Below are 113,031 nucleotides of genomic sequence, written 5' to 3'. Positions count from 1 at the left end.
TAAGCCGGAAAAGTGCGACTTTCATGAACTTTTGGCCCTTTCGCTGCAAGCTCAATATGGTGGAAATTCCGAGCACAAAAGAAATCCAGGAGATTTCAACTTAACACCTCCTAGTGGGCCTAGAGCAGGCAAGTCTCTCTGTGACTCTGTCAATATATTTGCCAAGAAGGAAGCGCTAAATCTACTCAGAAAGGGGATAAGAAATGGCTTGGTTAGTGAGCGTTTTATAGGGAAGTGGCCTAAGAATGTTTGGTCTGTTATGGATGATGGGACTCCGCTAGAGGCACAACTTGAGTCAGCCGAGCAGGGATCCTATCATGGCTATCCGATGCAAACTAAGGATCCATTCTGTGAAGAAGTAATTAAGCAATGGAGGATTCGGAGTGAACTCGCTAAGTCTTAATTTTGACTGGCTTACAAGCGGAAATGATTCGCCCGAGATCCAGCAGACTATGGGTATGTTTGGATTAAGCGTAGGAGATATCAGTCTTACTAGAAATGAAGATACCTGGTCTCAAACAATTCGTGACACTGTTCTAGTCTCTGCCTATCCTCTAGCTGCATGGATGGTTTCCGCATGGTGGAGGTTACTCTACGAGCCTCTTCCTCCTAAAGGCACTAAGCCTTCAGCCAATTGGAGGATGGCCCATGAGCTGACGGCAGCGAATCAAGGATTCATTTGGCCCAGAGTAGTACTCGCTTCAGATACCGAATTAATGCAGATATGGTCTACAACATCTAACACTGCTGATCAACAATCAGTTAGGTACATCAATAGCCTTAATCAGTCATTCCCAATAAGCCTTCTTGATTTTGAGCAAAAGGCAAGAGATTTCATTGAGTCTGTCCTATCTCGTCTTAACGCAACAGGCGTTGCGGAAACACCACTCGCTAATCTTTGGGAAGAAGTTCAAGAAGAGCTTTCTGACTCATATTCAAGTCAGTATCGTCGTTGTGAAGCTGAATTGGGTTTTGATCCTGACGAGGCTTCTGAAAACCTTGTCACAGATGCTCTAGATCTTGCCGAAAAAATTGGGAAAGAGACTTTTTCGGAAATAGCTCCTGCCTATAGCAAATATATATCAGAGGCGCAACCACTTAGCGAAACAATCGCAGAATTAACTCAAGAATTAGGACTGTATGGAAAACCCGAAATTTCCATTGAAAACTCTGTTCTGCAAGAACTTCCAAAGGTGCCTTGGCAGCAGGCGAACAAGTTGGCATCCTCTCTACGCGATGCCATAGATATTGGAGATGATCCAGTTGTGAACGATAAACTGTATGACTTACTGGGTCTACAAAAGTCTGAATATGAAGCATGGAATCCTCCAAGTCGGCAGGCCATTTCAATCGCAGTTCCATCGAAACAAACCGGGTTTAAGTTTCACCCTAGAAAAAGACATCCAATTGCAAGAAGATTTGAATTGGCTAGATTTATTGGTGATTACTTGTTCTACAGTAGCCATGGAAAATCATGGCTTGCCAGCACAGACCTTAGAACCTCACGACAAAAGTATCAACGTGCTTTTGCTGCGGAGTTTCTTTGTCCTCTCAGTAGCTTGCAGTCTTACTTGGCTGATGACTATTCGGAATCCGCCATAGAGGATGCGGCTGAATATTTCAGCGTCAGCCAACAGACGATTGAGTCAATCCTTGAAAACAATGGCTTAATCAACTCGTCTCAGTCAACCAGCAATTTAGAGACCTGCCTTCCCTATTAGCTTCTACACGATTGATGCCACCTGAAAATGCAGGCTAACAACTGACGATGCCAGACCACTGCACCTTCTTTTCCTTGGTGCGGCGATAGGAGAAAAAGCGCTCCGGCTCTTGATAGGTACAGTGGGGCGCGATCGCAACTTGTTCTGCCTCTAAACCCAGTTGGGTCAGTTGCCTTGCCAAAATACGGCGGACATCTAGCCGCACGCGACCGGGCTGGGGATCGGGCAGAATCGGTGGGGCTTCTCCTTGGCTCAGGTGTTTCAGAATCGCCGCCTCCTCAGTCTCAGCATCCTCCCCCAGCAGGGATCGGCCCACCTCCACCGCAACCTGGGTGCTGACTTGGTAAACCTGACCTGCGATCGCAGGCCCCAGAGCCACCCGCAAATCGGCCAAATCACTTCCCTGGGCTTGCATACGGGCAATGGCCAGGGGCACAATTTTCTGGGCGGTGCCGCGCCACCCGGCATGGACCGCCACCGCCTGTCCAGTCTCACCATCGGCAATTAGGGCCGGGGTGCAGTCGGCGGAACACACCCACAGCGCCTGACCCGCCGCCGTAGACATGACCCCATCCGCTTCTGGGCGGGGCGGTGTTAGAGTTTCCATCCCGTTGACTGCAAGCGGATCGACGGACACCCCAGGGGGAAAGTCCTCGGGCTGCACAATGCGATTGCCGTGAACCTGCTGGGCTCGATAGACCATAGCAGGAGAGGCCAGTCCCGGCGTCAGGGTTTCTGGGGTTTGGGGCCATGACTGGGCCGTAAAGAAGCCATGGGGCCAGGGACTCAGTAAATCCGTAGTTAAGTAGGGCTGTCCCTCCCAAGTAGACCAAGACCAGACATGATTCATGGGTTTCGGTAGGATTTTGGTAAAGATGATACAAGAGGCCGGTTAACCGGAAGACCCATAGCGGTTCCTTAATGTATAAGGGACACCTCAACTTAATGACACTTCGGCGAACAAGGGGTCGAACAAGGGGGTTAAGCCCCTTGCCTGTACTTAACCCAAGTGAGAACCGCTAGTAAGGAGTAGAGACCAAATAACGTGGGATAGCCGTCCCGGCTGTCCACAGTCAGGCAAGATGCCTGACCCACAAGAATTGCACATTATTCAGGATCCGGGTTCCTAAGAGACCGAGACATCAGGATGGCTAAGGTTGTTGCAATGACAGAGGCATTCAAGACCTTGGCGGAGCTGGAAGCCCGCCTGGGGTTGCGCCACAGTGAAGATTACCTTTTTCCCAGAATGGCGGGAACCCCAACCCAGCCTCACGCCCACGGAGCAAGACCGCTTGACCGTGATATGACAACGGTTGTTGTACCACCGCGCCGATGGGGAACTGCTGGAGGGATCGGTGATGTTGCTCGTTGCTTCCCCATTGTTGGAACTGACGGGGTTTTACGATCCCCCTTTCAAGCTCAGGGCAGAGGCGGCAGTAGAGATTTCGGTAGATGACGGGGAGGAAGTGTTGCGAGGCCACATTGATGCCCTGGTTCTGAATCAAAGTTTTTGGGTGTTGGTCTTGGAGGCCAAAAAAACGATGATTTCGACACGATCGGCCTTGCCTCAAACCCTGGCCTATATGATGACAAACACCGATGCGGACCGTCCAACCTTTGGCCTGATGACCAATGGCGATGATGTTTTATTTGTGAAATTGGCTCCTCAGTCCCTAGGTCAGTACGACCTATCGCGGGTATTTTCGCTCTACACCCTAGGGGAGGAATGGCAATCGGTTTTGCAGATTCTGAAGAGAATTGGATCTGCGATGGCCATAGGCCGGTCGAAGACCATCGCGCCATCAACACCCGTCCAGTAATACCGAAGAATTTGCGACTTGTACCTTACTTGTACTCAAAAGAATAGTTCTCGCCCCATGGATCGCAATCGTCTTGATGCTGCCCTCAAGCGTCCTGCCCCAGATCTGGGGATAGACCCGACTTGGGGATGTCTACGCCCTCGCTTTGACCTGCATCTGTATTCACAACTGCCCTCTACCAATAGCGAAGCGTGGCGTTTGGTGGCAGCGGGGGCGGGGAGTGGCACCGTGGTCATCGCCCAGGAGCAAACGGCGGGGCGGGGGCAGTGGGGGCGTCCGTGGACCTCTGCGGTCGGGGGACTGTATCTATCCCTCGTGCTGGAGTTAGAAGTGGTCTTGGGGGATCGGGCTCTTCTCACCCTTGCCACTGCCTGGGGCATTACGGCGGCCTTGAACCGTTTAGGACTGCCGATTCAGATTAAATGGCCCAATGACTTGATCTCCCAGGGGCGCAAGGTGGGGGGAATTCTCACGGAGACGCGCAGGGTCAACCAGCGGATGCCCATGGCTGTGGTGGGGGTGGGGCTGAATTGGACTAACCCCGTCCCTGAAACAGGTCAGCGATTGGTGGAACTACTGCCGGATTCCCCCCCGATAGCCCTGCAAAGTTTGGAAGATTTAGCCGCGATCGCACTGCGCGGGATGCTCCAGGGCTACTATTGCTGGCAGCAGCAGGGGATCCCGACGTTGCTAGACCAGTATCATCAATATCTGGTCAATAGGGGCCAAAGTGTCACGGTCGCAGGGCACCCCGCAACGATTATCGGCGTCTCTGAAACGGGTCACCTGCAAGTGCAGGTTTTCTCTCCCACGGGGATCTCTATCCAAGCGCTGAAACCGGGCGAGATTCAGCTAGGCTACAATGCGTAAGGTTTGGCAATGGTGTTTGACTAAGGTTTGGCAATGGTGTTTGACGGAGTAGTCAAAATGGGTTCCGAGCAGGTCACCAGCAAAGCAATATTGAAGGCTTTACCCACCATGGCAATGTGGCAAAAATTTGCGATCGCGGGCAGCGTGGGCATCGTCAGCGGCTGGACTTTAATCGGTACTCCGGCACGGGCAGAGGAATCCACCCCCACAGCGGCTCCTGTAGAGACCTCTGCCGAATCCCTGCTGCGGCCCCAAGCCCCAGCCCCGGAACCTGCGGCTCCCGCTGTCCAGCCAGTGACGCCCCCAGCCCCAGCACCCCAGGTAGCCCCAGCCCAACCCAATGTGCCCGAGAGCTACAACGGCTCCTTTATCGATCCGACCGAGTATGGGGTGGGGGCGACACGCTCCCCCAATAGCCCCACCGTAGTCTTTTCAGAACGATCAACAGGCTGTCGCATCACCGTTGCCCAAGGACAAACCGCTCCCGCCCGGAGTTGTGGCGGTGCGGCCCCAGCCGTGGGTGGCGTCGCAGGCTATGGCGCGAATGGCGATGCCGGTGCAACTGGGGGCAGTGGCACCCAAGCAGGATCCGGCAATGTCCGCGTCGGTCCCGTCACCGTCGGCATTGATGGCGTCACCGTGGGCAATACCACCCTCATCAGTCGGGAAGCCCTGAATGCGAGCCTGCGCCCTTTGAATGTGATCCGACGCGGCGTCGAGGAATTTATCTTTCCGCTGGCAACCCCCGCTCCCATTACTTCCCTGTTTGGATGGCGCACCCACCCTATTTTTGGCGATAGTCGCTTCCATGCTGGTACCGATTTGGGTGCCCCCACGGGAACCCCAATCCTAGCTGCCAAGGCCGGCACGGTAATCACCGCCGATTATTTAGGTGGCTATGGATTAACAGTGATTCTGCGCCACGAGGATGGCAACCAGGAAACCCGCTACGCCCACATGTCTCAATTGATGGTGCGTCCTGGAGAAACAGTAGAGCAGGGTGAGGTCATTGGCTTGGTGGGCAGCACGGGCAACTCCACCGGACCCCACCTCCATTTTGAGCTGCGACAACTCACTGCCCAAGGCTGGGTGTTGGTGGATCCCAATGACCTCTTGGCCTACGCCAAGGTCAATCTCATGCATACTCTGAATCAGCCTCTACAAGCCTTAAGTGCCCTAACGGGAGCCCAAGCGGAAGCCGCGACCGAGTTAGAGCCGGTAGAAATTCCCTACCGTCCAGCCCAGCCCAATGCCAGCTAACGGCCACCATGGCCTTTATCTATCCCTACGTCGTGCGGTTTCGGGACACTGATGCTGCTGGGGTGATGTACTTCGCGAATGTCTTGGCGATTTGCCATGATGCCTATGAGGCCGCCTTAGGGGACGCGGGCATCGTTCTCGTCACCTTTTTTGGACCGGGTCCACTGGCGATACCCATCGTCCACAGTTCAGTGGACTTTCGCCGACCGCTGCGGTGCGGTGATGCCCTCATTATTCACGGCCATCCCCAGCGCCAAGGGGATCATGGGTTTGAAATTCATTACGACGTGCAAGGGCCAGAAGCTAAGACCGCAGCTACCGTCACCACCCGTCATCTCTGTATTGACACCGCCACTCGCCGCCGCCACCCCCTACCGGAAATTCTGGACCAGTGGTTGCAAGCCATGGGTTAAGGGGTCGATAGGATCTCCATAGCCTGCTGTTGTAAAACCCTACGGTTGAGTTTGCCCTGGGCATTGCGGGGTAGTTCGGGGCAGGTCAGCCAGTGCTTGGGGATTTTGTAGGGGCTGAGTTGGCCCTTGAGAGCAGCTTTCAAGAGGGTGGGATCGGCAGCAGCAGCAGCATTGCGGGGAACCCAGAGGACCGCGATCGCAGATCCCCAATCGCCATCCGGCACCCCCACCACCCCCACATCCACCACCTGCCCCGTCGCCAGCAACGCCGCCTCCACCTCCTCAGGTTGGACCTTTTCCCCACCGGAAATGATCAGATTACCCTGACGCCCCAAAACATATAGATAGCCTGCGGCATCCAAATACCCCCGATCGCCGGGTTGAAAGGGCACCGCGATGGTCAGGGACCGGCCCAAAGGGGCCATCGCGCTGTGCCGATAGCGACCAGCGAGAGACTCCGCCGAGATCGTGATCAGCCCCGAGGTATTGGGTGGCAGGGGTTCCCCCTCCGGACTCTGGATAGTGATGTGACTGTGGGGGAGAGCTTGTCCACTACTACTGTTGCCCGCCAAAAATGCCGAGGGCAATAGGGTTGCCACTTGGGAAGCGGTTTCCGTCATGCCGTAGGTGGGGGCCAAGGGTAGACGGGCAACCCGCGATCGCGCCAGCAATTCCGGCCACGGAGGGCCACCCCCCAGCAGGATAGCGGTGAATCCCCGCAGCCAAGCCAGCCGTTCTGGGTCGATCCCCATTGGCTCCATCCCAGAACCCTGATCAGAAGACAGAACGGCGCGCCCTGCCGCCGTTCCGCCTGTCCCCATTGACCTGGATTGGGGAACCACTCGCTCCGACCCTGGAGTAAGGAGCCGCTGCAATTGCGTGGGCACCAGAGAGAGGAAATCCGCCCGCCCCGGCAAAGGCTCCCCCTGCTGGAGTTCCTTAAAGGACTGCACCCACAATTGTCCCCCCGTCACCAAACAGCGCAGCGCCTGCATCAGCCCGCTGACATGGTACAGCGGCAGCACACAGTAGGCCGTCACCGCCGTCCTAGGACAAATAGCTTGGAAATGCTGGCAAAATCCCGCCACCGAAGCGGTCAAAGTTGTCCAGTCATGGCAGGCAAAACGCAGATCCCCCGAAGACCCCCCAGTGGGAATCCAGATTTGGGTGGTGGCTGGCGACGGTAACAGGGCATCTCCCGACCCCAGGGCATTGGTCCCGGACGATAGCGACGGCAACCGGATCCCCGCTGGCACCGTACCCCAAAACTCAGCCGGACCAATTTGCCCGAGCACCTGCCGCCATTCCCGCTGCCCCCAAGTGGGATTACCCAACCAGAGATGGACCGGATAGCAACATGCCGCAAAAAAGCCCGCCAAAGCTTCCAGCGGATCAGCAGTCACCAGCAGGATAGAGACTTCCCCCTCACTGGTCAGCAGAGTCTCTAAATTCCGACATCGCCGCCGCCACCGCCGCCAGAATTGAGCGCTGTCCAACCCCACCAGCCAATTGCGATCGCATTGAGCCCCAAGAATATCCCGCGCCGCCAAACCCAACCCCCCCTTCACCCATCCACCCCACCCTACATTGGGCGCGGAAACCGCGCCCCTACCATTGTCAGCGTCCTCCATTGGACACAGAAACCGCGTCCCCACCATTGGGGCATCCTCCATTGGACACAGAAACCATACCCCTACGGCGACATCCTGCATTGGGCGCGGAAACCGCGCCCCTACAAGAAATTCAAAATTCAAAACTCTCTCTCACCTGTCACCTCCACACCCCTAAGCCCTTCGGGCAGGCTTCGCCAACACCCCATCACCCCATCACCCCATCACCCCATCACCCCCCATGCCGCTCCCGATGCCACCGCCAAGCATGGGCAATGATGGAGTCCAAATCGGGATAGGCAGGCTCCCAGCCCAGGAGATCACGGGCGCGATCGCTGCTGCCCACCAGACTAGGGGGATCACCGGGACGGCGATCGCACTCGACAGCGGGAATCTCTCGCCCCGTCATGCGGCGGGCCGTGTCAATCACCTCCCGCACCGAGAAGCCATTGCCGTTGCCCAGATTAATAAAGGTACTGTCACCGCCGGCCAACAAATAATCCACCCCCTTGACGTGGGCTGAGGCTAGGTCAGAGACATGAACATAGTCACGGATACAGGTCCCGTCGGGGGTGTCGTAGTCGGTGCCAAAGATGGCAATAGACTGCCGTTTACCCAGGGCCGTGAGCAGCACCAGGGGAATCAGATGGGTTTCCGGATGGTGATCTTCCCCGAGGCGGCCCTGGGGATCGGCCCCGGCGGCATTGAAGTAGCGAAAGGCCACCGCCTTCAGCCCATAGGCGGCGTCAAAGTCCCGGAGCATGTGCTCCACCATCAGTTTGCTGGTGGCGTAGGGGCTGATGGGGTTTTGGGGATGGTCTTCGGGAATGGGGACGGTTTTGGGTGGACCGTAGATGGCGCAGGTAGAGGAAAACACGAGTCGCTTCACATCGGCGGCCAGCATAGCCTCCAGCAGGGTCAAGGTGCCCACCACATTGTTGTGGTAGTACTCGGCGGGTTTCTGTACCGATTCCCCTACGGCGATGTAGGCGGCGAAGTGCATCACTGCCCCAATGTTGTGGGCCTGGAAAATCTCATCCAGTAGGGCGCGATCGGTGGTGCTCCCCACAATCAGTTGGGCCTGGAGGTGCTGTTCCACCAGTTCCCGATGGCCGTACTCCAGGGTATCAAGGATAACAACGGGATACCCCGCTGCCTCTAGGGCCAAGACCCCATGGGAGCCGATGTAGCCTGCGCCGCCAGTAACGAGGATGGTGGGTTGGGGGGAGGACATGTCAGGGGGAGGGGGGGAGTGATGGGGAGTGGGGGAGTGGGGGAGTGGGGGGCGATGCTATTCGCTGTTGGTGCTGATAACCAGGTTGTCGCGGTGGATGACGGTGTCTGCGCCGCGATAGCCCAGCAGGTCAGGGATCTCGTCGGAGTGGTGACCGCGAATTTTCTCTAGGTCACTGTGGCCGTAGTTGACGATGCCTCGGGCGACCTCTCGCCCAGTGCGATCGCACAATTGCACCGCGTCCTGCCGTTCAAACTCCCCTTCCACTTCAGTAATACCCGCCGCCAGCAAAGATTTACCAGCCTGACAAATCGCCTGTACCGCCCCCTCATCCACATACAACTTGCCCGCCGCCATCAGACTATGGGCGATCCAGCGCTTGCGGGCACTGGCGGGGCGGGCTTGGGGGGTAAATTGAGTGCCCAGAGCCTCACCGGAAAGGATCTTGAGCAAATTCTCGGGATGGCGACCTTCGGTGATGACGGTGCGGACTCCAGCGGTAGTGGCGATGCGGGCAGCTTCAATCTTGGTCATCATGCCCCCGGTACCCCACTGACTACCGCGATCCCCCACCTGCACCTGAAGGTCCGCCAATTGCTCTACCCTTTCCACCACGTAAATGGGTTGGGCATCGGGGTTTGACCGAGGATCGGCGGAGTAAAGCTGGTCCACGTCCGTAAGCAGAAACAACCAGTCTGCCCCGACAAGGCTGGCGACCTGGGCCGAGAGGGTGTCGTTGTCACCAAACTTCAGCTCCTCCACGGCGACGGTGTCATTTTCATTCACCACGGGAATGACGCCAAGCTGAAGCAGTTGGCGAAAGGTTCGGTAGCTATTCACATAGCGCGATCGCTGCACCAGATCAGTTCGGGTCAGCAAGACTTGGGCGATGGGTTGGCCCAGGGTGGTAAACAGATCGTCATAGATCCGCATCAGCCGACCCTGCCCCACCGCCGCCACCGCCTGTTTCATGGCAATGGTGCGGGGCCGCTCCGCCAACCCCAACCGGGCGCAGCCCACCCCCACCGCCCCCGAGGACACCAGGATTACCTGATGCCCTTGGTGGCGCAGGGCGCTAAGGGTTTCCACCAAACTGGCAATGGTGGAGAGGGCCAACTGCCCGGTGGCTCCCTGGGTCAGGCTAGAGGTACCAATTTTGATTACCAGGGTTAAGGGATCGGCTACGGCGTTCACCAATTCTCACGACATCAACGCATCCAGCCGATCATAAACTCAGGCCGCAATGCTTTGACAATAGAGAGCCGTGAGAGATTATTAACCCTCAATGTCTTCGAGATCGTCGAAGTCGTCCAGGAGATCATCATCGACAATCTCCACCTCATCCTCCGCCACCGTGCCCCCGGTGAAGTCAGAGGGGATGCTCTCCACGCTCCCCAAGCTGGCCAGAGCCTGATAGATCAGAACCGCCACCTCAGCCCGAGTAATTGGCTGATCCAGATTGAGTTGGTTGCCGTTGGGGTAGCTGACAAAGATACCCTCCTGAATCAGGGATGCCAGCAATTGCTGCACTTCGCCAGAGGTAGCAAGACCACTGTAGTTAGACAGCAGGGACTGGGCTGCACCGCCAGTCATGTTGGGAATCTCCAAGCCGTTGGCAATCGCCAAGAGAGCGGCGGCGCGGGTGAGGCTAGCCTGGGGCTGGAAGGCATTGCCCGTCAGGGTTTCCAGGAAACCCAGTTGGTAGGCTGCCTGGGCGGCATTGTAGCCCCAGTAGTTGGTGGAGATGTCGGTGAAGGACACCGACTCCCGAATCTGGGAATATTCAAAGGCGCGACTGACAATCGCCGCCAGCTCACCCCGGTTGACCTGTTGGTCGGGGCGATAGTCGCCATCGGGATAGCCCGCCAGAATATTTAGGCTAGATAACTCCTGAATATATTCCCAAGCCCAGTGACTACGGGAAACATCGGTGTAGCGCACCACTTGGCGACTGCTACGGTTTTGCTTTTGCCGACGCCGCAGTTGGGTCGCCTGTTCGTCCACGACCACGTAGGTGCCCCTGCGATCGCTACGGCAGACCCAGGAATCCTGGCCGCTGGTGACTACAATCATGTAACCCTTGACCTTGCCACGTCCGCAGGCTCTGCCCCGACCGGGACCAGCGGGCAGCCCAAGACAGTCATTGCGCCAGTGCTTTCGCTTGACCTTGCTTACTCGCAAGCTAGAGACATCCACTTGATAGGTTTCGGCGATTTTTTGCAGGACCGATTGATGAACGCGCCGAGAGAGCTTCACCTTGCGGCGGCGGGGACGCTTACTGCGGTACTCCTGGGTGCGGACTTGGTCAATCACCACCAAGGAGCCCACACTATTAGTGCGGTAGACAAAGACATCCTGACGGCTGGCGACGGTGACCCAATAGCCCTCTACCAGCGCCTGGGTGCAGGCAGTGCCGGGTTGCCCCAGCCCGAGACAGCCATCGGACCAAGTTTGGCGGCTGACCTCTAGAATGCGTAGCTCCGAGATGGAAATGTTGGACTGTTGGGAAACCTGCTGCAAGATCGTCTGGGCGACCGTCTCGCTAAATTCCGTGGTCGTCGTGGTCGTAGTTTGACTGACCACGGTTTCGCTAGTGACAGTCTCAGTGGTCTGGGTCTGGCTGACACTCGTGGTTTCGACGCTCTCCTCACTGCTGGAGGATTCGGTAATCAGCGTTGTACTGGAGGCGGCACCAAAGCTACCCGCTAGCTCGTAGCTCCCGGCTTCGGTCTGGAACTTGATGGGGAAGGAGGCCAGGGTGACGCTGCTGGCAAAGCTGCCGGACAGGGTGACTCGGAAGCTATCGCCATTCCCCCCGGACTGAAGCCCGTTGAAGATCGCGCCCCCGCTACAGGTGTTGGCGGCAAAGATACAGGCATTGATGTTCTTGAAACCGCCGGGAAAGTTTTGGGTGGGGTTGGGGGTAATGCTGCTAAAGGTGCCGCCTGCGCTAGCCAAGGTGACATTGGACAAGGTGGTGTTGACCGCTAAGCCCAGGCTCATAATGGCGGCCTGGAAACTGCTGCTGGTTTGGTTGGTTAGGGTCACATCGAGGACCAGGCTATTGCTGGTCAATTCGACGATGGTGAACTCGGCGCTGGCGGTGAGATCGGCGCGGCTGCCGCTACCGGGTAAAGCCCAGTTGACCACAAAGCTTTGGCCGATATCGTTGGCGGTAATCTCAACTTCTTCCAGGGCTTGACCAGCGGGATTACCAGCGGTTTCTCCCGTTTGGGTGTTGATATTAAAGGCTAGGGCGGGAACGGGCATTAGGGCTAGGGCTGCAATCCCCGCGAGGGTTAAAAATCGGCCCTTGAGGGTCATGGCAACGGCAATCTGCCGCGCCCTAGGTGTGGGTGCGCTATGAGTAAATGTTTGCATTCTTCTTGATCCCTATCTGTTGACTGTGTGAGCTCCTGAGGTAGGCACCGAAACGGGTAGGCACCAAAACGGGCGAAAATCGCCAAAATCTGAGCACACTAGCAGAAAAGGACTGGCTTAATACAATTCGGTTCCAGGCTTTTTCGGAAACCTTAACCTTCCTTTATGATGATCCTCCGCTGTCGTCGTCCTCTTTACCCATTCGCAACTTCACAGATCTCTTGCCTCGACTCCACTGGGATGGCCTTTTGGGGCCGGTCTCTGACCATCGCGCTGCTCCCCAGTTTTTTCCCTTTGGTATCGCAGCCTGGGCTTCTGAGAACAGTGCTTAAAATGGAGCTAGGCAATCGTGTGCAGAAGTCCCATGGCCACCACCGCAGATGATGTTTGGCGAATATTAGGCGAAATTGCTGCTTCCCAAAAGGAACTTAGTACCTCTCAGCAGGAACTCAGGGTTGCTCAGGAGGCACTCTGGGCTGCCCAGCAGGAAACCGATCTCCAACTGAAGGAGTCTGCCCGCCAATTGGAAGTGCAAATTCGGGAGGGGGATCGTCGCATGAAGCAATTGCAACAAGAGTTGGGCAAGCTGGGAAACCGCCTGGGGGAGTTTGTTGAGTGGCAAGTGCGACCGGCGGTGGTGAAGCTGTTTCAAGAGCGGGGTATTGAAGTCCACGAGATGATGCCGGAGGTGTCTATTCAGCGGGGCGGGGAAGCTTTTGAAGTAGACCTGTTGGTGGTCAACACCACCGAGGCCATCTTGGTGGAGGTGAAGAGCAAGCTCTCCCAGGGGGATGTGGATGAGCATCTGGAGCGATTGGCTAAGTTTAAGCGCTTGATGCCCCGCTATAGCGATGTGGAGGCCATGGGAGCTGTGGCGGGGATGGTGGTGCCCACGGAAGTGGCCCGCTATGCCTATCGTCGAGGACTCTTTGTGCTGGCCCAGTCGGGGGAAACGGTGATGGTTTTGAACGATGAGCACTTCCAGCCTAGAAAGTGGTAGCCCATGGGCGGAGCGGATTTGATGGTCTGGTCTCCAGGCTCTGCCTGGGGATGCGCTCCCTGGGGATGCTCTGTCTGGGGATGCTCTGCCTCCAAAAATAGACCCACTCAAAATCGTCATGATTTTGAGTAACGGGTATCAACGTAAGCCGAGATAATATTGGTTCCGAAGAATTCAGGAGTCAGAATCCAGTACTCTCCTAGATTCTGGCTCCTAACTCCTAACTCCTCCCCAAGAGATTTGTCCCGCTTTGAGTTGATACCCTGAGTAACCAGAGTCCAGTAGGGTGTTGGCGGTGGCAAGGGTGAAGATGGGAGGGTCAAAGACTGGCTCAGAGGGGCCATGGCCTATTCCCGGACCCTGCAAAATCTCCCAGGGCTGATCCGGTTCCCCGAGATGACTCAGCACCAGGGATGCGGGTCCAAAATCGTGGTGGCGGGTGTAGGCGTTGACGGTGATGACGGTGCAGAGTCCGGCGGTGGTGGCGGCGGTGAGTCCTTGGTGACTGTCTTCAATCACGAGGCAATGCTGTGGGGGGAGGGCTAGTTTTTCCAGGACGTAGTAGTAGATGTCGGGGGCGGGTTTTTTGTGGGGGACGATGTCTCCGGCGGCGATGACCTCAAACCAGGTGAGGGTGTCGGGGCCGAGGGTGGCCTCTAGAAGTGCGATCGCATTATCGAGGTGGCTAGTGGTGGCGATGGCGAGGGACACGCCTGCTGATCGGGCAGCGGTAATCAACCGCCGCACACCGGGACGCAGGGCAATCCCGTTGGTTTGGAGTAGGGTACGGTAGCGGTGGGTTTTGGCCTGGTGCAGCTCTGCAATCAGGATATCCAGATCGGTGTCGGGGGGAATCGGGGGCTGAACGGTGTTGATGTAGTGGCGAATGCGTTCCTTGCCTCCAGCCACATTGATGAGTGAGCCGTAGGTCTCTACGGACCAGTGCCAGTCCAATCCGGCAGCGCGAAAGGTGTCGTTAAAGGCGACGCGATGGCCGTCCCGTTCTGTCTCCGCTAGGGTGCCATCCACATCGAAAATTAGCGCCTTGAGCATCCCAGAATTTTCCACCCCTACCCTCTGCTCCGCAAAACGACCTGCCACAGAATGACCAGGGTAAAGGCTAGATAGCCCCCCACGGTGATCCAGTCTTGCCAACTGCCTCCCGGATCCATCCTGCCCCCTTGCTTGGTCTGATCCTGCTGATCCTATCGGGAAATGGGTGGGTACTGGATGGGGTGGGCTAGGATGCAATTCCCGAAGGGCGAGAATGATTAGGTTAGCGCGATAGCAGTCGCCAGTCCGGTTAGGACAAGACTGCAAGCCAGTTTGCTTTGACACTCAGCATCAGAGCGGTTCCCCGTGTTTGCAGCAAATTGGCCAAAGCTATCGTTTTGGAAGATCAGCCATGGCTATTCGCATCTTGCTCCAGACCACCCTGTTGGCGACGGAAACCGACGACTGGACGATTCGTCACTTTTCCCTCCTGCGAGACTATCTGACGGGGTTGGTGGGAGCGGATGGATCCCCCCTGTGTGAGGTGATGGCCCGCGATCGCGAACCGGATGCCCAGGGCAATGACCCGGTACTGAGTCGTCTGAATCGAGGGGAGTTTGACGAGTTGTGGCTGTTTGCCCTAGATGTGGGGGATGGCCTGAGTGAGGCTGATAGCGCTGGGATTACTCGCTTTCATCGGCAGGGGGGTGGGATTTTGACCACCCGTGACCACCAGGATATGGGGCTATCTATGGCGGCGCTGCCCACCTTGGGCAAGTTTCACTTTTTCCATAGCCAGCAGCCGGATCCGGACCCCGATCGCTGCTGTCGGGATGACCCCTACACGCTGACTATTGACTGGCCTAACTACCATTCCGGCGCTAATGGTGACTACCAGACCATTACCCCGGTGGATCCCCTCTATCCCCTACTGAAAAGGGCAGATGGCGTGATCGATCGCTTCCCGGCCCATCCCCACGAGGGGAGTGTGGGGGTGCCGGAGGATTTGCCGGGGGCGCGGGTGGTGGCCCTGGGAACCAGTAAGGTCACCGGACGGAGCTTTACTCTGGTGGTGGCCTGCGATTATGGTCCTGCCACCGAGGCGGAATTCCTGGGGCGCGTGGTGGCCCAGTCGACATTCCATCACTTTGTGGATTACAACCTGGAGGTTAGTCGGGGCTGCCCCAGCTTTGTGGATGAGCCGCCGGGGAATGGGGTCAAGGCCGATCCCACGGGACTGGTGGGGGTTTACGCCTATTTCCAGAATTTGGCCCTCTGGTTGGCTCCTGCGGCCTGAGAGTTCTATGCGACGGCACTGGATTTCTGCGATTCAATATTTCTGAGATCCAACCGGAGGCTACAGATAGTTCCTGAGGCTTCGAATCTTCCCCTGCCCTATCCATAGCGACATACAGTTGGATTGCGTACATCCCTTAGGGCGAACAGCCGTGCGCCTCTACCCTGGGCGTACTGGATTGAGATGAATACCGCTATATGTTCAAACTATTAACGCTACTGCTGGCGAGCAGTATGACGGTGATGGCGGGGGCGGCTTTGTCTCCGGCCCTGCCCCAGATCCAGAGTTTCTTTGCGGCGGAGCCCCGGTCGGTGTTTTGGGTCAAGCTGATGCTGACGCTGCCGGGACTGTTCACCGCGATCGCGGCTCCCTTTGCGGGTGCGATCGCGGATCGGATGGGACGCAAACCGCTATTGGTGGTCAGTGCCCTGATCTACGGCATTGGCGGTACCTCGGGCCTTTATCTGAGTTCCATTACTGGCCTGTTGCTGGGGCGGGCACTGCTGGGGCTAGCGGTAGGGGGCGTCATGACCGCCTCCACCGCCCTCATTGCCGATTACTACCAAGGCTCCGAGCGCAACCGGGTGATGGGAATTCAAGCCGCCTTTATGAGCTTTGGTGGGGTGGTCTTTCTCGTCGTCAGTGGAGCCATAGCGGACAGTGGTTGGCGGCTACCCTTCTTGATCTATTTAGCCGCTTTTGGGGTGGCGGCCATGGCCCTATTTTGTCTGGATGAAGCCCCTCGTAAGGGGGCGGGGGCCATCCTGGAAGCGGATCTTCTGCCCGCTGATCCCGTCCCCCTCTGGGCTTTAGTCGGCATCTACGGCCTGGTGTTTTGGTCCATGGCGACCTTCTATCTCATCCCTGTACAGCTTCCGTTTTACCTGGATCAGTTAGCAGCAGGACAGGGTAGCAGCGGGGCTACGGGTATCGCCATTGCCGCCCCTAATCTCGTCAGCGCCATTGTCTCCATGGGCTATCGCGCTCTCAAAGAACGCCTCTCCTTTGGGGCGATTAGCGCCCTGGGTTTTCTGATGATGGGGGTAGGCTACGGCATCATTGCCCTAGCCACGAGCTACGGGGTGGTGCTGGCGGGACTGCTAGTGGCAGGGATATCCCTGGGACTGAACATTCCAAATTTGAATGTTTGGATCAACGCGGTGGCTCCAGTACGAGTTCGCGGACGGGCGGTGGGGGCGTTAACGACCTGCCTATTTCTGGGACAGTTTATGTCCCCGATCCTGAGTCAGCCCGTTACCGAGGTGGTAGGAATGGCCACTACCTTCGGTTGGTGTAGCGTTACGGTGGTGCTGTTGGCGGGGGGAATTCTACTGTTGAACGTGATCTCAGCTCACCGTCCCATCTCTTCGGGCAGATGGCCCTAAACTTTTGTCCGTAAACACCGAAGGGTTGGGCTACAGTGGGGCAAAGTGTGCGTCAAGTCTCCAAATCAGGGGCCATTCCCCAATTTCCCAAAATTCCGGCAGTGTTGGGAAATGCATTTAAGTAGATTTAGGTCATCATAGGCCGTCGACCAGAACGAGAATTGGGCATGTTTCATCATGTGATGTTGATAGCACTGATTTCTGGGGCTACCCTGACCGTGGCCCCAGAGACTCTGGCCCAGGGCAGTCTGCCCGCAGAACCCCGGCCCGATACCCCCCAAGGGTTGGGCCTCGACCCTAGTCCTGAAAGGTCACCTATAGACTATCGTGCGGCTCCCCTAGCCCAACTCCCCGCTGACACAGGGGAAACCGCTCCGGTGGCAACCCCTTCCCCCGCGATCTCAGCGGTTCAACAGCGACTGACGGAACTGGGCCATTACACAGGCCCGGTGGATGGTCTCTATGGGGACGAAACCCGCGCGGCCATTTCGGACTTTCAGCAGAGCATGGGCTTGGCCCGAACAGGCATTCTCGACCCCCTGACCCAATCTCGCTTGGATGGGTCCCCTCCGCCATCCTTGACAACTCCCAGTGCCGCCCCCTCTGCCCCGACCGAACCTGCCGAACCCCCGGAAGCCCCCCCCGCAGCCACCACACTCTTTCCGGAAGCCGGGGTCGATGGACCGCCCGACAGTGACCTCACCCCCTCGGTGACTACAGAGGGGGCAGCCCCTGAGACGGAAGTCCCTGAAGCGGGGGCGGAGGCAACCCCAGAAGACGCTCCCAGCGAGACTACTTCCCCACGGTTGCCTATTACCCTCGCCCTGCTGGGATTAGGGGTGGCTCTGTTAGGTACCATTGGCGGTGGGATGCTATTACTACTGTCCCGTCGCAGCGAATCGACGAACCTAGAGACACAAACGCCAAACGATGAAGCATTACCGGGGGAGGCATTCCCTGGACCGATGCCTTTTGAGTATCGCTCTAGCCCTCCCCAAGCAGCTACGTCAACAACTGCGCCCCAAAATGGCGGTCCTCCAACTGCCGCCATATCGCCTATGGTCGCACCCTTGGCCGCGGAACCCACCCCCCGCATGAGCCGGATTAATATTGTTGATGAGCTGATTCAGGATCTGAGCAATCCAGACCCCACCACCCGCCGCAAGGCTATTTGGGAACTAGGGCAACGGGGCAACTCCTTGGCGGTGCAGCCCTTGGTGAATGTCATGATGGATGCTGACTCTAAGGAGCGCAGTTTGATCTTGGCAGCCCTGGGAGAAATTAGCAGCCGCACCCTCAAACCCCTGAACCGTGCTCTAGCTATCTCCCTCCAGGACGAAAATCCAGAGGTTCGCAAAAATGCCATCCGCGATCTCACCCGTGTCTATGATCTGATGGGGCAAGTGAGCCATCTCCTGGGTCAAGCGGCTAGTGATGAAGATGCCGATGTGCGCCAAACCGCTGCCTGGGCCATGGAGCAGTTCAATCGAATGCGCCTCAAGACGGTAGGCACCGATTCCCCCAGCTTACCCAGCAGCACCCCGCGCGATACCCTCTCTCCCGATCCCTCTACTCCCTACCGCGATGGTTAAGGGCCAACCCCAAGGGGCCATCGCGCTTGCTTGCGAATTTGGCACCTCCAGGATTGATATGATGTCCGGCTAATTGCGCACAATGCTGCAAAGGGCGAAAAGCTTTTCACCGAAGGATCGTCGTCCTACGGCTTCAAGGGAACGATCGCACAATGCTGCAAAGGGCGAAAAGCCTTAAAGCCTTCGGCATGGCTACGCTAACGCCCCTACCCAGGACATAGATTTGTGTGGTCATTGTGTGGTCATTAATTATGAATCCCGAAGCATTAGCCTAGTCCGACCCCAAATCACGATGCCCTACGCTCTAGCCAGCCCCGCATCTTGCCGGGATTGAGCAACCCGTGGGGGTCTACCTGGGCCTTGAAATTGACCTGGGCGGTGTCAATGGTCTTGCGGCCTCCGTCCTCCAGGATGTAGGTGTGGGGGTTGGCAATGAAGGCTCCTTGGGCTTCGTGATAGCGGATGATTTCCTGGAGTCGTTCTGGGGTGGTGTAGCGCACCAGTTGCAACGCGGCGGGGACAACGGTGCTATTCATCCGCAGGTATTCCAAGTGCATCAGCACCTCGTCGCCGAAGTGCTCAACCATGTGCTGCACTAGCTTTAAGTCGGGATCGTAGGGAAAGAGGGTTTGCAGATAGGTGAAGCGGGTGTCTACGCTGCGGGCGTGGAGGGTGGTGTGGTTCCAAGTAAATTCCGCTAGGGCCACGCCCTTGTTGGCATCCTGAGCTTCCTTGCGATAGGTGATGGTGCCGCCCCAGTCCGCCACCAGTTCGGCAAAGGACTCCATGGAGGGTTCCGCCACCATGACCAAGGCAGCGGCCTGCCCCTCTGGCAGGTAGGGCTTCAGGGCGGCAAAGTAGCTGGGGATGGGCCATGCATGGATACTGATCAGCTTTTTGATCAGGCCATCGGCATCCCCGAGGGCTTGGCCAAAGCGGGCCGCTGTCATGAAGTCCCCAAAGGTGACGATGACTTCGGTCCAGGGATAGGCGGGGCCGAGGGGAATTTCCAGTTCGGTGATGATGCCGTTGGTGCCGTAGGCGTGGTTGACCTGTTGCACCGCGTCTCCTCGCAGTTCAATCACACGGGGCTCGTCCTCTAGGGTGACTACCCGTACCGCGTTCAGGTTGCCGCGATCGCGCAATTGCCCATAGGTAATGGAGCCAATGCCGCCGCTACCACCGCCAATGAAGCCGCCGATGGTGGCGGTGCGGTAGGTGGAGGGGTACATACGAATTTCCCAGCCCTGGGGTCGAGTCACCTTGTCGATGGCCGCCAGCTTGACTCCCGGCTCCACACAGGCGATTCCCGGCTTTACCCACTTCACTTCGTTCATGCCGCTGAGGTCAAGGATCACCCCCCCCGCCAGGGGAATGCACTGACCATAGTTGCCCGTGCCTGCCCCCCGCACTGTGAGGGGTACCTTCGCCGCCGCACAAATACGGGCCACCCGGAGGACCGCCGCTTCTGATCGGGGCCGCACCACCAGATCCGCCACCTTGTCCACCAGTTGGGGCTGCAAAATGGGACTGAAGTAGTAGTAGTCCTTGGAAAGCTTCTCAAGCTGGGTGCGATCGCGGATGACCTCCATCTCTCCCAGGTCAGCGATAAAAGCATCCCAGTTAATCGCGGTAGCAGAGGCAGGCATGGTGGGGAAATAGGTGGGGTGAGGACAAATGAACAGAACTGCTGACCTTCAACACAACGGTTTCAGCACAACAGATTCAACATGACGGGCAGTTCAGCTTTAAGCAGGCATTGCTGAGGGCAGGAATGATTCCCATCCTAGGGGAGAGAGACACAGGATTGTAGCCCTCGCTGCCGATGGCATCGGGTATCCCAGAGAACTTTTCAGAGAGATTTTCAAATTGAAGTAAAAGCTAAAGTTGCAACACTTTGCAACAAACTTTGATAGGATATAAAGTGGTCACTGCATTCCGGTCTGTGGGTGACGCTGACGGGATAACGCCACTCGGCCACCCTTCTGAACACAATAACTTTTTGCTCTTAGACTGGGCCCAGCCATTGGATTGGGGTTAGGAGCACAGTAGGAGCAACATCAACTCAATGTCTTTTGAAACTCTCGGCCTTGCTGCCGGTATTCTTCGTGCTGTTGAAGATCAAGGGTACAGCACCCCTACCCCAATTCAAGCCAAGGCCATTCCCTTGGTACTAGAAGGAAAGGATTTAATGGCCAGTGCCCAAACTGGGACTGGTAAAACCGCAGGCTTTACCCTACCCATTTTGCACAAACTGGCCAGTGCTGGCCGGGGGCAGGGACGCCGTCCCCCCCGTGCCCTCGTGCTGACCCCCACCCGTGAACTTGCAGCCCAAGTTGCTGAAAGCATCGCCACCTATGGCAAGTACGTGCCGCTGCGTACAGCGGTGGTCTTTGGCGGGGTCAAAATTCAGCCCCAAATCCATAAACTTCAGCGCGGCGTGGATGTCCTCGTAGCTACCCCAGGGCGACTGTTGGACCACGTGGGTCAACGCACCGTGGATCTGAGCCAAGTAGAAGTGTTGGTCTTGGACGAAGCCGATCGCATGTTGGATATGGGCTTTATCCACGACATTCGACGTTTGCTGAATGAGCTACCGGCAGAGCGCCAAACCCTGATGTTCTCCGCGACTTTCTCTAATGAGATCAAGAAACTAGCGGACGATATTCTTCGCGACCCCGTGTTGGTGGAGGTTGCCGCCCGCAACAGCACCGCCGATAAAATCAGCCAGGTGGTGCATCCTGTGGATCGCCAACGCAAGCGGGAACTCCTGTCCTACATGATTGGCCAGCACAACTGGCAGCAGGTGCTGGTGTTTACCCGCACCAAGCATGGGGCCAACCGTCTGGCGGAACAGCTAGAACGGGACGGCCTCAAGACCGCCGCCATCCACGGCAACAAGAGCCAGGGAGCCCGGACCCGCGCCCTCCAGGATTTCAAAAAAGGGGCGGTGCGTGTGCTGGTAGCTACGGATATTGCCGCTCGGGGTCTGGACATTGACCATCTGCCCCATGTGGTCAACTTTGAACTCCCCAATGTCTCTGAGGACTATGTTCACCGCATTGGTCGCACCGGACGGGCGGGGAATACGGGACAGGCGGTGTCCCTGGTGTCTTCTGAGGAATATCCCCTGCTCCGCAGCATTGAGCGGTTGCTAAAGCAGGATCTGCCTAAGGATGTGATCCCCGGTTATGAGCCCGCAGGGCCGCTGCCCCACGAGGTGAAGGTCGGTCGGCGTCAGCCTCCCCAGCGCCGCACGGCTTCCAGCAGTGCACCGCCTTCTCGGCGACGGGCCATCGGCGATCGCGGTCCTGCGGCTCCTACGGGGACGAGATCCCGGCGGGCTGCCCCCAGTAGCAGCTATTCCCAGCGCAAGTCTAGCTAGGAAAGTCTGGGGATTGAAATGAGATTACAACTGAGCGCCAGGTCTGGCGCTCAGTTGTTTTGTGTCTATCTCCGAGATCATCCAGAAACTCGCCCTCACCCCCCCCGCCAACTAACCCCCAAAATCCCCCAACAAAAAAGGCCGGGAGCCCACAGCCCCCGGCCTTTTCACGTCCTACCCCCGCATTGCAAGGTTAGTCGCGCAGTGTCACCCCTCGACTGTCATAGATACCAACAATGTCCTCGCCTTGAATCACCCAAAGAATGGCCTTGCCAGGATCTCCGGGGCTGCGCTGTTCCTGCCAAATCCGGCCAAACTCCCCGATGAAAAATTCTTTGTTGCTGTCCTCTAGCAACGCCCATGCAGGGCCAACCACTATCCCTAGCTCGTAGTCGCTATCGGGCAAAGTATCTGCCCCCAGAAATAGCTCCTTGTTGGGATCCTGGGCTGCCAGGTAGGCGTCTATCGCGGCTACGGAGGCCTCAACGTCACTGGAGGCATTGCCCGCCACCGCCGCATCCCGCTCCGCCATCTCAGCCTGCCGCGCCTCCAGTCGCGCGATCGCCGCCGCCTGATTCGCCTCATACTCAGCAATCTTCGCCTGTGCTGCCGGGTAGTTTGGGTCATCCGCCGCGACCAGCTCCAGCGTCGCGATCGCCGCCAGCCACTTGTCACTCACCATCACCCACTGGCGCTCGGTGGTAGCAGACTGAGCCGCCACAGCCGCCTCCATTCCCAGCTCCAGCGCATCATCCCACGCCGCCGCAATCTCTTCTTGGCGCTTCACCTCCGCCTGATGCGCGTCCTGGCGCTCTTCTATATATCTCCAGCCAAATACCCCGCCCCAAAACACAACCCCAGCAGCCACAATAGCCGCGATCATCCATCGGTTCTTAGACATCAAAGCCCCTCCAAAGCAGCTTCCCCTAAACTGCCCCAAAGTCCCCGCAATCCCCCACGATTCCCACCCCACAACAAAGGTCGAGAGCACCCCGCCCCCGGCCCCACAACTTTTCAAAGCTGATCGGCAAGATCCAGTTTTGCCCGATCAGTCCCCCCACCGCAATCCACCCCGAGCCGCCGCCCCAAACCCCCAGCCCCAGGGCATCCCAGCTCATCCCACCCACTCCCGCCCCATCCCACCCCAGATCCAGCTTTGGGTGATCCGTCACAGTCTACTGACTTAGCCATGCGATCGCATCTCGAATCCAGGCTTCCGTATCGCCCGTTTTTGCGATCGCGCTATTGCGCCCTACCGCCTCTAGGGCCGTCATAATTTCGTTACTGGTATAGCCCAGAGCCAAGAGAGTCATTTCCACCTCCTCCTGCACCGCCGCGATGGGACCACCCATGGGAGCCGTCGTCAGGCCCGACTGCTGCCGCCACTCCGCCAGCTTACCCTTGAGTTCCAGCACCAGACGCTCCGCCGTCTTGCTGCCCACCCCCGGCGTGCGGGAGAGGAGCCGAATATTCGCTGCCACCACCGCCTGCACCAAATCCTGGAGCCCGAGGGTATCCAGGAGCGCCATGGCCACCTGGGGACCAATGCCGCTGACGGTGACCAACTGGCGAAACAGGTCGCGCTCAGGGCGACTGCTAAAGCCAAACAGAACGGGCTGGTCATCCTTGACCTGAAGATGACAGAACAGTTGCAGCGACTCCCCCAGCGGGGGCAATGTCGCCAAGACCCGAGGCGTAACCTGGAGGTCATAACCCATCTGATTCACCTCTAGAGTGACCCAGACCCGATTGCCCCCCGGTTTTTGGATATCCGCCAGGGTGCCCTTGAGATAGCTCAGCATAGAAGGGGAGCCCTATCCAGTGATGCGACGGGGGCGGGATTCAGGTCGGGGACGCGGGCGAGCTTGAGGCAACACCTTGCTCCCTTCCTCGCGGCGGCGGGGAGTATCTTTCCCATTCTGGCCACTAGTGGCAGGGCCGTTTTGCAGCCCCTTTGGGGGAGTCCCTGAAGTCTGCTTATCCCCAGGTGACTCCGTCTGAAGTGCCTGTCGTCCGTTGTGGACCACCCGCAGCATGTCGGTTAACTGGTGCTCGATGTTATGCAAAACCTGAGCTGCGTAGATATCCGCCTCCTCCTGAAGGGTGGCGCAGTTGGCTTCTGCCTGCTGCCGCATCTGTTCCCAGTTTTGACGGGCAGCCTCTTGCCATTGTTCAATTTCTGCCATAACCTGCGATCGCGCCGCGTCGCAATCCTGTTGAGCCTGTTGCCGCAGGAGTTGAGCTTCAGCCTCAGCTTGGCGAATGATGCCTAGATCATCCAGTCGCTGGGCCGCTTGCTGGTCCGCTGCTGCCCGCAACTCTCGGGCATAGAGATCGGCCTCGCTGAGAATCGTGTGGCGCTGCTGCACGATCTGTACCGCCTCTTGAAAGACGCTGGGCAGATTCAGGCGAATGCGATCGAGCTGCTCCAGCAATTGATCCTCATCTACCAGGGTCCGGCGAGAGAAAGGAACTCGGGGGCTACCTAGGATCAACTCTTCCAGCACGTTTAGAGACTGCTGAATATCAAGTCGCCGCACCGCCTCATCCGTCGGTGGCTGCCAATTAGCACTGCTCTCCCGAGAAGATTCAGGGGCGTCAGGGGGGGTTAAGTCTGGACGTAGCATTGGTAAATATCCCGCGCAACATGGGGGGGAACCAAGTGATCCACCGCGCCCTCAAACTGGGCAATTTCCTTCACAAGGCTACTGCTTAAAAAGCCATACTCCGTGGAGGTGGCTAGAAATACGGTTTCCAAGTCCTCAGCGAGGGTCTTATTAGTGTGGGCCATCTGGAGTTCTTTTTCAAAATCCGATAGCACCCGCAGGCCCCGCAGCAGTACCTTAGCCTTACGCATTCTGGCATAGGTTACCGTCAGGCCGTTAAAACAATCTACTTCTACATTAGGCAGATCCTGCACCGATTCCCGAATTTGGGCCATCCGTTTCTCAGCATTGAAGAGGGGCTGCTTGTTGGGGTTGAGGGACACCACGACGATGATGGTGTCAAACAGCCGACTGGCCCGCTGAATAATATCCAAGTGTCCACAGGTAATGGGATCGAAGCTGCCAGGGTAAATCGCAATCACAGGGGGTGGACTGGAAAGAATGCAGCGATTATACCGGAGCCCCAGAATCTCACCTAACATTCATTGGGCGCGGAAACCGCGCCCCTACCGCGACACTCTGCATTGGGCGCGGAAACCGCGCCCCTACCCCTAAGCCCTTCGGGCAGGCTTCGCCAACACCGGGTCACCCGGCAACAAGGCAACCATCCTATGCCCTCTGGGCAGGCTCCGCCCTAGCGTTAGCCATGCCCGAAGGGCTATACGACCCGATCAGGACAGGCAAGGGATTGCCCCTACGGGAATAACCCCATCACCCCTCCCCTAACTATGAATTCGAGGTTGGGGGTATACCGTGGCCAAGAGTTCCCCTTCAAGAGTGGCCAGGGTTGCCAGACGGATGTCTACAATCTCGCGCTCAAAATAGGTGGTGGCCAGTACCCAATAGATGCCGTAATGGCGGGCTTCGGAGGCCATCAAGCTGCGGTAGAACTGGGCTAATTCCGGTTCGGGGCAATGGTCCGCCAGGAGGCCCAAACGTTCATGGCTGCGGGCTTCGATCAAGGCTGCCACCAGCAGCGAGTCCAGCATTCGCTCTGGCTCTTCCCGACGGATGTGGCGGCTGAGGGCCGCTCCATAGGGGGGCGCAGGCAGCGATCGCAGGGGGATCTGCCGTCGCTCTAGCCATTGGTTAACCAGCTCAAAGTGGCTGAGTTCTTCTTGCGCGATCGCGGTTAGGGTCCGCACCAGTTTCTCACTGGAGGGATAGCGAAACATTAGGTTCAGAGCCACCCCCGCCGCCTTCCGTTCACAGTGGGAATGGTCCAGCAGAATCAGATCCAGGTTTGCCAATGCCTGGGTCAGCCACGCCTCGGAGGTGGCGGTCTGCAAAAGCTGAATTTTTGGAGTCGTACTTCGATTTTGTTGAGATAGGCCGTCAAAACCGGATCTTGACCTCGTGATCTCAGCCATGCCAGATCTGCTCCTGCTTGCTTAGCATTCCGGATCCTTATCGTGTGCAATTCTTGTGGTTCAGGCATCTTGCCTGAACGTGGACAGCCGGGACGGCTATCCCACGTTAGTTTGATTTCTACTTCTTAGCATTCCCGCTTGTAAAAGGGTCTTTTAACGACTTGGGCGGGGTAAGGCTTGCCCCGAATTTCCACCTGTAGCCCTTGGCCCACCTTGGCTAAGGCGCTGGGCACATAGGCTAGGGCAATGGGGTAACCCAAGGTGGGGGAAAGGGTGCCACTGGTGACGGTGCCAATGGTGCTGCCCTGGTGCAGCACCGGATAGTCGTGGCGGGCGATGTTGCGGTCCGCCATTTGCAACCCCACCAAGCGCCGCTCCACGCCCTGGGTTTGCTGCTGCACCAGCACCTCCCGTCCAATACAGTCTTGAACGCGGTCTACCTGGACCAGCCACCGTAGCCCCGCTTCCAGGGGGGTGGTAGCGTCGGTGATGTCCTGGCCATAGAGGGCCATGGCCGCTTCTAGGCGCAGCGTGTCCCGTGCCCCTAGGCCGCAGGGGGTGACGCCATTTTGGTACAGCGTTTGCCAGAGTGCCTGTCCCGCCTCTGGCTGCATCATGACCTCGAAGCCATCTTCCCCGGTGTAGCCGGTGCGCGCTAGGAAGGCAGGTTGCCCCAAGACGGTTCCCTCTAGGTGGCCAAACCGGGAGACGTGATCCAGATTCTCTGCGGTGACGGCTTGCAACTGGGCCACCGCCTCCGGTCCCTGGACGGCGATGAGAACGCGATCGCGGGAGACATCCTGAAAGTCCACCGTCGCCGCCAGATGATCCCCAATCCAAGCGCGATCCTTTTCCGTCGTGGCGGCATTGACGATGATGGCCACCCGTTCCGTCCCGTCAGTCTCTTGGCCCTGGCAATAGATGATCAAGTCGTCAATGATGCCCCCTTGGGGATTGAGCAGCACCGTATATTGCGCCTGCCCCGCCCTCAGAGGGCTCAGGTCCGAGGGCACCAGCCGCTGCAACTGGGCCAGTACCCCCGGCCCCCGGAGAAAAAACTTGCCCATGTGGGAAATGTCGAACATCCCCGCTTTTTCCCGCACGGCCTGGTGTTCTTGTTTGATGCCGCCGTACTGTACCGGCATATCCCAGCCGGAAAACTCGGTAAAGCGGGCCTTGAGATCGGCGGAGAGATCGAAGAGGGGTGTACGGGAAAGGGACATGAAAAGCCTAGTAAAACTCATGCTTCCCATCTTCCCCCCTGGTTAGGGTGGGGGCAAGATTGGCACAGCTCCATTGCTCCTCCAGAGCAATGGAGCTTAAGGGCAGGCAGGGGAAATCCCCTGCCGATGAGACTTCATGGCTAAGTACAGGCAAGGGGCTTAAGCCCCTTGTTCACCAAAGTGTCATTAAGTTGAGGTGTACCTCATAACATTAAGGGAACCTCTATATTTTTGGGCAAATCCCTGAGGGCAACGGGTTTGATCGATCCATGGGATGATTTTAGAGGCAATACACTTGTCACCCCATCCACCCCAATATCGGTCAACCGCCCACCGGGCAACCATCCTACGACTCAGCTCAGGACAGGCAAGGGATTGCCCCTACGGAGGCATCCACCCATCCACCCTCTCACCCATCCACCCTCCCACCCATCCACCCCATCCACCATGACCAACGTTGTAGACGACAAGACCATCGTTCGCGAATACTTCAACGCCACCGGCTTTGACCGCTGGCGGCGGATCTACGGCGATGGCGAAGTCAACAAGGTCCAGCTCGACATTCGCAAAGGCCACCAGAAAACCGTGGATACGGTCATGACTTGGTTGCAGGAGGATGAAACCCTGCCGGGGCTGTCAGTGTGCGATGCGGGCTGTGGTGTGGGTAGCCTCAGCCTGCCCTTGGCAGCGACGGGGGCCAAAGTTTTCGCCAGCGACATCTCCGCCAAAATGGTGGAGGAAGCTGAGACACGGGCTCAGGCGACCCTATCGCCTGAGCAGGTGCCGAATTTCCAGGTCTCAGATTTACAGGATCTCTCTGGGCGCTACCACACGGTTATCTGCCTGGATGTGCTGATTCACTATCCCCAGGCCGACGCGGCGGAGATGATTGCCCACCTCAGTAGTCTGGCGGAATCTCGCCTGCTCCTGAGCTTTGCTCCCAAAACTCTGTGCTATAGCCTGTTGAAGCAGGTGGGTAGCCTCTTTCCTGGGCCGAGCAAAGCGACGCGCGCCTATCTCCATGCCGAGAAGGATGTGGTGACGATTCTAGAGTCCTTGGGATGGACGATTCAACGGCGGGCCATGCACAAAACTCAGTTTTACTTCTCCCGCTTGCTAGAGGCTACGCGCTGAGGCTACCCATGCGGTGGATTCAACAGGTTCAGCAGATTGCTGCCGGATTATTACTACTGGTGGGGTTTCTTTGTCTAGGGCGAGTCCTGGAAACGACCCTGGACTCGAATCCTAATCGCGTGGATCGCCGGGAAACGATCACCGCTGGGATAGTGGTGGGAGTACCCGCGATCGCGGGAGGAGTGGGACTGATTCTCGCAGCCCAGCACCAGCGACGGAGACAGGAATCAGAGCGCTTGCAGGGGGTATTTTTTGCCCTAGTCAAGGCGGGACGAGGCAAGGTGACCCCGCTCCGTTTTGCCATGGAAGCGAAGCTGACAGGGGTGCAGGCGACGGCCTATTTGGGGGATCGTGCCCGCGAGTACGACGCCACCTTTCAAGTGGATAGCGAAGGTGGCATCACCTACTGCTTTAACTTGGGGGAGGTGGATAGTCGGCTGTTGCGGTCCACCCCTGAGCCCACCTTTACCGTGGTTCTGGAAACCGTGCCCCCCGCCCAGCGGCGAGACATTATCCGGACCCTACAAAGGTTGACTGGAAAGGACTGGAAGACGGTCAAGGCCATGGTGCGAAACCCACCTCAGCCGATTCAGGTGGGGCTCTCCCGTGCTATCGCTGAGGACTACAAGCAGGATCTAGAACGCTTAGGGGCAGAGGTGGTGTTGGTTCTGGACACGGACTAGGGGCTGTGGACAATCAAGCCAGATTCCTTGTTATGGGGCGGTTACAGCCCCTAGCTTGATTCAGTAGGGCGGGCGTGGTCATGCCTATTCCGCAAGGGTTTCCTCGTTAATTGTCCACACGCCCTAGGGGCTCTCTAAGCCATGACTTTTGCCAATGACCCAGTGGCGGCGGAAATAGCGGGCCAGACTGGACTCGTTCAGGGTGAGGCAAATGGGTCTGCCGTGGGGGCAGGTCTGGGGGTGGCGGGTCCGTTGCCAAGCCGCCAAGAGTTCCGCGATCGCAGTAGACGTGAGAGGGGTGCCGTTGCGGACAGCAGTGCGACAGGCGGTGGCCACAAGGGCACTGTCGAGATCGCTGCCCTGGCTCAATTCCCGCAGGGCATCAGCGCAGTCGAGCCGGTCCGCCAAGGGGGCCGGAGCGGTCCGCACTGCCCACCAATCCGGGCCAAAGGGCTCCACCGTAAGACCAATGCGCTGGAGTTGGGCCACCTGATCGGGGTCTAATCCCGACAGCACTACGGGGGCCGCCAGGGGCACAATCTGCCAGTGATCGCATAGGGCCTCGTACAACACCCGCTCATGGGCAATGTGCTGCTCCACCAGGCACAACCCTGCTGGATGCTCCGCCAAAATGTAGCGATTGTGGACTTGGGCGATGGCCCGAAGTTCTAGGGGATTGTGGCCTCCGGTGTCTCCCGTGGCTATGGCGGGACTGCCGTTATAGCCCTGCTCTGCCTCCGCTAGGGTGATCAATTGGTGAAGTCGCTGCTGCCCTTCAGTGGGGGTTGCGATCGCACCGGTGAGAGTAGCCGTAATAGCCTCCTTGAGGGCATCACCCCAGAGATCCAAATGGCGCAGGTACACCCGCGACTTATCCGGCGAGCGGTGCCAGTCGATATGGGCCGGGGGAGCATGGAGATGGACAAAGGCCACAGGATTGCGATCGCGGGGCAGCGATCGCCGTAGCACCTGAGCCAGCCCCTCCGCAATCTCCGCAATCTGCACCGGGCGACCATTCAAGGCCAGTAAAATGCCATCCGGGCGGGGACGGTGGCAGCGATCCGGCAACCCCAACACCAGTTCCAAACGCCCCTCCCCATCAGGCAAAGCCACCGCCCGAACCTGCACCCGCAGATCCGTCACCTGTACCCGCCCCAGCACCTGGGGGAGAAGGTGCAGCGCCGAATCCCCTGGCCACAGCGTAAACCAAGGGCGATTTTCCTGGATGGCCTGCCACGTCACCTGGGGATGACACAGAGCCAAAGTATGCAGAACTTTTTGCACCGCACGGGTTTGCTGTTGGCGACTGGGCGCAGCCTGCTGACGAGCAGGGAGGGGATAGAACAGGTCTGTCACAGTAACCTGAGTTCCCGGAGCCATAGCAATGGGCTCAATATTGGTAGGCTGACCATCGCGATCGTAGGTGACCCGATAGCCGTTACTGTCCCCGGATTGGGGACGACTACACAGGGTCAGCCGCGCCAGCCGACTCAAGCTATGGAGCGCCTCCCCTCGAAAACCTAGGGTCTGGATGCGCCAGAGGTCCTGGCAATCCCCCAATTTGCTAGTGCTGTGGGCGCTGGCGGCTTGCCGCAGATCCACCACCGACAATCCTGTCCCATTGTCCGTTACCTGAATCTGCCAGGGTTGGGTCTGCACCGCCACGGTGATACGGGTTGCCCTCGCATCCAGGGCATTTTCCGCCAGTTCTCGCACCACCGCCGCCGGAGAGTCGATCACCTCCCCTGCCGCCATCAACTGCACCACATCTTGGGGCAGGCACTGGATTAGCCCCCTATCCACTGGTTCTGGCCCAGCCCCCTGCCGATCAGATACCCTCACAACTCTGGTCCTATCTCCAGGGCTGGCAACTGGGTCGCAAAATCAACCCGCCAATCTGGGGCGGGCAAGGTGCCGTCGGCTTCCAGGAACTGAGGACCATCCGGCAGAATGGGGATGCTGAATTCGAGGGCAAAGGCCATAGGATGCCTATAGGATGAGCGCTTGACCGCCAATCTTGCCCCATTCTAACGAGGGGTGACAGATGGGAAGTGTGAGCTTTCCAGGGTAAAAACGAGGAAACTCAACAACTACTGGCCAGCCGTTAAAACGTGACAGATAGGAAGCGTGAGTTTCCCAGGGTAAAATCTTGGGTTTAGGGCACCTGCCAGATACGCTCATGGTACTGAGCAGGCTCCCTATAGGGATCCTCAGCAGGATGATCATGTCCGTGACCGTGGCCATGTCCGTGGCCATGTCCGTGACTGTGGCCATGATCATGACCGTGGTCGCTGGTTCCCGCTACCGCCGCTAGGCGAAATTTGCACATCTCACAATTCATGGCAACCGTGCCCTGCTGGGTTTCGATTTCCCGCCGTCGCATCACCGCCATGAGCTGGGGATGCAGCCCCATTTCCGGCAAACACACAACCTCAGTTTCGGGATACTGACTCTGCTCTTGGGCCGCGATCGCTTGAATTTTTTTCATCAGCACCCCGGTAAAGAGGAAATAGGGCAGAACCACAATCCGCTTGGGATGGTACAGCCGCGCCCGCCGGAACCCCTCCTCTAAACGAGGGTGGGTAATGCCAATAAAGCAGGTTTCCACTGTGCTGTAGCCGCTGCCCTCCCACATGATGCGGGCCAACTTGGCCACGTCTCCGTTGGCATCGGGATCACTTGCCCCTCGCCCCACAAACAGCAGCACTGTATGTTGGCGCTCAATGGCGTGGGGATTGTGCTGGGGTTGATCGAGGTGGGCCAAGCGATCACGCCATAGGTCCAAAATTTCCGGGGTAATGCCAAAATGCCGCCCGTAGTGAAAGCGCACCTGAGGATTGCGATCGCGGGCAGAATCCAAGGCATTGGTGACATCAAACTTGTTGTGACGAGCCGCAAACAGCAACACAGGTAGGGCAGAGATATCCTCATAGCCCTCTGCCACACAGCGATCAACACCATCCTGAATCGTGGGCTCCGTCAACTCCAAAAAGCAGGGAATCACAGGTCGAGAATTGTCCAAAGCCTGGTAAGCCGTAGCAAAATCCAGCAAATTTTGACGGCCTTGGTCATCCCGGCTGCCATGGCCGATGAGCAAGAGAGGCCGTCGCTGGGGCAAGGGAGCGAGAATCGGGGGCTCACTGGGATCAAAGAGCCGGGGATCGCTAAGAATATGGGCAATCGTCATGGGGAAAATCCTGACCTGTGCAACGCAGGTGATGAAAGGACAAGACGCCACCTGCGGGCATTCTGACTGACTCAGGTTCTGAGACAGAACACTGGATTACAGTTGCGGCACAGTGCCGGACTAGTCGGAAAGGCCCAGAAGCCGCCCCAACGCACCGGACTTTCCCCCCAGGGGGCGGCGTAAAAATTGCTCTGCCATCTTAGCCCACCCCCCTTGCCCAAAACCATCCGGGGGAGGGGGAAAGGGGGAAACAGTATTTTCTCGGTGAGGAAAGCCCTACCCCTAGGGCCAGGAGAATTTCGCACCCCCCCTCTGTAGCTATCAACACGTCCAACCTCGCAAACTGGGATAGCTAGAATCGTGTGTGACTTATCCTCCCCTGCCCCATTCAATCTGTCTTCACAGCAACTCCTGAACCATATTGAGCAGGTGATCACTTGGAATTTCTCGGAAGAGCATGGCCCCTGGATTGTAGTTCAACTGCTCATTCACGAATTTCAGCACCACTATGGCGTCAATCTTGAAACCCTTGTTCAGCAGCAAGGTTACAGCGATAGTCTTAGGAACTTCTTGGTCAGGAGTGGACAATTTTCAATCTACAGTACTGCCACCCCTGAGACCTTTTACATCAAACCTTTGCGGACCATCCCTTCCCCAAAATCCGTCGCTCTAGGGGCAAAGAATCAACCGGTTTGCTACAGCATTAAACGTTCTTGGAAGGTAGATGGGCGGTTAATCAAAATGCTGAGAGAGGAAGGCGCAGTAGAAATTAAACGAACGCTCACATGATTCTCAGACTAAAGCGTTATTTCTGTAGGCATAAAGCTGTTCACCCGTTATCCCTCAGACCTATGCGCTCTACTCTCTTCCTTGCCCTGGCATCGACCACTCTCGTGGCGATGGGTTGTGCCACCACCACCACTGCCCCGACGGAACCGACCGAGATGGTCGGGGACCAGCCCGGAGAGGCCATCGTCCCTACTCCCACCGAAGCATCAGAAACAGCGGATCCCAACACGACGACCACTGCCACTTCGGCAGAGGCGGAGGCTGAAACCGTGAGTTTCTATGCTGACAATGGGGTTGCCATTGGTGGGGCCGATCCCGTGGCCTACTTTACCGAGGGAGCCTACGTTCCAGGGACAGAGGACTACACCCACGATTGGGGTGGGGCTACCTGGCAATTCGCCAGTGCCGCTAATCGTGATACTTTTGCCAGTGAACCCGATCGCTATGCCCCCCAATATGGCGGCTTCTGCGCCTGGGCTGTCAGCCAGGGCTACACTGCCCCCATTGACCCCACAGCCTGGAAGGTGGTGGAGGGTAAGCTTTACTTAAACTACGACGCTAAGATTCAGGCCCGTTGGTCTCAGGACATTTCCGGCAATATTGCCAAGGCCAATGCCAACTGGCCCGAGGTGTTGGCCCAATAGAAATCCCAATGGGGTCAAAGCACTCCGGCGGACCGATTTATAATGGCCTCCTGTGCAAGTAGATTGCGATCGCGGGGGCGATTACCATGGCGCTGATTGTTCAAAAATATGGCGGTACATCCGTCGGGTCCGTAGAGCGGATTCAAACCGTAGCCCAGCGGGTGCAACGCACCGTGGCCCAGGGACATCAGGTAGTGGTGGTGGTGTCCGCCATGGGCAAGACCACCGATGGCCTAGTGAAACTGGCCCAGGAGATTTCCCCCCACCCCAACCGCCGAGAAATGGACATGCTGCTCTCCACCGGGGAGCAGGTTTCCATTGCCCTGCTGGCCATGGCCTTGCAGGAGCTGGGCCAGCAAGCCATTTCCCTGACCGGAGCCCAGGTAGGCATTGTGACCGAATCATCCCATACCCGTGCCCGCATCCTCAATATTCGCACCGAACGATTGACCCGCCACCTCCAGGACGGAAAGGTTGTCGTCGTTGCAGGCTTTCAGGGCATGAGCCCCAGCCCCGATCTGGAAATTACCACCCTGGGACGGGGAGGCTCCGATACCTCAGCGGTGGCCTTGGCGGCGGCACTCCAAGCTAGTCAGTGCGAGATTTATACCGATGTTCCTGGCATCCTCACCACCGACCCACGCCTTGTACCCGATGCCCAGCTCATGCGGGAAATTACCTGCGACGAAATGCTGGAATTGGCCAGCCTCGGGGCCAAGGTACTCCATCCCCGTGCGGTGGAGATTGCCCGTAACTACGGGGTGCCCTTGGTCGTTCGCTCTAGCTGGAGTGAGGATCCCGGCACTCGTGTTTCTGCACCCCAACCCCAACCACGATCGCTGGAGGGCTTAGAGCTTGCCCATCCCGTCGATGCTGTCGAATTTGACACCAACCAAGCCAAGGTAGCCCTGCTGCGGATCCCCGACTGTCCCGGTATTGCCGCCCGTCTATTTGGAGAATTAGCCAGCCAAAATCTGAATGTTGACTTGGTGATTCAGTCCATCCACGAGGGCAATACCAACGACATTGCCTTCACTGTCACCCAGGCCAGTCTCAGTCGGGCAGAGGCAGTGGCCACCGCCATTGCCCCCGCTCTACGGGATCACATCACCAACACCAGTCAAGCGGAGGTGTTAGTAGACAACCGGGTGGCCAAGGTCAGCATTGCTGGAGCTGGGATGATTGGCCGTCCCGGCGTGGCCGCTAAGATGTTCTCCACCCTGGCAGCAGCAGGGGTGAATATCCAGATGATCTCCACCTCTGAGGTCAAGGTGAGTTGTACCGTGGATGTGGAGGATTGCGATCGCGCCATTGCCGCCCTGTGTGAGGCATTTCAGGTTACCTGCTCTCCCCGCCTCAAAGCCGTCAGCACCATCGAAACCCAAGCCCCGGAAGTGCGGGGAGCTGCCCTCGACCCCCACCAAGCCCAAATAGCCATTCGTCACGTCCCCGACCGCCCCGGCATGGCGGCCCAATTGTTTCAACTGCTAGCGGACGAAGGCATCAGCGTAGACATGATCATTCAGTCCCAACGCTGTCGCCTCATCCACGGTCTCTCCACCCGCGATATTGCTTTCACCGTCACCCAGACCGAAGCCGACCAGGCTCGTCTAGTCGTTACCCAAGCCGCCACCGAACTGGGCTGGGGTGAAGTTCTAGTCAATAAAGCCATCGCCAAGGTCAGCATCGTTGGTATGGGTATGGTCGCCGCCCCCGGTGTCGCCGCCCGTATGTTCAGAGCCCTAGCCACCGCAGGCATCAATATCCAAATGATCGCCACCTCAGAGATCAAAATTAGCTGCTTGGTAGCCGAGACCGATGGAGTAAAAGCCCTCCAGTCCGTCCACAACGCCTTCGGGCTAGCCGGCACTGAAGCCGTCGTCGTCCCCGCCTAGTACACCTAGGCTGAAATAGGCTTGCTATTCTGTCGCACTAGCCCAACATTTTCCGGTCCCCTCGCCCCCTGGGAGAGGGCTAGGGTAGGGGCCGAGGTGTGCCACGATGAAACGGTTGGTGTATTTGCGCCCCACGGTGCTAGTGCTGCTGGGCGGAAGTAGTCCTACCATCGCGAAATACCAGTAAGCGATATAGCTTAGGCTCATTAGGACTTAATAGTAGGGTCATTTCCGCCGCCAAGCACTAGTACTGCTTGGCGGAAGTGGCCAAGGCATTTATGCGACCAAGGGCTTACCCGTGTAGTTCCACTTGAAGGGCTTAGCCATGGTGCGATTGAAGTAATCGACAAACGCTAAAATCTTCGCCTTGAGTTGGGCTTGACTGGTAAAACTCGAACGTCGGAGTAGCTTACGTACCAGGATGGAGAACCAAAGCTCAATTTGATTGAGCCAGGAGCAATGCTTGGGGGTGAAGTGAACGACCAGTCGATGGCTGGGGTCGCTCAAGAACGCCGCTCGGGTCGCCATAGACAGGAGAATGCCCGTCTTCCCTTTCTGGCCCAGATGAATCGGTTTTTCCTCGCGTTCCGCCACCAGTCGGACGAGAGATTCCGATTGATGAGTGTTGAGGCAATCCATGACCAGATGAATCTTGGAGGCATCTGGAACTTGGGCCAGTAAGGCTCTGAGGTGACTCTCGAGGTCTTGCTCGGTGCGGGTGTCTCCCACGGTGGCCTGATCCACCTGTCCGGTAGCGACATTGAATGAGGCAATCAGGGTTTGAGTGCCATGGCGAATATACTCAAACTCAATGCGGGTACAGCGTCCCGGCTTCATGGCGATGTCAGGCATCGTCCGTTCCAGAGCCTGGATTCCCGTCATCTCATCCAGGCTGAAGGTCAGCTCGCCGTGTTCGGCACGAGTGGCAGCCTGTTCGTAGACCTGGCAAATGTCTTTGACTTTGTCCTCGAAGTTAGGGTCGGGGGGGGGGAGAGCCAGTAACGGCTCTGGTGGGGTTTGAGGTCAGCCTCGGCCAACAGTCGGCCCACATGACGGGGACTGATACTCTCGACAATTCCCTGCTTGCTCAGTTCATCGGCCAGTTCTCCAGGGGTCCAATGACTGATGGGGCGGCCATACTGCTCGGGCGGTGCACAAGCTAGGGCATAGAGTTGCGTGATTTGTTCGAGGCTAAAGGTAGCCGGAGCCCCGGGACGAGGGACATCCTGTAGGCGCTCTTCCACAGCGACCTGTTGTTGACTCAACTCCAGCCAACGCCCCCGCCAGCGGCGACTCATCTCTTTGCTGACCCCCAAGTCTCGGGCGATTTCGCCATGGCCTTTGCCCTCATCAGCTGTGAGGATAATCTTGGCGCGCAAAGCGAGCTGCTGTGACGTCCGCTGACGTCGAATCAATTGCTCTAAGTCGCTCCGCTCCGTTTCGCTCAAAGTGAGCCTGGCGGCAGTCAGTCTAGCCATTGTAGAAAAGTCCTCTTTACCCTACCTCTCAATGGTAAGGTCATTTCAGCCACCCAGTACTAGTACTGGGCGGCGGAAATATCCTTGCCGTTTTCTAACGACGAGGCAGAGCCTCGGTGAGGATTCCCAGGCAGAGCCTGGGAACCAGGAAAGAAGTTTCGTAGGGTGCGTAACGCTAAGGCGTGGCTTCGCCCACGCGAAGCAATGCACCGCAGCAATGCCACACCTAGGGGAAATGGGCACAGGACTTCTGCCAGCCAGTACTAGATGATTTCCCGCCAAGGTAATCCACAGGAAACCACCCTAACGCTTCCGGGCCAGGGTAAGACCATCGGCAATGGGCACCAGACTCATATCCACGCGATCATCCCGGTGAACTTTGGCATTCAAAGCTCGAATTTTGGCAGTGCGGCTATCTTGAACCGTGGCATCCGCCACCCGTCCCGACCACAACACATTGTCGATTGCCATCAGTCCCCCCGGACGCAGCAGTTCCAACGTCTGCTCATAGTAGGTGTCATAGTTGCTTTTATCCGCGTCGATAAAGGCGAAATCAAAGCTATTGGCTTGTCCACCGTGAAGAAATTCCTGCAACGTCTCTACCGCAGGCCCCAGGTAGAGATCAATCTTCTCCCCCACCTCCGCCAATGCCCAGTAGCGCTGCGCGATCGCAGTATATTCCTCACTCACATCACAGGCCACCACCCGTCCCCCAGAAGGTAAAGCCAACGCGATCGCCAGCGTGCTATAGCCCGTAAACACCCCCACCTCAAGCGTTTTCTTTGCCCCTATAAGCTGCACTAGCAGAGCCATAAACTGCCCCTGCTCCGGAGCAATCTGCATCTGTGCCATAGGGTGACTCGCAGTTTCCTGCCGCAATTGGCTCAGAATGGACGGTTCTCGCAGAGAACAATCCAGAAGATAGGAATATAGCTCCGGAGCCAAGCCGAGGGTTTGATTAGCCATGAGAAATGGAGTGTAATACTCTTGCAGGCGATTACAGGTTCCGTGGGCTAAGGTTATGACAAGCTTATGCCAAGGAAAAATCCTGGAGAAATTGGGCTATGGAAGAGAGCCAAGTCATCCAACTATCCGCCATATCCGGCTGGATCATCGGTGTTAGCCACATCAAGGATCAAGGCTACCAATGCTGGGTCATCAACGCCGACCTCCACGTCCTCAGCAACGGCACCCTGTACCGTACCAGCAGTGCCGCCCTTACTGCAGGTCGTAGCTTTGTAGAACGGTATACTTAACACCGACAACTTTCGATCAAGCCTAGGAACTCACCCACAAATGACGTAACTGCTGATTGGACTTTTCCCTTCTAGAGCAACCGACCCAACCCAAAATGTTGGGTAATGCACGGAAAAACCAGAGGAATGACAGACTTGTCCACAGAGGGAAGTTTCTTAAAAGGCACTTCGTACGGGGTACTTCGCTCAGTCCTCAAAAGTTCCCTGGTGCATGATGAACCTGAATGCACCCTACTTCTTACGGAGACGGTAAGTGATACGCCCTTTGCTCAGATCATAGGGCGTCAATTCTACCTTGACCCGGTCCCCCGGCAAGATTTTGATGTAGTTGCGCCGAATTTTTCCAGAAATATGAGCCAATACATTAAACCCATTGTCCAAATCAACGCGAAACATCGCATTGGGCAGGGACTCTGTAACGGTTCCCTCCATCTCAATCAAATCTTGCTTAGACAAACTGATATCCTCCCAAAGGACTATCCATGAACAATTTTCTTTAGCTCTTCCGTCACCAAATCAACCGGCTGATTGCCATCAACTGACACCAATTGTTGGCGATTACGATAAAACGCAATCAAAGGCTCCGTCTGCTGTCGGTAAACCTCTAAACGATTCCGAATTGTCGCCTGATTATCATCGGCACGCCCTTCCTGCTCTCCCCGAAGGAGCATCCGTGACACAACCACCTCATCTGGGACATCCAGATTCACGACACAGTCACAGGGCTGATCCATCTCCTGAAGCAGAACGTCCAAAAAATTAGCTTGCTCTACATTGCGGGGAAAGCCATCCAGGATCCACCCAGACTGGGTATCATCAGCCCCCAATCGCTCTCGAATCAATCCCAGTATCAGCTCATCAGGCACCAGTTCCCCGGCATCCATATAGAACTGAGCCTTCTTGCCCAATTCAGTACCCTGAGCTACAGATGAGCGTAGAATTGCCCCCGTAGAAATATGGGGAACCCCACAAAATTCAGATATTTGCGTCGCTTGGGTTCCCTTTCCAGAACCCGGTGGACCAAGAAAGACGAGTCGAGCTGCTGCCACTACTGTTTCACCATCCCTTCATAACGCTGGGAGATAACATAGGTCTGCACCTGCTTAGCCGTTTCAATGGCCACCCCCACCAGAATCAGCAGTGATGTAGCCCCCAAACCCTGGAAGGTTTGGACCCGAGTTGCCCCCTCCACCGCACTAGGAATCACTGCCACCAAACCCAAAAAGATTGCCCCCAAAAAGGTCAAGCGGTTTAAAACTCTACCAATATATTCAGTAGTAGCCTTACCGGGGCGAATACCAGGGATACTAGCCCCCATCTTTTTCAGGTTCCGCGACATATCCTCAGGATTCACCACCAACGAAGCATAGAAATAGCTGAAGAACAGAATCATCACGAGGTACAGCAGCACATACACCCATGAAGTCGGATTTAGATAGGTATTCACCGCTCCAACAAAAGCAGGGTTACTCACGTACTGCGTCAAGGACAAGGGCAGTACCAACACCGCCGACGCAAAAATAATCGGCATAACCCCGCCCTGGTTTAAACGCAGTGGCAGATAATTGCTTTGCTCCAGATAGAGCTTACGCCCCACCTGGCGACGAGCAGAAATGATTGGAATTCGCCGAGTTCCTTCCTGGACAAAGACGATACCCACAATCATGGCCAAGAAGACTAACAGCAAAATAATCACGCCACCGACCCTGCTGTCTTCACCCTTAGCCAATTCCAGCGTGAGACTTAGCGATCGCGGCAGCGTCGAAACAATATTGATAAAAATCAACAGAGAAGCTCCATTACCAATGCCTCGCTCGGTAATGACTTCCCCCACCCACATCACAAACATTGACCCCGCAGTGAGGGCAATGACCGTCTGCACGACAAAAAATATCCCCGGCTGCTCAGCAAAGGGGCTCAGCAGGAAAATAGATAGGAGAGCACTTTGAAGAATGGCCCAGCCAAAAGCAACATAACGAGTGATCTGAGATACCCGTCGCCGTCCAGCTTCCCCTTCATTCTTTTGCAGGTCTTCCAACGCCGGTAGGGCTGCCGTCAGCAACTGCATGATGATAGAGGCATTGATAAAGGGCAAAATCCCTAAGGCAAAAATTCCCAGGGCAGATAGACCGCCTCCAACAAAAATGTCGATAAACCCAATAAAGCCGCCTAAACTACCACTCTCGATAGCTTGACCAAAGGCGACCCGGTCTATCCCAGGAACAGGGATAAATACCCCCAAACGCACCAAGACAAGGAGTCCCAGCGTTACCAGCACTCGGCTTCGCAGACCCGCCGCTTGGGCCATCTGCATAAATGTCTCCTGAGCACTAGGGTTCTTGCCACGGCTAACAACCATGCTCGAGTACCTCCATATCTGCTGATACGCTGCTGACTAATAGATAAACGATGTGAACCTTAGGGTCGATCACTCACAACTAAGTTTGTCTCCCCCCTCTCTCGCCAGAGGCTCTAGCCCACTACCTCACAACTGCCCCCAGCCGCCTCTATCTTCTCACGGGCAGAGCGAGTAAAAGCTGCCGCTTTCACAGATAGTGGGGTCAAAACCTCACCATCTCCCAGCACCTTTAGGGGACCATCATTCGTTGTAATAATGCCCACCGCCATCAAAGACGCCAAAGTTACTTCACTCTGGGCCTCTAGATCGGCTAAAGCACTCACATTCACAATGGTAAAGGTTTTCTGATTAACCAAGGGGAAGTGCTTTAGCTTAGGCACCCGACGGTACAGAGGCATTTGCCCCCCTTCAAAACCGGGGCGAGTGCTCCGACCAGAGCGGGACTTTTGCCCTCGCATACCAAAGCCGCAGCTCGCCCCTTGTCCGGCAGCAATACCGCGACCGACCCGGCGGCGACGATGCTTGGAGCCCGCCTTGGGCTGCACATCAGTTAGTCTCATGGGGATAGTTCCGTGAATACAAGTCCGTGAATACCAAAAATTAGCAGCTTCGACCTAGCTCCGCACTCAAAAACTAGGCGTATAGCTTCTCAATGGGAATGCCGCGCTCTTCCGCCACATCAGACAAAGTCCGCAGAGACGCAAGGGCTGCCGCTGCCGCCCGAGCATTATTGAGGGGATTATTAGACCCCAACTGCTTCGCCAGGATGTTGCGAACCCCTGCCAACTCCAGAACAGTACGTACCGCACCCCCAGCAATTACCCCAGTTCCCGGTGCTGCCGGTCGCATAAAGACTTTTGCGCCACCGCCCCGTCCGGTGCTGGGCTGGGGGATGGAGTAGGACTTGGTGAGGGGAACATCAATGAGGTGCTTTTTCCCATCAGCCACGCCCTTCTTCACCGCCCCAATAACATCTCCAGCTTTACCGACACCCACACCCACCTGGCCTCGCTCGTTACCAATGACCACAATGGCTCGAAAGCTGAGCTTTTTACCGCCCTTGACAACCTTGGTCACCCGTCGAATTTGGACGACCCGTTCTTGCCATTCCGTTTCTTTTTCGCGATTGCGGGTATTTTTTCGACGGTTGTTCGCCATGGTTTTTCCTTCGGTCTCCCTTAAGAACAAAGTGACTGGTATAGAATCTGTCCCTAAAAGGACAGCCCTGCGGCACGGGCAGCGTCCGCCAATGCGGCAACCCGACCATGATAGAGCTTGCCACCCCGATCAAAGACCACTTGGGTAATGCCCTTTTCGAGGGCACGCTCGGCAATCAGCTTACCCACTAGCTCGGAGCCAGCGGCAGTACTCGTGATCCCTCCCTGACTGCGAATATCACTTTCCAGGGTGGAGGCAGCAGCCAAGGTTTGATGCTGACTATCGTCAATGACTTGGGCGTAAATATGCTGATTAGATCGGAAAACAGCCAACCGGGGGCGTTCAGCAGTACCTAGGACACGCCGCCGAATGCGTTGATGGCGGCGACGGGTGAGTTCTTTGCGCGCGACCTTCATGGTTTACTTCTTCCCTGCCTTACCAGCCTTACGTCGAACCTGCTCACCGGCATAGCGAACCCCTTTGCCCTTATAGGGTTCTGGGGGGCGGGCCGCACGAATGCTGGCGGCCACGTTGCCGACAATTTCCTTGTCAATACCGCTGACCACAACATTTGTGTTGTTTTCAACGATGAACTGAATACCCTCCGGTGGATTAAATACCACGGGATGGCTGTACCCCAAACTCATGTTGAGGGATTGACCTTGAATCTGGGCGCGGTAGCCTACCCCTTGAATCTCCAAACGCTTTTGGAAACCATTGGATACCCCTTCCACCATATTGGCAACCAGGGTACGGCAGAGGCCATGGCGCGCCCGCGCCATACGAGACTCGTTAATTCGCGTCACCAAAAGGGTATCTCCCTCTTGGATAATTTCTACCCCCGTAGGCAAAGTCCGGGAAAGCTCTCCCTTCGGCCCTTTGACGCTCACAAATTGGCCGTCAATGGACACGGTGACCTTGCTAGGGATTGGGATTGGGCGTTTACCAATTCGAGACATTGCTCACAACTCCTTACAAGACTATCAATGACCGGGAGGCGTAACCCCGTTACCAGACGTAGCAGAGCACCTCACCGCCAATCCCCTGACGACGGGCATCGCGATCGGTCATGATTCCGCTGGAGGTGGAAATGATGGCAATGCCAATTCCCCCTAGTACCCGAGGTAGCTCCTTGCGATTGGAGTACACCCGTAATCCAGGACGGCTGACGCGCTTCAGGTTTTTGATGATAGGGTCCCGAGCCTTGCCGCGATACTTGAGGGTCAGTACCAAGTGGCACGCAATACCCTCGTCAGCCTCGGTAAAGTCGGCAATGAATCCCTCTTCTTTCAATACCTGAGCAATGCTCCGGGTCATCTTGGTGGAGGGAATATCTACAGTTTGATGACGCGCCAGATTCGCGTTGCGAATCCGCGTCAACATATCTGCGATAGTGTCGTTAGCCGCCATAGTCCTCTCCAGTGGTTAAAACTAATTGTCCCGGAATGGCATACCCAGTTCCTTGAGCAGGGCCCGCCCTTCTTCGTCTGTGGCGGCGGAGGTCACGATAGTGACATCCATACCGCGCATCTGGTCAATGCTGTCGTACTCGATCTCGGGGAAGATTAATTGCTCCCGTAGTCCCAGGGTGTAATTGCCTCGGCCATCAAAGCTTTTGGGACTAATACCGCGAAAGTCACGGATACGGGGCAGGGAAAGATTAATCAAGCGATTGAGAAACGCATACATGCGCTCTGATCGCAGGGTCACCATTACCCCCACGGGCATCCCCTGCCGAATCTTGAAACCTGCGATCGCTTTTTTGGCGCGAGTCACAACGGGGCGCTGCCCAGTGATCAGAGCGATTTCCCCAAGGGAAGACTCCAGTGCCTTCGCATTTTGAGATGCTTCCCCTAGGCCCCGATTTACGGTCACCTTGACCAGCTTGGGAACCTGATGGTTATTGGCATAGCCAAATTGCTCCATCAGTTTCGGGACAACCTTGTCGATATAAAACGTTTTGAGTTGTTCAGCCATAGCAGATGTCCTCGCGATGTTCCTGGGCTTGGTCAGGAACGCTATCAAAAATCAACCTCTCTACACCCAAGCTGTTGATAGAAATGGGGCTCAATCGATGATCTCGCCAGTTTTCTTCAACATGCGTACCTTTCGCCCGTCCTCCGTAAAGGTATGACAGACCCGGCTGGCTACCTTCTGTTTTTCGGAGTAGAGCATAACGTTGGAGCTGTGGATAGGAAACTCCTCCGTCACAATTTGTCCAGACTCCTCTTCTTGCTTAGGTTTGACATGGCGGGTCCGAATGTTGACGCCCTTCACTATTACCTTGCTAGTTTTAGTGATGACACTCATCACCTCGCCAACCTTACCCTTGTCCCGGCCCGTAATGACCTGGACCGTATCCCCCTTTTTGACGTGGATTGTATGGCGCACAGGCGCACTTCCGCGTTTGGGCATCACAGCACCTCCGGCGCTAACGAAACGATCTTGGTAAAGCTTTTATCGCGCAGTTCCCGAGCGACGGGGCCGAAGACCCGAGTTCCCCGAGGGTTACCATCATTGTTGATGAGGACGGCGGCATTATCGTCAAAGCGAATACTCATACCGCTACTGCGCCGTAGCCCTTTTTTAGTCCGGACAATGACTGCCCGCACCACGTCGGACTTTTTTACTGCCATGTTGGGAATCGCGTCTTTGACTACTGCGATTACCACATCACCGACACCGGCATAGCGGCGGTTGCCACCCAGCACCCGAATGCATAGAAGCTTACGGGCACCACTGTTGTCGGCCACATTGAGATAGGTTTCTTGCTGAATCACCGCTTTTACCTTCCTAACTTAGACCTGGGATGCCCGATCGAGTACATCGGCAATCACCCACCGCTTAGTGCGACTGAGGGGGCGAGTTTCTCGAATGCGGACCCGATCGCCGACCTGACAGGAATTTTCCTCATCATGGGCCTTATATCGCTTCGTCTGCACCACAATCTTGCCGTACTTAGGATGGGGAACTCGGTTTTCCACAGCGACAACCACCGTTTTTTGCATCTTATCGCTGACGACCAACCCGATCCGTTCTTTTACCGCCATATCTCACCTTATTCCTATGCCTGTTGGACTTCAGCAGTATCCGCTGCCACTGTCGAAACATTATTTGTCTCTGCCGTTGTCGCTAGTTGTCGTTGCCGCTGGAGGGTCATCAACTGGGCAAGTCGATGGCGCTCTTGCTTGAATTGGTGGAAACCCGTTTTGAGCTGACGAATGCCCTTTTGAAAACGCAAATCAAACAGCCGCCGTCTCGTTGCCGCAATCTCATCAACCACTTCTTGGTCACTGAGTTGACGAATGTCATCCATTTTGGATAAAGCCATGGCTTAGGATTCCTCCGATTGACGGGCAATAACTTTGGTTTTGAAGGGGAGTTTAAAGGCTGCAAGTCGCATGGCTTCTCGCGCCGTTTCTTCAGGAACCCCAGCAATTTCAAAAATAATTCGACCAGGCTTCACCACCGCCACCCAAAACTCAGGATTTCCCTTACCAGAACCCATTCGGGTTTCTGCTGGCCGCATGGTTACGGGCTTGTCTGGAAAAACACGAATCCAGATTTTGCCGCCCCGACGAACATAGCGAGTCATCGCTCGTCGTGCCGCCTCAATTTGTCGAGAGGTCAGCCATGAGGGCTCCGTAGCCTGAAGCGCAAAATCCCCAAAATTGAGGGTGCTGCCTCGCTGCGCCATTCCGCGCATTCGGCCCCGGTGCTGCTTCCGAAATTTTGTTCTTCTAGGACTTAGCATGGCTTTTACTCTTGTTGCCCGTAACGCTGCTGTAGAAACGAAAGAACGACTCCCAAAACGGTCCTCAAAGGGTCTTACGACTCATTCGAGCGATCTTCAAACTGCTGTCGCCGCTTGGGCTGTCGCCGCCTGGGCTGATCTGCACCAGCCGGAGCCTGACTTTCTTGGCCTGGGATGATCTCGCCCCGGAAGATCCATACCTTCACCCCTAAAACGCCATAGGTCGTTTGGGCTGTGCGATAGGAATAATCCACATCTGCCCGGAGGGTATGAAGCGGAACTCGCCCTTCGCGAGTCCACTCGGTTCGGGCAATTTCAGCCCCATTCAAGCGCCCGCTGACCTGAATTTTGATGCCTTCTACCCCGGCTCTCTGAGAGCGCTGTAGAGTTTGACGCACTACTCGACGGAAGGCCACCCGTCGTTCTAGCTGCTGCACGATATATTCGGCAACCAAGGGGGCGTCGGCATCAACCCGAGTCACCTCAACCACATTGATGCGGATTTGCCGACTGGAATCCTGCAGAACCTGCTGAAGCCCTACCCGTAGAGCTTCAATGCCGCTGCCGCCTCGGCCCACAACCACCCCAGGGCGAGCTGTGCGAACTTCTAGGTCGATTTGCTCAGCTTTGCGCTCAATACGAACGTCGGAGATCCCAGCGTTGCTCAGATTCTTCTCGACGTACTGACGGATTCGATAGTCCTCTTGCAGTAGCTCAGGGTACCGTTGTCCATCGGCATACCAACGGGAACGGTGTTCCTGAATAACCCCGAGGCGAAAGCCAGTTGGATGAATCTTCTGTCCCACGCGTAGTTCCTCTGACGATGACAGTTTGAATGGATAAAGTTGGACGGTGACGGGAGGGTAGTCCTAGCCGTTTTCAGATTCGCTGGGCGCTACCGCGATCGTGATATGGCAAGTAGGCTTGCGGATCTGGAAGGCCCGTCCTTGGGCTCGGGGACGGAAACGGCGCAAGACCGGTCCGGCATCGGCGTAGGCTTCGCTAACAACTAGGTCAGCGGGCTCCAATCCATTGTTGTTCTCGGCGTTTGCCACAGCGGAGCGTAAGACCTTGAGCACAGGATCACAGGCCCGGTAGGGCATGAATTCCAGCATGATGAGGGCTTCTCGATAGGAAACCCCTCGGATTTGGTCAAGTACCCGACGCACCTTGTGGGGCGACATGCGGATGTAGCGAGCGATCGCTTTGACCTGAACAGGCGTAGTACCAACAGCCATTGGACTTTGACTCACTAACTATCGACGTGCTTTTTTGTCACTTTTAGAGTGACCCCGGAAGGTGCGAGTCGGTGCAAACTCGCCTAGCTTATGGCCCACCATTTGCTCTGTGACATAGACCGGCACATGTTGACGACCGTTGTGGACGGCAATGGTGTGACCAATCATTTGGGGCAACACGGTGGAGGCCCGTGACCAAGTCTTGATGACTTGCTTTTCACCTTTGGCGTTCAGGGTTTCTACCTTACGCATTAGATGATCGGCAACGAATGGTCCTTTTTTCAGCGAACGAGACATAGCCCTTTTCTTACCCTTGCAGTTTTAATGGTGATTGACCTAAGCGTTACGACCGCCCCGACCCCGCTTAGAAACCCGCCGCCGTCGCCGCACGATGAGGGCGCTACTGGCTTTTTTCTTCTTGCGGGTCTTGTAGCCTAGGGCAGGTTTACCCCAGGGGGTAACCGGACCACTTCGGCCAATGGGTGCTCGACCTTCACCACCCCCATGGGGGTGGTCTACAGGGTTCATGACACTGCCTCGAACTTCGGGACGACGGCCCTGCCAGCGCTTACGCCCCGCCTTACCTAGCGTGATATTGCGGGCGTCGATGTTGCCCACTTGCCCGAGGGTGGCGTAACACTCCCGCCGGACCATTCGTACTTCTGTGGAGGGCAGTTTGAGGGTGACATAGTCTCCCTCTTTAGCCACCACTTGGGCGGAGGTGCCAGCGGCTCGGACGATTTGTCCCCCTTTACCGGGCTGTAGCTCCACATTGTGAACCAGAGTTCCTAAGGGAATCTTGTAGAGGGGGAGGGCATTGCCCACCTCAAGGGGAGAATCAGGCCCAGCAATAATTGTGGTGCCTACCGCTAGGTTGTGGGGGTGAAGAATGTAACGCTTTTCTCCGTCCTGGTAGTGCAGGAGGGCAATACGAGCATTACGGTTGGGGTCGTACTCAATGGCAGCGACTTTGGCCGGAACGTTGTACTTGTTGCGGCGAAAATCGATGATGCGATAGAGCCGTTTATGGCCACCGCCCCGGTGACGGCAGGTAATTACCCCTCGGTTATTCCGTCCTTTGGGACGGCTCACCGAAATCGTTAGTGATTTTTCAGGTTCGCTGCGGGTAATCTCACTAAATGTTGAGACTGTCCGTTCGCGGGTACTGGGGGTATATGGCCGATAGGATCGGATGCCCATGGGTCAACTCACTCAATAAACTGCGCCGGTTGCTGGAATCGAAGTCGCTGTAGACGGCACTACAGGTCAGGGAAGAGAGGAATGGAATCGCCTTGTGCTAGGGTGACTACCGCCCGCTTGTAGGTGGATCGATAGCCCTCGGAGCGACCAATGCGCCGCCGCTTGCGAGGCTGGTTCATGGTGCTGATGCCAGTGACTTTGACTTCAAACAGCCCTTCAATCGCGGCCTTGATCTCTGGTTTCCGGGCCTTGGCGGTGACTTCAAAAACGTACTGGTTGTTCTCCAGCATTAGGGTGGCTTTTTCGGTCACGATGGGGCGACGGATGATATCGGCCAATTTGGCAATATCAGTTGTATTAGTCACCATAAACCTCCTGAATTTTCTCCAGTGCCGTTGCCGTTACCACGAGGCGATCCGTTGCCAGCAAGTCGTACACGTTTAGGTTGGTAGCGGAGATGAGCTTGACGTTGCAGAGGTTACGAGCAGACAACTGCACCATTTCATCCCGCTCTGTCACGATTAGCAGTACCTTCTGATCGCTGGACACCCCCCAGCGGCCTAGGGCGCTAACGAGTTCTCTAGTTTTCGGGCGAGGAAGCTGCTCAGAAAATTCCTGAACGACAACCATGTCTTCAGCCCGTCCCAGAAGAGCGGTCCGTAATGCCAGCCGACGTTCCTTGCGGTTCATCTTGACGCTGAAATCACGGGGCTTAGGACCAAAGGTGACACCGCCACCTTTCCAAAGAGGTGAGCGATTGGAACCTGCTCGGGCACGCCCGGTCCCTTTTTGTCGCCAAGGCTTGCGTCCACCTCCTCGAACCTCGGCCCGAGTTTTGCTGGACAGGGTGCCCTGACGGGCGTTGTTCATCTGACGCACCAAGGCTCGGTGGACGATGTGGGCTGCATTTTCAGGTTTGGCTGTCTTCAGCTCCAAGGAGGTGGTGCCAACCTCGCCGCCCTGCCAATCTCGAATAACACACTCAACCATGACTCTGTCTCTCTAAATGCGTTGGCCCGTCTTGCGTCTGCAACAGCGGCGGTTGCTATTTCTTGCCCACTAGGTTGGCGGGGGCAATGCTTAGGAGGGTTCCGGCTTTACCGGGAACCGTACCTTTGACCACCAGCAGGTTGCGATCGCTATCCACACGCACCACGGTGATCTTGCGGGTGGTAACTTTTTCGCCGCCCAAACGCCCTGCCATATGCTTGCCGGGATATACCCGACCAGGGGTAGTACCGGCTCCAATAGAACCGGGTTGGCGATGGTTTTTAGAACCGTGGGCCATGGGGCCTCGGCTGAAATTATGACGTTTCTGATACCCGGCAAACCCCTTACCAATACTGGTGCCGCTGACGTCTACCAGTTGTCCTGCCTCGAACTGTTCCGCCGTAATGGCTTGCCCCAGTTCAAAGGCATCAGGACTATCTACGTGATACTCCTTAAGATGGCGCATCGGTGTGGAGCCAGCCTTCGCTAAATGGCCCAGTTCAGGCTTATTTAACGCTTTTTCAGCCACGTTGCCGTAGGCGACTTGGATGGCGGTGTAGCCATCGGTTTGCACTGTTTTAATCTGAGTGACTACACAGGGACCTGCCTGGATCACCGTGACAGGAATTGCATTCCCTTCCTCATCAAAAATCTGGGTCATACCCAGCTTTGTACCGAGAATCCCAACTGACACGGCTACCCTTCCCCGTTGTTGCGCACGACAAGATTGAGCTGCATAGGACAGCAAACCAAACTAAATGATTGATCCTTAAATACAATCATTCAGCCCATGAAAACAGTTGGCTGGCAATTGCCAAGCCTCATGTTTCTAACCCTGACTCCGCCTCAGCAAAACTCCATCCCGTTGGAACTTGGGAACCACCCGTTAGAGTTAAGTCCCTGTCGTTTCTTTGGCATTGAAAGCCATAAGAGGCATTATCTGTCGCCCAGACTTGGTGAGATGAATCACCAGTTTCTGTTTTCGGCGACAATTAAACATCTTACACAGTCTGCCGGAGAATGTCTAGCTTTTTGTGGAGATGATTGAGGACGCCTCCCCACTTCCAACTTCCCCCCGTTCCCAATGTAGAATCTTTATGGGAAAGTTTTGGGGATTTGTCTAGATGGAGCAGCCATGGCTCTAGTAATCATTGGGAAGAAATTTGTTCGGGATCTAGAGGCTGCTGGTGCTCTAGCGGTGCTTGCTCCTCTGGAGGGCGGGTTTGAGGGGCGATACCAGCGGCGACTACGGGCAGCGGGGTATGAAACCCTGAACCTGACTGCCCGAGGTTTGGGGGATCTATCGGCCTATTTAACGGATGTTCATGGTGTGCGACCTGCCCACTTGGGTAAGAAAACCGTGGGGCAATCGGCAGCGGTTGGCCATACCTACTTTGTGCCTCCTCTGGTGACCTACCGCATGGAGTCCCTGGGGGCTAACGCTAAGGGCTTAGTGCTGTGGCTGCTGGAGGGCCATATCCTCTCTCAGCAAGAGTTAGGTTACCTGGCTATGCTGCCTCAGCAAATTCCTCAACTTAAGGTGGTGCTGGAGGTTGGGGGCGATCGCGTCTTTAGCTGGCAGCCTTTACCCCATGCGATCGCGAGTTAGGCTGCCTAAACCTCGTCAAATTTTGTGGAAGATACTAGCATAAAGGGGTGAGTGAGCATCATCATCCCTTGAACTCCTTAAAGGAAGGCCGCTGGTTCAAGCTCATTTGCGGGGCCAGCTATCAGGATCTTCCTGCCATCCGCAGTCTGGCATTGGCCTACGCCCTTGCGGGGGCAGACTGTATTGATGTCGCGCCGGATCCCTCAGTGCTGGCGGTAGTACGGGAGGCACTTCAGGTTGCCCGTACGCTCTCCCCGCTTGATTCAGCCTTTCCCCTATTAGAAAATCCTCAAACCCCTTTCACCGACCCTCTCACCGTCAGTTGGCCCGGTTCGCTGGCGGGGCAGTCGGAATCACCAAACCAGGACCAAGATCATAGCCCCTGGCTGATGGTGAGCTTAAGCGATGGGGATGATCCCCATTTCCGTAAGGCAACCTTTGATGCCACCCACTGTCCGCCCACCTGCCCGCGTCCCTGCGAGGCCATTTGTCCAACGGCGGCTATACACGTAACGCCCTGGGTCGGAGTAGGTGGGGTCAGGGAGAGTAGCTGCTACGGTTGCGGACGTTGTCTCCCCGTCTGCCCTCCCCAGAACATTACCACCCGAGCCTTTCGAGTATCCTTGGGCGACATGGCCGCTCAACTGTTGTCGGCAGTAGATGCGGTTGAGATTCACACCCAGGTCGGCCACGCCGAACAGTTTCGAAAGCTGTGGCAGATTATTCGTCCCCATACGGGCTCTCTCAAACTGCTGTCCATTAGTTGCCCCTATGGTCCTGGGGTTGTTGATTATCTCTGGACGCTGTATCGCTGGCTAGAACCCTTATCTATCCCGCTGCTATGGCAAGCGGACGGACGTCCCATGAGTGGTGATATTGGGGTGGGTACAACCCACGCGGCCTTACGCTATGGTCAGCAGATGTTGGATCAGGGGCCACCGGGCTATGTGCAGTTGGCGGGGGGGACCAATGCTCAGACAGTCGCTAAACTACGGATGCTGGGTTGGCGCACCGCATCCCAGCAGCTAGGATCTTTACCCTGCCCCAGCTTTGGTGGTGTTGCCTACGGCGGCTATGCTCGCCAGTTGTTGACGCCCTTATTAAATCAGCTAGAGGCTGGAACTCGTAGCCTTAGCTCTAGCGGTGCCGGGGATATAGACCTAACAGGCTTAGGCCAAAATATTCTAGGAATTTCGCCATGCTCTGTAGAGTACTCTGTAGAGCCGCAGATGTTAGAGCAGATGCCGGACTTGCTCACGCAATCAGTGCGCCAAGCTAGATGTCTAGTGGCACCCTTAAAGACGCTAGCATCAGCTCCTTTGCAACCCCAGGAATGGGAAGAGATGCCCCCAGATTCCTCCGGATCTCGCCCCCGCCGCCGTTCAGAGCAATACCCCCGAGCCCCAACCTTGCCCCCCTGAAATCTTCCTGGGAGTCTTCCATCTAACCAATCATTCCCTGGGTTGGCCTACAGGCGTCACTCTGACGAATTCACGCTGGGGTCTCTGCTCAAATCTGGGAGTAAGTATTTAGCTGAAAAACTCTCAAGGTGAACTGGTCCGAGCGTTTCCTGGCCCCGTGAGTCTGTTCTACCCCTGAGGTTATGGTCAATCCCGATTCCATTCCCGTTTCCCCCTCCTCAGACGATGCCGCTGCTACCCCGGCTCCAGGAGAGGACATGGTACAGTTGCTGGCAATTTTGCCTAACCTATTGCGATCGCAACTAGAGGTCCATCCCCACCGAGATCAGCTCATTGAAGTCGTGCTGGATTTAGGACGGCGACCCGAAGCCCGTTTTCCCAACGGAGCTGAGTACCTGGGGGAATCTGTGGTCTCCCAGGAGACATTACAGCACTGTATTGAACGGGTCGGCTACTTCGGTGGCGACAATCGGGCAGGCATTGAGCAAACCCTGCACCGCATCAGTGCCATCCGTAACCGCTCTGGTGACATCATCGGCCTCACCTGCCGGGTAGGGCGAGCGGTATTTGGCACCATTGGCATGATCCGCGATCTAATTGAAACCGGCGGCTCGATCCTCATGTTGGGACGCCCCGGCGTGGGCAAAACCACCGCCCTGCGAGAAATTGCGCGGGTTTTAGCAGATGACCTGCAAAAGCGAGTGGTGATCATCGACACCTCCAACGAAATTGCCGGAGATGGAGACATTCCCCATCCCGCCATTGGACGTGCCCGTCGGATGCAGGTTGCTCAGCCAGAATTGCAGCACCAAGTCATGATCGAAGCCGTGGAAAACCACATGCCCGAAGTGATTGTGATCGATGAGATTGGCACCGAGTTAGAGGCCACAGCGGCCCGCACCATTGCTGAGCGGGGGGTACAACTGGTGGGGACCGCCCATGGTAACCGTTTGGAGAACCTGATTAAAAACCCCACCCTCTCAGATCTAGTTGGGGGCATCCAGTCTGTCACCCTGGGGGACGACGAGGCCCGTCGTCGTGGTAGCCAAAAGAGTGTTCTAGAACGCAAAGCGCCCCCCACCTTTGATATCGCCGTAGAAATGCTAGAGCGGCAACGTTGGGTGATCCACGAAGAGGTCGCGAACACCGTGGACAACCTCCTCCGGGGGCGTCCCCCCGCTGCCCAGGTCAGGGAAACTGCCGAAAATGGGCGGGTCACCATTACCCATGAACTGCCCGATGGCTCCCAGCCTACGTTAGTTCCTCGGGCCGAACGCCTGAGTCCGAGCGGCTGGCGGGCAGCGGGACGAATGACACCCCTTCCGCCTCCAGCCTCCTTGGCTGCTCCGGCCTTATCCCCCGAACAGCAGACCTTTGCTTCCCTATTGGAAGACACCATCGGAGCCCCACCCCTAGCCTCATCCCCTGCCCAGATCGCCACGCTACTGCCGGAGGATGCCCCCGTCGGCCCCAATGGTGAGGACATTCTCCGAATCTATCCCTACGGGCTGAGTCGCCATCAACTGGATCAGGTGATTCGTACCTTGCAATTGCCTGTGCTCTTGACCAAAGATTTAGAAATGGCAGATGCGGTGTTAGCCCTACGATCCCATGTCAAAAACCATGTCAAATTACGTCACGTCGCCAAGGCCCGCCACATTCCCATTCACACGGTGAAGTCTAATAGCATGCCCCAGCTTGTGCGATCGCTCCAACGCCTCTTGGATCTGGAAGAGGGAACAATCCAGCCAGGGGTCAACCTAGAGCTATTCAGCCCCAAGGGAGATGCCGATGAGCTGGAAGCGCTAGAGGAAGCACGGCTAGCAGTGGAACAAATTGTCATCCCCAAGGGGCAACCGGTGGAACTCTTGCCCCGGTCTGCCCGAATTCGAAAGATGCAGCACGAACTGGCGGAACACTATCGCCTCAAATCCCTCAGCTTTGGAGACGAGCCCAACCGCCGCCTTCGGATTTATCCTGCCTAGCGCTGGCCCGCCTAGCTGAGGGGACCGGATCCCCTGGCACGGTAATATTACTAAGAGACTCGGAAAGCGTTTTGGCTTTGCTCTATCGCACCTTGCTCTAATCCGCATTTAACCTATCTATCAACGTCGTTATGAATATGAAACAAGTTTTTGCTCGTATCGTTGCCCTAGCCTTGGTCGCTGTGCTCGGCCTCTCTGGGTGCAGCAGTTCCGGGGTTAGCGGCCAAATTACCGGAAACTATTCTCAAGACACCTTGACGCTGATTGAGGGTCTGCGGACAGCTATTAATCTCCCCGATGATGCTCCCAACAAAACCGAGGTCCAAGCCGAGACCCGAGCCATCATCAATGACTTTGCTTCCCGCTATCGTCGTGATGCGGCGGTGTCGGGCCTCAGTTCCTTCACCACTGTCACTACGGCTCTGAATGCGATCGCAGGTCACTACAGTTCCTATCCCAACCGTCCCTTTCCCGAAAAACTCAAGCAGCGTCTAGCTCAGGAGTTCAAACAAGTCGAATCTGCCTTGAGACGAGGAGCCTAGGAGATGGGGGCCGGAGTCAGCCGTCCCACCCATCTGCCTCAGCCCTGACTCCGGCCCCCATACCAACCCCAATAGCGAAAAATAAATATTATTTGACTCGGACCACCCAACTTTGCTAGGATTGCAATTCTGTAGTGGAGTGCAACCTTCTGGGGACATGAAAGTCCGAGCATCTGTTAAAAGAATGTGCGACAAATGTCGCGTTATCCGTCGCAAAGGACGGGTCATGGTGATCTGCGCTAATCCTAAGCATAAGCAGCGCCAAGGCTAACATCTGTTAGCCGTGAACGCTTTGAGGTCTACAAAGAAGTCGCCTTGAAGCAATCACCATCTTTGTAGAAATGATTCGGTATTCAGTTTCACTAGGCGTGCTGGAGCTCAGCACGAATTGAGATTTAGGGGAGAAATAGAGCTGTGGCACGGATTGCTGGCGTTGACCTGCCCAGAGATAAGCGGGTTGAAATTGGGCTGACCTATATCTATGGAATTGGTCTGTCTCGATCTAAGGAAATCTTGCGTAAGACGGGTGTCAATCCTGATATCCGGGTTCGTGAGTTAAGTGACTCAGATGTAGCCAGCCTACGGGGAGCCGTCGAAAACGATTATCAAGTCGAAGGCGACCTCCGGCGTTGGGAAGGTCTGAATATCAAGCGGCTGATGGACATCGGCAGCTACCGGGGTCGGCGACACCGGGCTGGGTTGCCCGTCCGAGGACAGCGTACCCGCACCAATGCCCGGACTCGCAAGGGAGGCAAGCGTACAGTGGCAGGGAAGAAGAAAGCACCCAAGAAGTAAGTTGTGGGCTGGCACTGGCATTTTATGTCAGCGTCCTGTGCAATTACAGGGTGATACCGATAGCGTTCACCTGGATAAGCTCCAGGTATTGACAATTTTCAGCACAGCAATCCGGCAGTCATGGCGAAACCAACTCGGAAATCCAGCAGTCGCAAGTCGAAAAAGAACGTGCCCAGCGGTGTGGCACACATTCAGTCCACCTTTAACAACACCATCGTGACCATTACGGACACGAATGGAGAGACCATTTCTTGGTCGTCGGCAGGAGCCAGCGGATTCAAAGGGGCCAAGAAAGGTACTCCCTTTGCAGCCCAAACTGCTGCCGATAGCGCTGCCCGTCGGGCTATGGATCAGGGGATGCGCCAAATTGAAGTCATGGTAAGCGGACCTGGTGCGGGTCGAGAAACCGCCATTCGGGCACTTCAAGGATCGGGCTTGGAGATCACACTCATTCGTGACGTGACCCCCATTCCCCATAACGGTTGTCGTCCCCCCAAGCGGCGACGGGTATAGAGTATTTTTTCTGATGATGATGAGGCTAGGGAGGTTCCGTTGTGGCTCAGTTTCAGGTTGAATGCGTCGAGTCATCCATTGCTGATGACCAGAGCTATTACAGTCGATTTGTCATCGAGCCCCTAGAGCGGAGCCAAGGTATAACCGTAGGCAACGCCCTCCGGCGGGTCTTGTTGTCTAATCTCTACGGGTCTGCCATTACGGCGGTTCGCATTGCGGGTGCAACCCACGAATTTTCAACGGTTCCAGGAGTTCGAGAGGACGTCCTAGACATTCTGTTGAACATGAAGGAAGTTGTTCTCAAAAGTTACTCTAGTCAACCCCAAATTGGTCGCATGATCATTCAGGGACCAACTAAGGTTACCGCCGGTCATTTTGAGCTTCCTTCGGAAGTGGAAGTGATTGACCCCGAGCAGTATATTGCCTCCGTAGCAGAAGGCTATACGCTGGAAATAGAGTTTCGAGTTGAACAGGGTCAAGGCTATCGGGCAGTAACCCGAGGTCGAGATGAAACGGCAGCTTTGGATTTTATGCAAATTGATGCCATCTTCATGCCTGTACGCAAGGTGAACTACACCGTCGAAGAGGTGATGATGGATGGGTCTCTCCAGAGAGATCGGCTTCTGTTAGATGTCTGGACCAACGGCAGCATCACCCCCCAGCAAGCCATGAGCGAGGCTGCTTCCATCCTAGTTGGATTGTTCAATCCCCTCAAGGATGTCACCCTGGAACCCAAGCAGGACGATGCCTCCCGCGATGAGGATCCCGCCAACCAGATTCCGATTGAGGAATTACAGCTCTCAGTGAGAGCCTATAACTGCCTGAAGCGGGCTCAGATCAACTCGGTTTCCGATCTGCTGGACTACACCCAGGAGGATCTCTTGGAGATCAAGAACTTTGGCCAAAAATCGGCTGAAGAGGTGATCGAAGCGCTCCAGGACCGTTTAGGCATCACCCTGGCCAGCGAGAATTCGGCCAAGCCGTCCTAGGGGTATGCCGACTCCCCAGGATATCCTGGGGAGCCCTATCCGAAGCTAATGGCTTCGGATTTTTGTTGTCTATTGCACTTTTGGGGGAGTTATCATGCGTCACGGTCGCCGCGTACCCAAGCTGGGTAAGCCTGCGGATCAGCGTCGGGCTTTATTGCGGGCGCTGACTACGGAATTGATTCGCCACGGGCGGATTACTACGACAAAGGTACGGGCTAAGGCAGTCCGTTCTGAAGCAGAACGGATTATCACCTTAGCCAAGGATGGTTCTTTGGCCGCTCGCCGTCAGGCTTTGGGCTATGTCTATGACAAAAAACTAGTCCATGCCTTGTTTGAAAATGTGTCTGATCGCTACGGCGATCGCGAGGGGGGTTACACCCGTATTTTTCGCACCGTCAACCGCCGGGGAGACAATGCGGAAATGGCCATCATTGAGTTGACCTAGGATTCTAAATCGCGATGGCCGCTCCTTCCCTACCGGATCAGCTCCAGTCAAAAACAGGGTCAGATAGCCTGAATTACCAGCGCATTGCCTTGGTAATTCAGTATGTGGGCACCCAGTTTCATGGCTGGCAACGCCAAGCCCAGGGCCGTACCGTCCAGGGGGAAATCGAGCAAGCTATTGGATCTGTTCTAGGTCATCCTGTAACACTCCACGGTGCTGGGCGCACGGATGCGGGAGTTCATGCTGCGGCGCAGATGGCTCATTTTGATGCCCCTGCCTGTATCCCGGCCCATCGCTGGCGCGCCATTCTCAATCCTCGCCTACCGCAGGACATTGTTGTAAGGGCAGCAACCCAAGTACCGGAAGACTGGCATGCCCAGTTTTCGGCCCAGTGGCGACGCTATCGCTACACCCTCTACACCGATGCCCTGCCCAATTTGTTTGTCCGTCCCTTTGCTTGGCACTATTACTATCAAGGGCTGGATGACAGCGCTATTGGTTCTGCTCTGGGAGCCCTCGTGGGACACCACGATTTAGCGGCATTTCAGCGGGCCGGATCGAAGCGACCCCATTCTTGGGTAGATCTTCAGGAGGCCACCTGCTACCGTCGGGATCCTTTTTTGCTAGTGGAAATGCAAGCGGCAGGGTTTCTCTACGGTATGGTGCGACTGGTAGTGGGACTAGTGGTTCAGGTGGGTCGGGGAATTCTGAGCGTAGAGGAGTTTACCCATCTTTGGCGAACGGGCCAGCGCGATCGCGTCAAGTATGCCGCCCCCGCCAATGGCCTGTGTCTGCTGCGGGTCGGCTATGACCCACCCCCCTTTCCGCCATCAGTGTGGTTTGATACCCAACCTCAACCCCACCTAGCGACTCCCCCCGCTTTCATGGCGGTTTGAAACGGGTTCAGACCGCTTCCGGCGGATTCCGACCCACCCCCTAAACGCTAAAAGTTTGACCGCTGAGCCCTAATCAACCGATAGGAAACACCATGACCAAGACCTATGTACCCCCAGTAGACGCCATTGAGCGCAAGTGGCACGTCGTTGATGCGGCGGATCAGCGCCTCGGTCGGCTGGCCAGTGAAGTGGCTAAGGTGCTCCGGGGCAAAAACAAGCCGATCTTCACGCCTAATATGGATACGGGAGATTTCGTGATTGTAATCAACGCCGACAAGGTGACTGTCACGGGTCGCAAACCGGCACAAAAGCTGTATCGCCGTCACTCCGGTCGCCCAGGCGGAATGAAGACAGAAACCTTCGCCCAACTCCAGAGCCGCATTCCTGAGCGCATCATTGAGCAGGCGGTGAAGGGCATGTTGCCCAAGAATTCCCTAGGGCGCAAGCTCTTTACCAAGCTGAAGGTCTATCCCGGCGCTGACCATCCCCACCAGGCCCAAAATCCTGAAACCCTTGTTATCAATACGACTCCCGGAGGTAATTAATCATGCAAGCAACGGATAACAACGATCGCGTCGTTTACTGGGGAACGGGTCGCCGTAAGTCAGCCGTAGCCCAGGTACGTCTTGTTCCTGGTGACGGTCAATTGGTGATCAATGGGGGGCCTGGGGATTTGCACTTGCAATACAACCCCTTCTATCTGTCCTCCGCCAAAGCGCCCCTGGAAACCCTGGGTCTGGAGAATGACTACGACATCCTGGTGAATGTGCGGGGCGGTGGCCTGACGGGTCATGCTGATGCCATTCGGATGGGTGTGGCTCGGGCGCTGTGTCAGTTGGATCCTGACAATCGCAAGCCCCTTAAGATTGAGGGTTACCTTACCCGTGATCCCCGCTGTAAGGAACGGAAGAAGTACGGCTTGAAGAAAGCTCGGAAAGCTCCCCAGTTCTCGAAACGGTAACGGGTTTATCCCTTCACTATGGGCTGAGCCTTGGAACGATGGTTCTGGGATCAGGATTCCCGTAGGATTTATTAATTTGTGAATTTGTGAAGTGAGATAACTCCCCTAGTTTGGGGTTATCTGACGTTATCTGGAGAAAGTTCATGCCTAAAGCCGATATTCATCCCGAGTGGTATCCCGAAGCCAAGGTTTACTGCGACGGCAAACTAATCATGACTGTGGGCTCTACCAAGCCCGAACTGAGTGTGGATGTGTGGTCTGGCAATCATCCTTTCTACACTGGCACTCAGAAGATTATCGACACGGAAGGTCGGGTTGAACGCTTCCTGCGGAAGTACGGTATGGCCGATCCAAATCAGTCCTCTGGTGAAGAGGCGAAGGGTTAGCTTTAGAGCCATCCATCTAAAACAATCATCCCCCTGGGTGGGACAAAAAGTGTTGGGCTAGCTGCTTCACGCTTGGTCTTCTACTCAGATCTGGGATAGGCGTTTAGCTGGCAAGTTCTCGCCGGAATTCCGGTATCGCTAATTTTTTTGCTCCTTTCCACCGTTAGGTCCATGGCTGAATCCTATCTTCTGGACAAACTGAATTCCGTCAACCAAACGTTTCATGAGTTGACGCGACGTTTGGCCGATCCCGATGTGGCTCAGGATCCTAATGAGTTTCAGCACATTGCCAAACTCCGATCTTCCCTGGAAGAAACTGTCACCACCTATGACGAGTGGAAGCAGGTTCAAGAGGAGCTAGTGGGAGCCCGTGAGATCTATCGGGAATCGGCTTCGGATCCAGATCTGCGAGAAATGGCAGCCCAGGAAGTAGCGGATTTGGAGCAGCAGGAGGCGGAGCTGGAGCGGAAACTCAAGGTGCTACTGCTACCCCGTGATCCTAATGATGACAAGAACATCATGCTGGAGATCCGGGCGGGGGCTGGCGGCGATGAGGCTAGCATCTGGGCAGGGGATCTGATGCGGATGTATTCCCGCTATGCCGAAGGCCAGGGGTGGCGAGTCAAGCTGGTGAGTGAATCCCTAGCGGATGCTGGGGGCTTCAAGGAAACCATCCTAGAGATTCAAGGGGATCGGGTCTACAGCAAGCTCAAATACGAGGCGGGTGTTCATCGGGTCCAGCGAGTTCCGGTGACTGAGGCGGGGGGACGAGTCCATACCTCTACGGCGACGGTGGCCATCATGCCGGAGGTGGATGATGTAGAGATTCACATTGACGCCAAGGATATTGAAATGACGACGGCCCGATCCGGCGGGGCGGGCGGACAAAACGTCAATAAGGTGGAAACGGCGGTGGACCTTTTCCATAAACCGACGGGGATTCGGGTTTTTTGCACCGAGGAGCGATCGCAACTCAAAAACCGGGAACGGGCCATGCAGATTCTGCGGGCTAAGCTCTATGACCTGAAACTGAGGGAGCAACAGGAGGCCATCACCTCCGATCGCCGTTCTCAGGTGGGTACCGGAGCCCGTTCAGAAAAAATCCGCACCTATAACTACAAGGACAATCGCGTCACGGATCACCGTCTGGGCCAGAACTTCACCCTGTCTCCAGTGCTGGAAGGGGGGATTGAGGAGATGGTGCAGTCCTGCATTTCCCAGGACCAGCAGGACCGTTTAGAATCTCTCGCTACCTCCACCACGGCAGTCTAAGGCGGTAGCCCATAAGGATTGCGTGATGGCTCGTTTTCTCCATATTGCTGACATTCACCTCGGGTTCGATCGCTACGGTAGTCCCGCCCGCACCAAAGACTTTTTTTTCGCGCTGGAGGATGTGTTCCAGCGATACGCAGTTCAGGAGCAGGTGGACTTTGTCCTGATCTGTGGGGATTTGTTCGAGCATCGCACCATTCAGCCCGCCATTCTCAATCAGGCCCAACTGTGTCTGCAACGCTTGAAAACTGCGGGGATCCCCGTCCTAGCCATTGAGGGTAACCATGACAACCGACCCTACGGGACGACCACGAGTTGGCTCAAGTATCTGGCTCAGTGGGGGCTCCTGATCTTACTGGAGCCGGGAAATGAGGGGGCGGGGGAACCGTTCTATAGTCCTTGGGATGAAGCAGCCCATCGGGGAGGCTATATCGATTTGCCCTGTGGGATTCGGGTGCTGGGCTCCCAGTGGTATGGGGCGACGGCTCCCCAGGCGATTCAAAAAATTGCTGCTGAACTGGAGATGCTGCCACCCCAGGATGGTCCCACGGTGCTGATGTTTCACCATGGCCTGGAGGGGCAAATTGCCCGCTACAGTGGAGCCCTGCGCTACAAGGATCTATTGCCGCTGCGGCAGGTGGGGGTGGATTATCTGGCGCTGGGGCACATTCACAAAAACTACAGTGTGGACGATTGGGTCTTTAATCCAGGATCTCTGGAGGCCAATAATGTGGAGGAAAGTGGCTATGCTCGGGGGGCCTATTTGGTGTCCCTGACCCCGACGGGGGTAACGGCTGAATTGAAGCGGGACTATCGCCAGCGGGAGATTGTCCGTCTGACTCTGGAAACCCGAGGTCAGGAGAGCTTGGAGGATTTGCAGGCTGCCGCGATCGCAACTGTAGAGACTGCGATCGCACAGGGCACCCTCAACCCTGACCAGGAACCGATGGTGGAACTCCGACTTGAAGGATCGGTGGGCTTTGAGCCCCTAGATCTGGATACGCGCCAACTCCAAACCCAGCTCCAGACCTTGAGCAATGCCCTAATTTTTTTGCTGAAGTCCAACCTAGAATCTGTGGCCTTTCAGTCCCCCATGGCAGATGATGCCAGCCGCGACGCGATTGAACTCAATGCCTTTCTGGATTTACTAACTGGGCATCGGGACTACAAAAAACGGGCAGAGTCTCTAGCCCAGGGGTTAATTGACCTCAAGGATCGCTGTCTGACGGGGCGCAACGATGAAGAACTCTATGCACTGGTGGAAACGCTGCTCCAGGCAGAAACAGAGCATAGCAGTCGCCAGTCTGATTAAGACAAGACTGCCAGTCAATTTGCAGTACTGGTCTTCTAACGGGTGATGAAAGCTCCGGTCCTGGGTGACTTCTGCGGCGTAGCGGTGATGGTTGAGGGTGAGGACACGACTTGGAAGGTTACGGAGAAATCGAGCCCGTTGACCGCTGGCTGAGCGGAGTCGTTCGCGCAGCGTCTCCCGAAGGGAGAAAGCCAGCCACACCACCGGGTTCTGGCCGTTCCCTTCGACTCCGCTCAGGGAACTGGATGTTTGTATGGAGACAACGACGTAGCAAGCTTTTCAGCTTGTTTCAAGACATAACCTTCCAAGTCGTGTGAGGAGACGATCTCGGACTGGCAACGGGGGCAATCTAAGGATTCCCTTCGTAATCAACACAGATCAACAACCCGGCAAGAATTTCCTGAATCAGGTCTGGCTCCAGTTTTCCCAGTCGTTGGGTAAAACGCTGGGTGGAGAGGCTGCGGACCTGTAAGACGTTGGCGGCAGAGTCCTTGGCTAGCCCATTGTTTTCCGTGGCGGGTAATTTGACCATGAAGGGACGGCGATCGAATTTATCTTGCCAGGTGGTGATGGGAATGACAATGCGAAGGGGAATGGGAGCAAAAATATCTGTGCTGATCACCACGACGGGCCGCGTCTTCCGAATTTCTTGGCCACGGGTGGGGTCGAGGTCTACCAGCCAGATATCGCCACGCCTAGGGTTCGTCATCGGGAAACTTCCAGTCTTCGGTATCGAGCACTGAGAACTCGGTCAGTTCAGGATCGGTCTTGAAGTCTGTGGCGGTGTCGGTGATGAAGGGTTCTAATAGCTGATGTCGTTTGGACAAGGGCAAGCTAGCAAGGTGCTGTAGGGATGGCATTGTTGGTAAGGCCGCATTTTTTTGCCTTAAAAATTCGGCGAAATCTAAAACTTGTTGCTGTTTCTCAGGTGGCAACTGACGTAGATTGTCGAGGACAGCTTGTTCAAGACTAATGGCACTTTGCATCCGGCAATTCTCAACTGGACTTGACTCTAGTTTAAGGGAGGCAATTGCTGCTGAGGATACAGCAAGGGAACAGTTGATCCAGATTGGGGGGCACGGGCAGTTCCAGAGGGTCTGCTGGGAGGTCAACCTCACCAGAATCTGGGTCACGTTTAGCCCCCCAGCCTACAATTTAGGCAAATCCTCAGTATTTTTGACCATGACCAATGATCCCTTTGTCAATACTGCCACACCTTCTAGTGCCCAGACTCCGCCTGGACACTCTGTGGGAGACTCTGCCTCCTAGAATCAAGACAGAACCTCAAATCGATTACTCGTCATCGTCTATGAACAAACTCGTCAGGTCGCGGTAACCACTAACCACTCGCAAGATGTCTACTCTAGATTCGGTTGCGATATAGAGAATCAGGTAGCTCTCTAAGGCAAGGCTGCGAAGCTCTGGCAGAATTTCGTCGCGTGGTCGCCCCAGATTAGGGAATTGGGTGATTCTGGCGAATTTGGCATCGAGCTTTGAGAGGAAGCGCTCGGCTTGCTGGAGGCCAGTCTGGCCAGAGATATAGTCTGCAATGGCCTCGATGTCTTGAATGGCGGGCTGAGTGAGGTAAAACTGAGGGGGCATTATTCGGCGGAGGCGTAGCGAGATCGCAGATTTTCTCGAATCCGGGCCATAGCAACAGAGCCTTCGACAAGGTCGCCGCACTGGGCTGCTTCCCAGCCGATCTGGGCATCTTGCTGGAGTTCGGAGAGTCGTCCTTGATAAATGTCGTCTTGCTGCTCAAGCAGGTGTATGCCCGCTGTGATCACCTCTAGGGCGGATTGGTATTTGCCAGCAGCAAGTTGCTGTTGGATGAGTTGCTCTAGTTCAGGCGGGAGGACGATTTGCATAGAGGCATCGGGAAAGCAACTACTCTAGGAATCAAGTCTAGCGCTGGGAGAGACCAAAATCTTCTGCCAACTGACTCATTAAACTCATTAAATTGAACAAGCCCCCACCGTAATCACCCGAACCCTGACTAACGAGCGTGGTGGCACTAGGAAATAGGATGGTCCAAAAACCACCCCGGTAGTCAGGGTGTGCTATCAAAGGGTGAAGCCTGAGGGGAAAGGGCATTGGGGCTATGGTTGACCAGGTGGATCGCGGCATCCAAATTCAAGAGAGTGCGGTGGGGAGTGCCATTGTCTCCGGCGATGGCAACACCATCTATGTGATTCACCAAACCACCCCGCAGCGCCCGGAACCCGCCGCCAATCCCCCGTCACTCAAGAATGGTTTATTGGGCAAACTGATAACCACCAAGACCCCGTCGCCGTTACCCAGGCTCTCGCTACCCCAGTACCCTAGGGATGGACAGAGCCGAACAATGCCATGAAAATTACCCTGGATATCCCCGATCGCATTGCCATCCATCTCGCCAGTAGTTCCAGAAACCCTGACCCGCCGGTTTCTGGAACTACTGGCGATCGAAGCCTATCGTAAAGGCAACATTGGCGCTGGGGAAGTGGGGCAACTTCTGGGCTTTGACTCCCGCTGGCAGACCTATCACTTTCTAGAGCAAGAACAGGCTGAACCACCTTCCAGCAAGGCTGACCTCAAGCAGGATCAAAAGACCCTAGATACCCTGCTGTCCTAAAATGCGCGTTGTTTCCAATAGCGCTGTTCAAAAATTGGAAGCGGTTTATGGATTGGCTGAGCGATCGCCGGGATGATATTCGCTTACAGCAGCGCCAAACATGTGAGCGATATGCTTGGCGGTAGGGGAAGAGAGTACGGTTTGGCCGCAAGGACAAAAATAGGATGAAACTGCAAGGCACCATCATCATTCCCGATGCCAAGCTGACTCAATACCTGTTAGTTCTACGTCCAGAAGACGATAAATCTAAATTTCTTGCCCGAGCTGGCTTCACCCAGAATAATCCTGATCAGCTTAAACAAGCCATTTTCAGCTTAATTCAGGCCCATGATGCGGTTTCAGATCGCCAAGATAAATATGGAACCTACTACTTGGTTGAAGGCCCAATCCTTGGCCCCAAAGGCACTCTGCTTGTTGTTACAGTGTGGATAAAACGTGCCAAGGACGGCGTTATCCAGTTCGTCACGCTCAAGCCAAAACGATGAAAGATCCTGAAGTGCCATTGTATAGTCGCGTTTCACTCAACCGAGACTTCCTTGAGTACAACCTGAGACAGGGGGATATTGCCACCTTTGTCGATACCGTTCCCGCCCCAGACGATAGCGAAGAGGGTTGCATCCTTGAAGTGTTTAATGCCCTAGGGGAGTCTATTGATGTCGTGACGGTGCCTAAATCTGCCGTCGCCCCCCTGAAATCCCACGAAATTCTGACGGTGCGATCGCGCCTAGAGGCGATCGGGTAGGACGTTACGTGCTGTGGAGTGAGAATCGCATTGCTATCCATCTCGCCGAGAACCGAGAAACCCTGACCCGTCGATTTCTGGAACTACTGGCGATCGAAGCCTACTGCAAAGGCAACATTGGCGCTGGGAAGGTGGGCCAACTGCTGGGGTTTGACTCCCGCTGGCAGACCTACCCCTTTCTAGCGCAAGAGCAGGCTGAGCCACCCTGCTATGATTAAACGCCCCAGGCTGGGATCCAGGTGCGCTGCTGCCACAGCATCAATACCCCACTGACGGCGATGAAGGTAAAGACCGCTTGACGGAACTGGTCATTGCTCATGCGGGCCAGCACCTGTTTGCCAAGCCAGTTGGCTGGGATGGCGGCTAGGCCGATTACCAGCCCATACCCGAGGTGGGAGGTATCTAGTACCCCAAGGGTCAGGTAACTCAAGAGTTTAACCAGATGGAGAAAGGCTTTGTTGGCGGACTTGGTGGCGATCATAGCCTCCTTTTCCAGGCCGTAGCCCAGGTAGAGGGGATTCATGATCGGTCCGGTGCTGCCTACGAGGGCAGATGCGATCGCATTCAAAAAGGCGTAGGGCAGAAAATGCCAAGCCTGGATAGACACCTGCCAGAGTTGACGACTAAGCCAACGGTTGAGCCAAAAATTCGCCACCATCAACAGCAACGCCAAGGCCAGAAACCCCTGAAGCCACTCCAAATGAATATGGGTAAAGGCATAGGCTCCCAACAGGGCTCCTGCGATCGCGCCGGGAGCGTACCAAGCCGTGACCTGCCAGTCAATATCTCGCCAGAAGAACAGACTGCGCTGGGTATTGCCCACCAGCAGCCCGGTGGTAATCACCGGGGCGACGGCCTGGGATCCCAGCAACAGCGTGATGACGGGAATTAAGACAATGGGGCTACCGCCCCCCGCTAACATACTGAGGAACCAGGCCAGAAAACTAACCCCTGCCAAGATGAGGACCGTCATGGTGGTGTGCTCAGACTGGAACTGGAATGCCGTTACATTGCTTTATTTAGTGTAGGCGGTGCCCCGGTCCCTGCGTGCCGGGATAACTCGCAGATGCAGTTCGTCCTCCGTCAACTTTCTCACCCGCCGATCCCTACGTGCTTGGATCAATTCCCTCCCCTGAGATGGATCCCATCACAAGGGGTTTTAAGGTCCAGAGCCAGGAATTTCACCAAGTACCATGGGGATGATCGCAAGAGGAATGAATTTGCGTACCCTGTAGGTTCAGCGTTGCCGATAAAGGTTCATGGCCTCCCCCCCTCCTTCCTCCTCTCCTGAAGTCCTCCTCCAGTCAGGGTTAACAGCCCTGAAGCGGCAAGACTACGCCGCCGCGATCGCAATTCTTTCCCCCCTGCCTCACCACGGCAACGCCTCCACTCCCCAACGCCTCAAGGCGGAAATGGCTCTAGTGCGTGCCCATTTGGGACTGGGGGACATAACTACTGCGATCGCACGTTGCCAAGAACTCCGTCAGAATAAACAACCCCAGGTGCGTCAATGGGCAGAGAAACTATTAGCGGAACTGGCATCGCTGCCCACACCGAAATCCGCCGGTGTCCCCACCACCGAGGCCAGTGGATTCCGACCCCTGACAGAGACTCCTCCGGCCCCGGCAACTAACGATGGGAAGACCGCCGATGCCACAGGCTTTCGCCCCCTGACACCGACCCCCATCCCGTCCCAGACCCCTGGATTCACACCCCTTACATCCGAGATAGTCGCCCCAGAGACGCCTGATGTGGCTAGCTCAGGCCCCGTTTCCCTACCTCCACAACAGCCGCCATCCACCGTAGATCCTGCACCATCAGCCCTAGGCACGGACGGGGACTCAGAGACCCATCTCCCACCCCCCGAAACTGCCCCGATAGGGGCTTCCCTGTTCCATTACCAAACCTTGAATCAAGGGGATGAACGGCTCCCAGCCCCTACCGCCGATCGGGCTCTGGGTAGCCCTGGCTCTAGGGACACTGAAGCCAGGGAAGATAGGGGAAACACCCGCTCTGCCCCTGCCCCTAGGGCATCGGTGCCGGAGAGTCTAGCCCCAACGGCAGTAGTAACAGTCAAGACAGACAGCCTACCCTGGCAACTGGGCAACGCCGAACGCCTAGAAACATTGCGGTCCCTGAACCAGCCCACCCAACCCTGGGTATTATGGCTGGCCCAAGCGGCGACATTGCTCCTGACCTTTGTGCTAGTGCGCTGGCTACTGTACCGGGGTTTAGAGCTGACCAACAGCCTGCTGCGCCTTCTAGACTGGCTATTTCCCATGCCCCGTATGGAGTTCTGGATCTATCGGAATCATACGCCCAGTCTCGCAGTGGTTCTAGGAGCCCTACTCCTGGCTGCTCCCTGGATTCTGGACTGGATCCTGGCACGGGTCTATGGCCAAACCCATCTGTCCACCCAATCCCTCAAGGAGAGCCACCCAGAGGCGGTTCGCCTCATGCGGCGGATTTGTCAACAGCGGGGATGGGTTTTGCCCAATCTGCGATCGCTGCCCCTAGAGACGCCCCTGATCTTTAGCTATGGTTGGTTACCGAGAAACACTCGTATTGTGGTCAGCCAAGGACTACTCAACCGTCTAGAGGACGCAGAACTCGCCACCCTCTACGGCCAAGAACTCGCCCATATGGTTCAGTGGACCCTACCCCTGATGTCCCTCTTGGGGCTGATCTTGCAGGGGGTATACCAAGCCTATTGGCAACTCAGTATCTGGGGTGATCGCCAATCCTTTCAACCCTTGCGAGTCGCAGCGGCGGGACTCTCTGCCCTAGCCTACGGCCTCTACTGGCTACTGCGAAAACCGTCCTTGGCGCTGGTCCGCCTTCGGGTTACCAGCAGCGATCGACTGGCCGTGGAATGGACTGGCAATCCCAACGCGCTAGTACGCGCCTTAGTCAAAATGGCCGTAGGTACGGCTGAAGCAATGGCCACGGTGGGACACACCTCTCCCCTCGTAGAAAGCGTAGATATCCTTACTCCCCTGGGGTACCGCCATGGCCTTACCCCAGGTAGCCTGTATCCCCATACCAATCTCCCCCAGGTGTTGGGGTGGGATTGGCAAAATTCCTACCGCCACTGGCTCGCCCTCAACAGCGCCCATCCTCCCCTAGGCGATCGCATCGTCACCCTCAGCCGCTATGCCCGTCAATGGGGGCTAGAACCGGAGATGCCCTTGGTCAATAGCCCTATTAAACGACAACTGCGATCGCGGTCAGACTTCATGACCTATTGGCTCCCCTTTCTGCTGCAAATCAGCCCCTACCTGGGACCACTGATCGGAGCCACGATGGCCTTGGTTCTATGGTTTGTGGGGGGATTAGTGAATCCCCTTGGAGTCTGGCAGATTAGCTGGTTTTACGGCGATCGCAGCATTCTGGTGGGCAGCCTGTACTTGGGGCTGGGCATCGGTATTTTTCTGCGCCTCAACCGATATTTTCCCGACATTACCCCCGCCAGCAGCCTCAAGAACGTCCCCCTTGACCAACCGCTCAAAAACCCCATGGCCCTACCCACAGACAGTATTCCCATCCAGCTCCAGGGCAAGCTCCTAGGCCGTCTTGGCATGGCCAACTGGCTCTGCCAAGATTTTTGGCTCCAGACCCCTCAAGGCATGATCAAGGTACACTTTTTGTCCAGCCTCGGGGCCTTCGGCAACCTCCTTATCCACCCCGGCCACCCCAGCGGCCTCGTGGGGCAGGTCGTCACTGCATCGGGCTGGCTGCGTCGAGGGGCAGATCCCTGGCTAGATGTAGATCGTTTCATTCGTCCTGGAAAGCCTGCGGTACGGTCCAACCATCCCATCTGGTCCGTAGTCATCGGCCTCACCAGTTGCACCTGGGGACTTCTCATTCTGCTCCGAGGAGGCTAGGGCCTAGGGAATTAAGGCGGAGGGTATCAACTCAAAGCGAGACAAATCTCGTGGGTAGGAGTTAGGAGCCAGGAGAGTACTGAATTCTGGCCCCTAACTCCTGAATTCCTCGGAGCCAATATTGTCTCGGCTGACGTTGATGTCCAACGAGGAAACTTGCGGGGCCGGCATGACCACGCCCGCTCTACGGAATCAAGCTAGTACCGCAGGGCGTAAATCAGTCTACTATTGTCACGCCAGCTCAACAGCTCAACATTTTCCGGTCCCCTCTCCCCGTGGGAGAGGGTTAGGGTGAGGGGCCGAGGTGTACCACGATGAAACGGTCAGAGTATTTGCGCCGCCCAGTACTAGGGCCAGTACTAGGGACTGTAACCGTCCCACAACCAGGAATCTGGCTTTGATTGTCCCCAGTCCCTAGGTACAGGCATCAGGTAAAGAAACATTGCAGTTTCTGGGCGGCTGCGTTACAATCCTTTACAAGAAGTTCCAGTGCGCCTAAACGTGGCTGACAACAGCAGGTTCAGTTCAGTCACTCGGCCCTCAAGGGTATTAGGTATCCGGTTCTCCTACTCTCAACACAGCAAGTTGTGCCAGTCAACCCCAGGGTTGGCTGGTTTTTTATGGTCATTCCAATCTCCCATTAATACTGTCAACGATCCCTACTCAGGGGAAAGGGGGTATTGTCAAGGGTTAGGGGCACGAGCGGTAGTCATGATGGAGAATTTCCCCCGAATCCCGATTGGGTTGGAGCGTACGTGTTAATTTAATGAATGGTTCCAATTTTAGATTGAACCTAAGCGCAGCAGACTAAGGGGCGTATTCTTGGCACCAGCCCATAACCCTATAAAAAGCATGTCTATTTATAGGGTCTACATTTCGGAGCTGAGTCTATGGGCGCGGTTGTCCCCCAGTAACCCCCATCACGCAGATTGACTAGATTGTTGTGAATATGCCCTTTTCGGTAGGACATGAATCTTCAACCCATGGGCCAGGGCTTGTTAACTCCAATCTGGTTTTTGAAAGATTAAACCGACGTTTAATACACCACTAGTTAGTTAGAGGTATCTAGTTATGTCTGTACGGATTTATGTTGGCAATCTCCCAAAGGAAATTGAACGGGAATCTTTGGAATCCGTTTTCTCGGAGCATACAGAGGAAATTATTTCCGTCAAGCTAATTTCCGATCGCAAAACGGGCAAATGTCGCGGTTTTGGGTTCGTTACCGTTAAAACGGATGAGCAGGCTGATGTCATCGTTGAAAAATTCAACGGCTTTAGCCTAGAAGAAAGTGAACTCAAGGTAGAAAAGGCATTGCCCCGCAGCAAGACAAAGGAAGAGGCTGGCGAAAGCGCTCCGACAGCAACGGTCACCCCAGCCCGACGCAAAGGGAAGGGAGGCAGTGGCAGTGGAGCTAGCAAGGGTAGTGGTGGTAAGGGATCCTTGGGGGATGCAGAGGTTGCCCAACCCGATCCCCGTTGGGCTCAGGATCTGGCCAAACTGAAGGAATTACTAGCGGCTCAAACTACCTCGTCCTAGGTCATCAGACGAGATCTCATCCTGTTGCTTGCGGTACTAGGTTATGGCCATGGCTCAAACCTTCCTCCTGAAGGATTTTGCTCTGCAATGTGGCCTAGTGCTGCCAGAAGCACGGGTAGTGTATCAGACCTATGGGGAACTGGCCCCAGACGGTGCTAACGTCATTCTCTACCCCACCTCCTACGGAGCCCAGCACAGCGACATTGACTGGCTGATTGGTCCTGGGCGAATTTTGGATCCCAGCCAGTGGTTTATCGTCATTCCCAACATGTTCGGCAACGGGCTATCCAGTTCTCCCAGTAATGACGAGGACTGTGGGCTGGTGGAGGATGGCTTCTGGTTTACCCACTGGGATAATGTGCGGGCTCAGGATGCCTTACTGCGGGAGGTGTTTGGGATTGAACGTCTTGCCCTAGTGTATGGCTGGTCTATGGGAGCCCAGCAGGCATACCACTGGGGAGCCCTGCACCCCGATCGGGTAGATCGCATCGTGGCCCTCTGCGGCACCGCCCGCACCACCGAACACAACAGCATTTTTCTCCAAAGCCTACGCACGGCCCTGACCGCCGACCCAGCCTGGAATGGGCGGCGCTTTGAATCGGTGCCCGATCGCGGCTTTCGTGCCTTTGCCCGCATCTACGCTAGTTGGGCCGCCTCCCAGCCCTACTACCGGGAGCGACTATATCTGTCCCTGGGCTACAAGGATTTAGAGGACTACCTGCTGCGGGCCTGGGAAGCTAGCTACCGGAGGCGGGATCCCCATAACCTGTTGGCTATGATTGATACTTGGCTGTACTGCGATTTGGGCCAGAACCCCTGCTACCAGGGGGACTATGATCGGGCACTGCACTCTATTCAGGCCCAGACTTGGGTCATGCCCGCCGCAACGGATTTATATTTTACCCCCGCCGACTGCGCTGCCGAAGCCGCCCAGATTCCCCATGCCACCTACCGCCCCATTCCCTCCATTTGGGGTCACCGAGCGGGAAATCCCTACCAAAACCCCACCGATGAAGCCTTCATTCGCACCGCTGTGCAGGAATGTTTGGCCTCTGGTTAGGTAATCTCTTCGTAGCGTGGGTGTAGCGCAGCGGAACCCACGGGGGAGTTTAGGACTTTGACTTTGTAGGACTTTAGGAGAAACGGCCTCAGGTTCCCGTCAGCCGCTTCAGATAGCGCTCGATCAGTAAGATGGCCACAATGTCGTCAACGGGGCGGGGTGGGGTCCGTAGTCCCTGGGGTAGCAAGCGACGCCAGCCCTGAGGGGGGTACATCTGCCAATAGCGATCGCGGGCCTCCAGACTGGTGTAGCGCTCATCCACCAATATCACTCTCAGGGGCTCCTCCAGGGTACCCAGGCGCGTTTTCCACTCCACCGCCGTCGTCTGATCCCCCATCACAATCAGGGAAATGGGATAGTCTCGCCGCAGGACCGCAATGGTCTCTAGGGCTTCTGGCGAAGGCACCACCGCCTGATGGCGCACAATCCGGTCTAGGCCCATAACCGCCATGCCGCATTTTTGCCGTCCTGGATCAAAGCCCAGAATAATGGGTTGGGAGAGATTGGCGGCGGGAGATATCACAACATTAATCATCCTCTAGATTAGGCAAAAGGCATTGTTTTCGCTGACGTACACTTGGTTGCGTCTCGGATCTAATACCGATTTAATACCGAAATTTAACTGAAACACCTTCATCCAGTAGCATTTCACCCCACCTGTGAGTACACTGAGGCGATGCTTTTGGGCCAAGGGTGTGAGATTTAAATCTCTTCTCCAGTGTATTTCCTTGGAGGAATCGAAAAATTAGTGATACCCTTTGTAGTACATGCGTTTTGTGTCCTGGGGCACCCCTAATCTGTGCATATCAAGTGCGTTGAGCTGTCCCACTTCAAATCCTTTGGCGGTACGGCAGAAGTGCCTCTACTGCATGGGTTTACTGTGATTTCCGGGCCGAATGGCTCGGGGAAGTCCAACATTCTGGATGCCCTACTGTTTGCCCTAGGACTGGCTAGTTCTAAGGGAATGCGGGCCGATCGCCTGCCGGACCTCGTCAACCAGAGCCACATCGGTCGTCGCTCCACCGCCGAAGCTCTGGTCACCGTCACCTTTGACATCAGCGATGTCCCCCCGGAATTGCTGATCAATGAGGATGAAGCAGAGCCATCAGCGGAGTCTTTGGGGTCTGTTGATGCTGATGGCAATGGAGGTGATGGGAATGGGGCTGCATCCGAAAAGCATGATGGTCAGGGATCTGCCCAAGGGGGCCATCGCAGTTCTGCTCCGTCTTTCCCGAGTAATACCCAGGACAGTGGTGATCCCAAGGTGGTCGCTTTGCCCACCACCCCTCGGGAGTGGCGCGTCACCCGGCGACTGCGAGTCACCAGTCAGGGCACCTATACCTCCAACTATTACATCAATAGTGAACCCTGCACTCTAACGGAACTGCACGAACAGCTCCAGCGCTTTCGCATTTACCCCGAAGGCTACAACGTCGTACTCCAGGGAGACGTAACCAGCATCATCTCCATGAACTCGCGAGAGCGGCGAGAAATTATTGATGAAATGGCTGGGGTGGCCTCCTTTGACCGCAAAATCAACCAGGCTCGGGAAAAGTTAGAGGTCGTTCGAGAACGGGAAGAACGCTTTCGCATTGTGGAAAAGGAGCTGATTGTCCAACGCGATCGCCTCGCTCAGGATCGTCTCAAGGCAGAAAAATACCAACGCCTCAAGGAAGAATTTCACCTTCGGACCCAATGGGAAGCGGTGCGAATCTGGCAGGCCCAGCAGCGCCAAGTGGAGGCGGTAGGTCAGCAGATCCAACGGGAAACCCAAACTGCTGCCACCCTAGAGCAGGAGATTCAAACCCTCACCGCCACCCTGGAAGCCAGCCGCCAAAGCCTTGATAGCCTCAATGCTCGGGTCAAGGCCCTGGGGGAAGATGAGCATCTAGCCCTACAATCCCAGGTCGCCACCCAAGAGGCAGAACTGCGCCAACTGGATCGCCAGGTGCAAACTCTTACGGGGGAACAACAGGCCACAGCAGCCCAGTTGCGACAGGCCCAGATCACATTGCAAGAGCAACGTCAAACCCTGGCCCTTCTGACGGAAGAACTGACCGTGTTGACCCAGGGAGAACTGGTGGCCCTGCGGCAAGCCCAGACAGCGGCCCAGATGGCTCTGACGGAAAAGCGTAATGCCACCAGCGAAATTGCTAGTGCCTCCCAAGCTTGGGTCGAGGAACAAACCCGCCGCCGTCGCCAGATCGAAGCTCTCCTCACTACCTTGGAACCCCAGCGAACGGAGCAGGTTCGTCTTCAGGAGCGGGTCAGCCAACTCACCCAGCAAATTCAAGAACTACAGACATCCCTCCAGACTCTAACTGCCGAAATGGCTCCCCTCAACCCAGAAAATACCGCTGAGGCAGATCCCGCTGCTACCGAGGTCCGGATCCAGGAACTAGCCCAAGTCGTGGCCCAGGCGGAAGCGGAATTGCAGCTCCAACGGGAGACCCATCAGCGCCTAACCCAGGAGCAGCGGGACAAGCAGCGGCAACTGGATCGCTTAGAAGCCCAGACCCAAGCCCTGCGGGAAAGCCAAGGCACCCAGGCCACCCAAGTTCTCTTGGACAGTGGCCTATCAGGCATTTGTGGCCTTGTAGCTCAATTAGGACGGGTAGATCCCCGTTTTCAACGGGCTTTGGAAATTGCGGCGGGGGGGCGGCTGGGCTATTTGGTGGTTGAGGACGATCGAGTAGCTTCCCAGGGCATTGATTTATTGAAGCGGCGGCAGGCGGGGCGGGCTACCTTCCTACCCTTGAACAAGGTGCGGGTGCCTCAGTTCACCCCCATTCCGGAGTGGAAGCGTCCTGATGGTCTGGTGGGCTATGCGGTGGACCTGATCGACTGTGAGGATCGCTATCGGCGGGTCTTTGCCTTTGTCTTTGGCGGCACGGCGGTCTTTGAAACCCTGGCGGCGGCGCGATCGCATCTAGGCCAAATGCGGATGGTCACCCTAGAGGGAGAGCTACTGGAAACCAGTGGGGCCATGACTGGGGGCAGCATGAGCAAGCACCGGGGTAGCCTTCACTTCGGCACTATGGAGGCGGGGGAATCGGAGGAGGCCATCGCCCTGCGGCAGCGGTTGGGGGAACTGGATCAAATTCTGACCCGCTGTGAACAGCGTATCGCTACTGCCACTGCCACGGTGAAGGAGACGGGACAAGCCCTGATCGAAGCTCGTCAGCAGCACCGGGAACGCCAACTCCAGGGGGAGCAACAACAGCGCCAACAGCGCCAACTCCAGGTCCAGCGCGCCCAGGGAGAAACCCGATTGGCTCAATACCAGCAGGAACTCACCACGGCCCAAACCCGCCTTGCGGAATTGGCTGCTGCCCTCCCGACCCAAGAAGCGGATCTCCAGACCCAGCGGGCGGCCCTGGCGGAATTAGAGCAGTCCCAGACTCATAGTGAATGGCAGCAGGCTCAGCAGGCGGTGCAGTCTCTGGAAACGGACCTCAACGATCGCCAAGCTACTCTCCAAGCGGCGGAGCGTCGCCTCCAAGAGGTGCAGTCCCGCCGAGAACGACTGGAAACCGATATTCAGCGGGGTCAGAGCGACATTGCTACCCACCAGCAACGCCAGGGGCAGCAGGAAGCCCAGCGCCACGCCCTACACCAGCAGCGAACTGGGCTGGCTACCCATATTGCCCAAACCCGCAGCGCCCTAACGGCCCTGGATCAAACCCTCGCGGCGGAGAAAACGGAGCGAGATCGCGTCGAGCATCACCTGCGAGAGCAGCAAACCCAGCACCAGCAACTTACCTGGCAACGGCAAAAAGCCCTGGAAACTGTCACAGAGCAGCGGCAGCATCTGCTCACCCTGGAGGCGGATCTGTCCACCCAGTCCGCAGACCTGCCGGATCCCCGACCGGACATCCCCGACGATGTAGACCTAGAGGGGGTACGACAGCAACTGCGATCGCTCCAGCGCCGCCTAGAGGCCCTGGAGCCGGTCAACATGCTGGCCCTAGAGGAATACAACCGCACTCAGGAACGGCTCGAAGAACTTTCCCAGAAACTTTCCACCCTTGAGGAGGAACGCACCGAATTGCTACTGCGGATTGAAAACTTCACCACCCTGCGTCGCACCGCCTTCCAGGAATCCTTCGAGGCAGTCAATGAAAACTTTAAGGCCATCTTTGCCCAACTTTCCGATGGCGACGGCTATCTCCAGCTCGACGATCCTCAGGATCCCTTCAACGGCGGCTTAAACCTCGTCGCTCACCCCAAGGGCAAACCTGTACGCCGCCTTGCCTCCATGTCCGGAGGCGAAAAATCCCTCACCGCCCTCAGCTTCATCTTTGCCCTTCAGCGCTATCGCCCTTCCCCCTTCTATGCCTTTGACGAGGTAGACATGTTCCTAGACGGGGCCAACGTAGAGCGCCTGTCGAAAATGATTAAGCACCAAGCCCAGCAGGCACAGTTCATTGTGGTCAGTTTGCGGCGACCGATGATCGAGGCCGCCCAGCGCACCATCGGCGTTACCCAAGCCCGAGGAGCCTACACCCAGGTCTTGGGCATTACCTTAGAACCCCAAAGCGCCTCCATGTAAGGCTGTCATGTCGGGCTATATTGATCTGTTAGGATCGGAGTTCTTCGGTAGAATCATTCCTTGGATTCGCGGCGTTCTCAAACAATTCCCAATCCCCACAGCTCCATTGCTGATTTTTTTGGACCGGGCCATGACCTCCTCCTACGATCAATTTCGTCAACGCTCCGATTTTTTGGGCACCCAGGTAATCACCCGCAGCACTGGAAAGCGCCTCGGGGTCGTTAGCCAAGTTTGGGTGGATGTCGATCGGGGGGAAATTGTGGCCTTGGGGCTGCGGGACACGATCCTACCGGGGGTGATGACGGGGACCGAGCAGACCATGCTCTTGAGCAGCATTCGCCAGATCGGCGACGTGATCTTGGTGGATGATGACACCGCTCTGGAGGACAACGTTAGTCTTGCCCCCTACAGTAAGCTCACGAACTCTGAGGTCATCACGGAATCTGGGGAGATGCTAGGGCGGGTCCGGGATTTTAAATTTGACGTGATCACGGGCAAACTGGAGTCCATTGTGATCGCCTCCTTTGGTCTGGCCCAGATCCCCGATCAGGTAATCAGTACCTATGAGCTACCGGTGGATGAAATCGTCAGCAGCGGCCCCGATCGACTGATCGTCTTTGAGGGGGCGGAAGAGAAGTTAGTGCAGTTGAGCGTCGGCATTCTAGAACGCCTTGGTATTGGCCGTGCTCCCTGGGAGCGTGACGATGGCAGCGAGTACATCATGCCCGTATCTACCGCTAATCAGCTCCCCTCTGGGGTCCAGGTGCCGGTGGAGCCCATCCGCGAGGTCCAAAGACCCGCCCAAATGGGTCAACGCGCCCCTGTGGTGGAGGAACGCTGGAGCGAAGACGATTGGGGTAAACCTGAACCCGTCCCCGTAGAGCCCCTCCAGCGCCAACGGGCCGAAATGGCCTATCTAGAGGAGCCCACTCCCCCGGAAGAAAATTGGACTGAGCCCCCTGCACCTCCCTATGACGCTCAGTATCAAGACGTGACTGAAGATGTGTGGACTGAGGGGGCTGAACCCTATCAGGCCCCCCCGGTGAATATTCCCCAAAAGAAAAAAGTTACTGAGTACGAAGAAGAATTGGATTATTGAGGTCAATCTGGCGGTCAATCTGCTCCCTAACTTAGCGGTCCCGCCAAGATTATCTGTGCGATCGCATCTGTCACATCCGTCGGCGATTCCGTCGCCAATTGCCGATACCACTTTTCTGTGACCGCTGGATCCTTGCCGTGGATCATCTCGGCCCGTTTTCGGGCTTTAGTTACGACCGCACTGGTGCGCTCCTTGCGCTCTCCCTCATAGCGGCCCAAGGCGTAGGCCAACCCCATATTGGTGGTCATGAGATACTGGGCCAGCACCAAGCCATCTTCCATGGCCTGACAGCCCCCCTGCCCCAGATCAGGACAGGTGGCATGGGCGGCATCCCCCAATAGCACGACGCGCCCACGCACCAAGCGATCAATAGGGCCAACATCATGGATCTCGGGACGGGCTACAGTGGTCGGATCCATGCGCTCGATCAGCCGCTGTACGGGTTCTGCCCATCCTTGAAAATGCTCTGACAGCACGGCCCGATACTGTTCCGGCTCCGCTGGGGTGCCCTTGGGTAGGGGGATATCAAAAAAGAAGTAAAAGCGATCCCCCCCCACCGGCATTAAAGAGGCTCGTTGATGATCCCCCACATAGATCACCCAGCAGTCCCTTGGGGCCAGATCTTCGCTGGTGGCCACTAAGCCATTCCAGTTGACGTAGCCCCCATACTGGGGCTCAACCTGGTATCCCAGCACTTGTTCTCGGATCTGCGATCGCACCCCATCTGCGGCCACCAGCAGATCCCCCGTAGCCCGATGACCATTCTCAAACACCGCTGTCACGCCGTCCCCAGTTTGCTCAACCTCAATACAGCGGTGATTCAGGTGCACTTCCCCAGGGAAAGCGTCCAGCAGCATGGCTTGGAGATCGGCCCGAGCCACGGGATAGGGGCGCTGTTCCACCTTTTCCATCAAGGGCAGCAGATCAATGTCGTTCAATAGCGTACCCGTTTTGTCTCGGTAGGCCATGCGATTCATCTGCCCCCCAATGGCCGCCATCCGTTGCCCCAGCCCCAACCGATTTAAAACCTTGACGCCGTTCGACCACAGAGAAATTCCAGCCCCTACGGGCCGTAACTCCCGGACGCGATCGTAGATCTCTACCTCAAACCCCGCCTGAGTCAAAGCAATGCCTGCTGTCAATCCGCCGATGCCCGCACCAATCACAACGATTTTCAAATCCTGCACGGGTCAACCCTCTGCATACATCACTGGCTACCGTACCCTAGGCGGCTCAGCAGATGTGATGGCAAACGATACCATCCCGGCCAAAATCCACCGCGCCTTAAACCAGAAGCTGCCCAATTCCAGGGCTCTTCCCAAGTGAATTGAAACGTATACTGTGAATACCAGAAGGGCATCTCAGCTCCGCCGTAGCACAGTAGGTACAGTAGGCATCCGATGGAATGGCACGTAAGCGATGCTCAAAGTCTCAGGATTATCGATCGAGAAATCGGTGATCATCCCTTCACACCCTCCGAATATGAGCTGGTACGGCGGGTGATATACGCAACCGCAGACTTTGAATATGCCTCCCTGATTCGCTTTTCCAAGCAGGCGCTGCAATCTGGTGCAGCCGCCCTTGCCGCCCGCACCACCATTATCGTAGACATGCCCATGGTGCAGGTTGGTGTTGCTCCCCAGATCCAAAGAACCTTTGCCAACCCTGTTTATTGCAGTATGGACGCCCTCACCCGGCCCCAAAAGGGTAAAACTAAAACCGCCTGGGGCATTGAAACCTTAGCCCAACGCTATCCCGAAGGCATTTTCGTCATTGGGGAATCTCAAACCGCTCTGGAGACCCTGGTAGACCTAATCGAAGCGGGGCAGGTTCGTCCCGCCCTTGTGATCGCCACCCCCGCCGGATTTCTCGATGCCGATATTCTCAAGATTCGTCTACGGGACTGCATCATTCCCCATATCCGCATCGATGGCCGCAAGGGTAATTCCGTATTAGCTGTAGCTGTCATGAATGGTTTGATTGACTTGGCTTGGCAAGCCTATGGCAAAGAACCCCAAGCCATTGGTTAAGGAGTAGAGAGCAAACTAACGTGGGATACCGTCCCGTCTGTCCACGGTCAGTCAAGATGCCTAAGAGAGGGCAGTGGCTACCGCTTCCAGACAACGGCGATCGCGCAGCATTAGGGGATGGGCCAAGGCGGGAATTTGCCCCATGGTGCCCACAGGTAGTCGGGAACTGTGGGCGGGCAGAATCATCAGATCGTAGGGAGTCCAGAGGGAGGTGAACTGTACCTGCTCCAGATCCTCCAGGGTGCTGTTGAGATCTCGAAGGAACGCACTACCGGGACGCATTTGTACTACCCCTGGTCGGCCCCGAAAATATCCCATCACGGTACCGTTGTGGGGAGCCGATAGGGTAATGAATCGCTGCACCTTGAGCAGCCCCCCTAGGCGCTGCACATAATAGCGGCTGACGATGCCCCCCATGCTAAACCCCAGTAGATCAAAGGGACGATCCGCTAGGTGGGCATTAACGTAGTCACAAAGTTGGAGCGCTAATTGATCCAGCCCCAGTTCGCCCTTGTTGGGGACGAGATCTAGACGGTGGACCGACCAACCGCGATCGCGCAAATAGGTCGTCATGGGGTCGAACACGCGCTGGGTATCCCCAATGCCGTGGATTAGCAGTACTGGATTCCGAACTGGGTTTTGAGCTGTGGTCATTGGGGCAGTCCTGGGGAGCGGTTCATCAATAAATCCTAGGTGATGGGTATTGGGGTGTTGGGGTGTTGGGGTATTGGGGTGTTGGGGTAAATCCCGTAGGGGCGGTTTTGGCTCGTATTTGTCGGGGCATCTGGGATGGGAGGCTCAAAACCCGCCCTGCTGTCGCCGGGTGACCCGTGATGGGGTGTTGGGATGTCGTCTTAATTTCACGCCCTTAAGAACGGGAGTTATGGGATAGGGCCGCCCGTACCGCCTGCTGCTGATCGCGACGAGTAATCCAGCGGTGGTAGGTGCGATTGTGGATAGCGACGGAGTGGCCCATCATTCGCGCCGCCACCGTGTCCGGCAGGCCCATCAAAATTGTGCGCACTGCCCAAGCGTGGCGCAGATCGTAGGGGGAAAAGGGAATGCCATAGCGGCGAAATTGCAGCGTCACTTGTTGACCAATGCGCTGGAGCGTCGTTTTCCCCAAATCCGTCTGGATCTGGGGCAGGTTAACCTGGCGCAATGCCAACCGATCGACCCAAGCGGGGGGAAAGGGCCATACATCATGGGCTCCCGTCTTGGTCGTGGCCAGAACTTCTATCGGGGCTTCCGGATCTCCCTGGCGCAGGGCACTATAGTCACAGAAAAAAACCTCGTGGTTCCGCAGACCATAGGCGGCCATGATGCCGTATACAAACTGCCAAGCGGGGTTGGGAATGGTGTCAAAGCATTCCAGGATCAGATCATCCCCAGGTAATTTCCGCTGTTGGGTGCGATGACTGCCATAGCTTCCCGCCAGCGTTTTGAAGTCAGGGGGCAAGTCAATCTGCAAAAACTGAGCCAATCCATCCAGGGCGGTGCAGCAAACTTGGCGGCTGCGGGAATGGGGGGGAATATCCCTGACGGTGGTGAGAATAGCCTCCGCTAGGCTGAGGCTGGCACTGCGATCGCAGGTAGCCTGGAGCTTCCGCAGGTAGGGGGCATAGGCTTTGTCCCAGGTGGTTTTGATCGAGGCTGAAGACTGGCCGGGGATCGCCTGTCGTTGGGCGATGTAATGGCGCTCAAAGGCCCTAATTTGGGTCGCTATATCATCGGAGGCCAAGACCTGACCCGGTAACAGCAGGTACTTGCGCCAGTCAAAGGTTTTTTCAATCAGGCGGGCCGCGATGACCTTAGCCTCCTGCTCCCCCTGCTTTAGACCTGCCTTGGTGGCGGGTAAGCCCAGAGGTAGGCGCTGTTGGTGGGGCCGCAGGCGACTGCTTCCAGGGCGCGGAGGCAGTGTTCCCCGCAGGACTAAGGTTTCTCCCCGGCGCTCTAGGGCTAACCCCAGGCGCGCTGCCTTCAAACGTCCATTGACCTTTTGAATCTGCTCATCAAGGGGGTGGGATGCGGCCATAGATACTCAAAGGTGTGGGGAGAACCCGTAGAACTGTAAAATAACCTGTGCGTAGAGTACGCAATTTTTCATTAGCCATTCAAATGGCTATTCAAACGGCTGAACAAGCGCGTAGGAGTTTTACAGACCATGGGCGGCGAAATTTTGAATATCTCGATTCTGATCTTCTCCTTAACCCTAGTGGGTCTAGGCGTTGGCTTTTTGATGCTGCGCCTGCAAGGGGGCGAAGAGTAGATCGCCCTCGGGGATATAGCGGTTCCCTAATGTATGAGGCACACCTCAACTTAATGACACTTTGGCAAACAAGGGGCTTAAGCCCCTTGTCTGTACTTAACCCGAGTGAGAACCGCTAGGGTTGCGATGGCCAGTCGCTGGTCAAAGACCATCGCCTATGGGCAGCACAGATGCGCATTGGCAGTCCTGAATCAGAGGGCGGAGTCCTGAATCAGAGGGCGGAGCCCCTAATCAAATGGGGTGGCTTGATCCAGAGCTGCCACAACGCGCTGGTAGATTTCCTCCGCCTGTTCAGGGGTATTGCCAATACTGGTGAGGCCCAGCTTGCCATATTCCGACAGACAGCCCATGAGATGAAAAGCCGCCCCCGTCCCCTCGACGCTGTTGAAATGCAGACGTTTGCTGACAATAATATCCATCAGATCGCTGGGTAGAAGCCCCCGGTACTGGGCCTTCTGTAAATTATCGGAGGCGCGGTAAAACTTTGCCTGCCCCTTGCGGGTGTAGAACAGACCGTCTTGGGGGCTATATTTCCCCTCCGTCAAGAGTTGTAACGCCATGAAGGGATGAGTCGTCCCCCCCTTGCGCAGGTTGATTTCAATGGCATGGATCGTCCAGCTAGGGGTGCTATGGGGACGATGCACGGTGATAAAGTCCACGCCGTAGCGCTCCAAAGCCCCTTTGGCGGCTAGGTTCTCCCCCACGGCCTGCCCCATAGCCTGAATTTGTAGCCGATAGTCTTCCTGGGCAGGAAAGGAACAGCCTAGAAAAATCTGCCCATCGGGACCGCCCAAAATTTGGTCGTGGGTGGACAAAACTTCCACCTCCCTTAAGGGAGTAATGCGTCCCTGCACACTAGGGGATTCTTTGTGTTCCCCTTCGATAAACACCTCTGCAATTGCCCCCAGTTGGTGAATCTTGTGCTCAAAGTGGGACCAAGTTTCGGTTTCACATTGGAAGCGTAGATCCCTAAAGGCAGCTTGGAGACGGTTGCTGCGTTGGCGATGGGTCGTGTTGCCCGGTGCCATAGGGGATAGCGATCGCAGATCCAGCAAGGCATTCCCCTCTCCCGAAAACCCCTGATCGAGCTTGATTACCATCCGCTGTAAATCTGGGTGCCGTTCCCAGAGATCGGCGGCGACGGCGGCCAATTCCGGTGCCGTCTTCACCAGTTCGGTGCCATCTGGGTGGGGCACACCACATTCCGCGAAGATCTGGCGGCTGCCGCTTTTGGTCCCCCAGTGCAACAGAGCTGGATCTAGGGCCAAGAGAGGAATCCCCAGATTCAGGGCCAGATCCCGCTCTAGGGGGGTGGAGTTGAAGCACACTATGTAGGCCGACTGAAGATCCAAGCTGGCCCGAATTTTGTTCAACAGGCGGGGCCGTTCCAGTAGCTTCTGGGTCAGGGGTTTTTGGGAGCCATCATAGGCCGCAAAAAAGGTAAGACGCTCACGGGCATGGGAACTGGGAATCCCCGGCAGCAGTTCCAGGTAATAGTCCACAATGCTGGGGTGTAGGGGCTGGGAAGTGACATACACCAAGCGCGTGCGCGGATTTCGCAGACGAATCAGGGAATACAGCAGCCGTTCTTCGTAGTAGTGGACCCCGGCAATTTTTTGCAGCTCGGCCTGGTCCAAGCTCAGGGAAGGGACCACCAAGACATGGCGGTGGCGCTCGTCGAACTCATTCGAGGGACGCCACAGGGCGCAGAGATGCTCCTGGAGTCGCTGAAATTCTGCCGCCTGCTGATCCGCTGTCGAAAGCGAGATATCCGTGGCCATAGCGCCCAATACCTTAGAAGTTCGCTGTCGGAATTTTACGGTAGGGCTGGGCAGACTGGCGATGATGCCGTAGATTTCCCGTCCCCAATTTTCCAATGTCTCTAGCAACCCTCTCTAATTAACGCAAAAAAAACCACGGGATGACTTCCCGTGGTTTCGCTTACTCTCAAAAATAACTTTGGAACGATGCACCCTGATGAAGCAGAAAAGGCGTGTTTAAGCGAGTTCTAGCGGCAGTGGGCTGGATGGGCGAGCCCGCTTGGTTAGCCAAAACTCGGCTGGCTACGGCTCGGTTTGAAAGGCTTGGGGGTGGAGAAAGGTGACCATTTCGTCAATCCCACGCTGAATGCGGCGGGTCACTGTCATGGGGCTGACGCCAATGCGCTCAGCAACTTCCTTGCGGGATAGCCCTTTGAAAAAGACAAATTCGATGGCGGAGCGAGTTTTCTCCTCAAGCTGCCCCATGGCCCGCTGGAGTTGTTGGCGATCCTCTTCTAGACCCTGCATCCATTGGTAATAGGTGTCGGGGAGGGTGTCGCCGAGGGTGATGCTGGAGTCTACTTGGTGGCAGACGGTGGCATCTAGGCTCAGGGGCATCCGGTTTTTGTTGGCTAGCTTTACCTCGCGCCATTCTTCGACAGATACCGCTAGGGCATCGGCCATCTCGTGGTCGTTAGGCTGGCGACCCAGTTCACGAATCAGTTCGCCTTGTCGCTTTTGCGCTTCTTTTTGCAGATCCTGCCAACGGCGAGGAATCTTGACGGAGGTACCGCGATCGCGCAAAAAGTGCAGCATCTCCCCCCGAATGTAGGGCACAGCAAAGGAGCTAAAGGCGCAGCCTTGTCCGGGGTTAAAGCGTTCAATGGCCCGAATGAGGCCCAAATAACCGATTTGCTCTAGATCCTCGTAGGGCTCCGAACATTGGTGGCTGATGCGGTGAGCAATCTTACGGACTAATCCTGCATTGAGACGCACCAGACGGTTGCGTAGGGAAATGGTGGGCTCTTGCTTGTAAGCCATGAGCAGTTCCATTCCTTGGGAGCGGATCATAGAGGAGGTCTGGGTAGCCATAGGGGGGGTACCTTGCGTTAGAGCAGCATGTTCCAAGAAGTTGGTTCCATTGTCGAGCCCTAACCCGGTGGTCACCATCGTTGTTTTACGGGAGTCCGGGAGGGTAGCCCCCCAAGCCTCCGTAGATACACCGAGGCTTGGGGGATGAACTGTCCTTTAAGCCCGCCCAGCAAGGATTTCAGCGATCGCAATACCTCCAGACGCTCTGCGTATTCTTGCTTATTCCGCTTCCACTCCCTCTATCCGGATCTCTCCAGGCCGGAATCTGCCCCTAGGGCGATCTGGTGATCTTCAGGTGCTTTACAGTTTGTTCTACAGTGAAAGAGACCTTGACACCTCAGTTGTGTTCACGTCATTTGAGCAAATGGCTGTTCCGAGGAGGACCATGACCATAATGGAAACGACCGATCTCAAGCGCGATATTGTTGCCCTGTCCCAACGCCTGGGTTCTGCCCAGGACTATCTTTGACGTTCCTGCCATTGAGGCCCAGATCCACGACCTAGAGCAGCAAGCGGCCCAGCCGGAGTTGTGGGATGACCCCACCCAGGCCCAGGGGATTATGCAGTCTTTGAATGACTACAAGGCCCAACTCAGTCAGATACAACAGTGGTGGGGGCAGCTTGAAGATGCTGAGGCCGTCCTAGAACTGCTGGATGAGGATGCTGATGAGGCGCTCTTGGCCGAAGCCCAAACCTCCCTCAGCGATCTGGACCGTGCCCTCGACCAGTGGGAATTGCAACAGCTCCTCTCTGGCCCCTACGACAAAAATGGCGCAGTCCTCTCCATCAATGCTGGGGCGGGTGGCACCGATGCCCAAGACTGGGCGGAAATGCTACTACGCATGTACACCCGCTGGGGGGAACGCCAGGGCTACCAGGTGTACTTAGTCGAACTCTCTGAGGGGGAAGAGGCGGGACTTAAATCCGTCACTCTGGAAATCCAAGGCCGCTATGCCTTTGGCTACCTGAAGGCAGAGAAGGGCACCCATCGCTTGGTGCGGATTTCTCCCTTTAATTCCAATGGCAAGCGCCAGACTAGCTTTGCTGGGGTCGAGGTCATGCCAATTCTGGATCGGACGGTGACTCTGGATATCCCTGATAAGGATCTGGAGATCAAAACCTCCCGCTCTGGCGGGGCGGGGGGGCAGAATGTCAATAAGGTGGAAACGGCGGTCCGTATTACCCACCTACCTACGGGTATCTCTGTGCGCTGTACCCAGGAGCGATCGCAACTCCAAAACCGGGAAAAGGCCATGGCCCTGCTGACGGCTCGGCTGATGGTAATCGCCCAGGAACAAAAGGCTCAAGCGATCGCGGAAATCCGAGGCGACATGGTAGAAGCGGCCTGGGGCAACCAGATTCGCAACTATGTGTTTCACCCGTACCAGATGGTGAAGGATCTCCGCACCAATGAGGAGACCACCGCCATTGATACGGTGATGGATGGTGAGTTAGAGCCCTTCATCCAGGCGTACCTGCGCCAGGGCACCCAAATGGCCACCGTTGAAACCGTCTAGGGATTTCTGTGGCCTGTTTCTCTCTGCATGGGGCGCAGTGTCCGCGCCCCTAGGGGATCAATTCAAAGCTACTGTTCTCTGTCTCCTACATCCCCATCCCGATTGTTACTGTGATGACCATGACTGATCCTGCTGCCAATTCCAATCCTGAACCCCCCGTAGCGGTCGCTGAGGCTGCCCCCACGGCCCCCAGCGAACCACCCCCCAGTTACGTCAAGCTGGCTATGAGAAATATGGTGCGGAAAGGGGGCAAATCCCTATTTCACTTTGGCCTCACCAGTGTGGGGCTCCTCGGGCTCTTGGTGGGGTTAGCTTACCTGACCCATTAGAGTCGCGATCGCAATGTCGATACCCACAGTCCGTCGGCCCCAGATCGAGGTCATGCTTCAGGGCGATGCCCTGGGGGAACTAGATGCAATCGCCCCCGTCTGGGACTGGGAACCCTGGTTAACCCAGTGGCTAGAGATCCTGGACGTGAGCCTGTCTCCCATTGGGTGCTACGAGCTGACCCTCCAGATCACTACGGACGAGGCAATCCAGACGCTGAATCGCGACTATCGCCAACAGGATCGGCCTACGGATGTGCTGGCTTTCGCCGCCTTAGAAACGGGCATGGCCCTCCCCGCCGAACTTTTGGCCCAGGATGCGCTCTACCTAGGGGATATTGTGCTCTCCCTAGAGACGGCCCAGCGCCAGCAAGTACTTCATGGCCACACCCTCCAGGAGGAAATTGTGTGGTTGGTGGCCCATGGATTTTTGCATCTACTGGGGTGGGATCATCCCGATGAACCCCAACTCCATCACATGTGGCAGCAGCAGCAGTTACTCCTCAGTCCCCTGGGTTTTGGCTTAACTGCCTCAGCCTATGTTCAGGAGGCAGGGTAAAGTAGCGAAAGCATCTGTGGTAGATCTTCAGAGTCCCTCTCCCACAGGTCTCCTGCTATTACCCCAGGGACATCCCTAACTCCCTGTCTCTGGGGTTCCTGGAATAAAAGTGTCTTAGGTCTATGCCTCCCTCTCCCCATGTCCCCCAGTCTCCCGCCCCATCCACTACCGGGAGCCCCACCGCTGACCGCCGCTACGCATGGCAAGTCGCGACCAATCTCTGGGTGAGCTTCCGCTATGCGGGTCAAGGCATCGCCTATGCCCTACGGACCCAGCGCAACTTTCGTATTCATACTGCTATGGGGGTGATTGTCCTTGCCCTAGGTTTGGGGCTGGCTCTGCCTGCTGTACAAATCGCTGTATTGGGTCTCACCTGTGGCGGGGTGCTCACGCTAGAGTTGATCAACACGGCCCTAGAGGCGGTGGTGGACCTGACGGTGCAGCAGACCTATCATGAACTCGCCAAAATTGCGAAGGACTGTGCCGCTGCGGCGGTATTAATTTCGGCACTGGTGGCGGTGTGGGTGGCGGTCTGTCTGTTGGTGCCACCCCTGTATCAATTGATTTACTCGGCTTAGTGTTCCGCCAGGAAAATTTTGACGGGTCGAAGACCCTCAAAATTTACCCCCAACTAAACGCCAGGATTTCGGTCACTCGTCAATCATTAATTGACAGAGCACTAGTGCTCTGTCAATGGTGAAATTTAGGGTATGGCTATTCTGGGTGGGGCATCTCTGCGGTGCATTGCTTCGCTAATGCACCCTACGCAACTGGGCGTTAATCATCGTTTCGGCCACCCTGACTGAGCAAGCCTTCTCCTCAGTAATCTGTAACCCTTGTTGGACAAGCTCTTTGTAGGGTGGGCATGGCCCACCATCCCTGGGTCGGAGAATGTACGATGTTGACGCTATGCGAGGGCTACCACCAAAGCCAATATGCCTTTTGGGGATGTGAGTAATGTTGAGTGTTCGGGGAGGGGGTTGGAGGTGGGGGAGCGAGTTTGAGCGGTGGGCATTGCCCACCCTACGACTTTATTTAGACGCACGTCCCTTATCCCCCTATTCTTTGACTTAACTTGGTTTGAAAGCGTGAGATCGCCGTTGCCGTCTCGCAGAGAATCGCCCCATCAACCCATTAAAACCCTCAAAACCTAAGCCCCATCCGCTTCATCCGTTCTCCTCCACTGCCTCATTCGCGGCCCCATCGTTTCCAAGTCCCGCTTTTTTCCTCAACGCCTCCAATACCTCTGGCGTGAATGGATTCTGTCCCAGTTGCAACGCTTTCAACCATTCCTGCCGTTGCTGCTTATCTTTCTCACCTCGATAGTACTTTTTGGCTTCAATCGCTGCCACGACTACCTGAAAATCTTCTAAAGCCCCGGCTAAATCATCGGTTAAGGCTCTGGCAATCCCACGGGTTTCTCGATAGCGTGCCCAGTCACTCAACGCCACAGCGTTGTCACCTGCAAATAACACGGCTGCTGACTGGTTATGCAAACTCCCCAATCGGCAGAGTAAAGCCCAAATCCAGGCATCAATTTCTAAGCCCGTGTCGATGGTTTGAGCCTCCTGGTAAGCCTGAATTGCCGCCAACACGTTGCCCTGCTTGACCCCATCTATCCCCTGGCTCAAAACCACCGCCGCCTTGAACCGGGGAGTTTGAGCCAACGATTCGGGCACGTTGAGCGCTGCATGTAGCCCCTGGGCACCTGCCCAATGGGTGGCTCCATCCCACCGAATTTCATTCAAGTTGGCGCTGCTGAGGTTGGCGTTGCTGAGGTTGGCGCTGCTGAGGTCGGCGCTGCTGAGGTCGGCGCTGCTGAGGTTGGCGCTGCTGAGGTAGGCGCTGCTGAGGTAGGCGCTGCTGAGGTCGGTGCTGCTGAGGTTGGCGCGGCTGAGGTTGGCGCGGCTGAGGTTGGCGCTGCTGAGGTTGGCGCTGCTGAGGTTGGCGCTGTTGAGGTCGGCGCTGATGAGGAAGGCGTTGCTGAGGTCGGCGCGGCTGAGGTCGGCGCTGTTGAGGTCGGCGCTGATGAGGAAGGCGTTGCTGAGGTCGGCGCGGCTGAGGACGGCGCGGCTGAGGTCGGCGCTGATGAGGAAGGCGTTGCTGAGGTTGGCGCGGCTGAGGACGGCGCTGCTGAGGTTGGCGTTGCGGAGGTCGGCGCTGCTGAGGACGGCGCTGCTGAGGACGGCGCTGCTGAGGTTGGCGCTGTTGAGGTAGGCGCTGCTGAGGTAGGCGCGGCTGAGAAATTTGCCTACGCTTTGGTTAAAGGTGCCCAGTTGCAAACAATCGCTGTAATGAATCATGCGGAGCCAGCGCATACGGTCATGACCCTCCGTATCCGGTTGACCGCAGGGATAGAAATGGATAGCCGCTTTTAGCGCTTGCACCGACTGAGCATACCGATGAATTTCCAGCAGCAAAATCAGCACATTCAACCCCGTAGAAATGTCTACCTGGCGCTGGCCAATGTCAGCCTGATACTTTTGCAGTTGGCGAGCTTTGCGTTGGGGCAGGGTTTCTTCCGTCGCATCGATAAACCTGCCATCGCCCCAGTCCAGATAAAAACCCTCCAGCCGTTTGAACAGTTCCCCCCAATCTGGCTTGGCTTTTTTCAGCAAGCCGATCAGGTATTCCACAATTTCCTGGGTCAAAGCGCCAAAGCCAAACAGATCGTAGATTTCCCGGCACAGCATCTCTTCACGAACGAGATAGGGTTTACCCCGACTGTCCTCTCTTTTCGTCCAGCGTACTAGCGATTCAACCATCCGCTCGGCACACAAAAACTCACCAAAACTCTTGTGAAAAAACTCGATCTGGTTCTCGCTGCCCTCCGTCGATTTCAGATAAAACGCCGCCAGGGCATTCTTGAGGGGGTTTTGCTCAGCGTTTTGCTTGGCCTGGGCCAATAGTTGTTTTGCGCCCTCATCTTCCTTCAGCCGTTCTTCAATCAGGGCAATGGCGGCAGATTCGCCCCCCGACTGCACCACACACAACCCCGCCTCCGCCAAAATGCTGCGCAGGTCTTCCGGGTCAAGTCCGGTAATTTTAGGGTTGAGATCAGCCCCATTTTCACTGCGCTGCTTGGTCAACACCCATTCCAGCGCCGCCTCGTAAATCTGAATCCGCACGGCGACCGGGTCATCGCCAGTGAGCTGAGATTCCTGGAGTTTGTCATCGCGGTGCAGCGCCGCCAGCAGGTAAAGCAGCAGGGGTTCCCTTGCCAGGGTTTTGACCTGCTCCGGGCACTGTTGATTCTGCAAAAATGCCTGAAATTGCTGCGTTTTCTCGCTGCCCGCCAGCGTTGCCCACTTCAGCAACCACTGCTGCTGAATCTCCGCCGCCATCGGCGCAATCTCGACCCGCTCCAGATTCAGGGGCATCAGCCGTTCCACGCCATACAGCGCTAGGGGTCTGCCAGTAATCAGCACCCGGTGTCCCCGTTCGCTAATGTCGGCACAGCGTTTTTGAAACAAGCCCACCTGTTCTAAAAATTGCTTGAGTCCATCCGTGGTGCCCCGTTCCAGCAACAGTTCATCAAAGCCATCCAAAAAGAACAGAAAGCGCGTATTGCGATCGGTCAACCAGCCCGCATCTTTGGTGAAATCGGTGGCAATGGCATCCTCCAGGGTTTTGTCAAAATCCTGAGCAAAATTTTGGACATCGCGCAGCCGAATCAACAGGGGAATCCAGATCGGCGACCACTCGCGCCGCACCTTGTCAGCAAACATCCGACAAAACACGCTCTTGCCCCGTCCAGGACCACCCTGAATAAACAACACCTGCCCCTGTTTCTGGGCATCCTGCAACAGCGTTTCCGCCCAGGTTTCAATGTTTTGGGGTGTAGCCCTGTAATCCACCTGACCTTCCCTATCAACGGGTCGCACTTGCAGCGGCACATACAAATCGGCAAAGGTGAACGGCTCGTCAAACACCGTCTCCTGGGGTTTGCGGGCAATCACCTCATCTAGGTAGCGATCGACACTGGCATAGCGTTCCTGGTCTTGAAACCAACCCTCCCCATAGACCGCTGCCAGCCGCTTCACTTGGTCGCGCACCTCCGCCACAATCTCCTTTAGGTAGCGGTGGGTGCTGCGGGCAATTCGTTCCGTGGTGCGATCGCCCTCTTCCGGCGACAATCCTGCCTCCTGCAACCGCTGGCTCAGCAGCCCATTAAAAATCTGCGCCAGTTGCGACTCATGGAAACAAATCAGCGTCTTTCGGGCTTCCTGCTCGGTTAGCTCCACTGCTTTGCCGTCTAGCTCCAGCGTTTCGCCCAACTGGTGAATCTGGTTTGTCAACGCTGCCGACGCAGGCTGGTCAGACAACCGCTGCACCAGCTCTGGATGCTGCTCTAGAAAAACCTGGACACTTTTCAGGTAGGCAGTCTGGGCGGCGATCGCCACCCCCACCTCCAACGACGGCTCCTGCCGCGTTGTCTCCACAACGTATTTCAGCAACCCCGTCGCCAACGGCACAAACGGCAAAGCCGCCGTCGCTACCTGCCCCAAGGGTGAACTCAACACATCCAGCAACGATGAAAAATGGTTGACCAGGGGTGCCAGTTCTTGGGCGGTTTTATTGTCCTGAATCGCTTTTGCCAAGTCGGCGATCGCCTTCAGGCTATCCACACTTCCCTTAACCGTATGCTCCCAGGAAATTGGCGTATTCAAACCTCGCCAGACATCGCGCCAGAGTTGTTTCACCATTGATTTATTTTGGAGCAGCAATTTAGGGGTAGTGTAGCCGATCTGGATTCGATGAACTTTTAGACAGTCAGGATGGCGTTCATGCAATGTCTCCGCAGGAGAATCGCACCAGCAGTCAATGATGCAGGGTCAGTCATTGGGTAAACGCCAAGGCTAGGGCTGCATCTTTTCTATCAAAGAAATTCCGAATTCTGCCGGAAACTTCACACTTAATTCGGTAAAAACCTCTTCTGAAGCTAAAATAGCTCTTTGTAGGGTGGGCATGGCCCACCATCCCTGGGTCGGAGAATGTACGACGTTGACGCTATGCCAGGGCTACCACCAAAGCCAATATGCCTTTTGGGGATGTGAGTAATGTTGGCTCTTCCGGTCTGGCTATGGACAAAGGGCTACTGAGCAGGGGAAATGGAGGGAGAAATAAACGCTAGAAAGGCGTGAAGTGTTTGATATACAAGGGATTGGCTAGAATTAAAGGGTGAGAGAAAGTCGCCATATATGGGTGAGCGCCATGATCACAGAATCTGACGCGAGGCAATTGACAGAGCTACTGGGTCTTCCTGAGACAAAAGTAGAGGATATGACAATGATAGATGGGGTGGGGCTATTTTTTGTAATTAGCCCCACCCGCCGAGATGCAGAGTGTCCCCGGTGTGGGAAGCGAAGTCGTCATTTGCATGAGAATCATCGGTATAACATTGAGGATTTGCCGTGGAATCAACAGCCCGTAGTGTTGCGAGTCAATCGCCGCCAGTTTTGGTGCCAGGAATGTGGACAAGTGTTTAGCGAAGAACTGGCCTTTGTTAAGAAAAGGCGGTTGTATACGCAGCGGCTAGCGAAGCAGATTGTCGGCCAAGTGTTAGGGAGTAGCATTCACAGTGTGGCGGCTCGGACAGGGCTGAGTGACGAGCAGATTGAGACGATGATAAAGGATGCCGGAAAGGCGTATTTACCCGAGAGCCCAGAACCGATTAGATATCTCGGGATAGACGAGATAGCGGTCGTCAAAGGTCAGGGTAACTATTATGGGGTGCTAGTGAACCTAGAGACGCACCAGCCGATCACCCTTCTACCCTCACGAACACAAGAGGGATTGCGCCAAGTCCTTAGCCAATGGGGACCAGAGGTGCTTGAGGGGATTGAAGGGGTGAGCATAGACCTGTGGAAGCCCTACCAAAGTTTGGTAAAAGAGATGATGCCGAATGCGACCATTGTCGCGGATAGATTCCATGTCACCAAACTCGTCAATGAGGAGTTAGATAACGAACGGAAAGCGGAGAAGAGAGCGGCCAAGAAGATCGCAAAAAAGGCTGAGAGGGAGCGCGTCATAGAGGGTCTTAATGGCAGTAAGTATGCGTTACTAAAGAACGAAGGGAATTTGAATGAGAAACAGAAGAAGAAGCTCATAGAAGTGAGCGAAGTATCCCCTAAATTAGCAACGATGCATCGATTGAAAGAAGAGTTCAGAGAAATCTTTGAATCCTTCGAGAATTGGGCAGAAGGGACGTTAAAGTTACTGGACTGGATGGCGGATTCATCGACATTTTTCAATCAGAGTTGTGGCACGATTAAACGATGGTTTGATGAGGTGACATCATACTTTGAACTGAGAATAACTAATGGGGTTGTGGAGGGAATAAATAACAAGCTTAAGTTGATCAAGAGATTAGGTTATGGCTTTGGCAATTTTGACAATTTCAAGTTAAGAGCTTTGTTGCCGTGGGTATTTCCTTTTGAAACACCATAGCCAGACCGGAAGAGCCGTAATGTTGAGTGTTCGGGGAGGGGGTTGGAGGTGGGGGAGCGAGTTTGAGCGGTGGGCAATGCCCACCCTACGACTTGAAAGAAAATAAAAAGTACCTGGAAGCTTGGCAGGCAGAAGGTGAAGTGATTCCCGAAGCGAGAACACTCCAAGTTGCTTGACACTTTTGGTGATTCCGACGGCATAACAATTCAAATGCAGCGGACGGTTAAAGCCACTTGTCTGGTAATGCTTAATTGTGCCGATCTTGCTTTCGAGTTGCATCCAAGCGCAACATAGCAGCCTCTATTCCTGTCACTATTGTCACTATTACTATTTGGTGCGATCGCGATGATTGTTGTTATTGACAACTACGACAGCTTTACCTACAACCTGGTGCAATACTTGGGGGAGTTGGGGCAAACCTACCCTGTAGCCCAGGAAATCCAGGTGTACCGCAATGATCAAATCACGGTAGATCAGGTGGCGGCACTGGTTCCAGAGGGTATCGTTATTTCCCCAGGGCCGGGTCGTCCTGAGGATGCCGGTATTTCTCTAGACCTGATTCGTCGCCTGGGGCCGACGATCCCCATCCTAGGCGTGTGTCTAGGGCACCAGAGTATTGGCCAAGTTTTTGGCGGGCAGATCATCTCGGCCCCCACGCTTATGCATGGCAAAACGTCCCTCATTCACCACCACCAAGTCGGGGTTTTTCGAGGGCTGGATGTGCCTTTTCAGGCCACTCGCTACCATAGTCTGGTGATTGACCCCGCAACCTGCCCTGAGGTCTTAGAGATAACGGCTTGGGTGGAGGATGGCCCGATCATGGGGGTCCGTCATCGCGACTATCCCCACATTCAAGGGGTGCAATTTCACCCGGAGAGTGTCTTGACCACCGCTGGCAAGCTGCTGCTAGGCAATTTCTTAGCGGACCTGAAGGCTCGGGTTTTGGTGGGTTAGCCGGGGGCGTAGGGATAGGGAATTGACATTCCTGTGGGGATGTTTTCAAGTCCTGGGGTTTTCGGGAATCGTACAGGATCGCGGTATCAATTCTCTGGAAACTCAGCGTCTAGCTCTGCCTCCAAGCAGTAATTGAAAATATCATCGTCGATTTTTTCGAGGGCTTGGTTGTGAGCCTTTAGACGTTCTGCTAGGGCCATCGTTTGGGTTGGCCCGGAGTCTAGAACGGTGGTCTGTTCCCCGGTGGGATTGGCCGCATCGGTTGCGGCTTTTAGCTGGGCGTAAAAGGTCTGAGCAGACTCCATCTCGGCCAGCATCTCCTGTAACTCTTGCCGGTAGGCATCCCGATAGCTCAGCAGTTGAACATCGCTGAGATCTACGGCGGTCAAACTGGTGACGGTGGCCTGAGCCTTGGTCAGGGCAGTGGCCATACCCCCTACGGCAGCATCGGCGGTGAGCCCCACGCTTAGCGCAGAGTCGTCCCCTTTGACCTGGCTCGCAGTGGCGGTGAGGTGAGCCCCAAAGCCATGGTTAAACTCCCCATTGAGGATGCTCTGTACGGCGGCACATTCTGCCAGCAGTCCGGTCAGGGGCGGTCCATTCGGGTCTCGGGCAATCTGGGCAGGCGTTTCGGGAATTGCCGGGGTGGTAGCACTGGGGGTCGGTCCCTGACCATCGCAACTCGAAAGTGCGATCGCACTCAGCACTACTGCGGTGGTCAGGGATTGATATTGAAGTCTAGAAACCATAGCATCCCGCTCCTCGGTAGACGGATTGTTCTGGGCAAACCCATCTTGCTCTAAATGCGGATTCGTATATAAACCTTGCCCAAGTCCAGAAGTGGAGTGTTCCCGGTGGGAAAATTCCAGATTTCGAGCTGGACTTGGTGCTGGACTTGGTATAAAACCCTCCGAGTATAGCTGCGCTAGGAGCTGTGTAGGCGCGGTTTTAACCGCTAATCCCCCAATTCCGAGCGGAAATGTATCCTGCGTAGAATCAACCATTTTTCCTGATTCGTCAATACCCGTAGAGGGTGTTGATTTATCTCTGGGAATTCTAATTCAGATAGCTACTTTACAAAGCGTTATGGATCCTCTTGCATCTTCCGTCGCTGTCGGCCCCGGCAGTCATGGGCACTATCTCCAGATGCTCCTGGAACACACGCCCGCCGCGATCGCACTTTTTGATCGGGCGATGCGCTATGTCATGGCCAGTCGCCGCTGGCTGGAGGATTATGGATTGGAGGACTGCGATATTATCGGCCAGTCCCACTACGAGGTTTTCCCAGAGATTGGGGACGATTGGAAAGCGATTCACCAGCGCTGCCTGCAAGGATCCGTGGAGAGTTGTGACGAAGATTCCTTTCCTCGCTCTGATGGCACCGTAGATTGGCTGCGCTGGGAAGTTCGTCCCTGGCATGAACCCTCTGGCGACATTGGCGGCATTGTCATCTTCACTGAGGTGATTACGGCCCGCAAGCAGGCTGAACTGGCTCTAGTGACAGCCAATGCTGCCCTAGAAACTGAGGTAACTCAACGCACCGCCACCGTCGATGGGTTCTTTAACCTAGCAGTGGATATGCTCTGCATTGCCGGATTGGATGGTTATTTCAAACGGGTTAACCCTACCTTTGAACAAGTGCTGGGCTACACCCAGGCAGAACTGTTAGCAGTTCCTTTTCTCAGCTTTGTTCACCCCGAAGATTACCCTGCCACCCTTGTGGAATCTCGCAAGCTATCAGAAGGTCACAAAGTGATCTCCTTTGAAAATCGCTACCGCTGCAAAGATGGTTCCTATCGCTGCTTCTCTTGGAAATGTGCCCCTGATCTAGAAACGGGGTTCATCTATTGCACTGTTCAAGACGCAACTGACCATATCGCCACAGAAACGGCGCTACGGAAGCAAGCTCAGTTGCTAGATCAAGTTCAAGGCGCGATTGTGTCTACCAGTCTTGAGGGAGTGATCACCAGTTGGAGCAAAGGAGCTACGGCTCTCTATGGCTACACCGCTGAAGAGGTCATTGGTCAGAATGGTCGTTTCCTATACCCGGAAGGCTGGGATGACTATCTCTTAAATGACATTTTTCTGCCTCTACAACAACACGGTCAATTAGAAATTGAGACCACCAATCTACACAAGGCTGGTTATAGATTGGATGTGTTACTGTCTCTTTCTCTAGAAAAGGATGATAACGGTAATGTGATCGGCATAATTGCCTACACTACAGATATTAGCGATCGCAAACAGGCTGAGCAAAGAAATCTAGATCTGAAAAATCTCTATGAACAGATTTTAGATACTATTCCCGACATGGTGCTGTGCAAAGGACCAGAATCTCGATTGCTATACGGAAACAAAGCCTTTCGTGACTACTATGGCATGACTAATGATCAGCTTTTAGGGCTGATTGATGCACCCCATAGCAAACCAGATTATACTCAGCAATATATAAAGGATGATGCCTATGTGTTCCGCACCGGCAATACATTACAGATGGAAGAATCCATTGTTCGCCACGATGGGGAAGAACGCCTGTTTCTGACGAACAAAGCTGCTGTCTTTGACTCTCATGGTGAGGTGATTCAAACTGTAGGCATCTCCCGTGATATTTCTAGTCAAAAGGCATCAGAAATAAAATTGCGCGATCAAGAACAGTTCTTGAGGAGTGTTTTTGATGGTTCCGAGCATAGTATTTTTGTCGTCGATGTGGTGGGTCAATCGGAGTTTCGCTTTAGCGGCTGGAATAGAGGGGCAGAAAAGGAAATTGGCTTGACCAGAGATCAGGTGCTGGGCAAAACCCCAGTAGAAATTTTTGGAGACGGGCAAGGGCTGCAATTTCAAGTCTCCTACCAGCGCTGTGTGGAGGGCAGAAATCCTGTTAACTACGAAGAATGGGTTGTCCTAGATGATCAGAAAACCTGGTGGTTCACAACTCTGAATCCCCTAGCGGATGATGCGGGCAATATTTATCGGCTGGTGGGGACAACGACAAATATCACGTCACGGAAGCGAGCTGAGGAGGAGTTACGTTCCTCCCAGAAGTTTCTAAAACTTCTCCTCGATACCATTCCCCTAGACGTGTTCTGGAAGGACAAAGACTCGGTTTACTTGGGCTGTAATGCCCAAGCAGCGACGTTGTCGGACCTAGCTTCCCCTGAAGAAATTGTCGGCAAGACTGACTATGATCTGCCTTGGGCGCTGACAGAGGCGGAGATCTATCGCCAGCGCGATCGCGAAATTTTAGACTCTGGACAGTCAATCTTGGGTCTTTCGGAGAGCATTACCTATCCCGATGGTCGAAAGGTTTGGCTCAACTCCAACAAAGTACCCCTGCGAGACGCAGAGGATAATGTGATTGGGGTGCTTTGTACCACTGAGGATATTAGCGATCGCAAACAGGCTGAGATCCAACTTCAGGAATACGCTGAGCGCCAAGCTCTGTTCAATCAGCTTACTAGCCAGATTCGCAATTCTCTGGATCTAGATACCGTCATCGAGAGCACAATTCAGGCCATTCATCGTCGCCTAGAGATCGATCACTGTGCCTTTGCCTGGTACTGCCCGGAGGCCGACCCCCCGGTTTGGGACATGATCAAGGAGGCGCGATCATCGGAAATCCCCAGCAGCCTGGGCACCTTTCCCGCTGCTTGGATTGGCCCCATCAATACCCTGCTGCTGAATCAAGAAGTTCTCTGTGTTGATGACGCCGAAACCTACGGGGAGCCGATTCATAGAGCCTTTCTCCAGCAGGTCAAGACCAAATCGGAAATCTTGCTGCCGATTCGGAATCAGTCGGGTCGGGTCGGTGTCATTATTTGTGTTCACAAAGCCCAGGTGCGGCCTTGGTCCGCTAGTGAGGTGGAATTGCTCACGGCAGTAGGGGATCAACTGGCGATCGCGATTGATCAGGCCGAGCTCTATGCCCAGAGTCGCCAGAAGAGTACGGAGTTGGAGCACACACTGAAGGAACTGCAACGGACCCAGGTGCAGATGATTCAAGCAGAGAAGATGTCGGGGCTGGGGCAACTGGTGGCGGGGGTAGCCCATGAAATTAACAACCCCGTCAACTTTATCTATGGCAACCTCAACCACGCCCAGGAATACACTGAAAATCTGCTGGAAGTTATCCAGCTCTACCAGGCGCAGTTCCCCGAGCCAGGGGAGGATATCGAAGTCGCTATCGAAGACCTGGAGTTAGAGTTTCTCGCAGAAGACTTGCCCAAAATGTTGACCTCCATGAAGGTGGGAGCGGAGCGCATTCGCACTATTGTCTCTTCGCTGCGGGTCTTCTCCCGCATGGACGAAGCGGATATGAAGGCGGTTGATATCCATGAGGGCATCGACAGTACCCTGATGATTTTGCACAATCGTCTCAAGCCCCAGCACAATCGACCTGAAATTCAGGTGATCAAGCACTATGGCGATCTGTCCTTGGTGGAATGCTATGCAGGGCAACTCAATCAAGTCTTTATGAACATCCTCAGCAATGCCATTGATGCCTTAGAGGATGCCATGGGGCGGCATTCCCTTGCCAAACCTCAGATCACGGTGCGCACCCGTGTGGAGGCTGATGGCCAAGTCAGTATTGCGATCGCAGATAATGGGTTGGGGATCCCCGACAAAATTCGCAGCCGCATTTTTGATCCCTTCTTCACCACTAAACCCGTGGGTAAGGGCACTGGGATGGGCCTCTCCATCAGCTACCAGATCATTACCGAGAAGCATGGAGGCCAATTGATCTGCCAATCGAACACCGTAGAGGGCGGGACTGAATTCCGCATTGCCATCCCCCAACGCCAAAAGCCCTGAGATGAAATTCACGCAAGTTCTGGAATTACTTTTGCTGGCGGCACTCTGGGGGGGATCCTTTCTCTTTATGCGGGTGGCGGTGCCAGAGTTCGGGCCGATTTGGTTGATTGAGTGCCGGGTACTGGTGGCAGGAGCAGCATTACTGCCGATTCTTATCCATCAGGGTCTGTTGGGGGAACTGCGATCGCACCTGCGGCCCTTGATGGTGGTAGGACTGTTTAACTCCGCCCTACCCTTTTCCCTGCTAGCCTTTACCACCCTGTCGCTGCCAGCGGGGGCAACCGCCATCCTCAACGGTACAGTGCCCTTCTTTGGGGTGCTGGTGGCGTTTCTCTGGTTGGGGGAGCGCTTGACCCTGGGACGAATCCTAGGACTTGTCCTCGGGTTCACCGGGGTAGCAGTGTTGGTGGGCTTGGGAGATACCGCCGGGGTGCCGGGACTACCCTGGGCGATCGGAGCGGGGCTACTGGCGGCGATACTCTATGCCATCGTGGCTCCCTATGTCCACCTCTATCTTCAGGGGGTGCCCTCCCTGGTGATTGCCACGGGAAGTCAGCTCAGTGCGGCGGTGTTTCTGCTGCCGCTGCTGCCCTTCACCCGCCCGGTCCAAATCCCTACGGATGGAGCCTTTTTGGCGGTGTTGGGGTTGGCCCTCCTGTCCACCTCCCTGGCCTATATTTTGTATTTTCGGCTAATTCATCAGGTGGGCTCGACGCGCACCTTGACGGTGGCCTATCTGATTCCCCTCTTTGCCATGGGCTGGGGAGCGTTGATTCTGGGAGAAGCCATCACCCTCTCCATGGTGTTGGGGTGTGGATTGGTGCTGCTGGGAACTGCGATCGCAAACGGTTTGGTAAGGCTACCCAAAAAGCTGAGTATCTCCTAGGGGTCAATGCCCCCCTCTTCTCAGAAAGTTAACCAACCCATGACCTGATCCACGGTTAGCGCTAAATCAATGCCATTGATGGTCGGCAAGGTGGATTTTCCCTTCAGCAGTTGCACCCGTTGATCTGGCCAGATAATTAAGACGGTTTCTTCATCTGGGTCGATGAACCACCCCAATTCAGTGCCGTATTAATCGCTGCCCCCAGTTTTGCCTGTAGTCGGCTGTGCTCTCTCTGGGGCATGGGTTTTTGAAAAATCTTGCCGTTGATAAATTCTGAAGTCGGTGTAGTTTCAGGGAGTTTCAGAAACTCGTCCAGGGTCAAGGATTGGGTAGCGATAGACATGGGCAGCACCTGAGACAATGCTCAGTATGGAAGAAATTCGCTAGCAGTCTCCCTCCAGCTTACACAGCTACACCCAACCCAAGCAGCCTAGAATAAGCCATCAGTATATTTACCGTATTTTGTGCTTTCGCCTGTCCTCAGATCTGGGCTAGTAATTTAGCTGCAACACTTCTATGCTGGTGCCAGAGAATTTTCATTCAGGGGTTGCAGTAGAGGATTAAATCCGAGGTTTGGGGCTCAGGGTTTCTAAAACTGAGCTGAGACTGCGGTGATATAGCGGTTACCTAATGTATGAGGGACGCCTCAACTTAATGACACGTCGGCGAACAAGGGTCTTAAGCCCCTTGCCTGTCCTTCACCCGAGGGAGAACCGCTATATCTATTTGAGTTTTGGAAGTTTTGGGATTTAGAGGTCTGTATTACCGATGTTCAAGCGCAAATCGGCCCCCCTGCTGACCTACATCAGCCAAAAGACAGAATTTGAAGGCATCCTCCATGCTGAGGGTATGCTGCGGGTGGATGGCATTATCCACGGCACCGTCGAGATCCAGGGTGACCTGGAAATTTCCGCCACAGGCTTGGTGGAAGGCCCCGAGGTGCGGGCTACCAACATCATTGTCCAGGGCGTACTCAAAGCCCGAGTCCATGTCGAAGGCAAGCTCACCCTCAGCCGCACCGCCCGATTGGAGGGAGACGTGGTGGCCGGGTCTCTAGAAATCGAGTCGGGAGCCTACTACACCGGCTACATCGAAACCCGCGACGCCAAAACGCTGCCCCCATCTCCCCAAATGCCAGAACTCTACGGCACGACTGAGTCCCTACCCTAGGGTGTGTGGACAACTTGAATCAAGCTAGTACACCTAGGCTGAAATAGGCTTACCATTCTGTCGCCCCAGCCCCTCACCCTAAATCCCTCTCCCAGGGAGGGCTAGGGTGAGGGGCCGAGGTGTACCACGATAGAACGGTCAGAGTATTTGCGCCGCCCGGTACTAGGCTGGGCCAGAACGAAGAAAATTCGCTGCCGTCATACTGGATAATGAAAAGGTTTTGATCAGGGCTTAGGGACTCGCAGGAAAATAACGTACTTGCTGATCTCCAAGTCTGTTTCGGAACAATCTACGTCTCTGACCTCCAGCACCAGCGAGCTATGCGAACCCATTACTGCGGCCACCTCCGGGCAGACCACATCGGCGCAACCGTCACCCTGTTCGGCTGGGTAGATCGCCGCCGCGACCATGGGGGGGTGATTTTTGTGGATTTGCGCGATCGCAGTGGCATTGTGCAGATCGTCAGTGACCCGGAGCGCACCCCGGAGTCCTATGGTCTCGCGGAACAACTGCGGAACGAGTATGTGGTCAAGATTACCGGGCGGGTCAGTCAACGGCCCACGGACTCCTTGAATCCCAAGCTGCCCACCGGGGAAGTTGAGATCTACGCGGACCAAATTGAATTATTGAATGCGGTGCGGAAGCAACTTCCCTTCCAGGTCTCCACCGCTGAAGCAGAGTCCGTCAAGGAAGAACTGCGGCTGCGGTACCGTTACCTAGACCTGCGGCGCGATCGCATGGCCCGCAATCTTCAGGTGCGCCATGGCGTCATGAAGGCCATCCGCCGCTTTCTGGAAGATGAGGAGCAGTTCATGGAGGTGGAAACCCCCATTCTCACTCGCTCTACCCCTGAGGGGGCACGGGACTATCTGGTACCCTCCCGCGTCAACCCCTCGGAATGGTTTGCTCTGCCCCAGTCGCCCCAGTTGTTTAAGCAACTGCTGATGGTGTCCGGGGTCGATCGCTACTACCAGATCGCCCGCTGCTTCCGGGATGAAGACCTGCGGGCCGATCGCCAGCCCGAGTTTACCCAGCTCGACATGGAGATGAGCTTCCTCTCTCAGGAGGAAATTCTAGAGCTGAATGAGCGGCTCGTGGCCCATATTTTCCAAAAAGTCCAGGGCATCGATCTGCCTCGACCCTTCCCCCGTCTAACCTATGCCGAGGCCATGGATCGCTATGGCAGCGACAAGCCCGACACCCGTTATGGGTTGGAACTGGTGGAGGTGTCGGACTTGGTGGCGGACTCTGGCTTCAAGGTGTTTTCCGGCGCGGTGCAGGCGGGGGGGATGGTGAAGGTGCTGCCCATCCCTGGCGGCAATGAGGTCGTTTCCAATGTGCGGATTAAGCCCGGTGGCGACCTGTTCAAGATCGCGACGGAGGCGGGGGCCAAGGGCTTGGCCTATATTCGCGTTCGCGAGGGGGGGACCATTGACACCATCGGCGCGATTAAGGACAACCTCAGTGAGGAGCGCACCCAAGCGCTGCTAGAGCGCACCGGGGCGGCACCGGGGCACCTGCTCCTATTCGGCGCGGGACCAACGGATATCGTCAACGCGACCCTGGATCGGGTGCGGCAGGCGATCGCCAAGGAAATGGAGCTGATTCCCGCCAATGCCATCAATCTACTGTGGGTGACGGATTTCCCCATGTTTGAGTGGAATGCTGATGAGAAGCGGCTGGAGGCACTGCACCACCCCTTCACGGCTCCCCACCCCGAGGACCGAGGGGATCTGAAAACCGCCCGTGCCCAAGCCTATGATCTGGTGTTCAACGGCTACGAGATTGGGGGCGGTAGCCTGCGGATCTACCAGCCAGAGTTGCAGCGCCAGGTGTTTGAGGCCATTGGGCTCTCGGAGGCAGAGGCCCAGGACAAGTTTGGCTTTTTGCTAGAAGCCTTTGAATACGGCACGCCACCCCATGGGGGGATTGCCTACGGGTTGGATCGTCTGGTGATGCTTTTGGCGGGGGAAGAGTCGATTCGAGATGCGATCGCATTTCCCAAGACCCAGCAGGCCCGTTGTCTCCTCACCAGTGCCCCCGCTGGTGTGGACAAGAAGCAGCTCAAGGAGCTTCACGTTGCCTCTACCTATCAGCCCAAACCGAAGGGGGAGTGAGGGTCAGGTATTTTTCCCTGACTATTTTTCCCTGACAAAGGGTTGCGAAATATCACGGAAATCTCGGTCGGTTTACTACAAATACCTACAAATACTGAGATCTGCGATCGCGCCCTCTCCCTTGGCCCCTAAGATAGCTACCTGACCTTAATGTGGGCCATGGCCCTGACATGGGGTCTGGTTGATGATTTGAGTGGACCCGCGATGTGGATTGTTGTACTAATTTTTGGCCTCAGCCTGCTGCCTGCCCTGGTCGCGGCCTGGATTAGTATGCGGGCTCAAAAGCAACTTTCGGAGGATTTCAGTCGGGCTAGGGCCGTGGCCTCCGAACGCGGTCTGCGGGCATTGCTAAAGCGCGATCGCGACCTCAACTATGTAGAGGGCATCGGCTACATCATCGGCGACTTCACCTGCCAGATGAATGCGCGATCGCCCCATCTCCGCTGTGCCTTCAATCCCTGCGGCCCCTGCGAAGGCTGCCAGTTCTACGAGGCTCCCGTCTTTCGGGAGGTGGTCAAGCGCGTCCCCGAGACGACTACCGCTTGCCCCCTGCCCCCCCTACCCAAATCCTGTCCCCTACCCCCATTCCCCATTCCCGCCGCCGCCCTAACGGAACAGTTGGTCTAAGGCGTGTGGAAAATTAACCCGAAAACCCTTACGGGGTAGGCATGACCACAGCCCCTAGCACTGGGCGGCAGGAATCTCCTTACCGTTTTATAACGACCAGGCAGAGCCTCGGTGAGAATTCCCAGGCAGAGCCTGGGAACCAGGAAAGCCATCGATATTGAACGTAGGGTGCATTCGCGGCACCAAAATCCTTTGTAAATGCGGAATCCACCTGCTTAGCCGCAATGCACCGCAGAAATGCCACGCCTAGGGGAAATGGGCACAGAATTTCTGCCAGCCAGCACTAGTAGTTCACCAAAGGAACTTTGCCGGGTTATCTCAAGCCAGAAGAGTCAATTCTTGGGGTTTTGAAGAGTTGGGAACCCTTCAAAGTTTGCTTAGCAGACTACTAGGATGGAAACTCTCCCATCTGTGAGGCCCATGAGTTATGTATACACAGTAGCCCCTTGGGAGAGGGCTAGGGTGAGGGGCTGAGATGTACCCCGATAGAACGGTTAAGGTATTTACGCCGCAAAGTGCTACCGCGCTGCCATACCCCACCAGGCGAGGGCATAGGGCTGGGCAATGGCGTCGTTGACCTGTTGCCGATAGACCACCCGCAGTTTGTAGCGGCCCGTTTCTGGAATTTGGAAAAACAGGTGCTCCACACTGTCTTCCTCACTAACGGAGGACCAGACACTGTCAGACAGTTCCGTATCCTCGGCCCGCATCAGGTACAAATCCAGATTATTGAGGCCGCGATCGCTAAAGGTTTCCCCAAGGTCATAGCGATCATTTTGATTGCTGTCATTCAGCACCACCACCCGCTCCCAGGCTAGGGTCGCGGCCAGGTAGCTGCCACCCTGAAGAGCCTGTTCAAACACATAGTCCTGGAAGAGGATGGCCGCCTCTTGGCGGGGCAAATCTGGGGGCAAAGGCGACTCCAGGAAGCTATAGTTCCAACCCCGCACCGGCACCGGGGCTGTGGGCGACCACTGACCTCCATCCAGTTGCAGGACGGCCCGGTAGGCATTCAAATGGCCCGTACCCAATTCAGCATGGAGCGGAATTGCTGGATCGCGATAGGCGTCAGAGTCTATCCAGGTTTGGTTGGCCTTGTCGTAGAGGGTGCGGCTCATCCCCAGCCGCAGGCCATCCCCTGCATCCTCTAGCTTGTCGGCGGCATTGAGCAAGACCGCCTTGGTCACCATCGCCGATCGAGAATCCAAACTCCAATCCTGGCGACCGCTACGAAACTGGCGGTCCCCCCACTCTTGGAGCAGCGCCACCGTTGCGGTCACATGGGGCGCGGCAAAACTAGTGCCACTCACCGCCCGTAGGGAGCCATCGGGGCCAATGCTGTCCACATCGTGACCAGGGGCGACGAGACTGATGGATCGTCGTGCCCCCACATTACTTTCCGGGGCGGGAGATCGGGGGGATATCGCCTCCGGTTCACTGCCCAGGTTGGAAAAGTCCACCTTGGTGTAGCGTCCATCCACCTGGCGGGAATAGGCCACATTGATGCCGTTGAAGTTGTCGGTGGGGATGGGAATGCCCCCCCGGCCCTGGTTGCCCGCTACCACGTACAGTACGTTGTGGATCCGACTTGACCAGTCCACGCATTGGGTGAGCAGGGCATTGCCATCCAACACTGCATTGGGCCGGGGATCGCGACTCAGAGGCTCCCCAAAGCTGAAATTAATCGCCCGCACGTCGCCGCCATTGCTGAGGGCCACCTGCTGGGAGGCTAAACATTCATCCGGTTGACCGCTGCGTCCCCGGATTGGTCCCACCGCTGCCCCGTAGAGGAGGGCATTGGGGGCCACGCCGGGGCGAGCCTTGTCTTGACTGATCATGACGCTGGCGACAGCGGCGGCGTGGAACTCCACATGGCGATTGGAGTCGGCAGGGTCTTCCAAAAAGTAGACCCGCTGTACGGTTACAGGGGGATTAGAGCGCGCGACTTTGTCGAGGCCAAACTGGCTGGGACGGCCAATTTCCACCTGGCCAATGGCAATTTTGGCCCCAGTCACACCATAGGGGGGGGCATGGAGGCGATGGGCATCAATCCCAGCGGGGCCAACGGATTCCGCTAGCGCTAGGGCCATGGCGGGGGTGAGAAGGGTAGTTGTAGTTGCGATCGCAACTACCCCTGAAAGGCCCCAACCCCGGTTGCCTCTGTGCTGTACCCTGACTGTCCAATCCACCATCCATGCTCCTCAATCGGTTCAGGTGTCGAGTTATGGAATACTTTGAATGTGCTAAAGGTGTGCTAAAGGTGATGAATGTGCTAAAGCTGCATTTTTCAAATGTGCTGAAGCTCCATTCTGAACCATTGTCCCTAGCTCCAGATGCTCATCAGCAGTTCCTGACAGAGCCAGTGAACCTTGTACCAACCTGGGCTGACAGGGATCTGCGATCGCCAGAGGCCGGTCAGAGACCATCGCGGTCATAAAATCCCCACCCTAGAGGCCCCCCAGCCCACCCCGTCTCGTCCCCATTAAACCCCAAAGCTCCAGAAAATCCCTGTCTAAACTCCAGGAACCCCTGTAAAATCGGAAGCCTAGAACACTCTAGAATCTATAGTTTTTGTTACGATAGTTACTAAACTTTCTCAGGAGAAACCGTCTGTGGTACTTCAGACCCCGTCAAAAAAATCCGTCGTCGTATCTCCTTCCATTTTGTCCGCCGACTTTAGCCGCTTAGGCGACGAAGTCCGGGCTGTGGATAAAGCCGGGGCTGATTGGATTCATGTAGACGTGATGGATGGCCGCTTTGTCCCCAACATCACCATTGGCCCCCTGATTGTGGAAGCCCTGCGTCCCGTCACCCGCAAGCCACTGGATGTTCACCTGATGATCGTAGAGCCCGAAAAATACGTTGAGGACTTTGCCAAGGCCGGGGCTGACATTATCTCCGTCCACGCTGAACACAACGCCTCCCCCCACCTGCACCGTACCCTAGGCCAAATTCGGGAACTGGGCAAACAAGCCGGAGTCGTTCTCAACCCCTCCACCCCCCTTGCTCTGATTGAATACGTCTTGGAACTGTGCGATCTCGTCCTGCTCATGAGCGTCAACCCCGGTTTCGGCGGTCAGAAGTTCATCCCCTCAGCAGTAACCAAAGTCCGTCAGTTGCGCCAAATGTGCGACGAGCGGGGTCTCGATCCCTGGATTGAAGTGGATGGTGGCCTCAAACCCGACAACACCTGGCAGGTGCTAGAAGCCGGGGCCAATGCCATCGTCGCTGGCTCCGCCGTATTCAAGGCTCCTGACTACGCCCAAGCCATTGAGGGAGTGCGTAACAGCAAGCGCCCCACCCCCGAACTAGCAGCGGTCTAGAGCGATTCCGTACTTGAATAGAAAAAGGAGGCGCGATGGTCATTGACCATCGCGCCTTCGTTTATATAGCAGCGGTTTTAACCGCCGTGAGTCTTTAATCGTCGTAGGCAATTTCTAGAATGCCTGGAGCAAAATAAATTTTGGGACGCAAGGAAATATCTGACTCCACCAGAATTTTGGCCTCCACCAATCGCCCAACATCAGAGCGGGCAGTATTGTACTGTATGTCACAGATATTTGAAACTTGAGAAACCGTAACCGCTGGAGATTCAAATAAATGATCAATAAGTCGGTTAAGCCTCACATTCCCACCGACTTGATTCAGTAAATCCATATACTGGCTACGCAGCTTCAGAAGCTGATCAAAGCGAGTCAGTGCATCTTTAGCCTGCTCAATAACTCCCCGCAAACAAAAAGCTAACCAGTCGTTCCACGTAAGCCTTCAGGGGGTCACGGCGTGATTAGGGTTTGAGGCTGATGAGTGGCCAAAGGCAGCAATGAAGGAGGCGGTTGGCCAAAGCGAGCCGACCAATAGGCTTGAGTGAGAAAGTCCAGCACATCTCGCTGCTGCATCGTCAGAGAAGAAACCGTCGTCAGCATCCGGGCGACAAACTCACTGCCGGCCTGAGACTCCGCCCCAAAGCTGATGCGCTTCCAAATCACCCCAGCTCGCAAAGAACGCTCAGCCGTATTATTGGTGGGCTCCACCCCCAGCACCGTGACAAACGTCCACAGAGCCGGTTCCACCAACAGCAGTTGTCGGCAAGTGCGTACCGTCTTGGCCAAAGGCGTCTTCTCCTTTGGGCCAATGTCATAGTTCGCTCCCTCCTCAAGCACCGCTTTTACAGCAGCCCGAATCGGCTGGACTAACTCAGCAAAGCCAGTCCGGGAAAGGGTGCCATCCCGCACTTGGTACCACAACTCAAACAACGCTTTTTGTTGAGCCAGTAAGCCTTTTCCAATCTCTTGGCAGACCCCCTGACGCTCGGCAATCCGAGTAAAGTCTCGTTTGAGATGAGCCCAACACACCTGGCGTTGGCTAATATCAATCCACCCATAGCCGCTGTAGCGGTCTGAGACCACAATGCCGTCATAGGCTGGGCCAATCAGTGCTTGGGCGGCGGCTTGAGACCGGCTCAACAGAATGCTGAACACACTCACCATCGGCGTCACCAGCACCCACAGCCAACCCTGTCGCTGGGCCTGATTCTGGCCATCGCTGTTCCCCTGGCGAAAGCTAGTCTCATCACTGTGAATCACCGCTTCCCCCTGCACGTAGCCTTGCGCCTCAGCTACTGGCTGCCCCAGTGCCGCACTGGCTTCTCGGCGTAGCCGGTTGATGCTGCCGCCAGAAATCTCGATCTCAAACAGCGCTGCTAGACAGGTCTTCACCTGCTGATGGCTTTGGCGATAAGCGCCACTCAGTAAGGCCACTACTGCACTCAACCGCTCACCATAACCGCCTTGATGCACCTCTGCTGGTAATTTGCTACGGGTGGTTTTACCGCAGTGCTCACAATCTAAGGCGTGCAGGCGATGCTCGATGACGATGGGCTCAATTGGCGGTAGTTCGACAATCTGGTGCCGATAGGGCGCTGGGTCGTTTCCTGATAGCGGCTCTCCACAATGCCCACAGGTCTTGGGGCGATGCTCGAACACCTGTTTGCAGGCTTCTAGGGGATACAGCTTGCGGGAATATCCTTTGTGTCCCGGTTGGCCTCCGCGCTTCCGCTTCCCTTTGCCTTTGCCCTCCGGGTCTGGCTTAGGGGGGCCGAATCCATCCTTTGAAGGCGGCAACGATGAGTTTTGCGAATTCTGGTTGAGTTGCTCTTCGAGGTGGCTCACCCGCTCTTCTAAGCGACTGATGGTCTCAATGAGAGCGCACACCAGAGCTTTTTTTACGCTAGCCGGGGTGGCATCCCAATCTGACACAGAAATGGAGATGCCGCCGATGTCTATGGTGGGCTCGTTGCCTTCACTCATGAGCCTACCTTAACCCCTATCGAGACCCTGGAACCCTTAATTCTTCGTGAACCCCTGAAGGCTTACCGTTCCACAGTCCTCGTGTACTCACTTGAAACATCAGATTGATGTACTCATCCTTGTACTTGTCGAAGAAGGCACTCAAATAGAGCCATGGCTTACTGAGGTTGCATTGTTCGTAGGAAATTTCCCAGAGCCGCCCAGGGGCACTGACGGTAAAGACGGAGCGATTCACAATGGCAAGTAGTTGCTAAAGATTGAAACTCAGTGACGTGAATTTCAATTTAGGGGGCATTTTTGAAATTCGCAAGCAGAAATTGCAAGGGAATAGGGACGCGATGGTCATAAAAGGGCTGGTCAGAGCCCCTTCGGGGCGGCTACGCCAATGACCATCGCACCCCATAGCTTATGCTCCTACCCCCTCTGGCAAGGGAACGTAGGCTTTTAACACCCAGACAATGACGTCTGATCCCGACTACGCCTCATCTAGAGCCGCAATACCGGGTAGCTCTTTGCCCTCCAGCAGTTCCAGACTGGCCCCGCCCCCGGTGGAAATGTGGCTCATTTTCTCCGCCACCCCTACCTTTTCCACTGCCGCCACAGAGTCACCACCACCAATAATAGTAGTGACGCCAGCACCCGTCAGGTCCGCCAGAGTATGGGCGATCGCCTCCGTCCCCACCGCGAACTTGTCGAACTCAAACACCCCCATGGGGCCGTTCCAGATCACAGACTGACACTGCTTCAGTGCCGCCTGAAAAACCTTAACGGAATCGGGACCAATATCGAGACCCATCCAGCCATCGGGAATTGACTCCACACTGACAGTTTGAGCATTGGCATCGGCAGCAAAATTATCCGCCACCACCACATCCGTCGGTAGCAACAGATCCACACCCTTTTCCTTGGCCTTGGCTTCCAGAACCTTCGCCAGTTCCAGTTTGTCCTCCTCCACCAGGGACTTACCCACACTCAGTCCCCGAGCCTTGTAAAAGGTGAAAATCATGCCGCCGCCAATCAGCAGCTTATCCACCTTGTCCAGAAGGGTTTCAATCACACCGATTTTGCTCGATACCTTGGAGCCACCGATGATGGCCGCCAGAGGCTTCTTGGGGTTCTCAATCGCCGCCTGGAGATACTGCAACTCTTTTTCAATCAGGTAGCCCGCCACGGAAGGGCTGAGATATTTCGTCACCCCAGCGGTAGAGGCATGGGCGCGGTGGGCAGTGCCAAAAGCATCGTTGACATAGAGGTCCGCATTGGCCGCCAATTTCTCGGAGAAGGCCGGATCATTGGCCTCTTCCTCCGCGTAGAAGCGGACATTTTCCAGCAACGCCACCTGACCATCGGCCAAGCCATTCACCGCCGCCGCCACAGCATCCCCAATACAGTCATCACACTTGACCACGGGCTGTCCCAGCAGTTCCCCAAGGCGCTGGGCTACAGGGGTGAGGCGCATACTCTCCACCACCTTCCCCTTGGGACGACCAAAGTGGCTGCACAGCACCACCTTAGCCCCCTTGCTGGTCAAATCTTGAATCGTCGGGAGGGCCGCCCGGATGCGCGTATCGTCGGTAATATTGCCCTGCTCATCAAGGGGAACGTTGAAATCTGCCCGCACCAGCACGCGCTTGCCGGACAGGTCCGCCGCTGTTAGGGTTGCAACCGTCTTCTTCGCCACAGGCTTGAACCTCCGAAAATTGTGTTTATTACGTTTCTCCACCGCCTCCACAGGGGAAGCGGCTGCGTTGATTTAACCTAGACTGGAGTTCGTAAGGCGATACCGCCAGATCAGGAAAGTCCCCCATTACTATTCAGAGGTCTCTTTCCCGCTCTAGGATCAGCATTACAACTTCTGTCCGAGAATCATTTTACCGGAGTCCGTGTTTCCGTTTGAGACGCCATGTTTAAGACGGTTTTATTTCCTGTTGATATGAGCCCAGAGGCTCAGCAAGCCGCCAGTCTAGCCGTAGATTTGGTGAAGCAGCACCAGAGTCGCTTGGTGTTGCTATCGGTGGTAGAAAATCACCCCGATGCGCCCTCGGAACAATCCTCCCCCGCTGCTGTGGCCCAACTGCTGGAGCAGGTTAAAACCTTGTTTTCCCAGCAGGGCGTGGAGAGTGAAGCCCTAGAGCGGGAGGGTCAGCCTGCCTTTGTCATCTGCGATGTGGCTGACGAACTGGAGGTAGACCTGATCGTCATGGGGTGTCGTGGCCTAGGGTTGATCGAGGATGGTCAATCGGAGAGCGTCACCAACCGGGTGATTAATCTAGCCCCCTGCCCTGTGTTGGTGGTGCCCTAGATGCCCCCTGATATCCAGTGGTACCCCGGCCACATTGCCAAGGCCGAAAAAGCCCTGCTGGATCAGCTCAAGCGGGTGGATGTGGTCCTAGAGGTCCGAGATGCCCGCATTCCCCTCGCCACCCGCCATCCTCGCATTCAGGACTGGATTGGGGAGAAGGGGCATGTTCTGGTGATGAACCGGGTGGACATGATTTCCACCGAGGGGCGCGCCGCCTGGGAAACCTGGCTGCGCCAGCAGGGACAAGTACCCTACTTTGCCAATGCTCAGCAAGGTAAGGGCGTGTCTGCGATCGCCCATGTAGCCCAGAAGGCTGGCATTGCGGTAAATGAACGTCGCCTCAGTCGGGGGATGCGGCCCCGTCCCGTTCGCGCCGTGGTGATTGGCTTTCCCAATGTGGGCAAGTCTGCCCTGATTAACCGCCTCCTTAAGCGCAAGGTGGTGGCCAGTGCCCGGAGGGCGGGGATCACCCGCCAACTGCGTTGGATCCGCATCTCGGATCAGCTAGAGCTTTTGGACGCGCCGGGAATTTTGCCCGCCCAGATCCACGATCAAGATGCTGCCCTAAAACTGGCTATCTGCGACGATATTGGTGAAGCCTCCTACGACAACCAGCGAGTGGCGGCGGCCTTGGTGGATTTGCTCAAGTCTTTGGGGACGACGGCGGAGTTGCGCGATCGCTATCGCTTAGACCCAGAATCCATTACGGGCGAGACTTTCATGGTGGAGTTAGCCCAACAGCGCCATCAAGGCGACCAAGCCCGAACTGCCCATGAACTGTTGAATGATTTTCGCAAAGGGCTCTTGGGCACCCTGATCTTGGAATTGCCACCATTGTAAAGTTTTGAAGAAGACCCAAAACTTACCCGACAATGGTGGGGATGAAAGATAGTCAAGCTGTAAAAATAAAAACGCTTCAGGTTAGAGTGTTCCCGTTAAATCCCTGTACCGGATCTGAGCAGAGGCCAAAACGTGGAGCAGCCAGAACGACCCCTTATGCCCAGCCCAGGGGATGACTTTTTAGAGGGAATACTCTTGGGAAGGATTTCTGTAACTGCCACCCTTGGCCCTGTTTCCCTATGATTGGCAGCTCTCAAGATATAGACCAGCCGTCGGTTGAGATGCCCCTATTGGCAGAACTGACTGGGCATGACTTCTCCTCCTGTAAGGTCTCGATTATCGTCGGTGATCTGTCGGCAAAGGGAGCCGGACGCTGGGGCGGAGCAGTTCGGCCCTTTTTACTCTCCCAAGCTCTGCAA

At 55.9% G+C, this 113,031-nt stretch carries 118 protein-coding genes (2 of these 118 cut by a window edge); 58 read left to right on the top strand and 60 right to left on the bottom strand.

Going from position 1 to position 113,031, the window contains the following annotated elements:
• A protein-coding gene (locus tag LEP6406_RS0219595; protein WP_008318414.1) for a hypothetical protein crosses the window boundary here: on the top strand, positions 1-403 show its 3' portion. 44 nt of this gene lie to the left of the window's left edge; 403 of the gene's 447 nt are visible here — the last part of the coding sequence; its start codon lies off the left edge, out of view; it ends in the stop codon at positions 401-403.
• A gap of 49 nt (positions 404-452) precedes the next feature.
• Positions 453-1,721 carry an ImmA/IrrE family metallo-endopeptidase gene (locus LEP6406_RS0219590; RefSeq protein WP_008318416.1) on the top strand — a complete coding sequence of 423 codons (1,269 nt, stop codon included), beginning with the start codon at positions 453-455 and terminating at the stop codon, positions 1,719-1,721.
• 34 nt (positions 1,722-1,755) lie between these two features.
• On the opposite strand, the gene pgeF is transcribed toward LEP6406_RS0219590, so the two are convergent.
• The gene (pgeF, locus tag LEP6406_RS0219585) at positions 1,756-2,571 is read right to left on the bottom strand and encodes a peptidoglycan editing factor PgeF (RefSeq protein WP_008318418.1); all 816 of its coding nucleotides are present in this window, start codon (positions 2,569-2,571) and stop codon (positions 1,756-1,758) included.
• 463 nt (positions 2,572-3,034) lie between these two features.
• Here pgeF and LEP6406_RS28920 point away from each other — a divergent pair, with 463 nt between their 5' ends.
• Genes LEP6406_RS28920 through LEP6406_RS0219565 form a run of 4 tightly spaced genes read left to right on the top strand, consistent with a single transcriptional unit; the run spans position 3,035 to position 6,084 of the window.
• A complete protein-coding gene (locus LEP6406_RS28920; RefSeq protein WP_263971198.1) occupies positions 3,035-3,541 on the top strand; it encodes a hypothetical protein in 507 nt (168 codons plus the stop codon).
• 57 nt (positions 3,542-3,598) lie between these two features.
• Complete coding sequence (locus LEP6406_RS28915; RefSeq protein ID WP_008318423.1) at positions 3,599-4,411, top strand: biotin--[acetyl-CoA-carboxylase] ligase; 813 nt, start codon at positions 3,599-3,601, stop codon at positions 4,409-4,411.
• 57 nt (positions 4,412-4,468) lie between these two features.
• Entirely contained in the window at positions 4,469-5,671 is a 1,203-nt protein-coding gene (locus tag LEP6406_RS34910; protein WP_304607858.1) for a M23 family metallopeptidase, read from the top strand.
• An 8-nt stretch (positions 5,672-5,679) separates the two neighbouring features.
• Positions 5,680-6,084, top strand: a complete 405-nt coding sequence (locus LEP6406_RS0219565; RefSeq protein WP_008318428.1) for an acyl-CoA thioesterase — start codon at positions 5,680-5,682, stop codon at positions 6,082-6,084.
• Here LEP6406_RS0219565 and LEP6406_RS0219560 read toward each other — a convergent pair.
• The 4 genes from LEP6406_RS0219560 to LEP6406_RS30530 all read right to left on the bottom strand — a co-directional run bounded on the left by LEP6406_RS0219560 (position 6,081) and on the right by LEP6406_RS30530 (position 12,309).
• Positions 6,081-7,652, bottom strand: a complete 1,572-nt coding sequence (locus tag LEP6406_RS0219560) for an AMP-binding protein (protein WP_162160903.1) — start codon at positions 7,650-7,652, stop codon at positions 6,081-6,083. The genes LEP6406_RS0219565 and LEP6406_RS0219560 overlap by 4 nt on opposite strands.
• 274 nt (positions 7,653-7,926) lie before the next feature.
• Positions 7,927-8,928: a UDP-glucose 4-epimerase GalE gene (gene galE, locus LEP6406_RS0219555; protein WP_027269278.1), complete on the bottom strand. Its 1,002-nt coding sequence runs from the start codon at positions 8,926-8,928 to the stop codon at positions 7,927-7,929.
• A 57-nt stretch (positions 8,929-8,985) separates the two neighbouring features.
• Positions 8,986-10,122 carry a glutamate 5-kinase gene (gene proB, locus LEP6406_RS0219550; RefSeq protein ID WP_008312478.1) on the bottom strand — a complete coding sequence of 379 codons (1,137 nt, stop codon included), beginning with the start codon at positions 10,120-10,122 and terminating at the stop codon, positions 8,986-8,988.
• A gap of 81 nt (positions 10,123-10,203) precedes the next feature.
• Entirely contained in the window at positions 10,204-12,309 is a 2,106-nt protein-coding gene (locus tag LEP6406_RS30530; protein ID WP_008312477.1) for a cistern family PEP-CTERM protein, read from the bottom strand.
• A gap of 364 nt (positions 12,310-12,673) precedes the next feature.
• Here LEP6406_RS30530 and LEP6406_RS0219535 point away from each other — a divergent pair, with 364 nt between their 5' ends.
• A complete protein-coding gene (locus LEP6406_RS0219535) occupies positions 12,674-13,309 on the top strand; it encodes a DUF1626 domain-containing protein (RefSeq protein ID WP_008312476.1) in 636 nt (211 codons plus the stop codon).
• 213 nt (positions 13,310-13,522) lie between these two features.
• On the opposite strand, the gene LEP6406_RS28895 is transcribed toward LEP6406_RS0219535, so the two are convergent.
• The gene (locus LEP6406_RS28895; RefSeq protein WP_263971197.1) at positions 13,523-14,410 is read right to left on the bottom strand and encodes an HAD family hydrolase; all 888 of its coding nucleotides are present in this window, start codon (positions 14,408-14,410) and stop codon (positions 13,523-13,525) included.
• Between the two features lie 304 nt (positions 14,411-14,714).
• Here LEP6406_RS28895 and LEP6406_RS0219520 point away from each other — a divergent pair, with 304 nt between their 5' ends.
• From LEP6406_RS0219520 to LEP6406_RS28890, 3 genes are all read left to right on the top strand, one after another.
• Complete coding sequence (locus LEP6406_RS0219520) at positions 14,715-15,599, top strand: hypothetical protein (protein WP_008312471.1); 885 nt, start codon at positions 14,715-14,717, stop codon at positions 15,597-15,599.
• A gap of 197 nt (positions 15,600-15,796) precedes the next feature.
• On the top strand, positions 15,797-16,984 hold the full coding sequence (locus LEP6406_RS0219515; protein ID WP_008312470.1) for an MFS transporter: 1,188 nt from the start codon (positions 15,797-15,799) through the stop codon (positions 16,982-16,984).
• Positions 16,985-17,151: 167 nt separating this feature from the next.
• Positions 17,152-18,576 carry a peptidoglycan-binding protein gene (locus LEP6406_RS28890; RefSeq protein ID WP_008312468.1) on the top strand — a complete coding sequence of 475 codons (1,425 nt, stop codon included), beginning with the start codon at positions 17,152-17,154 and terminating at the stop codon, positions 18,574-18,576.
• Positions 18,577-18,863: 287 nt separating this feature from the next.
• Here the strand turns inward: LEP6406_RS28890 and LEP6406_RS0219505 are convergent, their stop codons facing one another.
• Complete coding sequence (locus LEP6406_RS0219505; protein WP_008312466.1) at positions 18,864-20,225, bottom strand: FAD-binding oxidoreductase; 1,362 nt, start codon at positions 20,223-20,225, stop codon at positions 18,864-18,866.
• A gap of 419 nt (positions 20,226-20,644) precedes the next feature.
• On the opposite strand from LEP6406_RS0219505, the gene LEP6406_RS0219500 reads away from it, so the two are divergent.
• Positions 20,645-21,961, top strand: coding sequence for a DEAD/DEAH box helicase (locus LEP6406_RS0219500; protein ID WP_008312463.1), 1,317 nt, complete (start codon positions 20,645-20,647; stop codon positions 21,959-21,961).
• A 193-nt stretch (positions 21,962-22,154) separates the two neighbouring features.
• Here LEP6406_RS0219500 and LEP6406_RS0219495 read toward each other — a convergent pair whose 3' ends face one another.
• The 7 genes from LEP6406_RS0219495 to gcvT form a co-directional block, all read right to left on the bottom strand.
• A complete protein-coding gene (locus LEP6406_RS0219495; RefSeq protein WP_008312461.1) occupies positions 22,155-22,862 on the bottom strand; it encodes a hypothetical protein in 708 nt (235 codons plus the stop codon).
• Between the two features lie 25 nt (positions 22,863-22,887).
• Complete coding sequence (locus LEP6406_RS0219490) at positions 22,888-23,133, bottom strand: hypothetical protein (RefSeq protein ID WP_027269276.1); 246 nt, start codon at positions 23,131-23,133, stop codon at positions 22,888-22,890.
• Between the two features lie 3 nt (positions 23,134-23,136).
• Entirely contained in the window at positions 23,137-23,763 is a 627-nt protein-coding gene (gene ruvA / locus LEP6406_RS0219485; RefSeq protein ID WP_008312460.1) for a Holliday junction branch migration protein RuvA, read from the bottom strand.
• Positions 23,764-23,775: 12 nt separating this feature from the next.
• Complete coding sequence (locus LEP6406_RS28885) at positions 23,776-24,588, bottom strand: hypothetical protein (RefSeq protein ID WP_008312458.1); 813 nt, start codon at positions 24,586-24,588, stop codon at positions 23,776-23,778.
• Positions 24,570-25,049: a pantetheine-phosphate adenylyltransferase gene (gene coaD, locus LEP6406_RS0219475; RefSeq protein WP_027269275.1), complete on the bottom strand. Its 480-nt coding sequence runs from the start codon at positions 25,047-25,049 to the stop codon at positions 24,570-24,572. The genes LEP6406_RS28885 and coaD overlap by 19 nt, the downstream gene beginning before the upstream one ends.
• A gap of 300 nt (positions 25,050-25,349) precedes the next feature.
• On the bottom strand, positions 25,350-25,997 hold the full coding sequence (locus LEP6406_RS0219470) for a MiaE family protein (RefSeq protein WP_008312454.1): 648 nt from the start codon (positions 25,995-25,997) through the stop codon (positions 25,350-25,352).
• Positions 25,998-26,122: 125 nt separating this feature from the next.
• The gene (gcvT, locus tag LEP6406_RS0219465; protein WP_202807542.1) at positions 26,123-27,220 is read right to left on the bottom strand and encodes a glycine cleavage system aminomethyltransferase GcvT; all 1,098 of its coding nucleotides are present in this window, start codon (positions 27,218-27,220) and stop codon (positions 26,123-26,125) included.
• 447 nt (positions 27,221-27,667) lie between these two features.
• Between gcvT and bchM the strand changes: the two genes are divergently transcribed.
• Both bchM and LEP6406_RS30525 read left to right on the top strand, forming a co-directional pair.
• Positions 27,668-28,354 carry a magnesium protoporphyrin IX methyltransferase gene (gene bchM, locus LEP6406_RS0219460; protein WP_008312452.1) on the top strand — a complete coding sequence of 229 codons (687 nt, stop codon included), beginning with the start codon at positions 27,668-27,670 and terminating at the stop codon, positions 28,352-28,354.
• Between the two features lie 8 nt (positions 28,355-28,362).
• Positions 28,363-29,037, top strand: a complete 675-nt coding sequence (locus LEP6406_RS30525) for a ribosomal protein L7/L12 (protein ID WP_008312451.1) — start codon at positions 28,363-28,365, stop codon at positions 29,035-29,037.
• A 123-nt stretch (positions 29,038-29,160) separates the two neighbouring features.
• On the opposite strand, the gene mutL is transcribed toward LEP6406_RS30525, so the two are convergent.
• The 4 genes from mutL to LEP6406_RS0219435 all read right to left on the bottom strand — a co-directional run bounded on the left by mutL (position 29,161) and on the right by LEP6406_RS0219435 (position 32,812).
• The gene (mutL, locus tag LEP6406_RS0219450) at positions 29,161-30,879 is read right to left on the bottom strand and encodes a DNA mismatch repair endonuclease MutL (RefSeq protein ID WP_008312450.1); all 1,719 of its coding nucleotides are present in this window, start codon (positions 30,877-30,879) and stop codon (positions 29,161-29,163) included.
• Positions 30,876-31,019: a hypothetical protein gene (locus LEP6406_RS33025; RefSeq protein ID WP_008312449.1), complete on the bottom strand. Its 144-nt coding sequence runs from the start codon at positions 31,017-31,019 to the stop codon at positions 30,876-30,878. The genes mutL and LEP6406_RS33025 overlap by 4 nt, the downstream gene beginning before the upstream one ends.
• 173 nt (positions 31,020-31,192) lie before the next feature.
• Positions 31,193-32,224: a sirohydrochlorin chelatase gene (locus tag LEP6406_RS0219440; protein WP_008312448.1), complete on the bottom strand. Its 1,032-nt coding sequence runs from the start codon at positions 32,222-32,224 to the stop codon at positions 31,193-31,195.
• A 399-nt stretch (positions 32,225-32,623) separates the two neighbouring features.
• Complete coding sequence (locus tag LEP6406_RS0219435) at positions 32,624-32,812, bottom strand: hypothetical protein (RefSeq protein WP_027269273.1); 189 nt, start codon at positions 32,810-32,812, stop codon at positions 32,624-32,626.
• A 263-nt stretch (positions 32,813-33,075) separates the two neighbouring features.
• Between LEP6406_RS0219435 and LEP6406_RS0219430 the strand changes: the two genes are divergently transcribed.
• The gene (locus LEP6406_RS0219430) at positions 33,076-33,657 is read left to right on the top strand and encodes a YHS domain-containing (seleno)protein (protein ID WP_008312446.1); all 582 of its coding nucleotides are present in this window, start codon (positions 33,076-33,078) and stop codon (positions 33,655-33,657) included.
• An 86-nt stretch (positions 33,658-33,743) separates the two neighbouring features.
• Positions 33,744-35,552 carry an aspartate kinase gene (locus LEP6406_RS0219425; RefSeq protein ID WP_008312444.1) on the top strand — a complete coding sequence of 603 codons (1,809 nt, stop codon included), beginning with the start codon at positions 33,744-33,746 and terminating at the stop codon, positions 35,550-35,552.
• Between the two features lie 276 nt (positions 35,553-35,828).
• On the opposite strand, the gene LEP6406_RS0219420 is transcribed toward LEP6406_RS0219425, so the two are convergent.
• The 3 genes from LEP6406_RS0219420 to LEP6406_RS0219410 all read right to left on the bottom strand — a co-directional run bounded on the left by LEP6406_RS0219420 (position 35,829) and on the right by LEP6406_RS0219410 (position 37,996).
• On the bottom strand, positions 35,829-36,434 hold the full coding sequence (locus LEP6406_RS0219420; protein ID WP_027268735.1) for a transposase: 606 nt from the start codon (positions 36,432-36,434) through the stop codon (positions 35,829-35,831).
• A 17-nt stretch (positions 36,435-36,451) separates the two neighbouring features.
• Positions 36,452-37,030, bottom strand: a complete 579-nt coding sequence (locus LEP6406_RS0219415; protein ID WP_027268720.1) for a helix-turn-helix domain-containing protein — start codon at positions 37,028-37,030, stop codon at positions 36,452-36,454.
• Between the two features lie 303 nt (positions 37,031-37,333).
• On the bottom strand, positions 37,334-37,996 hold the full coding sequence (locus tag LEP6406_RS0219410) for a class I SAM-dependent methyltransferase (RefSeq protein WP_008312923.1): 663 nt from the start codon (positions 37,994-37,996) through the stop codon (positions 37,334-37,336).
• A 98-nt stretch (positions 37,997-38,094) separates the two neighbouring features.
• Between LEP6406_RS0219410 and LEP6406_RS0219405 the strand changes: the two genes are divergently transcribed.
• Positions 38,095-38,286: a hypothetical protein gene (locus LEP6406_RS0219405; protein ID WP_008312925.1), complete on the top strand. Its 192-nt coding sequence runs from the start codon at positions 38,095-38,097 to the stop codon at positions 38,284-38,286.
• A gap of 231 nt (positions 38,287-38,517) precedes the next feature.
• On the opposite strand, the gene infA is transcribed toward LEP6406_RS0219405, so the two are convergent.
• The 21 genes from infA to rplC form a co-directional block, all read right to left on the bottom strand.
• A complete protein-coding gene (gene infA, locus LEP6406_RS0219400; protein ID WP_006196724.1) occupies positions 38,518-38,742 on the bottom strand; it encodes a translation initiation factor IF-1 in 225 nt (74 codons plus the stop codon).
• A gap of 20 nt (positions 38,743-38,762) precedes the next feature.
• Positions 38,763-39,335: an adenylate kinase gene (locus LEP6406_RS0219395; protein WP_027269272.1), complete on the bottom strand. Its 573-nt coding sequence runs from the start codon at positions 39,333-39,335 to the stop codon at positions 38,763-38,765.
• On the bottom strand, positions 39,335-40,645 hold the full coding sequence (gene secY / locus LEP6406_RS0219390; RefSeq protein WP_008312933.1) for a preprotein translocase subunit SecY: 1,311 nt from the start codon (positions 40,643-40,645) through the stop codon (positions 39,335-39,337). The genes LEP6406_RS0219395 and secY overlap by 1 nt, the downstream gene beginning before the upstream one ends.
• 113 nt (positions 40,646-40,758) lie before the next feature.
• Positions 40,759-41,205, bottom strand: coding sequence for a 50S ribosomal protein L15 (gene rplO / locus LEP6406_RS0219385; protein ID WP_008312935.1), 447 nt, complete (start codon positions 41,203-41,205; stop codon positions 40,759-40,761).
• Between the two features lie 73 nt (positions 41,206-41,278).
• Positions 41,279-41,803: a 30S ribosomal protein S5 gene (gene rpsE, locus LEP6406_RS0219380; RefSeq protein ID WP_008312937.1), complete on the bottom strand. Its 525-nt coding sequence runs from the start codon at positions 41,801-41,803 to the stop codon at positions 41,279-41,281.
• A gap of 53 nt (positions 41,804-41,856) precedes the next feature.
• Complete coding sequence (gene rplR / locus LEP6406_RS0219375; RefSeq protein WP_008312939.1) at positions 41,857-42,219, bottom strand: 50S ribosomal protein L18; 363 nt, start codon at positions 42,217-42,219, stop codon at positions 41,857-41,859.
• A 3-nt stretch (positions 42,220-42,222) separates the two neighbouring features.
• Positions 42,223-42,762 carry a 50S ribosomal protein L6 gene (gene rplF / locus LEP6406_RS0219370; RefSeq protein WP_008312941.1) on the bottom strand — a complete coding sequence of 180 codons (540 nt, stop codon included), beginning with the start codon at positions 42,760-42,762 and terminating at the stop codon, positions 42,223-42,225.
• A gap of 49 nt (positions 42,763-42,811) precedes the next feature.
• A complete protein-coding gene (rpsH, locus tag LEP6406_RS0219365; RefSeq protein WP_008312943.1) occupies positions 42,812-43,213 on the bottom strand; it encodes a 30S ribosomal protein S8 in 402 nt (133 codons plus the stop codon).
• Positions 43,214-43,234: 21 nt separating this feature from the next.
• Positions 43,235-43,780, bottom strand: a complete 546-nt coding sequence (rplE, locus tag LEP6406_RS0219360) for a 50S ribosomal protein L5 (RefSeq protein WP_008312945.1) — start codon at positions 43,778-43,780, stop codon at positions 43,235-43,237.
• Between the two features lie 90 nt (positions 43,781-43,870).
• Positions 43,871-44,218, bottom strand: coding sequence for a 50S ribosomal protein L24 (gene rplX / locus LEP6406_RS0219355; protein WP_008312947.1), 348 nt, complete (start codon positions 44,216-44,218; stop codon positions 43,871-43,873).
• On the bottom strand, positions 44,218-44,583 hold the full coding sequence (rplN, locus tag LEP6406_RS0219350) for a 50S ribosomal protein L14 (RefSeq protein WP_008312949.1): 366 nt from the start codon (positions 44,581-44,583) through the stop codon (positions 44,218-44,220). The genes rplX and rplN overlap by 1 nt, the downstream gene beginning before the upstream one ends.
• An 18-nt stretch (positions 44,584-44,601) precedes the next feature.
• Complete coding sequence (gene rpsQ / locus LEP6406_RS0219345; protein ID WP_008312951.1) at positions 44,602-44,853, bottom strand: 30S ribosomal protein S17; 252 nt, start codon at positions 44,851-44,853, stop codon at positions 44,602-44,604.
• A 14-nt stretch (positions 44,854-44,867) separates the two neighbouring features.
• On the bottom strand, positions 44,868-45,134 hold the full coding sequence (gene rpmC / locus LEP6406_RS0219340; protein WP_008312953.1) for a 50S ribosomal protein L29: 267 nt from the start codon (positions 45,132-45,134) through the stop codon (positions 44,868-44,870).
• 3 nt (positions 45,135-45,137) lie between these two features.
• A complete protein-coding gene (gene rplP, locus LEP6406_RS0219335) occupies positions 45,138-45,557 on the bottom strand; it encodes a 50S ribosomal protein L16 (RefSeq protein WP_008312954.1) in 420 nt (139 codons plus the stop codon).
• A gap of 74 nt (positions 45,558-45,631) precedes the next feature.
• Positions 45,632-46,363, bottom strand: a complete 732-nt coding sequence (gene rpsC, locus LEP6406_RS0219330) for a 30S ribosomal protein S3 (protein WP_008312956.1) — start codon at positions 46,361-46,363, stop codon at positions 45,632-45,634.
• Between the two features lie 63 nt (positions 46,364-46,426).
• Positions 46,427-46,795: a 50S ribosomal protein L22 gene (rplV, locus tag LEP6406_RS0219325; protein WP_008312959.1), complete on the bottom strand. Its 369-nt coding sequence runs from the start codon at positions 46,793-46,795 to the stop codon at positions 46,427-46,429.
• 18 nt (positions 46,796-46,813) lie between these two features.
• Positions 46,814-47,092 carry a 30S ribosomal protein S19 gene (rpsS, locus tag LEP6406_RS0219320; protein WP_008312961.1) on the bottom strand — a complete coding sequence of 93 codons (279 nt, stop codon included), beginning with the start codon at positions 47,090-47,092 and terminating at the stop codon, positions 46,814-46,816.
• 39 nt (positions 47,093-47,131) lie between these two features.
• On the bottom strand, positions 47,132-47,995 hold the full coding sequence (gene rplB / locus LEP6406_RS0219315) for a 50S ribosomal protein L2 (protein WP_008312963.1): 864 nt from the start codon (positions 47,993-47,995) through the stop codon (positions 47,132-47,134).
• 59 nt (positions 47,996-48,054) lie between these two features.
• A complete protein-coding gene (locus LEP6406_RS0219310; protein ID WP_008312965.1) occupies positions 48,055-48,363 on the bottom strand; it encodes a 50S ribosomal protein L23 in 309 nt (102 codons plus the stop codon).
• Positions 48,353-48,985, bottom strand: coding sequence for a 50S ribosomal protein L4 (rplD, locus tag LEP6406_RS0219305; protein ID WP_008312968.1), 633 nt, complete (start codon positions 48,983-48,985; stop codon positions 48,353-48,355). Before rplD ends, LEP6406_RS0219310 begins: the two co-directional genes overlap by 11 nt.
• A 55-nt stretch (positions 48,986-49,040) precedes the next feature.
• The gene (gene rplC, locus LEP6406_RS0219300; protein ID WP_008312970.1) at positions 49,041-49,646 is read right to left on the bottom strand and encodes a 50S ribosomal protein L3; all 606 of its coding nucleotides are present in this window, start codon (positions 49,644-49,646) and stop codon (positions 49,041-49,043) included.
• A gap of 474 nt (positions 49,647-50,120) precedes the next feature.
• Between rplC and ndhN the strand changes: the two genes are divergently transcribed.
• From ndhN to LEP6406_RS0219230, 15 genes are all read left to right on the top strand, one after another.
• A complete protein-coding gene (gene ndhN, locus LEP6406_RS0219295; protein WP_008312973.1) occupies positions 50,121-50,594 on the top strand; it encodes an NAD(P)H-quinone oxidoreductase subunit N in 474 nt (157 codons plus the stop codon).
• A 47-nt stretch (positions 50,595-50,641) separates the two neighbouring features.
• On the top strand, positions 50,642-52,015 hold the full coding sequence (locus LEP6406_RS28875; RefSeq protein WP_008312974.1) for a Light dependent period protein LdpA domain-containing protein: 1,374 nt from the start codon (positions 50,642-50,644) through the stop codon (positions 52,013-52,015).
• Between the two features lie 182 nt (positions 52,016-52,197).
• Positions 52,198-54,000, top strand: coding sequence for a R3H domain-containing nucleic acid-binding protein (locus LEP6406_RS0219285; protein ID WP_027269270.1), 1,803 nt, complete (start codon positions 52,198-52,200; stop codon positions 53,998-54,000).
• A 137-nt stretch (positions 54,001-54,137) separates the two neighbouring features.
• Positions 54,138-54,542, top strand: coding sequence for a photosystem II protein Psb27 (gene psb27 / locus LEP6406_RS0219280; protein ID WP_027269269.1), 405 nt, complete (start codon positions 54,138-54,140; stop codon positions 54,540-54,542).
• Positions 54,543-54,699: 157 nt separating this feature from the next.
• On the top strand, positions 54,700-54,813 hold the full coding sequence (gene rpmJ, locus LEP6406_RS31495) for a 50S ribosomal protein L36 (protein WP_071992256.1): 114 nt from the start codon (positions 54,700-54,702) through the stop codon (positions 54,811-54,813).
• Positions 54,814-54,956: 143 nt separating this feature from the next.
• Positions 54,957-55,337 (top strand): 30S ribosomal protein S13, encoded by a 381-nt coding sequence (gene rpsM / locus LEP6406_RS0219275; RefSeq protein ID WP_008312977.1) that lies wholly within the window; start codon positions 54,957-54,959, stop codon positions 55,335-55,337.
• A gap of 120 nt (positions 55,338-55,457) precedes the next feature.
• Positions 55,458-55,850, top strand: coding sequence for a 30S ribosomal protein S11 (rpsK, locus tag LEP6406_RS0219270; protein ID WP_008312978.1), 393 nt, complete (start codon positions 55,458-55,460; stop codon positions 55,848-55,850).
• A gap of 41 nt (positions 55,851-55,891) precedes the next feature.
• Positions 55,892-56,839, top strand: coding sequence for a DNA-directed RNA polymerase subunit alpha (locus LEP6406_RS0219265; protein WP_008312979.1), 948 nt, complete (start codon positions 55,892-55,894; stop codon positions 56,837-56,839).
• Between the two features lie 94 nt (positions 56,840-56,933).
• Positions 56,934-57,284: a 50S ribosomal protein L17 gene (gene rplQ / locus LEP6406_RS0219260; protein ID WP_008312981.1), complete on the top strand. Its 351-nt coding sequence runs from the start codon at positions 56,934-56,936 to the stop codon at positions 57,282-57,284.
• A 14-nt stretch (positions 57,285-57,298) separates the two neighbouring features.
• The gene (truA, locus tag LEP6406_RS0219255) at positions 57,299-58,180 is read left to right on the top strand and encodes a tRNA pseudouridine(38-40) synthase TruA (RefSeq protein ID WP_008312984.1); all 882 of its coding nucleotides are present in this window, start codon (positions 57,299-57,301) and stop codon (positions 58,178-58,180) included.
• Between the two features lie 92 nt (positions 58,181-58,272).
• The gene (gene rplM, locus LEP6406_RS0219250; protein ID WP_008312985.1) at positions 58,273-58,725 is read left to right on the top strand and encodes a 50S ribosomal protein L13; all 453 of its coding nucleotides are present in this window, start codon (positions 58,273-58,275) and stop codon (positions 58,723-58,725) included.
• Positions 58,726-58,727: 2 nt separating this feature from the next.
• Positions 58,728-59,141, top strand: coding sequence for a 30S ribosomal protein S9 (gene rpsI, locus LEP6406_RS0219245; RefSeq protein ID WP_008312986.1), 414 nt, complete (start codon positions 58,728-58,730; stop codon positions 59,139-59,141).
• Between the two features lie 143 nt (positions 59,142-59,284).
• Positions 59,285-59,527 (top strand): 50S ribosomal protein L31, encoded by a 243-nt coding sequence (gene rpmE / locus LEP6406_RS0219240; RefSeq protein ID WP_008312987.1) that lies wholly within the window; start codon positions 59,285-59,287, stop codon positions 59,525-59,527.
• A gap of 171 nt (positions 59,528-59,698) precedes the next feature.
• Positions 59,699-60,799 (top strand): peptide chain release factor 1, encoded by a 1,101-nt coding sequence (gene prfA / locus LEP6406_RS0219235; protein WP_008312988.1) that lies wholly within the window; start codon positions 59,699-59,701, stop codon positions 60,797-60,799.
• 25 nt (positions 60,800-60,824) lie between these two features.
• Positions 60,825-62,111: a metallophosphoesterase family protein gene (locus tag LEP6406_RS0219230; RefSeq protein ID WP_008312989.1), complete on the top strand. Its 1,287-nt coding sequence runs from the start codon at positions 60,825-60,827 to the stop codon at positions 62,109-62,111.
• A 349-nt stretch (positions 62,112-62,460) separates the two neighbouring features.
• On the opposite strand, the gene LEP6406_RS0219225 is transcribed toward LEP6406_RS0219230, so the two are convergent.
• From LEP6406_RS0219225 to LEP6406_RS0219210, 4 genes are all read right to left on the bottom strand, one after another.
• The gene (locus LEP6406_RS0219225; protein ID WP_008313238.1) at positions 62,461-62,820 is read right to left on the bottom strand and encodes a type II toxin-antitoxin system PemK/MazF family toxin; all 360 of its coding nucleotides are present in this window, start codon (positions 62,818-62,820) and stop codon (positions 62,461-62,463) included.
• Positions 62,807-63,097, bottom strand: coding sequence for a DUF2281 domain-containing protein (locus LEP6406_RS0219220; protein WP_008313237.1), 291 nt, complete (start codon positions 63,095-63,097; stop codon positions 62,807-62,809). The genes LEP6406_RS0219225 and LEP6406_RS0219220 overlap by 14 nt, the downstream gene beginning before the upstream one ends.
• A 307-nt stretch (positions 63,098-63,404) precedes the next feature.
• Complete coding sequence (locus LEP6406_RS0219215; RefSeq protein ID WP_008313234.1) at positions 63,405-63,713, bottom strand: type II toxin-antitoxin system RelE/ParE family toxin; 309 nt, start codon at positions 63,711-63,713, stop codon at positions 63,405-63,407.
• Positions 63,713-63,979 (bottom strand): ribbon-helix-helix domain-containing protein, encoded by a 267-nt coding sequence (locus LEP6406_RS0219210; protein ID WP_008313231.1) that lies wholly within the window; start codon positions 63,977-63,979, stop codon positions 63,713-63,715. Before LEP6406_RS0219210 ends, LEP6406_RS0219215 begins: the two co-directional genes overlap by 1 nt.
• Positions 63,980-64,212: 233 nt before the next feature.
• Between LEP6406_RS0219210 and LEP6406_RS0219205 the strand changes: the two genes are divergently transcribed.
• From LEP6406_RS0219205 to LEP6406_RS28870, 5 genes are all read left to right on the top strand, one after another.
• Complete coding sequence (locus tag LEP6406_RS0219205; RefSeq protein ID WP_008313229.1) at positions 64,213-64,464, top strand: hypothetical protein; 252 nt, start codon at positions 64,213-64,215, stop codon at positions 64,462-64,464.
• Positions 64,465-64,491: 27 nt separating this feature from the next.
• Entirely contained in the window at positions 64,492-64,725 is a 234-nt protein-coding gene (locus LEP6406_RS0219200) for a UPF0175 family protein (protein WP_008313227.1), read from the top strand.
• 164 nt (positions 64,726-64,889) lie between these two features.
• Entirely contained in the window at positions 64,890-65,210 is a 321-nt protein-coding gene (locus LEP6406_RS0219195; RefSeq protein ID WP_008313226.1) for a DUF6883 domain-containing protein, read from the top strand.
• Positions 65,207-65,467 (top strand): DUF4926 domain-containing protein, encoded by a 261-nt coding sequence (locus LEP6406_RS0219190; RefSeq protein WP_008313224.1) that lies wholly within the window; start codon positions 65,207-65,209, stop codon positions 65,465-65,467. The genes LEP6406_RS0219195 and LEP6406_RS0219190 overlap by 4 nt, the downstream gene beginning before the upstream one ends.
• Before the next feature lie 8 nt (positions 65,468-65,475).
• On the top strand, positions 65,476-65,685 hold the full coding sequence (locus tag LEP6406_RS28870; protein ID WP_008313222.1) for a UPF0175 family protein: 210 nt from the start codon (positions 65,476-65,478) through the stop codon (positions 65,683-65,685).
• Here the strand turns inward: LEP6406_RS28870 and LEP6406_RS0219180 are convergent.
• Positions 65,682-66,440 carry a sulfite exporter TauE/SafE family protein gene (locus LEP6406_RS0219180; RefSeq protein ID WP_008313220.1) on the bottom strand — a complete coding sequence of 253 codons (759 nt, stop codon included), beginning with the start codon at positions 66,438-66,440 and terminating at the stop codon, positions 65,682-65,684. The genes LEP6406_RS28870 and LEP6406_RS0219180 overlap by 4 nt on opposite strands.
• A gap of 286 nt (positions 66,441-66,726) precedes the next feature.
• Between LEP6406_RS0219180 and LEP6406_RS28865 the strand changes: the two genes are divergently transcribed.
• The 3 genes from LEP6406_RS28865 to LEP6406_RS0219165 all read left to right on the top strand — a co-directional run bounded on the left by LEP6406_RS28865 (position 66,727) and on the right by LEP6406_RS0219165 (position 71,947).
• Complete coding sequence (locus LEP6406_RS28865; RefSeq protein WP_008313219.1) at positions 66,727-69,351, top strand: M48 family metalloprotease; 2,625 nt, start codon at positions 66,727-66,729, stop codon at positions 69,349-69,351.
• 1,071 nt (positions 69,352-70,422) lie between these two features.
• Positions 70,423-70,887, top strand: a complete 465-nt coding sequence (locus tag LEP6406_RS0219170) for an RNA recognition motif domain-containing protein (protein ID WP_008313217.1) — start codon at positions 70,423-70,425, stop codon at positions 70,885-70,887.
• Between the two features lie 49 nt (positions 70,888-70,936).
• Positions 70,937-71,947: an alpha/beta fold hydrolase gene (locus tag LEP6406_RS0219165; protein WP_008313215.1), complete on the top strand. Its 1,011-nt coding sequence runs from the start codon at positions 70,937-70,939 to the stop codon at positions 71,945-71,947.
• A gap of 88 nt (positions 71,948-72,035) precedes the next feature.
• On the opposite strand, the gene LEP6406_RS0219160 is transcribed toward LEP6406_RS0219165, so the two are convergent.
• Positions 72,036-72,482 (bottom strand): RuvC family protein, encoded by a 447-nt coding sequence (locus LEP6406_RS0219160; RefSeq protein WP_008313214.1) that lies wholly within the window; start codon positions 72,480-72,482, stop codon positions 72,036-72,038.
• A 264-nt stretch (positions 72,483-72,746) separates the two neighbouring features.
• On the opposite strand from LEP6406_RS0219160, the gene smc reads away from it, so the two are divergent.
• The gene (gene smc, locus LEP6406_RS0219155; protein ID WP_008313213.1) at positions 72,747-76,499 is read left to right on the top strand and encodes a chromosome segregation protein SMC; all 3,753 of its coding nucleotides are present in this window, start codon (positions 72,747-72,749) and stop codon (positions 76,497-76,499) included.
• A gap of 130 nt (positions 76,500-76,629) precedes the next feature.
• Entirely contained in the window at positions 76,630-77,598 is a 969-nt protein-coding gene (locus LEP6406_RS0219150; protein WP_027269267.1) for a PRC-barrel domain-containing protein, read from the top strand.
• Between the two features lie 26 nt (positions 77,599-77,624).
• Here LEP6406_RS0219150 and hpxO read toward each other — a convergent pair whose 3' ends face one another.
• Positions 77,625-78,785: an FAD-dependent urate hydroxylase HpxO gene (gene hpxO / locus LEP6406_RS0219145; protein ID WP_008313210.1), complete on the bottom strand. Its 1,161-nt coding sequence runs from the start codon at positions 78,783-78,785 to the stop codon at positions 77,625-77,627.
• A 213-nt stretch (positions 78,786-78,998) separates the two neighbouring features.
• Here hpxO and LEP6406_RS0219140 point away from each other — a divergent pair, with 213 nt between their 5' ends.
• Entirely contained in the window at positions 78,999-79,628 is a 630-nt protein-coding gene (locus tag LEP6406_RS0219140; RefSeq protein ID WP_008313209.1) for a precorrin-8X methylmutase, read from the top strand.
• A 60-nt stretch (positions 79,629-79,688) separates the two neighbouring features.
• Here the strand turns inward: LEP6406_RS0219140 and LEP6406_RS0219135 are convergent, their stop codons facing one another.
• Together LEP6406_RS0219135 and LEP6406_RS0219130 are read right to left on the bottom strand one after the other, a co-directional pair.
• Positions 79,689-80,282: an esterase/lipase family protein gene (locus tag LEP6406_RS0219135; protein WP_008313207.1), complete on the bottom strand. Its 594-nt coding sequence runs from the start codon at positions 80,280-80,282 to the stop codon at positions 79,689-79,691.
• A gap of 214 nt (positions 80,283-80,496) precedes the next feature.
• Positions 80,497-81,663, bottom strand: a complete 1,167-nt coding sequence (locus tag LEP6406_RS0219130) for a site-specific integrase (protein ID WP_008313205.1) — start codon at positions 81,661-81,663, stop codon at positions 80,497-80,499.
• Positions 81,664-81,792: 129 nt separating this feature from the next.
• On the opposite strand from LEP6406_RS0219130, the gene LEP6406_RS0219125 reads away from it, so the two are divergent.
• The gene (locus LEP6406_RS0219125; RefSeq protein ID WP_008313203.1) at positions 81,793-81,897 is read left to right on the top strand and encodes a cytochrome b6-f complex subunit PetM; all 105 of its coding nucleotides are present in this window, start codon (positions 81,793-81,795) and stop codon (positions 81,895-81,897) included.
• A gap of 227 nt (positions 81,898-82,124) precedes the next feature.
• On the opposite strand, the gene LEP6406_RS0219120 is transcribed toward LEP6406_RS0219125, so the two are convergent.
• Together LEP6406_RS0219120 and LEP6406_RS0219115 are read right to left on the bottom strand one after the other, a co-directional pair.
• A complete protein-coding gene (locus LEP6406_RS0219120; RefSeq protein ID WP_317133856.1) occupies positions 82,125-83,786 on the bottom strand; it encodes a peptide ligase PGM1-related protein in 1,662 nt (553 codons plus the stop codon).
• A gap of 174 nt (positions 83,787-83,960) precedes the next feature.
• A complete protein-coding gene (locus LEP6406_RS0219115) occupies positions 83,961-84,749 on the bottom strand; it encodes an RNA polymerase sigma factor SigF (RefSeq protein ID WP_036031070.1) in 789 nt (262 codons plus the stop codon).
• A gap of 394 nt (positions 84,750-85,143) precedes the next feature.
• Between LEP6406_RS0219115 and prfB the strand changes: the two genes are divergently transcribed.
• From prfB to LEP6406_RS0219095, 4 genes are all read left to right on the top strand, one after another.
• A protein-coding gene (gene prfB, locus LEP6406_RS0219110) for a peptide chain release factor 2 (RefSeq protein WP_155834722.1) occupies positions 85,144-86,266 on the top strand; the annotation gives its coding sequence in 2 pieces (ribosomal slippage) (positions 85,144-85,215 and positions 85,217-86,266; 1,122 coding nt in all).
• A 119-nt stretch (positions 86,267-86,385) separates the two neighbouring features.
• A complete protein-coding gene (locus LEP6406_RS0219105; RefSeq protein ID WP_027269265.1) occupies positions 86,386-86,595 on the top strand; it encodes a DUF3285 domain-containing protein in 210 nt (69 codons plus the stop codon).
• Positions 86,596-86,608: 13 nt separating this feature from the next.
• On the top strand, positions 86,609-87,151 hold the full coding sequence (gene ybeY, locus LEP6406_RS0219100) for an rRNA maturation RNase YbeY (RefSeq protein ID WP_008313193.1): 543 nt from the start codon (positions 86,609-86,611) through the stop codon (positions 87,149-87,151).
• 122 nt (positions 87,152-87,273) lie between these two features.
• Positions 87,274-87,729, top strand: a complete 456-nt coding sequence (locus tag LEP6406_RS0219095) for a diacylglycerol kinase (protein ID WP_008313191.1) — start codon at positions 87,274-87,276, stop codon at positions 87,727-87,729.
• Between the two features lie 588 nt (positions 87,730-88,317).
• On the opposite strand, the gene LEP6406_RS0219090 is transcribed toward LEP6406_RS0219095, so the two are convergent.
• A complete protein-coding gene (locus LEP6406_RS0219090) occupies positions 88,318-91,857 on the bottom strand; it encodes a pentapeptide repeat-containing protein (RefSeq protein WP_008313189.1) in 3,540 nt (1,179 codons plus the stop codon).
• 508 nt (positions 91,858-92,365) lie between these two features.
• On the opposite strand from LEP6406_RS0219090, the gene LEP6406_RS0219085 reads away from it, so the two are divergent.
• Entirely contained in the window at positions 92,366-93,601 is a 1,236-nt protein-coding gene (locus LEP6406_RS0219085) for an ISL3 family transposase (RefSeq protein ID WP_027268755.1), read from the top strand.
• Positions 93,602-93,946: 345 nt separating this feature from the next.
• Positions 93,947-94,555, top strand: a complete 609-nt coding sequence (locus LEP6406_RS0219080; protein WP_008309766.1) for an anthranilate synthase component II — start codon at positions 93,947-93,949, stop codon at positions 94,553-94,555.
• Positions 94,556-94,641: 86 nt separating this feature from the next.
• Here LEP6406_RS0219080 and LEP6406_RS0219075 read toward each other — a convergent pair whose 3' ends face one another.
• Positions 94,642-95,304 carry a hypothetical protein gene (locus LEP6406_RS0219075; protein ID WP_008309768.1) on the bottom strand — a complete coding sequence of 221 codons (663 nt, stop codon included), beginning with the start codon at positions 95,302-95,304 and terminating at the stop codon, positions 94,642-94,644.
• A 337-nt stretch (positions 95,305-95,641) separates the two neighbouring features.
• Between LEP6406_RS0219075 and LEP6406_RS30520 the strand changes: the two genes are divergently transcribed.
• The gene (locus LEP6406_RS30520) at positions 95,642-99,364 is read left to right on the top strand and encodes a PAS domain-containing sensor histidine kinase (RefSeq protein WP_008309770.1); all 3,723 of its coding nucleotides are present in this window, start codon (positions 95,642-95,644) and stop codon (positions 99,362-99,364) included.
• Position 99,365: 1 nt separating this feature from the next.
• Entirely contained in the window at positions 99,366-100,250 is an 885-nt protein-coding gene (locus tag LEP6406_RS0219065; protein WP_008309772.1) for a DMT family transporter, read from the top strand.
• 136 nt (positions 100,251-100,386) lie between these two features.
• Here the strand turns inward: LEP6406_RS0219065 and LEP6406_RS35505 are convergent, their stop codons facing one another.
• Positions 100,387-100,593 carry a Uma2 family endonuclease gene (locus LEP6406_RS35505; RefSeq protein WP_008309774.1) on the bottom strand — a complete coding sequence of 69 codons (207 nt, stop codon included), beginning with the start codon at positions 100,591-100,593 and terminating at the stop codon, positions 100,387-100,389.
• 425 nt (positions 100,594-101,018) lie between these two features.
• On the opposite strand from LEP6406_RS35505, the gene LEP6406_RS0219055 reads away from it, so the two are divergent.
• The 3 genes from LEP6406_RS0219055 to LEP6406_RS30515 all read left to right on the top strand — a co-directional run bounded on the left by LEP6406_RS0219055 (position 101,019) and on the right by LEP6406_RS30515 (position 104,164).
• Positions 101,019-101,420 (top strand): bactofilin family protein, encoded by a 402-nt coding sequence (locus LEP6406_RS0219055; RefSeq protein ID WP_008309776.1) that lies wholly within the window; start codon positions 101,019-101,021, stop codon positions 101,418-101,420.
• A 320-nt stretch (positions 101,421-101,740) separates the two neighbouring features.
• On the top strand, positions 101,741-103,537 hold the full coding sequence (aspS, locus tag LEP6406_RS0219050; RefSeq protein WP_008309778.1) for an aspartate--tRNA ligase: 1,797 nt from the start codon (positions 101,741-101,743) through the stop codon (positions 103,535-103,537).
• A 204-nt stretch (positions 103,538-103,741) separates the two neighbouring features.
• Positions 103,742-104,164: a DUF6464 family protein gene (locus tag LEP6406_RS30515; protein ID WP_155834721.1), complete on the top strand. Its 423-nt coding sequence runs from the start codon at positions 103,742-103,744 to the stop codon at positions 104,162-104,164.
• A 518-nt stretch (positions 104,165-104,682) separates the two neighbouring features.
• Here the strand turns inward: LEP6406_RS30515 and LEP6406_RS0219040 are convergent.
• Complete coding sequence (locus LEP6406_RS0219040; RefSeq protein ID WP_008309782.1) at positions 104,683-106,356, bottom strand: S8 family serine peptidase; 1,674 nt, start codon at positions 106,354-106,356, stop codon at positions 104,683-104,685.
• Positions 106,357-106,776: 420 nt separating this feature from the next.
• On the opposite strand from LEP6406_RS0219040, the gene rpe reads away from it, so the two are divergent.
• Entirely contained in the window at positions 106,777-107,487 is a 711-nt protein-coding gene (gene rpe, locus LEP6406_RS0219035; protein ID WP_008309786.1) for a ribulose-phosphate 3-epimerase, read from the top strand.
• A gap of 94 nt (positions 107,488-107,581) precedes the next feature.
• On the opposite strand, the gene LEP6406_RS0219030 is transcribed toward rpe, so the two are convergent.
• The 3 genes from LEP6406_RS0219030 to LEP6406_RS0219020 all read right to left on the bottom strand — a co-directional run bounded on the left by LEP6406_RS0219030 (position 107,582) and on the right by LEP6406_RS0219020 (position 111,151).
• Complete coding sequence (locus tag LEP6406_RS0219030; protein ID WP_008309789.1) at positions 107,582-107,896, bottom strand: Fic family protein; 315 nt, start codon at positions 107,894-107,896, stop codon at positions 107,582-107,584.
• A gap of 41 nt (positions 107,897-107,937) precedes the next feature.
• Positions 107,938-109,470 (bottom strand): IS66 family transposase, encoded by a 1,533-nt coding sequence (tnpC, locus tag LEP6406_RS0219025; protein WP_027269210.1) that lies wholly within the window; start codon positions 109,468-109,470, stop codon positions 107,938-107,940.
• 475 nt (positions 109,471-109,945) lie between these two features.
• The gene (locus tag LEP6406_RS0219020; RefSeq protein WP_008311068.1) at positions 109,946-111,151 is read right to left on the bottom strand and encodes a phosphoglycerate kinase; all 1,206 of its coding nucleotides are present in this window, start codon (positions 111,149-111,151) and stop codon (positions 109,946-109,948) included.
• Between the two features lie 222 nt (positions 111,152-111,373).
• Here LEP6406_RS0219020 and LEP6406_RS0219015 point away from each other — a divergent pair, with 222 nt between their 5' ends.
• From LEP6406_RS0219015 to LEP6406_RS0219005, 3 genes are all read left to right on the top strand, one after another.
• On the top strand, positions 111,374-111,772 hold the full coding sequence (locus LEP6406_RS0219015; RefSeq protein WP_008311066.1) for a universal stress protein: 399 nt from the start codon (positions 111,374-111,376) through the stop codon (positions 111,770-111,772).
• Entirely contained in the window at positions 111,773-112,612 is an 840-nt protein-coding gene (gene ylqF, locus LEP6406_RS0219010; RefSeq protein ID WP_008311063.1) for a ribosome biogenesis GTPase YlqF, read from the top strand.
• Between the two features lie 281 nt (positions 112,613-112,893).
• On the top strand, positions 112,894-113,031 hold the start of the coding sequence (locus tag LEP6406_RS0219005) for a glycosyltransferase family 4 protein (protein ID WP_051463956.1). It continues 1,113 nt past the right edge of the window; 138 of the gene's 1,251 nt are visible here — the first part of the coding sequence; its start codon is at positions 112,894-112,896; the stop codon falls past the right edge of the window.

Source organism: Leptolyngbya sp. PCC 6406, assembly GCF_000332095.2.
Taxonomy (GTDB): Bacteria; Cyanobacteriota; Cyanobacteriia; order Phormidesmidales; family Phormidesmidaceae; genus PCC-6406.
The sequence above is the reverse complement of the archived record's forward strand: the minus strand, read 5'-3'. Positions and strand labels throughout refer to the sequence as shown.

Bases quoted from the DNA above. Each gene is read 5' to 3' on its own strand.
- ylqF (WP_008311063.1), top strand. From the start codon at position 111,773: ATGCCCCCTGATATCCAGTGGTACCCCGGCCACATTGCCAAGGCCGAA.
- gcvT (WP_202807542.1), bottom strand. From the start codon at position 27,220: ATGTCCCTTTCCCGTACACCCCTCTTCGATCTCTCCGCCGATCTCAAG.
- LEP6406_RS30515 (WP_155834721.1), top strand. From the start codon at position 103,742: ATGTGGATTGTTGTACTAATTTTTGGCCTCAGCCTGCTGCCTGCCCTG.
- LEP6406_RS0219075 (WP_008309768.1), bottom strand. From the start codon at position 95,304: ATGGTTTCTAGACTTCAATATCAATCCCTGACCACCGCAGTAGTGCTG.
- LEP6406_RS0219535 (WP_008312476.1), top strand. From the start codon at position 12,674: ATGGCCACCACCGCAGATGATGTTTGGCGAATATTAGGCGAAATTGCT.
- LEP6406_RS0219440 (WP_008312448.1), bottom strand. From the start codon at position 32,224: ATGACGATTGCCCATATTCTTAGCGATCCCCGGCTCTTTGATCCCAGT.
- LEP6406_RS33025 (WP_008312449.1), bottom strand. From the start codon at position 31,019: ATGGCCTTTGCCCTCGAATTCAGCATCCCCATTCTGCCGGATGGTCCT.
- LEP6406_RS0219310 (WP_008312965.1), bottom strand. From the start codon at position 48,363: ATGGTGACTAATACAACTGATATTGCCAAATTGGCCGATATCATCCGT.
- LEP6406_RS0219160 (WP_008313214.1), bottom strand. From the start codon at position 72,482: ATGATTAATGTTGTGATATCTCCCGCCGCCAATCTCTCCCAACCCATT.
- bchM (WP_008312452.1), top strand. From the start codon at position 27,668: ATGACCAACGTTGTAGACGACAAGACCATCGTTCGCGAATACTTCAAC.
- LEP6406_RS35505 (WP_008309774.1), bottom strand. From the start codon at position 100,593: ATGTCTATCGCTACCCAATCCTTGACCCTGGACGAGTTTCTGAAACTC.
- LEP6406_RS0219210 (WP_008313231.1), bottom strand. From the start codon at position 63,979: ATGCAAATCGTCCTCCCGCCTGAACTAGAGCAACTCATCCAACAGCAA.
- LEP6406_RS0219405 (WP_008312925.1), top strand. From the start codon at position 38,095: ATGGAAGAGAGCCAAGTCATCCAACTATCCGCCATATCCGGCTGGATC.
- LEP6406_RS0219195 (WP_008313226.1), top strand. From the start codon at position 64,890: ATGAAACTGCAAGGCACCATCATCATTCCCGATGCCAAGCTGACTCAA.
- rplM (WP_008312985.1), top strand. From the start codon at position 58,273: ATGACCAAGACCTATGTACCCCCAGTAGACGCCATTGAGCGCAAGTGG.
- LEP6406_RS0219425 (WP_008312444.1), top strand. From the start codon at position 33,744: ATGGCGCTGATTGTTCAAAAATATGGCGGTACATCCGTCGGGTCCGTA.
- LEP6406_RS30530 (WP_008312477.1), bottom strand. From the start codon at position 12,309: ATGCAAACATTTACTCATAGCGCACCCACACCTAGGGCGCGGCAGATT.
- rpmC (WP_008312953.1), bottom strand. From the start codon at position 45,134: ATGGCTTTATCCAAAATGGATGACATTCGTCAACTCAGTGACCAAGAA.
- LEP6406_RS0219170 (WP_008313217.1), top strand. From the start codon at position 70,423: ATGTCTGTACGGATTTATGTTGGCAATCTCCCAAAGGAAATTGAACGG.
- ndhN (WP_008312973.1), top strand. From the start codon at position 50,121: ATGGCTCTAGTAATCATTGGGAAGAAATTTGTTCGGGATCTAGAGGCT.
- LEP6406_RS28865 (WP_008313219.1), top strand. From the start codon at position 66,727: ATGGCCTCCCCCCCTCCTTCCTCCTCTCCTGAAGTCCTCCTCCAGTCA.
- LEP6406_RS0219590 (WP_008318416.1), top strand. From the start codon at position 453: ATGGGTATGTTTGGATTAAGCGTAGGAGATATCAGTCTTACTAGAAAT.
- rpsS (WP_008312961.1), bottom strand. From the start codon at position 47,092: ATGTCTCGTTCGCTGAAAAAAGGACCATTCGTTGCCGATCATCTAATG.
- LEP6406_RS0219085 (WP_027268755.1), top strand. From the start codon at position 92,366: ATGATCACAGAATCTGACGCGAGGCAATTGACAGAGCTACTGGGTCTT.
- LEP6406_RS0219055 (WP_008309776.1), top strand. From the start codon at position 101,019: ATGTTCAAGCGCAAATCGGCCCCCCTGCTGACCTACATCAGCCAAAAG.
- LEP6406_RS0219285 (WP_027269270.1), top strand. From the start codon at position 52,198: ATGGTCAATCCCGATTCCATTCCCGTTTCCCCCTCCTCAGACGATGCC.
- psb27 (WP_027269269.1), top strand. From the start codon at position 54,138: ATGAAACAAGTTTTTGCTCGTATCGTTGCCCTAGCCTTGGTCGCTGTG.
- ruvA (WP_008312460.1), bottom strand. From the start codon at position 23,763: ATGCTGAGCTATCTCAAGGGCACCCTGGCGGATATCCAAAAACCGGGG.
- LEP6406_RS0219220 (WP_008313237.1), bottom strand. From the start codon at position 63,097: ATGCAAAGTGCCATTAGTCTTGAACAAGCTGTCCTCGACAATCTACGT.
- LEP6406_RS30525 (WP_008312451.1), top strand. From the start codon at position 28,363: ATGCGGTGGATTCAACAGGTTCAGCAGATTGCTGCCGGATTATTACTA.
- LEP6406_RS0219495 (WP_008312461.1), bottom strand. From the start codon at position 22,862: ATGTCTAAGAACCGATGGATGATCGCGGCTATTGTGGCTGCTGGGGTT.
- rplC (WP_008312970.1), bottom strand. From the start codon at position 49,646: ATGACCCAGATTTTTGATGAGGAAGGGAATGCAATTCCTGTCACGGTG.
- LEP6406_RS28890 (WP_008312468.1), top strand. From the start codon at position 17,152: ATGTTTCATCATGTGATGTTGATAGCACTGATTTCTGGGGCTACCCTG.
- ybeY (WP_008313193.1), top strand. From the start codon at position 86,609: ATGTCGATACCCACAGTCCGTCGGCCCCAGATCGAGGTCATGCTTCAG.
- rplR (WP_008312939.1), bottom strand. From the start codon at position 42,219: ATGAAGGTCGCGCGCAAAGAACTCACCCGTCGCCGCCATCAACGCATT.
- rplP (WP_008312954.1), bottom strand. From the start codon at position 45,557: ATGCTAAGTCCTAGAAGAACAAAATTTCGGAAGCAGCACCGGGGCCGA.
- LEP6406_RS0219140 (WP_008313209.1), top strand. From the start codon at position 78,999: ATGGAATGGCACGTAAGCGATGCTCAAAGTCTCAGGATTATCGATCGA.
- LEP6406_RS0219420 (WP_027268735.1), bottom strand. From the start codon at position 36,434: ATGACGGGAATCCAGGCTCTGGAACGGACGATGCCTGACATCGCCATG.
- tnpC (WP_027269210.1), bottom strand. From the start codon at position 109,470: ATGAGTGAAGGCAACGAGCCCACCATAGACATCGGCGGCATCTCCATT.
- LEP6406_RS0219565 (WP_008318428.1), top strand. From the start codon at position 5,680: ATGGCCTTTATCTATCCCTACGTCGTGCGGTTTCGGGACACTGATGCT.
- LEP6406_RS0219150 (WP_027269267.1), top strand. From the start codon at position 76,630: ATGACCTCCTCCTACGATCAATTTCGTCAACGCTCCGATTTTTTGGGC.
- rplE (WP_008312945.1), bottom strand. From the start codon at position 43,780: ATGGCTGAACAACTCAAAACGTTTTATATCGACAAGGTTGTCCCGAAA.
- LEP6406_RS30520 (WP_008309770.1), top strand. From the start codon at position 95,642: ATGGATCCTCTTGCATCTTCCGTCGCTGTCGGCCCCGGCAGTCATGGG.
- rpsI (WP_008312986.1), top strand. From the start codon at position 58,728: ATGCAAGCAACGGATAACAACGATCGCGTCGTTTACTGGGGAACGGGT.
- rplV (WP_008312959.1), bottom strand. From the start codon at position 46,795: ATGGCTGTTGGTACTACGCCTGTTCAGGTCAAAGCGATCGCTCGCTAC.
- LEP6406_RS0219015 (WP_008311066.1), top strand. From the start codon at position 111,374: ATGTTTAAGACGGTTTTATTTCCTGTTGATATGAGCCCAGAGGCTCAG.
- LEP6406_RS0219130 (WP_008313205.1), bottom strand. From the start codon at position 81,663: ATGGCCGCATCCCACCCCCTTGATGAGCAGATTCAAAAGGTCAATGGA.
- truA (WP_008312984.1), top strand. From the start codon at position 57,299: ATGGCCGCTCCTTCCCTACCGGATCAGCTCCAGTCAAAAACAGGGTCA.
- rpsE (WP_008312937.1), bottom strand. From the start codon at position 41,803: ATGGCGAACAACCGTCGAAAAAATACCCGCAATCGCGAAAAAGAAACG.
- rplF (WP_008312941.1), bottom strand. From the start codon at position 42,762: ATGTCTCGAATTGGTAAACGCCCAATCCCAATCCCTAGCAAGGTCACC.
- pgeF (WP_008318418.1), bottom strand. From the start codon at position 2,571: ATGAATCATGTCTGGTCTTGGTCTACTTGGGAGGGACAGCCCTACTTA.
- LEP6406_RS0219410 (WP_008312923.1), bottom strand. From the start codon at position 37,996: ATGGCTAATCAAACCCTCGGCTTGGCTCCGGAGCTATATTCCTATCTT.
- rplB (WP_008312963.1), bottom strand. From the start codon at position 47,995: ATGGGCATCCGATCCTATCGGCCATATACCCCCAGTACCCGCGAACGG.
- rpmE (WP_008312987.1), top strand. From the start codon at position 59,285: ATGCCTAAAGCCGATATTCATCCCGAGTGGTATCCCGAAGCCAAGGTT.
- LEP6406_RS0219205 (WP_008313229.1), top strand. From the start codon at position 64,213: ATGGTTGACCAGGTGGATCGCGGCATCCAAATTCAAGAGAGTGCGGTG.
- LEP6406_RS0219500 (WP_008312463.1), top strand. From the start codon at position 20,645: ATGTCTTTTGAAACTCTCGGCCTTGCTGCCGGTATTCTTCGTGCTGTT.
- rpsH (WP_008312943.1), bottom strand. From the start codon at position 43,213: ATGGCGGCTAACGACACTATCGCAGATATGTTGACGCGGATTCGCAAC.
- LEP6406_RS0219430 (WP_008312446.1), top strand. From the start codon at position 33,076: ATGCGCTCTACTCTCTTCCTTGCCCTGGCATCGACCACTCTCGTGGCG.
- secY (WP_008312933.1), bottom strand. From the start codon at position 40,645: ATGGTTGTTAGCCGTGGCAAGAACCCTAGTGCTCAGGAGACATTTATG.
- LEP6406_RS0219215 (WP_008313234.1), bottom strand. From the start codon at position 63,713: ATGCCCCCTCAGTTTTACCTCACTCAGCCCGCCATTCAAGACATCGAG.
- LEP6406_RS0219415 (WP_027268720.1), bottom strand. From the start codon at position 37,030: ATGGCTAGACTGACTGCCGCCAGGCTCACTTTGAGCGAAACGGAGCGG.
- LEP6406_RS0219105 (WP_027269265.1), top strand. From the start codon at position 86,386: ATGACTGATCCTGCTGCCAATTCCAATCCTGAACCCCCCGTAGCGGTC.
- LEP6406_RS0219165 (WP_008313215.1), top strand. From the start codon at position 70,937: ATGGCTCAAACCTTCCTCCTGAAGGATTTTGCTCTGCAATGTGGCCTA.
- rpsK (WP_008312978.1), top strand. From the start codon at position 55,458: ATGGCGAAACCAACTCGGAAATCCAGCAGTCGCAAGTCGAAAAAGAAC.
- LEP6406_RS0219180 (WP_008313220.1), bottom strand. From the start codon at position 66,440: ATGACGGTCCTCATCTTGGCAGGGGTTAGTTTTCTGGCCTGGTTCCTC.
- LEP6406_RS34910 (WP_304607858.1), top strand. From the start codon at position 4,469: ATGGGTTCCGAGCAGGTCACCAGCAAAGCAATATTGAAGGCTTTACCC.
- LEP6406_RS0219065 (WP_008309772.1), top strand. From the start codon at position 99,366: ATGAAATTCACGCAAGTTCTGGAATTACTTTTGCTGGCGGCACTCTGG.
- LEP6406_RS0219505 (WP_008312466.1), bottom strand. From the start codon at position 20,225: ATGCCTGCCTCTGCTACCGCGATTAACTGGGATGCTTTTATCGCTGAC.
- LEP6406_RS0219190 (WP_008313224.1), top strand. From the start codon at position 65,207: ATGAAAGATCCTGAAGTGCCATTGTATAGTCGCGTTTCACTCAACCGA.
- LEP6406_RS0219520 (WP_008312471.1), top strand. From the start codon at position 14,715: ATGGCTATTCGCATCTTGCTCCAGACCACCCTGTTGGCGACGGAAACC.
- LEP6406_RS0219470 (WP_008312454.1), bottom strand. From the start codon at position 25,997: ATGGCTGAGATCACGAGGTCAAGATCCGGTTTTGACGGCCTATCTCAA.
- LEP6406_RS0219095 (WP_008313191.1), top strand. From the start codon at position 87,274: ATGCCTCCCTCTCCCCATGTCCCCCAGTCTCCCGCCCCATCCACTACC.
- LEP6406_RS0219080 (WP_008309766.1), top strand. From the start codon at position 93,947: ATGATTGTTGTTATTGACAACTACGACAGCTTTACCTACAACCTGGTG.
- LEP6406_RS0219515 (WP_008312470.1), top strand. From the start codon at position 15,797: ATGTTCAAACTATTAACGCTACTGCTGGCGAGCAGTATGACGGTGATG.
- LEP6406_RS0219040 (WP_008309782.1), bottom strand. From the start codon at position 106,356: ATGGTGGATTGGACAGTCAGGGTACAGCACAGAGGCAACCGGGGTTGG.
- galE (WP_027269278.1), bottom strand. From the start codon at position 8,928: ATGTCCTCCCCCCAACCCACCATCCTCGTTACTGGCGGCGCAGGCTAC.
- aspS (WP_008309778.1), top strand. From the start codon at position 101,741: ATGCGAACCCATTACTGCGGCCACCTCCGGGCAGACCACATCGGCGCA.
- prfA (WP_008312988.1), top strand. From the start codon at position 59,699: ATGGCTGAATCCTATCTTCTGGACAAACTGAATTCCGTCAACCAAACG.
- LEP6406_RS28915 (WP_008318423.1), top strand. From the start codon at position 3,599: ATGGATCGCAATCGTCTTGATGCTGCCCTCAAGCGTCCTGCCCCAGAT.
- rpsQ (WP_008312951.1), bottom strand. From the start codon at position 44,853: ATGGCGGTAAAAGAACGGATCGGGTTGGTCGTCAGCGATAAGATGCAA.
- rplD (WP_008312968.1), bottom strand. From the start codon at position 48,985: ATGGTTGAGTGTGTTATTCGAGATTGGCAGGGCGGCGAGGTTGGCACC.
- LEP6406_RS0219090 (WP_008313189.1), bottom strand. From the start codon at position 91,857: ATGGTGAAACAACTCTGGCGCGATGTCTGGCGAGGTTTGAATACGCCA.
- rpmJ (WP_071992256.1), top strand. From the start codon at position 54,700: ATGAAAGTCCGAGCATCTGTTAAAAGAATGTGCGACAAATGTCGCGTT.
- LEP6406_RS0219225 (WP_008313238.1), bottom strand. From the start codon at position 62,820: ATGACGAACCCTAGGCGTGGCGATATCTGGCTGGTAGACCTCGACCCC.
- LEP6406_RS28885 (WP_008312458.1), bottom strand. From the start codon at position 24,588: ATGCTACGTCCAGACTTAACCCCCCCTGACGCCCCTGAATCTTCTCGG.
- LEP6406_RS0219230 (WP_008312989.1), top strand. From the start codon at position 60,825: ATGGCTCGTTTTCTCCATATTGCTGACATTCACCTCGGGTTCGATCGC.
- LEP6406_RS0219125 (WP_008313203.1), top strand. From the start codon at position 81,793: ATGGGCGGCGAAATTTTGAATATCTCGATTCTGATCTTCTCCTTAACC.
- rplX (WP_008312947.1), bottom strand. From the start codon at position 44,218: ATGCCCAAACGCGGAAGTGCGCCTGTGCGCCATACAATCCACGTCAAA.
- rplQ (WP_008312981.1), top strand. From the start codon at position 56,934: ATGCGTCACGGTCGCCGCGTACCCAAGCTGGGTAAGCCTGCGGATCAG.
- LEP6406_RS0219115 (WP_036031070.1), bottom strand. From the start codon at position 84,749: ATGGCTACCCAGACCTCCTCTATGATCCGCTCCCAAGGAATGGAACTG.
- rplO (WP_008312935.1), bottom strand. From the start codon at position 41,205: ATGAGACTAACTGATGTGCAGCCCAAGGCGGGCTCCAAGCATCGTCGC.
- LEP6406_RS0219135 (WP_008313207.1), bottom strand. From the start codon at position 80,282: ATGACCACAGCTCAAAACCCAGTTCGGAATCCAGTACTGCTAATCCAC.